Source organism: Bradyrhizobium sp. SZCCHNR1017 (assembly GCF_032381375.1).
Classification (GTDB): domain Bacteria; phylum Pseudomonadota; class Alphaproteobacteria; order Rhizobiales; family Xanthobacteraceae; genus Bradyrhizobium.
In genome coordinates, this window is record NZ_JAUHIR010000004.1 from 1 (window position 1) to 113,740 (window position 113,740).

112 protein-coding genes, 1 tRNA gene and 1 riboswitch (1 of these 114 cut by a window edge) are annotated in these 113,740 nt (G+C 66.1%); of the genes, 64 read left to right on the forward strand and 49 right to left on the reverse strand.

What is annotated here, in order from left to right; genetic code table 11:
• Positions 1-211 (forward strand): hypothetical protein (locus QW863_RS12170; RefSeq protein ID WP_315767780.1); only part of this gene is annotated, 211 nt, incomplete at its 5' end.
• 232 nt (positions 212-443) lie between these two features.
• On the opposite strand, the gene QW863_RS12175 is transcribed toward QW863_RS12170, so the two are convergent.
• Positions 444-665, reverse strand: coding sequence for a hypothetical protein (locus tag QW863_RS12175; RefSeq protein WP_315714380.1), 222 nt, complete (start codon positions 663-665; stop codon positions 444-446).
• Between the two features lie 340 nt (positions 666-1,005).
• Between QW863_RS12175 and QW863_RS12180 the strand changes: the two genes are divergently transcribed.
• The 6 genes from QW863_RS12180 (at position 1,006) to QW863_RS12205 (ending at position 4,392) form a co-directional block, all read left to right on the forward strand.
• A complete protein-coding gene (locus QW863_RS12180) occupies positions 1,006-1,452 on the forward strand; it encodes a nuclear transport factor 2 family protein (protein WP_315733967.1) in 447 nt (148 codons plus the stop codon).
• Positions 1,453-1,586: 134 nt separating this feature from the next.
• A complete protein-coding gene (locus QW863_RS12185; protein ID WP_315714089.1) occupies positions 1,587-1,853 on the forward strand; it encodes a hypothetical protein in 267 nt (88 codons plus the stop codon).
• Positions 1,854-2,034: 181 nt separating this feature from the next.
• Positions 2,035-2,475 (forward strand): nuclear transport factor 2 family protein, encoded by a 441-nt coding sequence (locus QW863_RS12190; protein ID WP_315714088.1) that lies wholly within the window; start codon positions 2,035-2,037, stop codon positions 2,473-2,475.
• Positions 2,476-2,605: 130 nt separating this feature from the next.
• Positions 2,606-3,532, forward strand: coding sequence for a hypothetical protein (locus tag QW863_RS12195; protein WP_315767782.1), 927 nt, complete (start codon positions 2,606-2,608; stop codon positions 3,530-3,532).
• 151 nt (positions 3,533-3,683) lie between these two features.
• Entirely contained in the window at positions 3,684-4,097 is a 414-nt protein-coding gene (locus QW863_RS12200) for a hypothetical protein (protein WP_315714086.1), read from the forward strand.
• Positions 4,098-4,254: 157 nt separating this feature from the next.
• On the forward strand, positions 4,255-4,392 hold the full coding sequence (locus tag QW863_RS12205) for a hypothetical protein (protein WP_315714085.1): 138 nt from the start codon (positions 4,255-4,257) through the stop codon (positions 4,390-4,392).
• Between the two features lie 56 nt (positions 4,393-4,448).
• Here the strand turns inward: QW863_RS12205 and QW863_RS12210 are convergent, their stop codons facing one another.
• The 3 genes from QW863_RS12210 to QW863_RS12220 form a co-directional block, all read right to left on the reverse strand.
• Positions 4,449-4,598, reverse strand: coding sequence for a hypothetical protein (locus QW863_RS12210; RefSeq protein ID WP_315714401.1), 150 nt, complete (start codon positions 4,596-4,598; stop codon positions 4,449-4,451).
• A gap of 109 nt (positions 4,599-4,707) precedes the next feature.
• Complete coding sequence (locus QW863_RS12215; RefSeq protein WP_315714084.1) at positions 4,708-5,187, reverse strand: MaoC family dehydratase; 480 nt, start codon at positions 5,185-5,187, stop codon at positions 4,708-4,710.
• Positions 5,187-5,648 carry a MaoC family dehydratase gene (locus tag QW863_RS12220; RefSeq protein ID WP_315714379.1) on the reverse strand — a complete coding sequence of 154 codons (462 nt, stop codon included), beginning with the start codon at positions 5,646-5,648 and terminating at the stop codon, positions 5,187-5,189. Before QW863_RS12220 ends, QW863_RS12215 begins: the two co-directional genes overlap by 1 nt.
• A 221-nt stretch (positions 5,649-5,869) precedes the next feature.
• On the opposite strand from QW863_RS12220, the gene QW863_RS12225 reads away from it, so the two are divergent.
• Positions 5,870-6,160, forward strand: a complete 291-nt coding sequence (locus tag QW863_RS12225; RefSeq protein WP_315714083.1) for a DUF4282 domain-containing protein — start codon at positions 5,870-5,872, stop codon at positions 6,158-6,160.
• Between the two features lie 15 nt (positions 6,161-6,175).
• On the opposite strand, the gene ychF is transcribed toward QW863_RS12225, so the two are convergent.
• The 4 genes from ychF to QW863_RS12245 form a co-directional block, all read right to left on the reverse strand.
• Entirely contained in the window at positions 6,176-7,273 is a 1,098-nt protein-coding gene (gene ychF / locus QW863_RS12230) for a redox-regulated ATPase YchF (RefSeq protein WP_315714082.1), read from the reverse strand.
• A 41-nt stretch (positions 7,274-7,314) separates the two neighbouring features.
• A complete protein-coding gene (pth, locus tag QW863_RS12235) occupies positions 7,315-7,920 on the reverse strand; it encodes an aminoacyl-tRNA hydrolase (protein ID WP_315714081.1) in 606 nt (201 codons plus the stop codon).
• A gap of 72 nt (positions 7,921-7,992) precedes the next feature.
• Entirely contained in the window at positions 7,993-8,682 is a 690-nt protein-coding gene (locus QW863_RS12240; RefSeq protein WP_315714080.1) for a 50S ribosomal protein L25/general stress protein Ctc, read from the reverse strand.
• Between the two features lie 185 nt (positions 8,683-8,867).
• On the reverse strand, positions 8,868-9,158 hold the full coding sequence (locus QW863_RS12245; RefSeq protein WP_315714079.1) for an accessory factor UbiK family protein: 291 nt from the start codon (positions 9,156-9,158) through the stop codon (positions 8,868-8,870).
• Between the two features lie 256 nt (positions 9,159-9,414).
• Here QW863_RS12245 and lgt point away from each other — a divergent pair, with 256 nt between their 5' ends.
• From lgt to QW863_RS12275, 6 genes are all read left to right on the forward strand, one after another.
• The gene (gene lgt, locus QW863_RS12250; RefSeq protein WP_315714078.1) at positions 9,415-10,272 is read left to right on the forward strand and encodes a prolipoprotein diacylglyceryl transferase; all 858 of its coding nucleotides are present in this window, start codon (positions 9,415-9,417) and stop codon (positions 10,270-10,272) included.
• Positions 10,269-11,396, forward strand: a complete 1,128-nt coding sequence (locus QW863_RS12255; protein WP_315714077.1) for a class I SAM-dependent methyltransferase — start codon at positions 10,269-10,271, stop codon at positions 11,394-11,396. The genes lgt and QW863_RS12255 overlap by 4 nt, the downstream gene beginning before the upstream one ends.
• Before the next feature lie 20 nt (positions 11,397-11,416).
• Positions 11,417-12,163 (forward strand): peptidoglycan editing factor PgeF, encoded by a 747-nt coding sequence (pgeF, locus tag QW863_RS12260; RefSeq protein WP_409977924.1) that lies wholly within the window; start codon positions 11,417-11,419, stop codon positions 12,161-12,163.
• Between the two features lie 198 nt (positions 12,164-12,361).
• Positions 12,362-12,925, forward strand: a complete 564-nt coding sequence (locus tag QW863_RS12265) for a hypothetical protein (protein ID WP_315714075.1) — start codon at positions 12,362-12,364, stop codon at positions 12,923-12,925.
• 165 nt (positions 12,926-13,090) lie between these two features.
• A complete protein-coding gene (locus QW863_RS12270; protein WP_315714378.1) occupies positions 13,091-14,044 on the forward strand; it encodes a ribose-phosphate pyrophosphokinase in 954 nt (317 codons plus the stop codon).
• Between the two features lie 502 nt (positions 14,045-14,546).
• Complete coding sequence (locus tag QW863_RS12275) at positions 14,547-14,780, forward strand: hypothetical protein (protein WP_315714074.1); 234 nt, start codon at positions 14,547-14,549, stop codon at positions 14,778-14,780.
• A gap of 327 nt (positions 14,781-15,107) precedes the next feature.
• Here QW863_RS12275 and QW863_RS12280 read toward each other — a convergent pair whose 3' ends face one another.
• Complete coding sequence (locus QW863_RS12280) at positions 15,108-15,638, reverse strand: REP-associated tyrosine transposase (RefSeq protein ID WP_315714073.1); 531 nt, start codon at positions 15,636-15,638, stop codon at positions 15,108-15,110.
• Between the two features lie 231 nt (positions 15,639-15,869).
• Between QW863_RS12280 and QW863_RS12285 the strand changes: the two genes are divergently transcribed.
• The 5 genes from QW863_RS12285 (at position 15,870) to QW863_RS12305 (ending at position 21,668) form a co-directional block, all read left to right on the forward strand.
• The gene (locus QW863_RS12285; protein ID WP_315714072.1) at positions 15,870-17,102 is read left to right on the forward strand and encodes a benzoate/H(+) symporter BenE family transporter; all 1,233 of its coding nucleotides are present in this window, start codon (positions 15,870-15,872) and stop codon (positions 17,100-17,102) included.
• Between the two features lie 124 nt (positions 17,103-17,226).
• Positions 17,227-18,546 carry a sugar ABC transporter substrate-binding protein gene (locus tag QW863_RS12290; protein ID WP_315714071.1) on the forward strand — a complete coding sequence of 440 codons (1,320 nt, stop codon included), beginning with the start codon at positions 17,227-17,229 and terminating at the stop codon, positions 18,544-18,546.
• On the forward strand, positions 18,543-19,478 hold the full coding sequence (locus QW863_RS12295) for a sugar ABC transporter permease (protein WP_315714070.1): 936 nt from the start codon (positions 18,543-18,545) through the stop codon (positions 19,476-19,478). Before QW863_RS12290 ends, QW863_RS12295 begins: the two co-directional genes overlap by 4 nt.
• A complete protein-coding gene (locus tag QW863_RS12300; protein WP_315714069.1) occupies positions 19,475-20,299 on the forward strand; it encodes a carbohydrate ABC transporter permease in 825 nt (274 codons plus the stop codon). Before QW863_RS12295 ends, QW863_RS12300 begins: the two co-directional genes overlap by 4 nt.
• Before the next feature lie 274 nt (positions 20,300-20,573).
• Complete coding sequence (locus QW863_RS12305; protein ID WP_315714068.1) at positions 20,574-21,668, forward strand: HWE histidine kinase domain-containing protein; 1,095 nt, start codon at positions 20,574-20,576, stop codon at positions 21,666-21,668.
• Positions 21,669-21,674: 6 nt separating this feature from the next.
• Here QW863_RS12305 and QW863_RS12310 read toward each other — a convergent pair whose 3' ends face one another.
• From QW863_RS12310 to QW863_RS12345, 8 genes are all read right to left on the reverse strand, one after another.
• The gene (locus QW863_RS12310) at positions 21,675-22,490 is read right to left on the reverse strand and encodes an XdhC/CoxI family protein (protein ID WP_315714067.1); all 816 of its coding nucleotides are present in this window, start codon (positions 22,488-22,490) and stop codon (positions 21,675-21,677) included.
• A 214-nt stretch (positions 22,491-22,704) separates the two neighbouring features.
• Entirely contained in the window at positions 22,705-23,910 is a 1,206-nt protein-coding gene (locus tag QW863_RS12315) for a VWA domain-containing protein (protein WP_315714066.1), read from the reverse strand.
• Positions 23,907-24,776 (reverse strand): MoxR family ATPase, encoded by an 870-nt coding sequence (locus QW863_RS12320; RefSeq protein ID WP_315714065.1) that lies wholly within the window; start codon positions 24,774-24,776, stop codon positions 23,907-23,909. Before QW863_RS12320 ends, QW863_RS12315 begins: the two co-directional genes overlap by 4 nt.
• A gap of 349 nt (positions 24,777-25,125) precedes the next feature.
• Complete coding sequence (locus QW863_RS12325; RefSeq protein ID WP_315714064.1) at positions 25,126-27,546, reverse strand: aerobic carbon-monoxide dehydrogenase large subunit; 2,421 nt, start codon at positions 27,544-27,546, stop codon at positions 25,126-25,128.
• Complete coding sequence (locus QW863_RS12330; protein ID WP_315714063.1) at positions 27,543-28,043, reverse strand: (2Fe-2S)-binding protein; 501 nt, start codon at positions 28,041-28,043, stop codon at positions 27,543-27,545. The genes QW863_RS12325 and QW863_RS12330 overlap by 4 nt, the downstream gene beginning before the upstream one ends.
• Before the next feature lie 231 nt (positions 28,044-28,274).
• A complete protein-coding gene (locus QW863_RS12335; protein WP_315714062.1) occupies positions 28,275-29,138 on the reverse strand; it encodes a xanthine dehydrogenase family protein subunit M in 864 nt (287 codons plus the stop codon).
• Between the two features lie 328 nt (positions 29,139-29,466).
• Complete coding sequence (locus tag QW863_RS12340; RefSeq protein ID WP_315714061.1) at positions 29,467-30,675, reverse strand: MHYT domain-containing protein; 1,209 nt, start codon at positions 30,673-30,675, stop codon at positions 29,467-29,469.
• A 477-nt stretch (positions 30,676-31,152) separates the two neighbouring features.
• On the reverse strand, positions 31,153-31,758 hold the full coding sequence (locus QW863_RS12345; protein ID WP_315714060.1) for a 6,7-dimethyl-8-ribityllumazine synthase: 606 nt from the start codon (positions 31,756-31,758) through the stop codon (positions 31,153-31,155).
• Positions 31,759-31,835: 77 nt separating this feature from the next.
• Positions 31,836-32,029: riboswitch (FMN riboswitch) on the reverse strand.
• A gap of 394 nt (positions 32,030-32,423) precedes the next feature.
• On the opposite strand from QW863_RS12345, the gene QW863_RS12350 reads away from it, so the two are divergent.
• Together QW863_RS12350 and proC are read left to right on the forward strand one after the other, a co-directional pair.
• Positions 32,424-32,924 carry a YbjN domain-containing protein gene (locus QW863_RS12350; protein WP_315714059.1) on the forward strand — a complete coding sequence of 167 codons (501 nt, stop codon included), beginning with the start codon at positions 32,424-32,426 and terminating at the stop codon, positions 32,922-32,924.
• A 163-nt stretch (positions 32,925-33,087) separates the two neighbouring features.
• Entirely contained in the window at positions 33,088-33,915 is an 828-nt protein-coding gene (gene proC / locus QW863_RS12355; RefSeq protein WP_315714058.1) for a pyrroline-5-carboxylate reductase, read from the forward strand.
• A gap of 19 nt (positions 33,916-33,934) precedes the next feature.
• Here proC and QW863_RS12360 read toward each other — a convergent pair whose 3' ends face one another.
• A complete protein-coding gene (locus QW863_RS12360; RefSeq protein ID WP_315714057.1) occupies positions 33,935-35,251 on the reverse strand; it encodes a TAXI family TRAP transporter solute-binding subunit in 1,317 nt (438 codons plus the stop codon).
• Positions 35,252-35,561: 310 nt separating this feature from the next.
• Positions 35,562-36,800 carry an MFS transporter gene (locus tag QW863_RS12365; RefSeq protein ID WP_315714056.1) on the reverse strand — a complete coding sequence of 413 codons (1,239 nt, stop codon included), beginning with the start codon at positions 36,798-36,800 and terminating at the stop codon, positions 35,562-35,564.
• A gap of 170 nt (positions 36,801-36,970) precedes the next feature.
• On the opposite strand from QW863_RS12365, the gene QW863_RS12370 reads away from it, so the two are divergent.
• From QW863_RS12370 to QW863_RS12410, 9 genes are all read left to right on the forward strand, one after another.
• A complete protein-coding gene (locus QW863_RS12370) occupies positions 36,971-37,438 on the forward strand; it encodes a hypothetical protein (protein WP_315714055.1) in 468 nt (155 codons plus the stop codon).
• 69 nt (positions 37,439-37,507) lie between these two features.
• Positions 37,508-37,798 carry a hypothetical protein gene (locus tag QW863_RS12375; protein WP_315714054.1) on the forward strand — a complete coding sequence of 97 codons (291 nt, stop codon included), beginning with the start codon at positions 37,508-37,510 and terminating at the stop codon, positions 37,796-37,798.
• A gap of 10 nt (positions 37,799-37,808) precedes the next feature.
• Positions 37,809-39,221 carry a TolC family protein gene (locus QW863_RS12380; protein WP_315714053.1) on the forward strand — a complete coding sequence of 471 codons (1,413 nt, stop codon included), beginning with the start codon at positions 37,809-37,811 and terminating at the stop codon, positions 39,219-39,221.
• Between the two features lie 13 nt (positions 39,222-39,234).
• The gene (locus tag QW863_RS12385) at positions 39,235-40,569 is read left to right on the forward strand and encodes a copper oxidase (RefSeq protein ID WP_315714052.1); all 1,335 of its coding nucleotides are present in this window, start codon (positions 39,235-39,237) and stop codon (positions 40,567-40,569) included.
• Between the two features lie 47 nt (positions 40,570-40,616).
• Positions 40,617-41,075, forward strand: coding sequence for a cupredoxin family protein (locus QW863_RS12390; protein ID WP_315714051.1), 459 nt, complete (start codon positions 40,617-40,619; stop codon positions 41,073-41,075).
• Between the two features lie 95 nt (positions 41,076-41,170).
• Complete coding sequence (locus QW863_RS12395; RefSeq protein WP_315714050.1) at positions 41,171-41,467, forward strand: copper-binding protein; 297 nt, start codon at positions 41,171-41,173, stop codon at positions 41,465-41,467.
• 182 nt (positions 41,468-41,649) lie between these two features.
• Complete coding sequence (locus QW863_RS12400) at positions 41,650-41,943, forward strand: DUF1330 domain-containing protein (protein ID WP_315714049.1); 294 nt, start codon at positions 41,650-41,652, stop codon at positions 41,941-41,943.
• A gap of 353 nt (positions 41,944-42,296) precedes the next feature.
• Positions 42,297-44,528 carry a tetratricopeptide repeat protein gene (locus QW863_RS12405; protein WP_315714048.1) on the forward strand — a complete coding sequence of 744 codons (2,232 nt, stop codon included), beginning with the start codon at positions 42,297-42,299 and terminating at the stop codon, positions 44,526-44,528.
• Positions 44,529-44,877: 349 nt separating this feature from the next.
• Positions 44,878-46,047 (forward strand): TAXI family TRAP transporter solute-binding subunit, encoded by a 1,170-nt coding sequence (locus tag QW863_RS12410; RefSeq protein WP_315714047.1) that lies wholly within the window; start codon positions 44,878-44,880, stop codon positions 46,045-46,047.
• A 21-nt stretch (positions 46,048-46,068) separates the two neighbouring features.
• On the opposite strand, the gene maiA is transcribed toward QW863_RS12410, so the two are convergent.
• Together maiA and QW863_RS12420 are read right to left on the reverse strand one after the other, a co-directional pair.
• Positions 46,069-46,740: a maleylacetoacetate isomerase gene (gene maiA / locus QW863_RS12415; protein ID WP_315714046.1), complete on the reverse strand. Its 672-nt coding sequence runs from the start codon at positions 46,738-46,740 to the stop codon at positions 46,069-46,071.
• 81 nt (positions 46,741-46,821) lie between these two features.
• Positions 46,822-47,169 carry a MerR family transcriptional regulator gene (locus tag QW863_RS12420; protein ID WP_315714045.1) on the reverse strand — a complete coding sequence of 116 codons (348 nt, stop codon included), beginning with the start codon at positions 47,167-47,169 and terminating at the stop codon, positions 46,822-46,824.
• Positions 47,170-47,251: 82 nt separating this feature from the next.
• Here QW863_RS12420 and QW863_RS12425 point away from each other — a divergent pair, with 82 nt between their 5' ends.
• Positions 47,252-48,262, forward strand: a complete 1,011-nt coding sequence (locus QW863_RS12425; RefSeq protein WP_315714377.1) for an NAD(P)-dependent alcohol dehydrogenase — start codon at positions 47,252-47,254, stop codon at positions 48,260-48,262.
• 227 nt (positions 48,263-48,489) lie between these two features.
• Here the strand turns inward: QW863_RS12425 and QW863_RS12430 are convergent, their stop codons facing one another.
• The 3 genes from QW863_RS12430 to QW863_RS12440 form a co-directional block, all read right to left on the reverse strand.
• Positions 48,490-49,005, reverse strand: a complete 516-nt coding sequence (locus QW863_RS12430; protein WP_315714044.1) for a cytochrome family protein — start codon at positions 49,003-49,005, stop codon at positions 48,490-48,492.
• Between the two features lie 219 nt (positions 49,006-49,224).
• Entirely contained in the window at positions 49,225-50,151 is a 927-nt protein-coding gene (locus QW863_RS12435) for an alpha/beta hydrolase (RefSeq protein WP_315714043.1), read from the reverse strand.
• 132 nt (positions 50,152-50,283) lie between these two features.
• Positions 50,284-50,499 (reverse strand): hypothetical protein, encoded by a 216-nt coding sequence (locus QW863_RS12440; protein WP_315714042.1) that lies wholly within the window; start codon positions 50,497-50,499, stop codon positions 50,284-50,286.
• Positions 50,500-50,582: 83 nt separating this feature from the next.
• Between QW863_RS12440 and QW863_RS12445 the strand changes: the two genes are divergently transcribed.
• From QW863_RS12445 to QW863_RS12455, 3 genes are all read left to right on the forward strand, one after another.
• Complete coding sequence (locus QW863_RS12445; RefSeq protein WP_315714041.1) at positions 50,583-50,903, forward strand: hypothetical protein; 321 nt, start codon at positions 50,583-50,585, stop codon at positions 50,901-50,903.
• 956 nt (positions 50,904-51,859) lie between these two features.
• Positions 51,860-53,986 (forward strand): flagellar biosynthesis protein FlhA, encoded by a 2,127-nt coding sequence (gene flhA, locus QW863_RS12450; RefSeq protein WP_315714040.1) that lies wholly within the window; start codon positions 51,860-51,862, stop codon positions 53,984-53,986.
• A 372-nt stretch (positions 53,987-54,358) separates the two neighbouring features.
• Positions 54,359-54,559, forward strand: a complete 201-nt coding sequence (locus QW863_RS12455) for a hypothetical protein (protein ID WP_315714039.1) — start codon at positions 54,359-54,361, stop codon at positions 54,557-54,559.
• A gap of 131 nt (positions 54,560-54,690) precedes the next feature.
• Here QW863_RS12455 and QW863_RS12460 read toward each other — a convergent pair whose 3' ends face one another.
• From QW863_RS12460 to fliI, 4 genes are all read right to left on the reverse strand, one after another.
• Positions 54,691-55,683, reverse strand: coding sequence for an anti-sigma factor domain-containing protein (locus QW863_RS12460; protein WP_315714038.1), 993 nt, complete (start codon positions 55,681-55,683; stop codon positions 54,691-54,693).
• Between the two features lie 51 nt (positions 55,684-55,734).
• Positions 55,735-56,283, reverse strand: a complete 549-nt coding sequence (locus QW863_RS12465) for a sigma-70 family RNA polymerase sigma factor (protein WP_315714037.1) — start codon at positions 56,281-56,283, stop codon at positions 55,735-55,737.
• Positions 56,284-56,436: 153 nt separating this feature from the next.
• Positions 56,437-56,856, reverse strand: coding sequence for a flagellar export protein FliJ (gene fliJ, locus QW863_RS12470; protein WP_315714036.1), 420 nt, complete (start codon positions 56,854-56,856; stop codon positions 56,437-56,439).
• 109 nt (positions 56,857-56,965) lie between these two features.
• Positions 56,966-58,288, reverse strand: a complete 1,323-nt coding sequence (gene fliI / locus QW863_RS12475; RefSeq protein ID WP_315714035.1) for a flagellar protein export ATPase FliI — start codon at positions 58,286-58,288, stop codon at positions 56,966-56,968.
• A gap of 423 nt (positions 58,289-58,711) precedes the next feature.
• Between fliI and ctrA the strand changes: the two genes are divergently transcribed.
• The 5 genes from ctrA (at position 58,712) to QW863_RS12500 (ending at position 64,578) form a co-directional block, all read left to right on the forward strand.
• The gene (ctrA, locus tag QW863_RS12480) at positions 58,712-59,413 is read left to right on the forward strand and encodes a response regulator transcription factor CtrA (protein WP_012046382.1); all 702 of its coding nucleotides are present in this window, start codon (positions 58,712-58,714) and stop codon (positions 59,411-59,413) included.
• A gap of 953 nt (positions 59,414-60,366) precedes the next feature.
• A complete protein-coding gene (locus QW863_RS12485; protein ID WP_315767794.1) occupies positions 60,367-60,720 on the forward strand; it encodes a hypothetical protein in 354 nt (117 codons plus the stop codon).
• Positions 60,721-60,770: 50 nt separating this feature from the next.
• Positions 60,771-61,175, forward strand: a complete 405-nt coding sequence (locus QW863_RS12490; RefSeq protein ID WP_315714033.1) for a hypothetical protein — start codon at positions 60,771-60,773, stop codon at positions 61,173-61,175.
• 697 nt (positions 61,176-61,872) lie between these two features.
• Positions 61,873-63,564 carry an alginate export family protein gene (locus QW863_RS12495; RefSeq protein WP_315767796.1) on the forward strand — a complete coding sequence of 564 codons (1,692 nt, stop codon included), beginning with the start codon at positions 61,873-61,875 and terminating at the stop codon, positions 63,562-63,564.
• A 12-nt stretch (positions 63,565-63,576) separates the two neighbouring features.
• Positions 63,577-64,578, forward strand: coding sequence for an SDR family NAD(P)-dependent oxidoreductase (locus QW863_RS12500; RefSeq protein WP_315752689.1), 1,002 nt, complete (start codon positions 63,577-63,579; stop codon positions 64,576-64,578).
• A gap of 199 nt (positions 64,579-64,777) precedes the next feature.
• On the opposite strand, the gene QW863_RS12505 is transcribed toward QW863_RS12500, so the two are convergent.
• The 6 genes from QW863_RS12505 to QW863_RS12530 all read right to left on the reverse strand — a co-directional run bounded on the left by QW863_RS12505 (position 64,778) and on the right by QW863_RS12530 (position 72,509).
• The gene (locus tag QW863_RS12505) at positions 64,778-66,925 is read right to left on the reverse strand and encodes a phospholipase D-like domain-containing protein (protein ID WP_315767798.1); all 2,148 of its coding nucleotides are present in this window, start codon (positions 66,923-66,925) and stop codon (positions 64,778-64,780) included.
• A 596-nt stretch (positions 66,926-67,521) separates the two neighbouring features.
• Entirely contained in the window at positions 67,522-69,000 is a 1,479-nt protein-coding gene (hydA, locus tag QW863_RS12510; protein ID WP_315767800.1) for a dihydropyrimidinase, read from the reverse strand.
• Positions 68,951-69,679, reverse strand: coding sequence for an aspartate/glutamate racemase family protein (locus QW863_RS12515; RefSeq protein WP_315767802.1), 729 nt, complete (start codon positions 69,677-69,679; stop codon positions 68,951-68,953). Before QW863_RS12515 ends, hydA begins: the two co-directional genes overlap by 50 nt.
• Before the next feature lie 238 nt (positions 69,680-69,917).
• The gene (locus QW863_RS12520; protein ID WP_315767804.1) at positions 69,918-70,694 is read right to left on the reverse strand and encodes an ABC transporter ATP-binding protein; all 777 of its coding nucleotides are present in this window, start codon (positions 70,692-70,694) and stop codon (positions 69,918-69,920) included.
• Positions 70,695-70,696: 2 nt separating this feature from the next.
• Positions 70,697-71,506 carry an ABC transporter permease gene (locus tag QW863_RS12525; protein WP_315767806.1) on the reverse strand — a complete coding sequence of 270 codons (810 nt, stop codon included), beginning with the start codon at positions 71,504-71,506 and terminating at the stop codon, positions 70,697-70,699.
• A gap of 1 nt (position 71,507) precedes the next feature.
• The gene (locus QW863_RS12530; protein ID WP_315767903.1) at positions 71,508-72,509 is read right to left on the reverse strand and encodes an ABC transporter substrate-binding protein; all 1,002 of its coding nucleotides are present in this window, start codon (positions 72,507-72,509) and stop codon (positions 71,508-71,510) included.
• 204 nt (positions 72,510-72,713) lie between these two features.
• On the opposite strand from QW863_RS12530, the gene QW863_RS12535 reads away from it, so the two are divergent.
• The 6 genes from QW863_RS12535 to QW863_RS12560 all read left to right on the forward strand — a co-directional run bounded on the left by QW863_RS12535 (position 72,714) and on the right by QW863_RS12560 (position 77,509).
• Entirely contained in the window at positions 72,714-73,469 is a 756-nt protein-coding gene (locus QW863_RS12535) for a GntR family transcriptional regulator (protein WP_315767808.1), read from the forward strand.
• 69 nt (positions 73,470-73,538) lie between these two features.
• A complete protein-coding gene (locus tag QW863_RS12540; protein WP_315714024.1) occupies positions 73,539-73,943 on the forward strand; it encodes a DUF350 domain-containing protein in 405 nt (134 codons plus the stop codon).
• 2 nt (positions 73,944-73,945) lie between these two features.
• On the forward strand, positions 73,946-74,338 hold the full coding sequence (locus QW863_RS12545) for a hypothetical protein (RefSeq protein WP_315767809.1): 393 nt from the start codon (positions 73,946-73,948) through the stop codon (positions 74,336-74,338).
• 339 nt (positions 74,339-74,677) lie between these two features.
• Entirely contained in the window at positions 74,678-75,841 is a 1,164-nt protein-coding gene (locus QW863_RS12550) for a glutathionylspermidine synthase family protein (protein ID WP_315714021.1), read from the forward strand.
• Between the two features lie 117 nt (positions 75,842-75,958).
• Positions 75,959-76,351 carry a hypothetical protein gene (locus QW863_RS12555; RefSeq protein ID WP_315714020.1) on the forward strand — a complete coding sequence of 131 codons (393 nt, stop codon included), beginning with the start codon at positions 75,959-75,961 and terminating at the stop codon, positions 76,349-76,351.
• 36 nt (positions 76,352-76,387) lie between these two features.
• Positions 76,388-77,509, forward strand: a complete 1,122-nt coding sequence (locus QW863_RS12560) for a DUF2252 family protein (RefSeq protein WP_315714019.1) — start codon at positions 76,388-76,390, stop codon at positions 77,507-77,509.
• A 13-nt stretch (positions 77,510-77,522) separates the two neighbouring features.
• Here QW863_RS12560 and QW863_RS12565 read toward each other — a convergent pair whose 3' ends face one another.
• The 9 genes from QW863_RS12565 to chpT form a co-directional block, all read right to left on the reverse strand.
• Positions 77,523-79,010 (reverse strand): HWE histidine kinase domain-containing protein, encoded by a 1,488-nt coding sequence (locus tag QW863_RS12565; RefSeq protein ID WP_315714018.1) that lies wholly within the window; start codon positions 79,008-79,010, stop codon positions 77,523-77,525.
• Between the two features lie 11 nt (positions 79,011-79,021).
• Positions 79,022-79,318: a circadian clock KaiB family protein gene (locus QW863_RS12570; RefSeq protein WP_012046401.1), complete on the reverse strand. Its 297-nt coding sequence runs from the start codon at positions 79,316-79,318 to the stop codon at positions 79,022-79,024.
• Positions 79,315-81,069: a circadian clock protein KaiC gene (kaiC, locus tag QW863_RS12575; protein ID WP_315714017.1), complete on the reverse strand. Its 1,755-nt coding sequence runs from the start codon at positions 81,067-81,069 to the stop codon at positions 79,315-79,317. Before kaiC ends, QW863_RS12570 begins: the two co-directional genes overlap by 4 nt.
• A gap of 223 nt (positions 81,070-81,292) precedes the next feature.
• Positions 81,293-82,162: a protein-glutamate O-methyltransferase CheR gene (locus QW863_RS12580; RefSeq protein ID WP_315714016.1), complete on the reverse strand. Its 870-nt coding sequence runs from the start codon at positions 82,160-82,162 to the stop codon at positions 81,293-81,295.
• Positions 82,159-83,349, reverse strand: a complete 1,191-nt coding sequence (locus QW863_RS12585; protein WP_315714015.1) for a chemotaxis response regulator protein-glutamate methylesterase — start codon at positions 83,347-83,349, stop codon at positions 82,159-82,161. Before QW863_RS12585 ends, QW863_RS12580 begins: the two co-directional genes overlap by 4 nt.
• Before the next feature lie 74 nt (positions 83,350-83,423).
• The gene (locus QW863_RS12590) at positions 83,424-83,789 is read right to left on the reverse strand and encodes a PleD family two-component system response regulator (protein WP_006613312.1); all 366 of its coding nucleotides are present in this window, start codon (positions 83,787-83,789) and stop codon (positions 83,424-83,426) included.
• A gap of 68 nt (positions 83,790-83,857) precedes the next feature.
• Positions 83,858-84,328 (reverse strand): chemotaxis protein CheW, encoded by a 471-nt coding sequence (locus QW863_RS12595; RefSeq protein ID WP_315714012.1) that lies wholly within the window; start codon positions 84,326-84,328, stop codon positions 83,858-83,860.
• Between the two features lie 26 nt (positions 84,329-84,354).
• A complete protein-coding gene (locus QW863_RS12600; RefSeq protein WP_315714011.1) occupies positions 84,355-87,123 on the reverse strand; it encodes a hybrid sensor histidine kinase/response regulator in 2,769 nt (922 codons plus the stop codon).
• Positions 87,124-87,366: 243 nt separating this feature from the next.
• Positions 87,367-88,029: a histidine phosphotransferase ChpT gene (gene chpT, locus QW863_RS12605; protein ID WP_315714010.1), complete on the reverse strand. Its 663-nt coding sequence runs from the start codon at positions 88,027-88,029 to the stop codon at positions 87,367-87,369.
• Positions 88,030-88,261: 232 nt separating this feature from the next.
• On the opposite strand from chpT, the gene cysQ reads away from it, so the two are divergent.
• On the forward strand, positions 88,262-89,095 hold the full coding sequence (gene cysQ, locus QW863_RS12610; protein WP_315714009.1) for a 3'(2'),5'-bisphosphate nucleotidase CysQ: 834 nt from the start codon (positions 88,262-88,264) through the stop codon (positions 89,093-89,095).
• A gap of 15 nt (positions 89,096-89,110) precedes the next feature.
• On the opposite strand, the gene QW863_RS12615 is transcribed toward cysQ, so the two are convergent.
• Positions 89,111-89,617, reverse strand: coding sequence for a YHS domain-containing (seleno)protein (locus QW863_RS12615; protein ID WP_315714008.1), 507 nt, complete (start codon positions 89,615-89,617; stop codon positions 89,111-89,113).
• 119 nt (positions 89,618-89,736) lie between these two features.
• On the opposite strand from QW863_RS12615, the gene QW863_RS12620 reads away from it, so the two are divergent.
• The 11 genes from QW863_RS12620 to QW863_RS12670 all read left to right on the forward strand — a co-directional run bounded on the left by QW863_RS12620 (position 89,737) and on the right by QW863_RS12670 (position 101,075).
• The gene (locus QW863_RS12620; RefSeq protein WP_315714007.1) at positions 89,737-90,363 is read left to right on the forward strand and encodes a DUF1134 domain-containing protein; all 627 of its coding nucleotides are present in this window, start codon (positions 89,737-89,739) and stop codon (positions 90,361-90,363) included.
• 144 nt (positions 90,364-90,507) lie between these two features.
• Positions 90,508-91,794: a hypothetical protein gene (locus QW863_RS12625; RefSeq protein WP_315714006.1), complete on the forward strand. Its 1,287-nt coding sequence runs from the start codon at positions 90,508-90,510 to the stop codon at positions 91,792-91,794.
• A gap of 238 nt (positions 91,795-92,032) precedes the next feature.
• Positions 92,033-92,107: transfer RNA gene (locus QW863_RS12630), tRNA-Val, on the forward strand.
• A gap of 171 nt (positions 92,108-92,278) precedes the next feature.
• Positions 92,279-92,644: a hypothetical protein gene (locus QW863_RS12635; protein WP_315714375.1), complete on the forward strand. Its 366-nt coding sequence runs from the start codon at positions 92,279-92,281 to the stop codon at positions 92,642-92,644.
• A 95-nt stretch (positions 92,645-92,739) separates the two neighbouring features.
• On the forward strand, positions 92,740-93,132 hold the full coding sequence (locus QW863_RS12640; protein WP_315714005.1) for a FixH family protein: 393 nt from the start codon (positions 92,740-92,742) through the stop codon (positions 93,130-93,132).
• 76 nt (positions 93,133-93,208) lie between these two features.
• A complete protein-coding gene (locus tag QW863_RS12645; RefSeq protein WP_315714004.1) occupies positions 93,209-94,633 on the forward strand; it encodes an efflux RND transporter periplasmic adaptor subunit in 1,425 nt (474 codons plus the stop codon).
• A complete protein-coding gene (locus QW863_RS12650) occupies positions 94,630-97,800 on the forward strand; it encodes an efflux RND transporter permease subunit (RefSeq protein WP_315714003.1) in 3,171 nt (1,056 codons plus the stop codon). Before QW863_RS12645 ends, QW863_RS12650 begins: the two co-directional genes overlap by 4 nt.
• A 153-nt stretch (positions 97,801-97,953) precedes the next feature.
• Positions 97,954-98,670 carry a Spy/CpxP family protein refolding chaperone gene (locus QW863_RS12655; protein WP_315714002.1) on the forward strand — a complete coding sequence of 239 codons (717 nt, stop codon included), beginning with the start codon at positions 97,954-97,956 and terminating at the stop codon, positions 98,668-98,670.
• A 217-nt stretch (positions 98,671-98,887) separates the two neighbouring features.
• A complete protein-coding gene (locus tag QW863_RS12660) occupies positions 98,888-99,166 on the forward strand; it encodes a metal/formaldehyde-sensitive transcriptional repressor (RefSeq protein ID WP_315714001.1) in 279 nt (92 codons plus the stop codon).
• 7 nt (positions 99,167-99,173) lie between these two features.
• Positions 99,174-100,244, forward strand: coding sequence for a nickel/cobalt efflux transporter (locus QW863_RS12665; RefSeq protein WP_315714000.1), 1,071 nt, complete (start codon positions 99,174-99,176; stop codon positions 100,242-100,244).
• A 276-nt stretch (positions 100,245-100,520) separates the two neighbouring features.
• Complete coding sequence (locus tag QW863_RS12670) at positions 100,521-101,075, forward strand: hypothetical protein (protein ID WP_315713999.1); 555 nt, start codon at positions 100,521-100,523, stop codon at positions 101,073-101,075.
• 119 nt (positions 101,076-101,194) lie between these two features.
• Here QW863_RS12670 and QW863_RS12675 read toward each other — a convergent pair whose 3' ends face one another.
• Together QW863_RS12675 and QW863_RS12680 are read right to left on the reverse strand one after the other, a co-directional pair.
• A complete protein-coding gene (locus QW863_RS12675; protein ID WP_315713998.1) occupies positions 101,195-101,710 on the reverse strand; it encodes a hypothetical protein in 516 nt (171 codons plus the stop codon).
• A 130-nt stretch (positions 101,711-101,840) separates the two neighbouring features.
• Positions 101,841-103,388, reverse strand: coding sequence for an acetolactate synthase large subunit (locus QW863_RS12680; protein WP_315713997.1), 1,548 nt, complete (start codon positions 103,386-103,388; stop codon positions 101,841-101,843).
• Between the two features lie 278 nt (positions 103,389-103,666).
• Here QW863_RS12680 and QW863_RS12685 point away from each other — a divergent pair, with 278 nt between their 5' ends.
• Complete coding sequence (locus QW863_RS12685; RefSeq protein ID WP_315713996.1) at positions 103,667-104,239, forward strand: L,D-transpeptidase; 573 nt, start codon at positions 103,667-103,669, stop codon at positions 104,237-104,239.
• 21 nt (positions 104,240-104,260) lie between these two features.
• Positions 104,261-105,103, forward strand: a complete 843-nt coding sequence (locus QW863_RS12690; protein ID WP_315713995.1) for a DUF2927 domain-containing protein — start codon at positions 104,261-104,263, stop codon at positions 105,101-105,103.
• A gap of 267 nt (positions 105,104-105,370) precedes the next feature.
• On the opposite strand, the gene QW863_RS12695 is transcribed toward QW863_RS12690, so the two are convergent.
• The 3 genes from QW863_RS12695 to QW863_RS12705 form a co-directional block, all read right to left on the reverse strand.
• A complete protein-coding gene (locus QW863_RS12695) occupies positions 105,371-106,516 on the reverse strand; it encodes a M48 family metallopeptidase (protein WP_315713994.1) in 1,146 nt (381 codons plus the stop codon).
• Entirely contained in the window at positions 106,491-107,624 is a 1,134-nt protein-coding gene (locus tag QW863_RS12700; protein WP_315714374.1) for a DUF898 family protein, read from the reverse strand. The genes QW863_RS12695 and QW863_RS12700 overlap by 26 nt, the downstream gene beginning before the upstream one ends.
• A 207-nt stretch (positions 107,625-107,831) precedes the next feature.
• Entirely contained in the window at positions 107,832-109,004 is a 1,173-nt protein-coding gene (locus QW863_RS12705; protein WP_315713993.1) for an isovaleryl-CoA dehydrogenase, read from the reverse strand.
• A gap of 217 nt (positions 109,005-109,221) precedes the next feature.
• Between QW863_RS12705 and QW863_RS12710 the strand changes: the two genes are divergently transcribed.
• From QW863_RS12710 to QW863_RS12730, 5 genes are all read left to right on the forward strand, one after another.
• The gene (locus QW863_RS12710) at positions 109,222-110,517 is read left to right on the forward strand and encodes a cytochrome P450 (RefSeq protein WP_315767816.1); all 1,296 of its coding nucleotides are present in this window, start codon (positions 109,222-109,224) and stop codon (positions 110,515-110,517) included.
• Positions 110,518-110,700: 183 nt separating this feature from the next.
• Positions 110,701-111,972, forward strand: a complete 1,272-nt coding sequence (locus tag QW863_RS12715; RefSeq protein ID WP_315713991.1) for a cytochrome P450 — start codon at positions 110,701-110,703, stop codon at positions 111,970-111,972.
• A 276-nt stretch (positions 111,973-112,248) separates the two neighbouring features.
• Positions 112,249-112,788 carry a thiamine pyrophosphate-binding protein gene (locus QW863_RS12720; protein ID WP_315713990.1) on the forward strand — a complete coding sequence of 180 codons (540 nt, stop codon included), beginning with the start codon at positions 112,249-112,251 and terminating at the stop codon, positions 112,786-112,788.
• Positions 112,788-113,369: a thiamine pyrophosphate-dependent enzyme gene (locus QW863_RS12725; protein WP_315713989.1), complete on the forward strand. Its 582-nt coding sequence runs from the start codon at positions 112,788-112,790 to the stop codon at positions 113,367-113,369. The genes QW863_RS12720 and QW863_RS12725 overlap by 1 nt, the downstream gene beginning before the upstream one ends.
• A gap of 162 nt (positions 113,370-113,531) precedes the next feature.
• Positions 113,532-113,740, forward strand: the start of a protein-coding gene (locus QW863_RS12730; protein ID WP_315713988.1) for an acyl-CoA dehydrogenase family protein. It continues 958 nt past the right edge of the window; the window shows 209 of its 1,167 coding nt (coding positions 1-209); it begins with the start codon at positions 113,532-113,534; the stop codon falls past the right edge of the window.

Genomic DNA, 113,740 nt, shown 5'->3' on the forward strand with positions numbered 1-113,740 from the left:
TACCTGCCGCCTGCATTTTTTTCGCAGGCGGGCCATGGGTGAGGCCTTCACCCGGCATTCCCTGCGCCCTCTGCATGGTTTGCGAGGGACATGTTCAATGCATCACTCGGGCGAGTCTCGCCGCGAGATCACGTTCTCATGTCTTCAACTCGATCGCTGTTTGAATCGTGAATCCGCCAAACCCACCGCTGTCGTCCCGGACAAGCTGTGACGCGCGCCAGCGCGTCGCGGCGCCGATCCGGGATCCATACGCCGCAGCGGACGTGATGGGCAAAATGCCCATCACCAATTTGCCTCAAACCGCTCCCTGGGGGTATGGGTCCCGGCGTTCGCCGGGACGACAGTGGAGCGTGTTGAGACAGACGCGCGTCCATCCCCGCCGACGGGGCGGACGACCCGCGACGGACACGACCGCTGCGCCGGGGCTCGACGCGCCCTCTCGACTACGTCCGGCCCTGCCCGTTGACCTGGCCCTGCTGCTGCTGACGCTCCTGCTCCTTGGCGCGGTGACGGCCATAGAGGCAGCCGGCGGCGGCGCCGAGCACGCCGTGATGGCCGGCATAGTGGCCGGCCACGCCGCCGACGATGGCGCCCTTGATGCACCCCTTGGCCTCGGCGGCCTGCGTCGACAGCAGCGCCAGCGCTGCGACGGAGGCGGCCAGCATGGTCTTCGTGATCGACATCGTCATGATCGAGCTCCGCAAGAATGGTGCGAGGTAACGGCGACGCGGCGGGCCGGTTCCCGCCTCGCAACCGGCATGACGCGTTGCGCGAACCTTATCGCGCGCGGTGATGACCCAAGAGCTGAGAAATGAGCTGAGAGATGAGCCGAGAGTGGGCTGAGACACGCCCTGAGACATGATCGTGACGCGATCACTCGCCAAGCTTCCGTTCACCGTACCGGCGCATTGAGCCGGCCGACGGTCACACAGGTGGTTGACGGCCGTCCGCCGGCATCTCCAGAACGAGATCGCCGACGCGGACATTCCCGTCAGTGGAGACAGGATGATCGAGCACATCAACAAGCAGCGCGTGCGCAAACTGCTCGAGGCCCATGCCGCCGGCGATTTCGACAGCGTGCTGGCGCATTGCACCGACGACCTCGAGCACTTCGCCTCGGCGCCGATCGACATCTTCCCCCATCTCGGCGGCCGCCGGGGCAAGGCCGAGGTGCGGCAGATGTGGGAGACGGCGCGCAGCCGCTATGCCGAGGTCCGGCACGAGATCAAGACCATGATCTGCGAAGGCGACCAGGTCGCCGTGGATCTGCGCATCTTCCTGCGCAAGCGCGACAACGACCGCATCGTGCAATACGACCTCGCCGCGTTCTACACGCTGCGCGACGGCCGCGTCGCCCGCATCCGCGAGATCATGGACACCTACGACCTGGTGCAGCAGGTGCTCGAATGCGATCTCAGCCGGCTGCTGATCGCGGGCGCCGCACGGCCCTGAGGCCGGCACGGCCGTAGCGGACCAGGGCCTGGACCAGCCGATCACGCAAACGTCACCACCGGCGGCCTCGTCGCCTTGAACCTGTGGCCCGGGCTCCGCACCCCATCAGCGGTGGTATACGGGGCATCGGTGACATGAGAATAGCATTCCTGGCGATGGCCGGACTGGTGATGGGCGTCGTCGGCGGCGCGACGATCGGAGTAGGGCTTGGACTGGCCTGGATCGAGCTGTTCAACACCAGCGAATTCGAAGGCTATGCGGGCATGCTGGTGTTCTTCACCTTCATGCCGCTCGGCGCCCTGATCGGCGGCCTCGCCGGCGCCACCCTGTTCGGCATGGCCGCCTTCCGCGACCACGAGGTCGCGATCGCGCAGCAGCGCATGCAGCACGAAGGGCGTTAGGGCGCGGCGACCGGCGGTCGCGCGCATTTGTGCAATGCAAAAACAGCCGTTGCGCGCGCAGGTGGTTGATTTATGTGAGGCTCAAGAGAGATAGATTCGGCGCCCCGGCGCGCGATGTCCGTTGCGACGTCGCCTTGAGGCCGGCGCGCCCCCTTGCAAGCCAGTTCAGGATCCCGAGCCGATGACGGAGCACAGCCTCTGGCGTCTGTCGCGCGCATTGCATGGCGCGATCAACGACCGCCGTTTCGACGATTTCGCCGAACTTCTCGATGACGACATCGACTGGGCCATCTACGGCCCGATCGACATGTTTCCCTTCCTCGGTGCGCGGCACGGCCGCGCCGCCGTGCTCGACGCCGTCAGGCAGATCGCGGACAATGTGAGCATCCGCCGGCTGGAGCGCGAGACCTTGATGCTGGACGAGACCAGCGCGGCGACCATGGTCCGCTGCGCGATGACGGCGCAGGATTCCGACAAGCCGATCACGGCGCGGCTCGCGCAATTCATGCAATTCCGCGCCGGCAAGCTCGCGCGGCTGCGGATCCTGATCGATACGTTCGATCTGGTCGAGCAGACGCTCGGCCGCCCCATCGACCTGCCGCGCATCGGCAGCTTCGCCTGAGCCCGCCGGCGTGTTGGATTGTGGTCACACTCACCGGCAACCCAACACATCGTGACTGGCGCAGCCATAATTTTGCGCCAAGATTCCACCATATTCCGGCACACAGGTTCGGGCGGCGGGGGTTGCTCTCATGACATCGTATGGTTGCGCGCTGGCGGTTTTCACGGCCGGCTTCGGCCTTCTTGCGTCCGCCGCGCCGGCCCAGACGCTGATGCAGGCGCCGCAGCCGCTGCAGATCACACCCTGGCAGCAGATCGCGCCGGAGCCGGAGGACGAGGACAAGTCCGAGGACCAGGCAGCGGCCGACCCGATGAAGGACATCGACGTCGAGAAGCTCGACTGGAGCCAGCTCGCGATCGACGACACCACCTTCCTCGACCGTCCCGAAGCCGCCGCGGCGGCGAAGCGCAAGGCCGCCTCAGAGAAGGCCGCCGCGCTCGACTGGTCGAACCAGAACAAGGGCAGCCTCGCCTCGGGCGTATCGGTCAAGCAGTCGGTATCGCCGTTCTGGGACGCCCGCGTCGGCGCCGACATGACGGTCGCCCGGCAGCCGACCACGATGTCGGAATTGCTGGCGGAGAAGGCCGAGAACGGCGGCAATGCTCCGGAATCCGGCGGCTCGGCCTGGGCGGCCGTCACCGCGCCGGGGGCCGGCTCGATCTGGGACAAGACCGCCATCGAGGCCCGCGTCGATCCCGGCTCCGATCACAGCCGGCTCGGCACCACCATCACCAAGGCGGTGCCGATCGATCACTACAATCTGACCCTGCAGAACGGCTACAACGTCACCCAACAGGGCATGGTGCCGATTCCCGGCGCGGCGCCGAAGACCAGCCGCAGCTTCGACACCGAGCAATCCGCCAGGCTCTCGATCGGCGACACCGGCACCAGCCTCACCGCCGGCCAGACCCTGTCGTCGAGCGACGACAAATGGCTGCGCAAGATCGGCGCGGAGCAGAAGCTGTCGGATGGTCTCAGCGTCTCCGGCTCAGTCAGCGAGACCGCGCAGGGCGGCACCAGCAAGAGCATCTCGGCCGGCTTCAAGCGGAGCTGGTGACGTTCACCATTGCGGCAGCCCGCCACGAATGATCGAACGATCGCCGCGACTTCGCCGCGGTGCGGCCCAATTTGGCCGCACTGATAGGCTTTGAGAAGTTCGTCGTGCGGGGACACCGCGCTCGTTTGAACGCGAAATGAGGAATTAGCCGATGAATGTCATTCGTCCGGACAAGATCGATGGAACTGAAGCCGAGCTGGATACGGATCTGGCCGCGGTCTCCGAAGTCGAGGCCGGCATTCGTGATTTCGTCCGTAACGATATCGCCTATCTGCGCCGCCCCAATGCGGCTGCCACGGCTGAGGCCTCGATCGATGCCGATGCAGCAGTGAACAGCGTCACCACGCTGATCCAGCGCGTCGCCGGCACCTCGCTGTCGGAGATCGAGAACCTGATCGGGGAGCTCGAGAGCCTGCGCGAACTGCTGCATGCCGAGGGCCAGCGGGTGCAGCGCGAGATCGCGAGCTATGCGCAGCTCAGCCAGGCGGCGATGAAGTCGACCCGGGCGATCGCCGAGAACGTCACGCAGTGGAAGCGCGCCGCCGACGGCCTGCGCAGCAGCTGAACGTTCTTTCCGGATCTTGAAGAGGACCGCCGTGCGAGCCATCGCGCGGCGGTTTTCGTCTTTGCAGCGCCGCGTCCTTGAACGCGCCCCGGCCCTCCCGCGACCAACTTCCGCCGCTCTCGTGGCGGGCAGGTTGCGTCAGGGGGATGTCGCTCTCATGGAAACGATCCGGCCGCACAACACCGATCCGATTCCTCTGCGGCCCAAGCCTCAGCGGATCGGGACCATCATGGTCAGTTTCGTCGGTTTGCTGGTGGTGGCGATGGCGATCATGGTGCTCATCTGGAGCCGCTAGATCGCCTCTACGAACAGGACCGCGTGGTCCGTTCTGGTTAACGAGTAGTTAAACCGTCACTCGTTGATCGTCGCTGACGTCTCGAGCGAATACGATCCGTCCGCGTAGCCCTTCACGACCATTCCCGTCGCGAGCATCACCGCGAGCGTCACGCTGGCAAAGATAAAGCCGAGGAGTTTCAGACCACCGCGATCTGCCATACTCATCCCCCACATCCTGATCCCTGATTGGCTGTCTTATAGAGTCGGAGTTCAGAATGCGTTAGCGCGAAGTTCGTTCCGCGCCGACAATCCTACGAAGCGTGACCTTTTCGCCTCAACCGTTGTTCCGTCGAGGGACGAAGGCCGACGCAAGCACAGAGAACACCAGCTCGTCGCGCTGATTGATGCCGGTATTGCGCGCCTGCAGGATGCCCCACTCCGGGCGCGAGGCCGACTCGCGAAGCGAATCAATCTCGCTCGAGAAGCTGATCGTATCTCCTGCAAGCACCGGCTTGTGCCAGCGCAGATCACGGAAGCCGGGAGAAGGACCTCCGAGAGCGATCGGCTCGCCACGCGTGCGCGCGATCTCCAGCAGTCGCTGATTGTCCGCGACGATCAGCTTCATGCAGACCGAGCCGATGTGCCATCCCGATGCCGCGAGCCCGCCGAACAGCGACCGGCGGCCCTCTTCCTCGTCGAGATGAAAGCGCTGCGGATCGAATTGAATGGCAAAGCGCTTAATCTCTTCGACAGTGAACGTGTAGGAGCCGAGCTCGCGGCGCTGGCCGACCTGAAGATCCTCGAAAAAGCGCATCAGCCCACCTGCCCGCGGCTCTCACGGCGCTCGACGATGATGGGAGAAACCATCTCGCAAAGTCTCATGCCAGCCTTGTTGCGCACGCTGCATTTGAAGGTGACGATCCCGGTCGACGGACGGCTCCGCGACACCCGCGCTTCCAGAACCTCCACATCGAGCATCAGCTCATCGTCAGGACGCAGCGGCGACAGCCACCGGACCTCGTTGACGCCCGGCGAGCCGAGCGAAGCGGTGCGGCCGATGAAGCCGTCGAACATCATGCGCATCATCAGCGAGCAGAGGTGCCAGCCCGAGCCGGACAGACCCTTGAGCATCGACTGCGAGGCAGCCAGTTCGTCCAGATGCATCGGCTGCGGATCAAACTCAGACGCGAAGGCGATGATCTCGTCGCGGGTGACGTGTCGCGGGCCGAAGCTGCCGAACGGGCCTTGCGGAAAATCTTCGAAGGTGAGGGTCATGAGGTTGGGAATGGCTGAAAGAAGCCCGATTGTGGCCGCACTTTGCAGCAATCACAACCGGGCCGCTCGCATGGCTGACGCCCGGTCCAGTCGCAAGAGAGTGCCAGAAGGCGCCATATACCGGAACGAATTCGGCTGCCGCCGATGCCGTCTGGCGCGCAATTCGAACACGACTTAAAGACGGATTTGACGACCGATTCGGACGTGGCCGGGGGATCAAGATGTTGGAATTTCGCGATTTGTTCCAGTGGGACCGCTTCATCACGCCCACCATCATCAAGACGTTCTATTGGCTCGTGATTGCGCTGATCATCCTGTCGGGAATTCGCGGCATTTTCACGGGCCTCTCCGAAATGGCGATCAGCCCGTTCGGCGGTTTCCTGATGCTGTTGTCGTCGCTCGCCGGCATCATCGTCGGCATGGTGTTCTCGCGCATCATCGCCGAGTTCGTGCTGATCGTCTTCCGCATCAACGAGCATCTCGGCGCGATCCGCGAGCAGGGGCGGATGTAGCCGCCCCGCACGGCCTTAGTTGTTGAAGCGGAAGTGCATGACGTCGCCGTCGGCGACGACATACTCCTTGCCTTCGAGGCGCAGCTTGCCACCCTCGCGGGCGCCCGCCTCGCCGCCGAGCGCGACATAGTCGGCATAGGCGATGGTTTCGGCGCGGATGAAGCCCTTCTCGAAATCGGTGTGAATGACGCCGGCCGCCGCCGGCGCCTTGGTGCCGCGGTGAATGGTCCAGGCGCGCGCTTCCTTCGGACCGACCGTAAAGTAGGTGATCAGGTCGAGCAGCTGATAGCCGGCGCGGATGAGCCGATCGAGACCTGCCTCTTCGAGCCCGAGCGTCTCCAGGAAATCCACTCGCTCCTCGCGCGACAGCGTCGCAATCTCGGACTCGATCTTGGCCGAGATCACGACGGCGACCGCGCCCTCCTCCTTGGCGCGCTCAAACACCGCCTTTGAGAAGCTGTTGCCGTCCTTGGCCGAGCCTTCCTCGACATTGCAGACGTAGAGCACGGGCTTGGAGGTGAGCAGTCCGAGCATGCCGAAGGCGCGCTCCTCCTCCGGCTTGCGCTCCAGCAGCCGCGCGGGCTTGCCGTCGCGCAGCAGCACCAGAGCACGGGTGACCAGCTCGTACTGCTCCTTGGCGTCCTTGTCGCCGCCCTTGGCCTTCTTGGCGAGGTTGTCGACCCGCTTCTCGAGGCTGTCGAGATCGGACAGCATCAGCTCGGTTTCGATGGTCTCGATGTCGGCGAGCGGGGCGATCTTGCCCTCGACATGGGTGATGTCGGAATCCTCGAAGCAGCGCACGACATGCGCGATCGCGTCGACCTCGCGGATGTTGGCGAGAAACTGGTTGCCGAGGCCTTCACCCTTGGAGGCGCCGCGCACCAGGCCGGCGATGTCGACGAAGGTCAGCCGCGTCGGAATGATCTGGCCCGACTTGGCGATCGCCGCAAGCTTCTCGAGCCTGGGGTCTGGCACCGCGACCTCGCCGACATTCGGCTCGATGGTGCAGAACGGATAGTTCGCGGCCTGCGCCGCCGCCGTCTCCGTCAGCGCGTTGAACAGCGTCGACTTGCCGACGTTGGGCAAGCCGACGATCCCGCATTTGAATCCCATGATCCGTCTCGCATCCTCTTGAGGCGAGGGCCCGGGGCGCCTTACGCGGCGCCGGCATCGCCCTTGTCCAGAAAACCTTTGGCCTGCAGCGCCAGATGCACCTTGTTGGCGAAGGTGGAGTCGCGCTTGCCCGTCAACAAACCCGCATTGTCGGCCACCGCCTCGCACAGCGCCTCGACCCAGGGCATGTCGGACTTGGCGAAGTCCGACAGCACATGGCCGTGCACCAATTCCTTGACGCCGGGATGACCGATGCCGAGCCGGACGCGGCGATAGTCGTTGCCGAGATGCGCCGAGATCGAGCGCAACCCGTTATGGCCGGCAATGCCGCCGCCGACCTTCACGCGCAGCTTGCCCGGCGACAATTCCAGCTCATCCTGAAACACCGTGACGTCGCCGACGCCGAGCTTGAAGAAGCTGGCCGCTTCCTGCACGGCGCGGCCGGATTCGTTCATATAGGTCGTGGGCTTGAGCAGGATGACGCGCTCGGAGTCGAGCGTGCCTTCCGAGGTCTCGCCCTGAAACCTGCGTCGCCACGGCGAAAAGCGGTGACGCCGCGCGATCTCGTCAACGGCCATGAAGCCGATATTGTGCCGGTTGCGCGCATATTTCGCGCCGGGATTGCCGAGGCCGACAAACAGCAGCATGACGCGGCATCCGCCCCCGCCGTCGCTTCGAGAAGCACGGGACCCGCCCGTGCTTCCCAGAAGCGGAACGGCTTACTTCTTCTTGTCGCCGCCAGCCGGCGCCTTGGCAGCGGCCGCGGGAGCCTTCGCAGCGGCAGCCGGAGCAGCAGCAGCGGGCGCCGCTGCGGCGCCAGCAGCCGCCTTCTGCTCCTCGCCATAGCCCGACGGCGGCACGATGGTGACGAGCGTCGCGTCGTCGCGCGAGAGCGTCTTCACACCGGTCGGCAGCTTGACATCGGAGATGTGCAGCGAGTGGTTGATCTCGAGCGCGCTGACATCGGCCTCGATGTACTGCGGAATGTTCTCCGCGAGGCACTCGAGCTCGAGCGTGTGGGTCACGATGTTGACCGTGCCGCCGCGCTTGACGCCCGGCGCGCCTTCCGAGCCCACCACATGCAGCGGCACGCTGACGCGAATGGTCGCGCCCTGGCCGAGCCGCATGAAGTCGACGTGGATCGGGAAGTCCTTGACCGGATCGAGGTGGAAGTCGCGCGGGATCACCCGGTGCTTCTTGCCGTCGAGGGTGACGTCGAAGATCGTGGTCAGAAACCGGCCTGCGAGGATGCGCTGGCGCAGCTCGCGGTCTTCCACCGAGATCGGCAGCGGGGGCTGGTTGTCTCCATAAATCACTCCGGGCACTCTCCCGGCGCGACGCTCTGCCCGTGCGGCCCCCTTGCCGACTGACGGACGGGCGGTCGCCTTCAGTTCTCTGACGGTCGCCATCGTGTTAAGTCCTTGTTTTAAAAAGTTAAAGGCCGCAATGCGGCCCGTTGCTGGACGTCCTTCGGCAAGCCTCCAGGGGTGCGGGGGCCGCGGACGTGGCGGCGTTCTAGCGGCAAACCCGGGAAATGACAAGGAAATGAAGGGGCCGCCTGCCCCTCCCGTCCCAGGGCGACCCGGCCGCGGCGTCAGCCATCCGCGCTGCCGGCGCCCGGCGGCGTGCCGGCCGCACCACCCAGCTTGGCTTCCAGCGCCGCGATCCGCGCCTTCAGCGCCTCGTTCTCCTCGCGGGCGAGCCGGGCCATGTCCTTGACCGCCTCGAACTCCTCGCGCTTCACGATGTCCAGGTCGTTCAGGATCTTCTCCGCCTGGTTGCGGATGACGGAATCGACCTCCCGCTTCATGCCCTGGGCGGCACCTGCGGCATCGTTCATCAGGCGGCCGAGTTCGTCGAAAAACCGGTTGTTGGTCTGGGTCATGTGAGAAACTCCGCGTCCCGCGACGAGCAAGATAATGGAAGACAGAATGGCGATCCCTGTCGCCGCCCGCAAGATGGGCCGTCTTGTCATGCCTTGGTTTCCTTGTCATCGTACTTGTTGCGCCGGCCCGCGGCGCTGGTATGAGCAGCCCTGAGATCACATCGCGCCGCGCCCGTTCATGTGGCGGGGCTCGTTCGAAGCCCGCATCGCCCGGGGGCTTCCGGAAGCGGGACGCCGTGTCCACGAAAGCCAGTGAATGACGCCTCTCCTCATCGATTTCCCCGTGTTCGATCCGGTTGCGATCGCGATCGGCCCGTTCGCGATCCGCTGGTACGCGCTGGCCTATATCTGCGGCATCGTGATCGGCTGGCTCTACGCTCGCTCGCTGCTCAAGAAGGAGCGGCTGTGGGGCGGCCCGGCGCCGGTGTCGCTGGTCCAGCTCGACGACTTCATCCTGTGGGTCACGATCGGCATCATCCTCGGCGGCCGCACCGGCTACGTGCTGTTCTACAACCTGCCGTTCTTCATCGATCATCCGCTCGAGATCTTCGAGCTGTGGAACGGCGGCATGTCGTTCCATGGCGGCTTCATGGGCTGCGTGCTCGCCGTGATCTGGTTCGCCCGCCGCAACGGCCTGCCGATCCTCTCGCTCGGCGACGTCACCACTGCGGTCGCGCCCATCGGCCTGCTGCTCGGCCGCATCGCCAATTTCATCAATGGTGAGCTGTGGGGCCGTGCCGCCGATGCAAGCGTGCCCTGGGCGATGATCTTCCCGCGCGATCCGACCCATCTCCCGCGCCATCCGAGCCAGCTCTACGAGGCCGGCCTCGAAGGCATCGTGCTGTTCATCGTGCTGGCGATCATGATCCGGTTCGGCGCGCTGAAACGGGCCGGCCTGATCCTCGGCAGCTTCATCACCCTCTATGGCGCGGCGCGCATCACCAGCGAGCTGTTCCGCGAGCCCGACAAGCAATTGGGCTTTCTCTGGGGTGGCCTGACCATGGGCATGGTGCTGTCGGTGCCGATGCTGATCATCGGCGCCATCCTGGTGGCGCGGGCGCTGCGCAAGCACGGGACACATCAAGCCACTCCCCCGCTGCAGGCCAATCCGTGATCGAAACCTCTCCGCTCCACACCGAGATCAAGCGGCTGATCAAGGCGTCCGGCCCGATGCCGGTCTGGCGCTACATGGAGCTGTGCCTGATGCATCCGGAGCACGGCTACTACATCTCGCGCGATCCGCTCGGACGCGAGGGCGACTTCACCACCGCCCCCGAAGTGAGCCAGATGTTCGGCGAGTTGCTCGGGCTGTGGGCGGCCTCGATCTGGAAGGCGACGGGATCGCCGCAGCAATTCCGGCTGATCGAGCTGGGCCCCGGCCGCGGCACCATGATGTCGGATGCGCTGCGGGCGCTGCGCGTGCTGCCGCCGCTGTACCAGACGATCTCGGTCCACCTGGTCGAGGTCAATCCTGTCCTGCGCGAAAAGCAGAAGGCGACGCTGACCGGCCTGCGCAACGTCAACTGGCACGAGAGCTTCGACGAGGTGCCGGAGGGCCCCAGCGTCATCTTCGCCAACGAGTATTTCGACGTGCTGCCGATCCACCAGATGATCAGGCGCGAGACCGGCTGGCACGAGCGCGTCGTCGAGCTCGACGAGGAGGAGAACTTCGTCTACGGCGCGGCCGCCGATCCGACGCCCGGCTTCGAGCTGCTGCTGCCGCCGCTGGTGCGCGCCGCGCCGGCCGGCGCGATCTTCGAATGGCGGCCGAACATGGAGATGATGGCCATCGCCAGGCGCATCCGCGACCAGCGCGGCGCCGCCGTAATCATCGATTACGGCCATGTGCGCAGCGACGTCGGCGACACCTTCCAGGCCATCGCCCGTCATAGCTTCGCTGATCCCCTCAAGACACCGGGGCTTGCCGACATCACCGCCCATGTCGATTTCGACGCGCTGGCGCGGGCCGCGGAAGCCGTCGGCGCGCGCGTTCACGGCCCGGTCACGCAGGGCGAGTTCCTGCAGCGGCTCGGCATCGAAACCCGCGCGCTGACCCTGATGCAGAAGGCGTCGCCGGAAGTCTCGCAGGACATCGCGAGCGGGCTGAAGCGCCTGACCGGCGGCGGCCGCGGCGGAATGGGGTCGCTGTTCAAGGTGCTCGGCATCTCCGATCCGGCCATTCCGGTGCTGGCGGGCATCAGCGACGAACACACCAACGAGAACACGGGAGGCGCGTGATGCTGGTATCATCGGATGTGATGTCCGCGATCCCTGGCCTGCGCCACGCCTTCTTCACCCGCGAGGGCGGCGTCTCCGACGGCATCTATGCCGGCCTCAATGGCGGGCTCGGATCGAATGACGTGCCGGAGAACGTCCGGGAAAACCGCCGCCGCATGGCCGCCCATCTCGGCGTCGCGCCCGACCAGTTCCTCAGCCTGCACCAGATCCATTCGCCCGACGTCGTGGTCGCGACCGGGCCCTGGGACAGCCCGGTCAGGCCGAAGGCCGACGCGCTGGTGACCGCAACGCCGAATCTCGCGATCGGCGTCACCACGGCCGATTGCGGGCCGATCCTGTTCGCCGACCCCGAGAGGCGCGTCATCGGCGCCGCCCATGCCGGCTGGAAAGGCGCGCTCACCGGCGTGCTCGAAGCCACGCTGCAGGCGATGGAGGAGCTTGGCGCCGAGCGCGGGCAGGTCGTCGCCGCCGTCGGCCCCCTGATCCGCCAGCCGAGCTATGAAGTCGGCGCCGAGTTCGTCACGCGCTTCCTCGACGACGACGCCGAGCACGCGCGCTTCTTCCTGCCCTCGACGCGCGACGGCCACGCAATGTTCGACCTCGCCGGCTTCATCCGGATGCGGCTGGAAAACGCCGGCGTGCTGCTGATCGACGACCTCGGCCTCGACACCTATGCCGATGAGCGCTTCTTCAGTTACCGCCGCTCTGTGCATCGCAGGGAGCCGGACTATGGCCGGCACGTCCATGCCATCATGCTCGAAGGCTGAAGCGGGGCGCCATTGTGGCCGCATGTGGATTGCTTAACCCTTTCTGTACAACTGAGTGCACTCTGTCCCAATCTGTGGCAGCCGCGACCTAGACGTTAATCGATTTTAACGATATCGCTCCCGACGATGAGGGGAGCGCCGACACCACTTCGACGGATCAGCCGCGCTGCGCAGCACGCCTGCGTTGCCGTTTTGCTGATGACGTCCGCTGCAACGCTCGGCGGCTGCGCGACCAGCAGCGGTGGCCCGTCCAACGCCTATGCGATGGCGCCTGCATCGGATAGCGCCACGATCGCCTTCGAGCAGATTGACGGCCCGCCGCCGCAGATCTTCGACCGCATGGTCAGCGTGCTCGACAGCGAGTCCAAACTGCGCAGCCTCGCCATCGTGTCGCGCGAGGCCCCTGCAGCGTATCGTGTCCGCACCTATCTCTCCGCCCAGGTCGTCGGCGGCAAGGGCGTGATCGCCTGGGTGTTCGACGTCTATGATCGCAATCAGCAGCGCGCGCTGCGGCTGTCGGGTGAAGAGCCGGTCGGACGCGGCGGACGCGATCCGTGGAACAATGTCGACGATATGGTGCTTCGGAAAATCGCGCAGGCGGGCTTCAGCGGACTTTCGAACATGCTGAACGGCACCGCGCCCGCCGACGGCGCGCCACCGGCGGCACCGGCCACCCGCGGCCCCGCGGTCGCCGTGGCCGAGCCCGCGTCGCCGGCGTCCGGCGGCACCAGCGTCGCGGCCCTCGGCTACACCGACCATTAGGCAAAGAGGCGCATTTTGCGCCGTTTTTGACCGGGAAAAACACCCGCGGCGGGTTGCCATGCGCGCGGTGTCCTTGATATCACCTCGCCCGTGCAAAACTGCCGGTTCCATGGATAGCCCGATATGCTGAACAAGGTCTCCAGCGAGACGCGAGGAGAATTCACGATGTCGGCCAAGAACGGCTCCATCAAACTCGTCGCCGGCAACTCCAATCCGGCTCTCGCCGCCGGCATCGCCGCTGAACTTGGGCTGCCGCTGACGAAAGCGGTGGTCCGGCGCTTCGCCGACATGGAGATCTTCGTCGAGATCCAGGAGAACGTCCGCGGCTCCGACGTCTTCATCATTCAATCGACGTCCTATCCGGCGAACGACCTGCTGATGGAGCTCCTGATCATCACCGATGCGCTGCGCCGCGCCTCCGCGCGCCGCATCACCGCCGTGGTGCCCTATTTCGGCTATGCGCGGCAGGATCGCAAATCGAACTCGCGCACGCCGATCTCGGCCAAGCTCGTCGCGAACCTGATCACCCATGCGGGCGTCGACCGCGTCATGACGCTCGATCTGCACGCCGGCCAGATCCAGGGCTTCTTCGACATCCCGACCGATAACCTTTTTGCCTCGCCGCTGATGGTGCGCGACATCAAGGATCGCTTCGATCTCTCCAACCTCATGGTCGTCTCGCCGGACGTCGGCGGCGTGGCGCGCGCCCGAGGCCTGGCCAAGCGCATCAACACGCCGCTCGCCATCGTCGACAAGCGCCGCGAGCGTCCCGGCGAGTCCGAGGTCATGAACGTGATCGGCGACGTCTCCGGCCACACCTGCATCCTGATCGACGACATCGTCGATTCCGGCGGCACCCTGGTGAACGCGGCGGATGCGCTGCTCAAATACGGCGCCAAGGACGTCTACGCCTACATCACGCATGGCGTGCTCTCCGGCGGTGCCGCGTCCCGTATCACCTCGTCGCGGCTGAAGGAGCTCGTCATCACCGACTCCATCATGCCGACCGAAGCGGTCCGCAACGCCCCCAACATCCGCACGCTGGCGATCGCGCCGCTGATCGCCGAGGCGATCGGGCGGACGGCGGCGGAAGAATCGGTGTCGAGCCTGTTCGACTGACCTCGGTTGTCTGCGAACGTCGCCTCATCCTTCTCGCGCTAGAACTCGATTTGGCCCACCCTCCCCTGGAGGGGGAGGGTCGATCGCACGCGAAGCGGGCGAGCGGGGTGGGGTGATCTCTCCGCAGGCTCTGGTGCAAGTGGAGAGATCACCCCACCTCGCCTCACGTCTCGCTTCGCTCGTCGTGAGGCGACCCTCCCCCTCCAGGGGAGGGTGGGCAGCTTGCCCCATACGCCGTCATTGCGAGAAGCGCAGCGACGAAGCAATCCAGGGTGCCTCAACGGAGAGATCCTGGATTGCTTCCGCCTACGCTCTCCGAGTTCCGGCGGACAAGTCGCTGCGCTCGCAACGACGCCCGCGGTGTCTTTCATGGCAACATTGTCTGCCGACATCTGGCGATGCAGCTCCGCGATCTCGCGACGCATTTTGCGTCCGAGCTTTGCTCATCGTGCCGCCCTCACGAGATGAAGGGCGCAGGGAAGGCCGGGCGCTGGCCGCGCCCGTGGCCCGCCTGCTGAAAAAAATGCAGGCGGCAGGTACCACAGGTCTGGCCGAACACACCCGGCCCTCCCTGCGCGACGGTTTTGACGGCTGCTTCGCGTTCTCCCCGGTGCGCCGGCTTGTTGGCCACCGTGCGCGCAACGCGCTTGCGCGCGTTACGCGGGACACCAGCTTCGGGGTGCCAGGACCGCGCGACTTGACCGTGCGGGCCGCATCGTTCGTCGACGCGAACTGAATCACGCTGCGACCCGACCCGCCCATCGCATTCCGTTGCCGACGTCCATGACGACCGCGGTACGTCCCCTCCGACGCAACGGAACGAGCGGGACCATAATGCTGATTTTGCGAAATCGTCAAGCGATTTATTTTTATCCGAAGGGGTGGACAGGATTTGCAGCAATGAGGTGATTTGGTCGACGGGCAGAAGATTGCCCCTTTAGCGCGGATACATACGGCGGATTACGGCTGCGCCTAATCCGCCCTACGGGTCGAGCGTAGGGCGGATTAGCGAAGCGTAATCCGCCACCACACAGCACGGGATTTCGAGACAAACTTGACTCCGTCAACGCTCTCCGAACGTTCCGCTGACCTCGACATCACCCGCCCAGTCCGCAGGAAACATTCCTGCGCGCACATCGCGATGAAACGAAGAATGCGGCCAGTCCGCGACGCGGCTGACGAAGCTATGCTTCACCGGATTGATGTAACAATACTCCACGTGACGGGCATAATCTTCTTCGTCGCGGATAAGATGCTCCCAGAATCGGCGCTGCCAGATGCCGCGCTCCTGCCGCACCACACGAGTGGGGCTGAGATTTTCTGTCCTTGGAAGCGCCCGCGCGAAGCGGTTCTTGATCAGCCGCCAGCGCATCGAGAAGTCGGCGTCATCGGGCGGCAAGGTCCAGACGGCATGAAGATGATCGGGCATCACCACGAAGGCATCGATCTCGAAAGGAAAACGCCGCTTCGTGGCGGCGACCGCGGAGCGCAGGACGTCGATGTGATCGATCAGCAAGCTCTGACGCCGATCGAGCAGATTCAGCGTGAAAAACCAACAACCGCCTGGAACGAATGCGCGTCGATAGTTGGGCATGGATCGAGCTTCGAGTCGAAACCAACGTAAGCCTACTCGCAGCGGATGCATGAATTCAAGATTTGCGGCGGATTACGGCTTCGCCTAATCCGCCCTACGCTCGAACCTGTAGGGCGGATTAGCGAAGCGTAATCCGCCGATCAGCCCCGTGCCTTGCACAGGCCGTCCTGTTCGGCCAGCATCCCCTGGAGATGCGAGCAAACAAGAACCCCAGCCCCGAGCCCCGCCCTCATGTTCAGCGCCATCGAACGTCCCGCCGGACCGCCGCCCAGCCTCGGCCAGATCTCCAGTGACTTCGGTCCGCTCTACGCCTCGCACGGCTTCATCGGCTGGCTGTTCGCGATCACCGGACCGGTCGCCATCATCCTGTCGGTCGGCGCCAATGGCGGGCTGTCGCAGGCGGAGATCGCGTCGTGGATCTTCGGCGTGTTCTTCATCAACGGCCTGATCACACTGCTGCTGTCGTGGCGCTATCACGAGCCACTGGTGCTGTTCTGGACCATTCCGGGCACCGTCCTGGTCGGCCAGTCGCTGACGCATCTCAGCTTCCCGCAGGTGGTCGGCGCGTTCTACGGTACGGCGCTGTTGATGCTGGTGCTCGGGCTCACCGGCTGGGTCAAGCGCGCGATGCAGCTGGTGCCGATGCCGATCGTGATGGGCATGGTCGCCGGCGTATTCCTGCGCTTCGGCCTCGATCTCGTCCGCGCCGTGTTCGCCGACTTTGCCATCGCCGGGCCGATGGTCGTGCTCTGGCTGCTGCTGACCGCACTCCCTGCGCTGGGCCGGCGCTGCCCGCCAATCATCGGCGCGCTCGTCATCGGCACGCTCGCGGCTCTCCTGTTCGGCAAGTATGATCAGAATGCGTCGCTGCAGATCGCGCTGATCCATCCGGTGATCCCCACGCCATCCTGGTCGCTCGCGGCCATGATCGAGCTGATCGTGCCGCTCGCGGTCACCGTGCTGGTGGTGCAGAACGGCCAGGGCTTTGCGGTGCTGACCGCCGCCGGTCACAAGCCGCCGGTCAATCTCGTCACCGTGGCCTGCGGCATCGGCTCGGCGCTATCAGCTGTCGTCGGCGGCGTCTCGACCTGCCTGACCGGACCGACCAACGCGATCGTCGTCTCCGGCGGCGAGCGCAAGCGCCACTATACCGCGGCGATGGTCGTGGGCGTGCTGGCGCTCGGCTTCGGCCTGCTGGCGCCGACCTTCACCACGCTGCTGCTGATCGCGCCGAAATCATTGATCACCGCGCTGGCGGGCCTCGCCATGCTGCGCGTGCTGCAAACGGCGTTCGTGACCGCGTTCAGAACGAACTTCTCGCTCGGCGCCCTGATCGCCTTCCTCGTCACCGTCGCCGACGTGCCCCTGCTCAACATCGGCGCCGCGTTCTGGGGGCTCGTCGCCGGCTTTGCACTGTCGTGGCTGCTGGAGCGGACGGATTTCACAGCCGCATCGGGCGCATAACGGATTGCCGCATCGCACCACGCGCTGTCGTCGCATCCCCAGTCGAACGGGCACCATGCTGTTGCAGCGCCGCTGGATCGCGCTACACTTCACGACCAAACAAGAAGTCTTCTGGGAGGATATGATGACCGCGATCACGCGCCGCAACATGCTTGCGGGTACGGCAGCAGCAGGCGCGCTTGCGCTCACCGGCCAGCCCGCCTGGTCGGAGCCGCAGTGGAAGAAATATGCCGGTACCAAGCTCGAGGTGATCCTGGCCAAGGGGCCGCGCGGCGACAATCTGCAGAAGAACATCAAGGAATTCACCGCGCTGACCGGCATCGAGGTGGAATCCGAGCAGATCCCGGAGCAGCAGCAGCGACAGAAGGTCGTGATCGAACTGTCGTCGGGCAAGCCGAGCTTCGACGTCGTCCATCTCAGCTATCACGTGCAGAAGCGGCAGTTCGAGAAGGCCGGCTGGCTCGCCGACATCACCGACTTCATGAAGGACCCGAACCTCACCGCGCCGGACCTCGTGCAGAGCGATTTCTCCGCCGCTGGCCTCAGTTACGCCAGCAACGACAAGGGCCGGATGTTCTCGCTGCCATGGTCGGTGGACTACTTCATCCTCTACTACAACAAGGAGCTGTTCGCGAAGAAGGGCGTCGAAGTGCCGAAGACGCTCGACGAAATGGTCACGGCGGCGCAGAAGCTGACCGATGCCAAGGACGGCATCTTCGGCTTCGTCGGCCGCGGCCTGCGCAACGCCAACATGACCCTCTGGACGAACTTCTTCCTCAACTATGGCGGCGAGTTCCTGGATGCCAAGGGCAACATCCTGACCGACGGCCCGGAGGCCGTCGAGGCGACCAAGCTGTATCAGAAGCTGCTGACGACCTGCGCGCCTCCGGGCGTGGCCGGCTTCAACTGGATGGAGTCGATGGCCTCGTTCACGCAAGGCCGCTCGGCGATGTGGATCGACGGCGTCGGCTGGGCGCCGCCGCTGGAGGATCCCAACGCCTCGCGCGTGGTCGGCAAGGTCGGCTACACCGTGGTGCCCGCGGGACCGAAGGGGCAGTACTCGGCGACCTATGGCGACGGCATCGGCATTGCGGCCGCGAGCAAGAACAAGGAAGCGGCCTGGCTGCTGTGCCAGTGGCTGGTGTCGAAGCCGCAGGGCGCCCGCCTGGTGCAGGCCGGCGGCGGCGTGCCGTTCCGCAACTCGGTGCTCAACGACCCCGGGGTCCAGGGCGGCGTGAAGATGCCGAAGGAGTGGCTGCAGTCGGCGATCGACTCCGGCAAGATCTCCAAGCTCGGCCTGCCCGTGATCATCCCGGTCGCCGAATTCCGCGATCTCGTCGGTGCGGCGCTGACCGCGACGCTGTCGGGCGCCGATCCCGCCACCGAGCTGAAGAAGGCGCACGAGCAGTTCCGCCCGATCCTGGAGCGCAGCGAGAAAGCGTGAGCACGATCGTCGAACAGGCCGGCGCGGCGGCGGAGGCGGCTGCGCCGGAACGTGCGTTGCGGCCGCCGTCGTACTGGCCGTTCGTGATCCCGGCGCTGGTCACCGTGCTGGCGGTGATCATCTTCCCCTGGCTGTTCACGATCTGGATGAGCTTCCAGGAGTGGAAGGTCGGTTCACCCACGACATTCGTCGGGCTGTCGAACTATCTCAGGCTGCCGGCCGATCCGCGCTTCGTCGAGTCGGTCGGGCACACGCTGTCCTATACGGCTCTATCGGTGCTGCTGCCGCTGGTGCTCGGCACCTTCGCGGCGGTGATCTTCCATGCCCGCTTCCCCGGCCGGGGACTGCTGCGGGCGCTGTTCATCATGCCGATGATGGCGACGCCGGTGGCGATCGCCCTGGTGTGGACGATGATGTTCCATCCGCAGCTCGGCATCCTCAACTACCTGCTGTCGCTGGTCGGCCTGCCGCCGCAGCTCTGGGTATTCCATCCGGGCACGGTGATCCCCTCGCTGGTGCTGGTCGAGACGTGGCAGTGGACGCCGCTGGTGATGCTGATCGTGCTCGGCGGCATCGCCTCGCTACCGACGGAGCCGTATGAGAGCGCACAGATCGACGGCGCCAGCACCTGGCAGATGTTCCGCTACATCACCCTGCCCTTGATCATGCCGTTCCTGTTCATCGCCGCGATGATCCGAGCCATCGACGCGATCAAGAGCTTCGACATCATCTTCGCGATCACCCAGGGCGGCCCGGGCTCGGCGTCGGAGACCATCAACCTCTATCTCTACAGCGTCGCCTTCGTCTATTACGACCTCGGCTATGCGTCGGCGATCGCGGTGGTGTTCTTCGCGCTGATCATCGCGCTGACTGCGCTCTTGCTGGTGTTGCGCCGCCGCGCGCAGTGGAATGCGCTGGGGAGCGACACATGAGCGCGCAGACCATCCTCGGCCGACTCGGGCTCGCGCTCGGCGTCTTCCTCATCGTCTCGCCGGCGATCCTGTTCTTCCTCTGGATGATCTCGCTGTCGGTGAAGTACGAGGTCGACAACGCCGCCTATCCGCCGGTGTTCTGGCCGGAGCATTTCGCCTGGAAGAACTATGCCGACGTGCTGTCGTCCAACCGCTTCTTCACCTATTTCAAGAACAGCCTGGTGGTGACCGGCGGCGCGACGGCGCTCGCGATGCTGGTCGGCGTGCCCGCCGGCTACGGCATCGCGCGCATGGCCGCGCACAAGTCCGCGATCGTGATCCTGATCGCGCGCATCACGCCGGGCCTGTCCTATCTGATCCCGCTGTTCCTCTTGTTTCAGTGGCTCGGCCTGCTCGGCACGCTGTGGCCGCAGATCATCATCCATCTCGTCGTCACCGTGCCGATCGTGATCTGGATCATGATCGGCTATTTCGAGACCACGCCGATCGAGCTCGAAGAAGCCGCGCGTATCGATGGCGCGACGCGCTGGCAGGTTTTCCGTCACGTGGCATTGCCGGTGGCGAAGCCCGGCCTCGCCGTCGCCTTCATCCTCGCGGTGATCTTCTCCTGGAATAATTTCGTGTTCGGCATCGTGCTGGCCGGACGCGAGACCCGCACCTTGCCGGTCGCGGTCTACAACATGATCTCGTTCGATCAGCTCTCGTGGGGGCCGCTCGCGGCGGCCGCGCTGATCGTGACCCTGCCGGTGCTGCTGCTGACCGTGTTCGCGCAGCGGCAGATCGTGGCCGGCCTGACGGCGGGTGCGGTCAAGGGGGGCTGACGGGTATAATGCATACCAAAGAGAACCTGCGGCGGAATGCCAAACTTGCCTTGGTCAGGCCATAGTCTGCCACTTGGTTACCTGCGTGGAACCGGGATTCGCCCCGCCCCTGAGGCGCGGCGATGGCCGCGTTGATGGCTTCATCTCGTCTCTGCGCCGGCTTCGTTCCAGCCGAATACCACTGCGCCGCACGATCGACCGGCTCCGGATTTGCGCTCCGTCCGGTCCGTCTTGCAACCTGTCACTGGCTGAACGCCCGACCGACGAAAGCTGCATGACGTCCGATCGCGACGCCTCCGCGCCAGACCGATTGACTGCCCTGTTGCAGACCGAGCTGCTCGACTCGCCGCCGGAGCCGGGCTTCGATCGCGTCACCCGCTTGACCTCGCGGCTGCTGCAGGCTCCGGCGGCGATCATCGCGCTGGTCGATCGCGACCGGCAGTTCTTCAAGAGCTCGGTCGGCCTGTGCGAGCCGTGGGCGTCGCTGCGCGAGACGCCGCTCAGCCACTCCTTCTGCCAGCACGTCGTGACCTCGGCGCAGCCGCTGGTGATCAGCGACGCCAACGAGCATCCGCTGGTGAAGGACAATCTCGCGGTGCCGGTTTTCGGCGTGATGGCCTATCTCGGCGTCCCCCTGCGGCTGCCGAGCGGCGAGGTGATCGGCGCGCTCTGCGCCATCGATCACGAGCCGCGGCCGTGGAGCGACGACGACATCGCCCAGCTCACCGAGCTCAGCGAGATCGTGATGGACGAGATCGCGCTGCGCACCGAGAATGCACGGCGGCGCACGATCGAGCAGCACCATCGCGTGCTCGTCCATGAGCTCAATCACCGTGTCAAGAATACGCTGGCGCTGGTCGACAGCGTGATCGCGCTCAGCATCCGCGCCGATTCGGCGCTGGCCGCGTTCGGCGAGGTGCTGCGCGGCCGCATTGCCGCGCTGACCCGCAGCCACGCGCTGGCGCTGGATCGCGGCCGCGAGGCGATCGCGCTCGATGAGCTGGTCTGCGCCGAACTGGCGCCGCTGCAAGGCGACCGTGTCACGGTCGACGGTCCTGGCGTGCCGCTTCCGCCGGGCGTCGCGCTGTATCTGTCGATGGGGCTGCACGAGCTCGTCACCAACGCGGTGAAATACGGCGCGCTGTCGAACGATGCAGGAGGGGTGACGCTGAGCTGGACCCATGCCGACGGACGGCTCAAGCTGTCCTGGGAGGAGAACGGCGGGCCGCAGGTCTCCCCACCTGCGAGCAACGGCTTCGGCTCGCTGCTGTTCGAGCGCATTCTCGGCGCGGCCCTGAAAGGCGAGGTCACGCGCGACTTCGCGCCGGATGGGCTCAGGGTCTCGTTCGACCTGCCGCTCGCGCCATGACGGAATTCAGCCGCGCTGGCCGCGCCGGCGCACCTGCGTGATCTCGGCCAGAATCGACATCGCGATCTCCTCCGGCGTGATGGCGCCGAGATCGAGGCCAGCCGGTGCCTTGACCTTGTCGAGCAGCGCGGCGTCGATGCCGGCCCTGATCAGCTTGTCGCGCAGGCTGTCCATCTTGCGGCGACTGCCGACGAAGGCATGGTAGGCCGCATCGCAGGCGAGCGCGGCGCGCAAGGCCGCCTCGTCGCCCTTGCCTTGCGTCGACACCACGACGAAGCGGCTGCTCCCGGCCGGTTGATCCAGCGCGAAGCCATCGATCAGCACATCGGCCTCCGGTGTCGTGACGAGATCGGACGCCGGCGCCGCCAGCGTCACGTGATAGCCGAGCGGCCGCGCCTGCGCCGCGAGCGCGATCGCGACCGGGCTCGCGCCGAGGATGACCAGCGCGGGATGCGGCAGCACCGGCTCGACGAAGATGTCCATGGTGCCCTTGCTCGGGCACATGTTGGCGGCGAAGCGCACGCCCTCCCTGGTTTCGCCCGGCTTGACGCCGAGCTCGGCGAGCAGGTTCTCAGGCTGCACCGAGACCATGCGCGGGATGCCGTCGGCGAGCGCCTCGCGCGCCGCCTTCAGCACCGCGCCGCGGGCGCAGCCGCCGCCGATCCAGCCCGCGACGATGCTGCCGTCGGGGCGGATGATCGCCTTGGCGCCGGCCTTCGCGGCGGTCACCGACACCGTACGGACGACGGTGGCGAGCACGAAGCTCTCGTCGTTGGCTTTCAGTTGCGCGGCGAGATCGAGCAGTTCGGGAGCAGCGGTCATGACTGCCTCCTCTGCGGACTGTCGGAAGCACACTGCTTCGACAGAGAAGGTATGTTCCCTCCCCCCTTGTGGGGGAGGGCTAGGGAGGGGGGCGTCTTGCACCGATGTCGGGGTACCCCCCTCCCCAGCCCTCCCCCACAAGGGGGGAGGGAGCGCACCACCGATGCTGCGACAGCGCGCCTTGAGCTCACAACGATGCCGCGCATCCGCATCCTCACAACCTCGCCAAATAAGGCTCCAGCGCCGCGAGCGAGCTCAACGTATGCGCGGGCGCGTAGAGATCGACGAAGGGCAGCGCGGCCTTGATGCCGCGCGCTTCCGGCGCATAGCCGTCCCAGCCGAGCATCGGATTGAGCCAGACGATGCGGCGGCAGCGGCGCGACAGCTGCGCCATCTCGCGGCCGAGCAAGGCTGGGTCACCGGTGTCGTAGCCGTCGGAGACGATCATCACGCAGGTCCGCGAATGAATGACGCGCGGCGCGTGCCAGCGATTGAAGGTCTGCAGGCTCTCGCCGATCCGCGTCCCGCCGCCGGCGCCCTGCGCCATCATCGAGAGACGGTCGAGCGCCCGCGCGGCATCCTTCTCCTTCATCGCATCCGAGACATAGGCAAGCCGGGTGTGAAACAGGAACGCTTCGGCCTCATGAAAGGCGTCGAGCACACCGTGGATGAAGCGCAGGAACACCGCGGTGTAGGAGCTCATCGAGCCGGAGGCGTCGAGCAGCACCACCAGCCGCAGCGGCTTGTGCTTGCGTCGCCGGTGCACCAGCGCAATCGGCACACCGCCATGGCTGATGTTGCGGTGGATGGTGCGGCGCAGGTCGAGCCGCTCGCCCTTGCGCCGCAACTGATCGCGGCGCGTCAGCCGTGTCCGCATCGCCCGGGCGAGCCGCGCCGCAGCCTCGTGCGCCAGCGCGACCTGGTCAGGATCTGCGAGCTTGCGGAAGTCGGTATCGCTGATGGACTCCACGCGCGATGCCCCTTCGCGCAGGCCCTCGCCGCCCGCGTCGCGTGGGGTTTCGTCAGAGGGAATCTGATCGGTCGCGCCGTGAGGCTCCGGCTGACCGGCATTCGCATCCTGCAGACTCTTCAGGGACGGGCTGTTCGCTCTCGCCGTCGCGCCGGCGACCAGCGAGCGCGAGCGCACGCGCTTGCCGAGCCAGAACGCGTCGAACAGGCCGTCGAAGCGATCCCACTCGCTCTTGCGCGCCGAAAACAGGTGCTTGAAGGCGGAGCGCAACAGGCCGGGCCTGTCGGCATAGCCCGCACTCATCACGGCCGCCGCATCCTGCCCCTCCGACAGGCCGACCGCAAAGCCGTTGTCGCGCAGCGTCTTGAGAAATGCACCGAGGCGTCCCGCGACCAGCCGCGCGACCGCGTTCATGTCCTCGTGGTCGGGCGTGGTGCCACAGCAGCTCATGCGACCTTCCCCAGCAGCCGCGCCGTGACCTCGCGCGTGATCCGCGCGCGGTCCTCATGGGTCTTGAGCAGGCACATCAAGGTGTCATGCACCATCTCCGGCTGGTCCTTGAGATCGCGCACGTCGAGCCCGACCAGTGCCGCCGCCCAGTCCAGCGTCTCGGCGACGCCGGGCACCTTGCGCAGTTCCTCCTTGCGCAAGGAGTCGATGAGGCGCGCGATCTGCAGGGCCAGTTGCGCCGAGGCGCCGTCGATCCGCGCCAGGATGATGCGCGCCTCGCGATCGACGTCGGGATAGTCGACGTAGTGATAGAGGCAGCGCCGGCGCAGCGCGTCGGACAATTCGCGGGTGCCGTTGGAGGTCAGCACCACGTGCGGGATGCTGATTGCTTTGATGGTGCCGAGCTCCGGAATCGAGACTTGGAAGTCCGACAGGAGCTCCAGCAGGAACGCCTCGAATTCGTCGTCGGCGCGGTCGATCTCATCGATCAGCAGCACCGGCGGCGTGGCGCGGCGGATCGCCGCAAGCAGCGGCCGCTCCAGCAGATATTTCTCGGAGAAGATCTGGTCCTCGATGGTGTCCGGCTGGCCGCGATGCGCCTCGATCGCGAGCAGCTGGCGCTGGTAGTTCCACTCGTAGAGCGCGGAGCTCTGATCGAGGCCTTCATAGCATTGCAGACGGATCAGCTCGCTGCCGTGCACGCAGGCGAGCGCCTTGGCGACCTCTGTCTTGCCGACGCCGGCCTCGCCTTCCAGCAGCAGCGGCCGCCTGAGGAGCTGCATCAGAGCGATCGCGGTCGCCAGTTCGCCGTCGGCGATATAGCCGCAAGCGGAGAGCGATTGCGCGATGTCGTCGCGGGCTTTCATCAGCGTTTGATTCTCGATCTCACCGCGAAGCCAGTACGCTCCCTCCCCCCCTTGTGGGGGAGGGCTAGGGTGGGGGGTAGCATCAGGCGACACCGCCGCCGGAGACCCCCACCCCCAATCCCTCCCCGCAAGGGGGAGGGGAGCGCACTGCCGATGCCGTTATAGCTCCACTCTCTCCGCGTCATTGCGAACGAAGCGACGTGTCCGCCGAAGCCCGCAGGGGGCGTAGGCGGAAGCAATCCAGGGTGATGGGCGGGACTCTGGATTGCTTCCGCCGTCGCCCTTCGGGCTATGGCGGACAAGTCGTCGCTTCGCTCCTCGCAATGACGAAGGTGCACTTGGATATAGCCTACGCCACCACGCCCAGGTTCTTCGCCGCCTGCCAGTTACGCCAGAAGTCGTGGGGCATCTGGATGTGCGTCGCGCCCAGGAACGAGAACGCGTCATTGACCGCATTGGAGAACGCCGGCACGCCGCCGACATTGGGGCTTTCGCCGACGCCCTTGGCGCCGATCGGATGGTGCGGCGAAGGCGTCACCGTGAAGTCGGTCTCCCAATGCGGCGTCTCCACCGCGGTCGGCATGAAGAAGTCCATGAACGAGCCGGTGACGACATTGCCCTCGGCGTCGTAGCGGATCTCCTGGCCCATCGCGATGGCGAAGGCTTCGGTGAGGCCGCCATGGATCTGGCCCTCGATGATCATCGGGTTGATGCGGGTGCCGCAATCATCCAGCGCATAGAAGCGTCGGACCTTGTACACGCCCGTATCCACATCGATGTCCATCACGCAGAGATAGGCGCCGAATGGATAGGTCATGTTGGGCGGATCGTAATAGCTCACCGCCTCCAGCCCCGGCTCCATGCCGGGCGGCACCGAGTTGTAGGCCGCCCAGCAGATGTCCTTCATCGACATCACCTTCTCGGGCAGGCCCTTGACCCGGAAGCCGTCGATGTCCCATTCGAGATCGTCTTCATGGACCTCGAGCTTGTAGGCCGCGATCATCTGCGCCTTGGCCTTGATCTTGCGCGCGGCCATCGCGATGGCCGCGCCTGCCACCGGCGTCGAGCGCGAGCCGTAGGTGCCCAAGCCATAAGGCGCGGTGTCGGTGTTGCCCTCCTCGACCATGATGTTGTCGGCGGGAATGCCGATCTCGCTGGCGATGATCTGCGCCCAGGTGGTCTCGTGTCCCTGGCCCTGGCTCTTGGTGCCCATCCGCGCGATGCCGGCGCCGGTCGGGTGCAGCCGGATCTCGCAGGAATCGAACATCGCGATGCCCAGGATGTCGCAGTTCTTCGACGGACCGGCGCCGACGATCTCGGTGAAGAAGGAGACGCCGATGCCCATGATCTCACGGGTCTCGCCGCGCTTGAACGCCGCGCGCTTCTCGGCCTGCTCCTTGCGCAGGCCTGCGTAGTCCACCGCTTCCATCATCTTGCGCATGGCGGTGTGGTAGTCGCCGGAATCGTACTCCCAGCCGAGCGCCGAGTGATAGGGAAACTGCTCCGGCTTGACGAAATTCTTCAGGCGCAGCTCCGCCGGGTCCATGCCGAGCTTCTGCGCGAGAATGTCCATGCCGCGCTCGATGCAATAGGCCGCCTCGGTGACGCGGAACGAGCAGCGATAGGCGACGCCGCCCGGCGCCTTGTTGGTGTAGACGCCGTCGACGGAGAGATGCGCGACCGGGAAGTCATAGGAGCCGGTGACGATGTTGAAGAAGCCGGCGGGCCATTTCGACGGGTCGGCGCAGGCGTCGAAGCCGCCGTGGTCGGCGAGCACGTGGACGCGCAGGCCGGTGACCTTGCCGTCCTTGGTCGCCGCGATCTCCGTGGTCATGTGGTAGTCGCGGGCGAAGGCAGTCGCGGTCAGGTTCTCGATGCGGTCCTCGACCCATTTCACCGGCTTGCCGGTGACGATCGAGGCCACCGCCGCGCAGATATAGCCGGGATAGGCGCCGACCTTATTGCCGAAGCCGCCGCCGATGTCCGGCGCGATGACGTGGATCTTCTGCTCCGGGATCTTGGCGATCAGCGACACCACGGTGCGGATGACATGCGGCGCCTGGAAGGTACCCCAGATCGTCAGCTCGCCCTTGATCTTGTCGAACGCGCAGACGCACTGGCAGGTCTCGAGCGGCGACGGATGGGTGCGGTGATACGAGATCATCTCCTTGATGGTGACGTCGGCCTTCTTGAACGCGGCGTCGGTGAGCTCCTTGTCGCCGACGCTCCATTCGAAAATGTGGTTGTGATGCTTGCGTGGGCCGTGTGCGCCGGAGGTCTTGCCGGCAAGGTCCTCGCGCAGCACCGGCGCGTCCGGGTCCATCGCCTTGAACGGATCGACCAGCACCGGCAGCGGCTCGTATTCGACGACCACCTTGGAGACGCCGTCATCGGCGGCATAGCGGTCGGTCGCGACGACGAAGGCGACCTCCTGGTTCTGGAACAGCACCTTGCCGTCGGCGAGCACCATCTGCACGTCGCCGGCCAAGGTCGGCATCCAGGCGAGGTTGACGGTCTTCAGGGTCTCGGCGGTGATCACCGCGAGCACGCCGGGCACCTTCAGCGCCTCCTCGGTGTGGATCGCCTTCACCCGCGCATGCGCATGCGGCGAGCGCACGAAGTCGCCGTGCAGCATGCCCGGCAGCTTGACGTCGTCGACGTAGTTGCCCTTGCCCTGGGTAAAGCGGATGTCCTCGACGCGCTTGCGCCGGCAGCCCATGCCTTCGAGCGCGGCTTCGCGTTGTTCCCGCGTGGGAGTCAGGTCGTTCATTCCGCGGCCTCCTGGAATTCCACGCCGTTGATCTTGGCGGCGGCGTATTGGATCGCCTTGACGATGTTCTGGTAGCCGGTGCAGCGGCAGATGTTGCCGGAGATGCCAGCGCGGATTTCCGCCTCCGTCGGCGACGGATTCTCCTGCAGCAGCCGATGCGCGCGGATGATCATGCCGGGCGTGCAGAAGCCGCATTGCAGGCCGTGCATCATGCGGAAGCCTTCCTGCAGCGGCGACAGCGTGCCGTCGGCGTTGGCCATGCCCTCGATCGTGGTGATCTCGCAGCCGTTGGCCTGCACCGCGAGCATGGTGCAGCTCTTCACGCTCATGCCGTCGATGTCGATGGTGCAGGCCCCGCAATGGCTTGTCTCGCAGCCGATATGGGTGCCGGTGAGCTGCGCCTGCTCGCGCAGGAAATGAACCAGCAAGGTGCGCGGCTCGGCGAGGCCTTCGACCTCGCTGCCGTTCACCTTCATCGTGATATGGGTTTTGGGCATTTGGTGCTCCCTTGAAATTTGTTTGAGCTTTGGCCCGGCTATCAGCCTCCCGGGCGGTGAGCTCCCCTCCCCCTTGCGGGGAGGGGTCGGGGGTGGGGGTCCACGGCGGCAGTCTCGCTTGGGGCTACCCCCCCCCTCCCCGCCCCTCCCTCACAAGGGGGGAGGGAGATGAGAGGACGTGCCGGGGGCGAGAAGGCACCGCATGCGGGCCCGCGGTGTCAGCACACCCTGCTACTTCGCCCTCGCCGCCGCGCGCTGCAGGGCGCGCATCACCATGATGCCGCCGACATGGATGCGGTACTCGGCCGGGCCGCGCGCATCGGACGCCGGCTGCATGATCGCGCGCGCCGCCGTCGCGGCGGCCTTCAGCGCGGCATCGTCGAGCGCCGTGCCGATCACGGCGTTGGCCGCGTCGGTCGCGAGCAGCGGCGTCTCGTGCAGATTGGTGAGTGCGATCACACAGCTCGCCACCTTGCCGCCGGCCATGGTCAGCACGACGGCCGCCGCGGCGGTCGCGTAGTCGCCGACCTTGCGCTTCAGCTTCTCATAGGCGTAGCCGTGTCCCGCAGGCGGAACGGGAATGCTCATCCCGGTGAGGATCTCGCCCGGCTCCAGCGCGGTGAAATAGGCGCCCTGGTAGAATTCCCGCGCCGCGACCTCACGGGCGCCGTTCGGCCCCTCCAGACGGTAGCTTGCATCGAGCGCCAGCATCAGCGCCGGCATGTCGTTGCCGGGATCGCCATTGGCGACGTTGCCGCCGAGCGTGCCGCGGTAGCGCACCTGCGGATCGGCGATCAAAAGCGCCGTTTCGTGCAGGATCGGCAGGCTGGCTCCGATCTCGGTCGAGGCCAGCAGGTCGGCCTGCGTGGTCATCGCGCCGATGACGATGCGGTCGCCATCGCGGCGGATGCCCTTGAGCCCGGCGATGCCGTGCAGATCGATCAGATGCGCCGGGGTCGCCAGTCGCAGCTTCATCATCGGCAGCAGGCTGTGGCCGCCGGCGAGCGGTCGCGCGTCATCGCCGAGGTCGGCGAGCAGCTTGATCGCATCGCTGACGCTCGCCGGCCGGTGATAGTCGAACGGGCCAGGAATCATGACATTTCCTCTCCTGTGCTGGCCTGCCTTATCGGCAAGGCCGTCGCGTTGTTGCGGCGGGCGTTCGTGCTGCGAGAGCGAAGTGCGAACGCGGACGCATCGCGGATTGGCGCGGAGCGTCGATCGGGATCGCTGGCCGCGCAACGAAGCCGGCACGGAGAGCGGCGAAATCGCACGAATTGCGGCTGGTCGCGCACGAATTGCGTCAGCGAGGGCGACCCAATCGCGCGAGTGAAGGCGTGAGCGGCCGCGCAAGACGCGCGCGCGGTGTTGCATGCGTTGGGGAGAATGGCGGCGCTCTGTTGCAGCAGCGAAACGAACGCTGAACTCAGGCCGGCCGCCGCAGCCCGAGCCGCGCCTTGACCTCCGCGACCTTGGCGCGGCTCACCGGCACGCGCGGCTTCGAGGGGCCATCGAGCTCGATGATCGCGCCCTCGCCTTCCCGACCGACGTAGATCACATGCTCGATCGCGACGATGTGGCTGCGGTGCACGCGGATGAAGCGGCCGGGATCGAGCTGCGCCTCAGCCTCGGAGATCGACCATGGGCACATCCGCTCGCGGGTGCCGTCGTGGATCCGCGTGTAGTGCGCATCGGCGCGCACGCTGCGCACGTCCCCGGCATCGATGAAATGGGTGCCGTTGGCGCCCTCCAGCGGCAATCGCGCCGCGGTCGCGCGCGGCGGCTGGCCGATGCCCCCCAGCGGCGCCGCCGTCGCCCGGCTCATGGCGGCGACCTCGACCACCGGCTCGGCCGCCGTCGCGGCCGGCTCCGGCGCCAATTGCGGCGCAGCCTCGGCAACGGCCGGCATCGGCTGCGATTGACGGCGCGGGTCCGGCACCAGCGACAGCAAAAATCCGGCGGCGATGACGAAGCACAGCACGGCGACGACGATCGCGAGCGCTTGCGGCGACGCAGCAAGTCCCGGTGCGGCGTGGTGGTGTCCCTCGCCCATCGGCACGACATGCATTCCCAGCATCGCCGTGTAATGCATGCCGGACACGGCGATGCCGAACGCAACCGCGCTGATGGCGAGCCGTAGCCCGTCCTGCCGCGCCAGGAAGATGCGCAGGCCGCCATAGGCGGCGCCGATCGCAATCGCCACCGACAGCGCCACCAGCGCCGGATCATGCGTCAACCCGAATGAGCCGGACAGGCCGTGCATGCCGACATAATGCATGCTGGCGATGCCGGCGCCGAGCAGCAGCGCGGAAGGGACGACGCGCCGGGGGGAGGGATCGCCGATGCTGACGAAGAACAGCGAGATGCCGATCACGAGCGCGCAGATCAGGAACGAGATGATGGTCGGCAGCACCAGATAGACGGCATCAGGCGGCAGTGGCGCCGCCATCATGCCCACGAAATGCATGGTCCAGATGCCCACAGCCAGAATGCCGGCGGCGCCGGACAGCAGCACGCGCGCATTCTCTCCCGGCCCGCTGCGGATGCGCGCGGTGAGACTGAAACCGGTATAGCCACCCAGGCTCGCGATCACGACCGAGAGCGCGACGAGATAAGGATCGTATCCTTCGATCATCCTTGTCGGCCGCCCGTCGCCACGGGCCAGCCTCCTCCCAAGGGAGATTTTACAGGGGTGGCGAGGAAATTGACAACACAAGGCGGGGAGCGTGAGGGGGCGTGTTGTCGCTGGGGGACAAGCGAGGGCGGCAAGCTTGATTGGCGTGGCGCCAGACGTTGGATTCGATCTGGAGCGGCGAACGCGGTGAGTTCCCCTCCCCCTTGCGGGGAGGGGTTGGGGGTGGGGGTCCCCGAGTCGTACCTTAGCTGATGACCAATCGAATTCTGCGGAGCACGACGGCAACGACTCGCATCATTGAGTCCGTCCTAGATGGGTAAATACAACGGTGCGCATCACCAAGTTCAGCGCCCGGAGACCCCCACCCCCAACCCCTCCCCGCAAGGGGGAGGGGAGCAGGCCGCCGTCGCGGTGAGACCTCGGCTCCCGACACTGAAGCATGTGTGGCCGGCCGTGACCGGCCACACACCGTCCGCCTCAGATAATCCCCGCCGCGACCTGGCTGCGCAGCCGCTCCAGGCTCAGCAGCGTCTCGGCGCAGGCGGTCGCCACCTCGATGCCCTTGATCGCAAAATGTTTGCGGAAGAACTCGAAATGCGCCTGCGTCTCGTGGAATTGCTGCGGCGTCAGCACCGCGGAGAACACTGGCACCTCGGTGCGCAATTGCACGTCCATCAGCGCCTTGATGACGGTGTCGGCGACGAATTCGTGGCGGTAGATGCCGCCGTCGACGACGAGGCCGGCCGCGACGATCGCGGTATAGCGCCGCGTCTTGGCCAGGAGCTGCGCATGCAGCGGGATCTCGAACGAGCCCGGCACCTCGAAGATGTCGACCCGATCGCGCGGGATGTGGCGCGCCTCGATCTCGTCGAGGAAGGCCAGACGGCATTCGGCGACGACGTCGCGATGCCAGGCCGATTGCACGAAGGCGACGCGCTGCGGCTTGCTGAAGCGCGGATGCGACGGCGCCGGTGGCGACTCGTCGGGCGGTGACGCGACCGGCGTATCCGCCGGCGGCGACGTTCCTGCGGTGATGGTGTCGGTGGGCGTATCAGTAGGCGCGTCTTGCAACATCTGATTCATGGTTGTCCTCGTCAGAGACCAGAATCAGGGCACACGGAACGACGACGCCCCCACGCTGGATTGCGCGGGGTGCCGGGACCCGTTCTCTTTCATCCGGACTGTGACCGTCGGCTTCGGAATCGCACCGAATCTGCTGACCCTTCTCTGCGCGACACGTTCCGGAGAACAGAATTCTCCAGACCGTGCCTTGCCGAGAAGGCGCTCGCGGGCTCGCGCTCGACCGAGAACGCTTACCGCCGGTGGGGAATTTCGCCCCGCCCTGAGAACATCGGCCGCCCGGATGGACGGCCTGAATGAACTATGCAGGCGGTCGGCGGCTGCGGCAAGGCCTCACGCCCGCGGTCCGCGACGGGCGGCCATGCAGACGCTCACGGCCGTTCCTGCGGCCAAATCACCTCAGACCGAGCGGCTGCGGCGTGTCCGATTCCGTTTTGTTCTCGTTCGCCGATGATTCCACAGGCCGGACAGGAGTTGTGGACGAAGCGGTGTTTGGCTGTGGACGGACTCGCCCCCCCGTTGCGCAGATTCCGCAAATCACATCAGTTTGTCCTCGCACGCCTCGGGGTACCTCCGGGACTGCAAGCCGGGTCGCGAAGCGCCAAGAGGGCGTGGGCCGGGTCGCCGCGTATGTACCAACGAGATCAAGAAGACGAGGTCGAGACGGCATGTCCCTGCTCGAAAGCACTATCGATTCCGCAGATCATCCGCTGAGCGTGGTCGAGACAATTGCGGCCGACAATAATTGGATGTTCGAGCGCTCCGGCGAGGACGAGATCACGATCGCCTCCAAGGGCCAGTGGACCGACTATCAGCTTTCCTTCACCTGGATGGCGGAGATCGAGGCGCTGCATCTGGCCTGTGCCTTCGACATGAAGATTCCCGAGGCGCGCCGCGCCGAGGTGCAGCGGCTGATCGCCGCGATCAACGAGCAGCTCTGGCTCGGCCATTTCGACATCTGGACCCACACCGGCATGGTGATGCACCGCCAGGCCCTGGTGCTGCCCGGCGGGATCACCGCGTCGGGACTGCAATGCGAGAGCATGCTGGCGGGCGCCATCCACGCCTGCGAGCGCTATTTCCCGGCCTTCCAGTTCGTGGTCTGGGCCGGCAAGTCGACCCAGGAGGCCATGGCGGCGGCGCTGTTCGATACAGAGGGCGAGGCGTAAGCCGCCGCCGCTCCATCACACGCGGTGTCGTCCCTGCGCACGCAGGGACCCATACCGCGTGATGTCCGTGTGGCGCGCGACGCTTGTCGCTCTGCCCCTGCTCCACTAGAACCGCCGGTGGTTATGGGTCCCTGCTTTCGCAGGGACGACAGCGGAGTGCGTCGTGACATCAGCGGACAACAACCTGCTTCATCAGCTCACCGGCACCATCGTGCTGGCCGGCGCCGGCAAGATGGGCGGGGCGATGCTGACCGGGTGGTTGGCCGGCGGCCTTGATCCCGCGCGCGTGGTCGTGATCGAGCCGATGCCGTCGGCCGAGATCACGGCGCTAAAGGCCCAAGGCGTCCGCCTCAATCCGACGGCGACTGCGCCGGCCGAGGTCGTCATCGTTGCCGTCAAGCCGCAGATGTTCCCCGACGCCGGCCCCGCCTTGAAGCCGTGGGTCGGCGACGCGACGCTGGTGCTGTCGATCATGGCGGGGACGACGATCGCCGGCTTGCAGCAAACGATCGGCGGCGCGGTCGTGCGCGCGATGCCGAATACGCCCGCCGCGATCGGCCGCGGCATCACCGTGGCCGTGCCGGCCGGCAACGTCAGCGCCGCGCAGCGCGGGCTGACGGACGCGCTGCTGCGTGCCACCGGCGCAGTGGAATGGGTCGACGAGGAGGCGCTGATGGACGCGGTGACTGCCGTGTCCGGCTCGGGGCCCGCCTATGTGTTCCTGCTCGCCGAGGAGCTCGCCCGCGCCGGCGTCGCCGCCGGCCTGCCCGAGTCCCTGGCGACGAAGCTCGCGCGCCACACCGTGTCGGGCGCCGGCGAGCTGCTGCGCCAATCGGACCTGCCGTCCGCCACCCTGCGCCAGAACGTCACCTCGCCGGGCGGCACCACCGCCGCGGCGCTGTCGGTGCTGATGGGAGCCGACGGCTTCCAGCCGCTGCTGACCAAGGCGGTCGCCGCGGCCACGGCGCGTTCGAAAGAGCTCGCGAAGTAGACAACCGCGAGCTGACAGCTCAGCGCGACGGCGTCGGCGGCCCGCCATGCTGCTGGCGCCATTGCAGGAACTGGCGGAACAGGGCGCTGCGCTCAGCCGGATCGTTCGACAGCTGTCCCCCGCTCTGGCGCACGAAGCTCTCGAACTGGGTCTGGCGCACGTCGGCGACCTGCGGCCGCGGCACCATGTTGTGCGCCAGCAGCCACTCTTCCGCGGCCTTGAACCGCTTCCAGTTCGGGATGGCGGCGACGATGCTCGACTCCCGCCATTTCGGATGCCGCGGCGGCTTCATGAACTCGTCGTAGTTCGCGAAGAACGCCTCGACGAAGCGCGCCACCTTTCGGTAGCGCTCGGTATTCTCCGGCCAATTGTAGCTGACGAGCAGCATGCCGATCGCCACCGTCTCGATCGTCTCGCCGGGGTTGAGCAGGTTCGGATATTCCTCGGAGGACAATGTCGTCGGCAGATAGAGGTCCTGCAGCCGGCGGTCGTAGGGGATCGTCACCAAGTGCAGCGCGCGGTTGTCGTTCCTGATGTTGCGGGCGAGCTGGAACACCTTGCCGGTAGAGACGATGTAGGCGTCGGCGTCGCCATCGATCAGCTTCTGGATCGATTTGGCGTCATCGGTCGCGTAGTCGAATGACGCTGTCAGGCCCAGCCGGTTGAAGATCACGCGCGCGGAATAGAAGCCGACATCGGTCGGCGCGATGACGCGCTTGCCGTTGAGATCGAAGATCGAGCGGATCGAGGAGCGCGCGATGACATGGATCTCGTTGTGATAGAGCCGCGCGATGTAGCGGAGCTGCGAGGTGATGTCGGGAATGCCGTATTGCAGGCGATAGAATTCGGGCACGTCGGCGGCGACCGCGCCCATGTCGATGCTCTTCAGGAACAGAATATCCGAGACGTTGCGCACCGGTCCCTTGCCGAGCACCGGCAGCACGCGGACGTTGGTCTGATCATCGAGCACGCGCGCCATGTCCGAGCCGAACACGGAGGTGGCGCCGCCGGCCGGCGCGGTGATGATGGTGACGGTGCCGTCGTTGACGTCGGTCGGGTTGGGCAGCCGCCACACGTCCGGCCCGCTACCGGGCGCGGGCGACAGCGACGCCGGCAGGCCGGCGGGACGTGGCGGCGCGGGGATCACGGGCGCACCGTTCGGCCGGGCGGCCGGGGCGACGGGCACGATGATGGAGCGGGTCGCTGCCGGGCGCGGCGGCTGCGGCGGTTGTTGTTGCAGCTGCGGCCAGGCCTGCGCCGATGCCTGGCTCAGCATGAGTCCGGCTGCGAGCGCGGCGAGCGCGACTTGCGAAGCTGCCTTCGTAACGATGGACATAGCGCAACGGCCTCCTGCACCATCGCGATGCCGCCGCAGCGTTCTCGACCCGTTCGGAGCATTCACCTCGAGGCCTGCCTACGTCAGGCATGCGACGGGCGACCGCGGCCTCGGCTGAGACCTCGCGACAACCAACCTCGCGATGCGGAGCGCGCCCGAGGCCAAATGGCCGCGATCGGCTCCGATCGAGTTCCATAGTTGCGTGACGTGATTCGATCGATTTGCGGCGGCCGCCGGGATTTTGTATGACGACGTGCATATAAGCCGGATATTGGACTCCGGCTGTGGCTCTCGTGCAACGCCTCTTGTTTCAGGCTGCCAGCCGGTGTTGCCGTCGTGCCAGGATCAGCAGCGTCACGACGATGGCCAGGTTCAGGCCATTCCACGCGATGCCGTTGGCGAAGGCCGCCGAATAGGACCCCGTGGCGTCGAAGATGACGCCCGAGACCCAGCCGCCGAACGACATGCCGAACACCGAGGCGAAGATGATGATGCCGACCCGGGTGGCGGCCTCGCGCGCCGGCATCGCCTCACGCACGATGATCGCATAGCTCGGTACGATGCCGCCCTGGAACAGGCCGAACATGCCCGAGATCAGATAGAGCGACGTCAGGCCGTCGAAGAACAGATAGAACAGCAGCGCAAAACCCTGCGCCAGCGAGCCGATCAGCAAGGTCCTGACGCCGCCGATGCGATCGGCGAGAAAGCCGGAGCCGATCCGGCTGACGATGCCGAGCGCCATCATCAAGGACAGCATCTGCGCGCCGATGGCGACGCCGTAGCCGAGATCGCCGCAATAGGCGACGATGTGCACCTGCGGCATCGCCATCGCCACGCAGCAGGCGATCGCGGCGACGCTGAGCAGCACCGTCAGCGCATTGGTGGAGATCGGCAGCTCCAGTTGCGGCGGCGCCGCGCTGGCATGATTCTGCGCGCCGGCGCCATCCATGCGGGCGCGCAACACCAGGAGCAGCGCGCTCATCGTCACCGCGCAGAACACACCGAGCGCGACATGGCTGGCGCGCCAGCCGATCTGCTGCACGCCCCAATTCACCAGCGGCGGCCATACCGTGCCGGCGACGTAGTTGCCGGAGGCGACGATGGTGACGGCGAGGCCACGATAGCGCACGAACCAGTGCGACGCCTCCGCCATCAGCGGCGCGAAGGTGACGGACGAGCCGAGTCCGACGAGGAAGTACACTGCCTGAAACTGCCACAGCGTCACCGAGGCGCCGGCGAGCAGATAGGCCGCGGCCGTCGTCGCGATGCTGAGCGCCATTGCGGTGACGATGCCGAAGCGGTCGGTGATCCGGCCGACGATGACGCCGCCGAGGCCGAAGCCGAACATCGTCAGCGTGTAGGCCAGCGAGACCGCGCCGCGGCTGGCAGCGAACTCGGCCTGCACGACCGGCAGAACGACGACGACGGTCCACATCCCCGCGCCGCCGATGGAACCGATGACGAGCGCAAGCGCCAGCCGCGCCCAGGCCTGGCGCGAGTCCGGAATGAAATGAGGCGCTTGCTCGAATCTTGTATTGGGTCCGTGCACGATTTCAGCAACTTCGTTGCCGCACCGCATCAGGTCAAGCCACATTGCTGCGGCAATGGGCATGCAGAAGCAGCGCAACAGGAGGGATCTGCACGATCACGGTTCGGCCCTCTTGGCGGCGCAACGCTTTATCATTAGGTTGCGCGCCGGATTGGAGTGATTGGCCGCGCATGTCGTTGGGACTGACACGGAAGATGCTGATGGTGGCAGGACGGCTGCTCGTCCTTGCTTACCTCGTCTGCGTGGTCAGCCCCGGCGTGGCGCTCGCGCTCGGCGCGGGGGCGGCGCCCTGTCTCGACGAGACCGTCGTTGGCGCTGTGGTCTCGCCTCATGATGCGGCTCGCCACGAGATGGTCATGACGGCGATGCCACAGACAATTGCGGCGCACGTCCATCATCATGCTCACCCTGTCGCAGACGCCGGGATGCACGCTCCAGCTTCCGCACCGTCGCACCACGATCATGGCAAGATGCCGGGCCCGTGCTGCGCCATGATGTGCGCCGTGGGCCTGGCCGCCACGCTGCCGGCAGTCGCCCTCCCCGCCCGCCTCGCTGCCACCGGCGTCGTTGCGCGCGACGAAGGCCTGCCCGGCCGCACGCCGCCGCGCCTGTACCGTCCCCCCATCGTCCTGGCCTGAGCGAACGACCCCGGCTTCGCGCGCAAATGACGCGCGGCCGCTCGCGTTTCATCAGACCAAGGATACCTCATGTTGTCGCAATCCAGGGCGACGCCCGCTGCCGCATGTCCGGCGCGGCGCAGCCTGCCATTCTCCGTCGTCGCCGGCGCATTGACGCTGCTTGCCGCGACGAGCCTCGCCGCCTGCCAGCCGCGCACGGTCGCGTTAGCAGGGGCTGATCCGGCCGATCCGGCGGCGAACGCTGCGCCCGTGCGCATGTCGGGCGTCGTCGGACCCTACACGCCGCTGCGCCCGGCCGCGCCGGCCGCATGGGGCCAGCGCACCGACCCCGGCGCACCGCGCCCTGAGCCGAGCCGCTAAGGAGCGCCACATGCAGGGGACCATCAGGCTCGCGGCGCTCGCCGCAGCACTTGCGCTCGCAGGCTGCGCCTCGTTCTCGCCGGACGGCGGCATGAGCGCCGTCGCGGACATCACCGGCCACACCACCGGCAAGGAGGTCGCCTCGGTGAGAGGCGATGACGATGCTGAGCGCGTCCGCGCTGCGACGCGCCGGCTGCTCGCCCGGCCCTTGTCGGCCGATGCCGCCGTGCAGGTCGCGCTGTTCAACAACAAGGGCCTGCAGGCCGCCTACAACGCCCTCGCGCTCAGCGAGGCGGACATGGTGGAGGCCAGCCTGCCGCCCAACCCGACCTTCTCCCTCATGCGCATCAGCGGCGACGGCGCGCTGGAGGCCGAGCGTCAGGTCGCCGGCGACATCCTGGCGCTCGCCACCTTGCCGCTGCGCTCGGAGATCGCGCGCGAGCGGTTTCGCCAGGTACAATTGAAGGCCGCGCTGGCGACACTGCGGCTCGCCGCCGAGGTCCGCCGCGCGCATGTGCGCGCCGTCGCCGCCAACGAGCTGGTGGCCCTGCTCGTCGAGGCGCAATCGGCCGCGGGGGCGACCGCGAAGCTCGCCTCGAAGCTCGGCGAGACCGGCGCGCTCAACCGGCTCGATCAGGCGCGCGAGCAGGTGTTCTATGCCGAGACCACGGCCGAGCTCGCCACCGCCCGCCGTGCCGCAGGAAGCGCCCGCGAGCGGCTGATCCGTCTGATGGGCCTGTGGGGCGACGATCTGAATTTCCGTCTGCCCGATCGGTTGCCGGCGCTGCCGCGCCGCCCGCTGAGCCAGCCCTTCGTCGAGGCCGATGCCGTCGGCCATCGCATCGATCTGCAGGTCGCCCGCCTCGAGCTCACGGCGCTCGCCACCTCGCTGCAGCTCAGCGAGGCGACGCGCTTCGTCACGTTGCTCGATCTCGCCGGCCTCGACCGCAAGACCGTCGAGCCCGACGGCCGCGTCATCCGCGAACGCGGCTACGACGTGCAGTTCCAGATCCCGATCTTCGACGGCGGCGAGGTCCGCGTGCGGCAGGCGGCCGAGACCTACAACATCGCCTTCAACCGCCTGACCGAGCGCGCCGTCACCGTCCGCTCCGAGGCGCGCGACGCCTATCGCAGCTACCGCGCGGCCTTCGACATCGCCGGCCATTACGCACGCGAGGTGCTGCCGCTGCGCCGGATCATCAGCGAGGAGATGCAGCTGCGCTATTCCAGCATGCAGGTCGACATCTTCGCGCTGCTGCTCGAGGCGCGGCAGCGCCTGGCCTCGCGCCGCGCCGCGATCGACGCCGTCAGAGACTTCTTCCTCGCCGAGGCCGAGCTGTCGGCCGCCGTCAACGGCGGAGTCGCGAGCGGCGAAGACAGCGCACAGCAGACCGCGAGCGCGCTCGCGCCAAGCAACGACTGAGAGGAGAGCCAACATGTTGTCCCGCCGAACCCTGCTCGGCTCCGCGGCGCTGGCCGGCGCCTCCGCCGTCTCCGGCCGCGTCCAGGCTGCCTCCATTCCGGAGGCGCCGACCATGGACAAGACCGTGATGCAGCCGCCGCTGCATCCCAGCGCCGGCCCGGACTATCAGCCGGTGGTCACGCTCAACGGCTGGTCGCTGCCGTTCCGCATGAACGGCGACTGGAAGGAATTCCATCTCGTCGCCGAGCCGGTCACACGCGAGTTCGCGCCCGGCATGACCACGCATCTGTGGGGCTACAACGGCCAATCGCCGGGCCCGACCATCGAGGCGGTCGAGGGCGACAGGCTCCGCATCTTCGTCACCAACAGATTGCCGGAATATACCACCGTACATTGGCATGGCGTGATCCTGCCCTGCGGCATGGACGGCGTCGGCGGCCTGACGCAGCCGCACATCAAGCCCGGCAAGACCTTCGTCTACGAGTTCGAGATGAAGCATGCCGGCACCTTCATGTATCACCCGCACGCCGACGAGATGGTGCAGATGGCGATGGGCATGATGGGCATGATCGTCGTGCATCCGCGCGACAACGTGCCGCCGCCGGTCGACCGCGACTTCGTGTTCGTGATGTCGACCTACCGCATCGAGCCCGGCAGCTATCTGCCGAAGGTCAACGAGATGACCGACTTCAACATGTGGACCTGGAATGCGCGGGTGTTTCCCGGCATCGATTCCTTGCCGGTGCGGCTCGGCGATCGCGTCCGCATCCGCATTGGCAATCTCACCATGACCAACCATCCGATCCACCTGCACGGCCACAAGTTCAAGGTGATCGGCACCGACGGCGGCTGGCTTCCCGAAACGGCGCAACTGCCGGAGACCACGACCGACGTGCCGGTCGGCGCGGTGCGCGTGCTCGACTTCACCGCCGACAACCCCGGCGACTGGGCATTCCACTGCCACAAGTCGCATCACACGATGAATGCGATGGGCCACGACATGCGCAACCTGATCGGCGTGCCGCGCAAGGAGTTGGCCGCCGCCGTCGGCAAGCTCGCGCCCGACGGCATGGTGATGGGCAACACCGGCATGGCGATGGGCAACATGGAGATGCCGGCCCCCGACAACACGCTGCCGATGATGACCGGCAGCGGCCAGTTCGGGCCGATCGAGATGGGCGGCATGTTCACGACCGTGAAGGTGCGCGAGGGCCTCGCCCGCGACGACTACCGCGATCCCGGCCCGTATCAGTTCCCCAAGGGCACCGTGGCCTACGAAGTCGCGAGCGCGCCGGAGCCGGTGCGGCGAAGCGAGGGCGCACCGACGCAGTCTCGCACGCAGCGCTGAATTCACCAAGCACCGCATCAACCGACGACCACCATCAGGAGATCTCCATGAAGACTGCATTCGCGATCGGCGCAATGGCGGCGGCCGCTCTGATCGTCGCACCGGCCCGTGGCCATGAGCAGCACGGATCGCGCGGCTATTCCGCCGGTGAGCCGGGTGATCCCAAGCAGCCGTCACGCACCATCGAGGTGCTGCTGAGCGAGATGGAGTTCACGCCGGCGCGCATCGAGGTGAAGCGCGGCGAGCAGATCCGCTTCGTGCTGCGCAACACTGGCAAGGAGGATCACGAGTTCCTGCTCGCCACCAAGGCCGAGAACCTGAAGCACGCCGCGGTCATGAAGAAGCACCCGCATATGGAGCACGACGAGCCCAACGGCGCCCGGCTCGCGCCGAACAAGACCGCCGAGCTGCTGTGGCGGTTCACCAAGCCCGGCACGTTCGAATATTCCTGCCTGATCCCAGATCATCGCGAGTTCGGCATGACCGGCCACGTTGCCGTGAAGTGACGGATGAAGCCGTCTTGACAACGCGTAGGGCGGATCATCGCCGCGTCATCCGCCCTACGCCTCGCCATGAGTTCACCATTAGAAGGAAACACATCATGAAGACGTTCTCTCAGCTCGCGACCGCCGCCGCGTTGGTTCTCGCTCTCGCGACCCCTGCCCTCGCCGCCGAGGCCATCAGCGGCGACGTCAAGAAGGTCGATGAGGCCAACGCCAAGATCACGCTCCACCACGGCCCGGCCAAGAGTCTTGGCATGGACGGGGCCATGACCATGGTCTACCGCGTCAAGGACGCCGCGCTGCTGAAAGGCCTCAAGGCCGGCGACAAGGTGAAGTTCGAGGCGGTCGAGGACGCCTCCGGCTACACGGTGACCAAGATCGAGAAGGGCAAGTAGGCGGCAGCGTTTCGAGCCGTCCCTTTCTCCACCGCCATTCCGGGGCGCGCGCGGCGACGACGTCGCCGGACAGCGCGAGCCCGGAATAACGTGCGGATGGATCAGGCCACGAACCGGCGGCCGGATGGGTTTGCATTCCAAGTTCGGATCGTATGATCGCGGCTCCCTGCGCGGAGCATGTCATGAAAGCCTATCTCGTCCTCGATCTCGCCGTTCACGACTTCGCAGCGTTCAAGGTCTACATCGAACGGATCCCCGCCTTCATCGCGAGGCATGGCGGCCGCTACATCGTCCAGGGCGCAGTGCCCACGCCGGTCGAAGGCGGCTGGACGCCAGAGCGCATCGTGATCCTGGAATTCCCGTCGCGCCAGAACGCCACCGACTTCCTCGGTGATCCCGAGATCCAGGACCTGTTCGCGATCCGTCACCGCGCCACGTCAAGCCGGCTGGTGCTGGTCGACGGCTGCGCGGAGTGAGCGCTGCAATGTTGTGCCGGAAGGCTGTGCCGAGCCAAGGAGGCGCCCTATCGTCGGCGTGACATCCGCAGCTGGCGGATCACGCGGCGCTGATCAGCCCTGCGCGAACTGCCCCGTCGCTCCCTGGGCATTCGCGGGCGCAACAAGTTCCCTCCGTCCTCCCGTTAACCATTTGCTAACCATGGCGCGGGCAAGCTTTGCCGCGTCGCGCTACGCGTGGCCGGCGACCGGACGACCACAGGACATCCTGGGCTTTGCTGCCGCCGGGCATGGCGGCGGCCCGGTTGCCGGCCGCAGCGCTTCGCTGCGGCGTCCGACGCCATGCCGTCCTGTCTGTCCGGAGACCCAAGTCCTTGAGCACCGTCGGTTCGCGCGCCTTCCAGAAGGCGCGGCAGGAAAAGAAGCAGAAGAAGCTCGTCGAGACGCAGCTGACGACGGCGTACAAGGCCTTCCAGGCCGGACGCCAGGCGGAGACGCAGTCGCTGTGCGCGAAGCTGCTGCAGGAGGTCCCGGGCTGCTTCGATGCCATGCATCTGCTCGGCGTGTCGCTGGTGTCGTCGGCGCGCTTCGCCGAGGCCACCGCCTTCCTGGCGCAGGCCGTCGCGATGGAGCCGAATTCCGCCGACGCGCAGTCCAATCTCGGCTGGGCGCTGATCAATTGCGAGCGCTACGAGGAGGCGCGCGCCGCGCTGGAGCGATCGCTGGCGCTGCGCCCGAATGCGCCGATCACCTTGCGCAACCTCGCGATCGCGCTGCTGCGGCTCGGACAGGGCGAGGCCTCGCTCGCGGCCGCGACCCGCGCCCTCGAGCTCAAGCCGGACGACGTCGATGCCTGGTGCAATCGCAGCGTCGCCGAGCTGATGCTGCGGCGCTGGGACGCCGCTGCCGCCAGCGCCGAGCGCGCGCTGGCCTTCAGCCCGAACCATTTCGAGGCCACGGTCAACAAGGGCCTCGCCCATCTCGAGCTGCACCATTTCGAGCTGGCGGAAGCGACCTTCAATGCGGCGCTGGCGGCACGCCCGGCCCACGCCGAGCTGCGGGCGCATCGCGGCCGGCTCTACATGATCTCCGGACGCACGGCGGAAGCCGAAGCCGATTTCGACGCCGCCGTGACGCTCGATCGCAATCTGCAACTGGGATGGCAGGGCAAGGCGCAGATCTGCATCCTCAACGGCAACGTCGCGCAGGCGATGGCCGCCTGCAAGCGCGTGCTCGACACCAATCCGAAGGCGCAGGTCGCGCTCACCCTGCTCGGCGCCTGCCGCGGCCGGCTCGGCGACGTCGCAGGCGCCATCGCCCAGTTCGACCAGGCGCTCGCGGTGCAGCCGGACTATGACGAGGCGATCACCAAGAAGATCTTCTATCTCGACTTCCTGCCCGGCGCCGACTTCGCGGTCCAGCAGGCGGCGCGGCAATATTGGTGGATGGCGGTCGGCTCCAGATTCCCGCGCCGCAAGCTTGCGCCGCGTTCGCTCGATCCCGACCGGCGCATCGTCGTCGGCTACGTCTCGGCCGACTTCCGCATGCATTCGGCGGCCTTCGCCTTCCTGCCCGTGCTGCGCGGCCACGACAAGTCGCAGGTTCAGGTCAACTGCTACTCGACCTCGCCGCGACACGATTCCTACACCGCGACGTTCCAGTCGATCGCCGACGTCTGGGTCGAGGCCTCGAGCCTGTCCGACGACGAGCTGGCCGACCGCATCCAGGCCGACGGCGTCGACATCCTGGTCGATCTCTCCGGCTACACCACGGGCACGCGCATGCCGGTGTTCGCGCGCAAGCCGGCGCCGATCCAGGTCACGGCCTGGGGCAGCGGCACCGGCACGGGCCTTGCCACCATGGATTACTTCTTCGCCGATCCGGTCACGGTGCCCGAGAGCGTCCGGCCGCTGTTCGCCGAGCACGTCCACGACCTGCCCTCGGTGATCACGATCGATCCGGTGCTCGACGTTCCGCCGTCGCCGCTGCCGATGCTGACGAACGGCTACGTCACCTTCGGCGTCTACAACCGCATCGACAAGATCTCCGACGCGGCGATCGCGCTGTGGGCACGGCTGCTCGCCGATGTCCCCGACGCGAAGCTCGTCGTCAAGCATCTCGCGCTGAACGATCCCGCGGTGCGCGACGGGCTGCTCGCCCGCTTCGTCGCACACGGCGTGCCCGAGGCGCGCATCCTCTGCCTCGGCGCCAGCGAGCGCGTCGAGCATCTCAAGTCCTACGAGCGCATCGACATCTCGCTCGACCCGTTCCCGCAGAACGGCGGCATCTCGACGTTCGAATCGCTCTACATGGGCGTGCCGGTCGTCGCCAAGCTCGGCGCCGGCGCGGCGTCGCGCGCCGCCGGCGGCATCCTGACCGCGGCCGGCCTCGCCGACTGGGTCGCCGGCGATGATGACGGCTACATCCGGATCGCCAAGAGCTTTGCCGCGCAGCCCGAGCTGCTGGCGAAGCTGCGGCCCGAACTACCCGGCCTGGTCGCGCGCTCGCCGGCCGGCGACGTCGCCAACTACACGCGCTGCGTCGAAGCCGGCTATCGGCAGTTCTGGCGGGACTATTGCGCCAAGGGAGGCAAGGCCGGCGCCTGATCGCGCCGGCGTGCCAAGGCCTCGATCTCGCAGCAGGCCCCGACGCCCGATCGCACGAACGTCCGGCTTCGACCGCCCCCTGCAACCGCAAGCTGCATCTATTTCCGCTGTGCCGTTTTGGCCGCGTGCGATCTCGCGCGACTCTCGGACTGATACCACGGCGTTTCTCCGTCCAGACCAAGGCGCAATCAAGCCCATGGCTTTTTGGTGGCGAGGATGCGCCTCGCAGCAGCCCCGGTTGCGCCCAACCGGCGAGTAGTAGACCTCATTCATCAACCAAGGAGATAATGCGCGAAAATCGACCGTGCCTCGCGATCGCCGTGTGGCCGGCAACGGAGGAATTTGGGGCATGCGGGTCGCGTTGTTGAGTTGCGTCGTTGCGGCGGGATTGAGTTTGGCGGCACCGTTGCTGCCGGCCATGGCACAGACGGCGCGGACCGGAAGGCCGGCGGCGGCAACGGCCGCTGCGGCCGGCGAAGGCGGCAAGCTGCAGGAGTCCAACGAATGGACGGTCGGCGTCGCCGGCGGCCTGCTCGAAGGCACCAACATCCGGTTTGCCGCCGAGATGGCCAAGGTGCTCGACGACCGCCCGAATCTGCGCGTGCTGCCGATGGTGACCTACGGCGCGCTCGGCAACATCGAGGACCTGCTGTATCTGCGCGGCGTCGACGTCACCATCACCTCGGCGGACGTGCTCGACGAGTTCGTCCGCAACGGCACGCTCGCCAACATCAAGAACCGGATCCGCTACATCTGCTCGTTCTACATCAACGAGATGCACGTCTACGTCCGCCCGGAGATCAGGACGCTGGAGGATCTCGCCGGCAAGAAGGTCTCCTTCAACACCGTGGGCAGCGCCGCCAACCTCACCGGCGGCATCGTGTTCGACCGGCTCAAGATCGGCGCGGAAAAGGTGTTCATCAACAATTCGGTGGCGCTGGAGAAGATGCGCAGTGGCGAGATCGCCGGCGTCGTCCACGTCACCGGCAAGCCGACCGATCTGTTCGCCAAGTTCAAGCCCGAGCCGGGCTTCCACTTCCTGCCGATTCCGTTTGCGCGCAGCCTGCAGGACTACTACGTGCCGACCAAGCTGACCTCGCAGGACTACCCCAATCTGCTCAAGCCCGGCGAGAGCGTCGAGACGATCGGCGTGCCGCAGGTGCTGGCGGTCTACAACTGGCCGCCGGAGACCGAGCGCTACCGCCGCGTCGCGCGCTTCGTCGACTATCTGTTCAAGCGGTTCGACCAGTTCAAGCGGCCGCCGTTCCATCCGAAATGGAACGAGATCAACCTCGCCTCCTCGCTGCCCGGCTGGACCCGTTTCCGCGCCGCGGAGGAGCTTTTGGCCAGCACGCGCCCGCCGCAGGCCGACGGCGCCGCCATCAAGCAGCAGTTCGACGAGTGGATGAGCACGCGGGCGCCGACCGGCGGCCGGCGGATGAGCGAGGACGAGACCAGGGTCCTGTTCGAGCAGTTCCGCGACTGGATGAAGCGGGACGGCGGCCAGCCGGCGCGATAGCGCCGATGGTCGTGGCGTCGACTACGACACCGCCGGCTTGCGGCGCAGCGCCGCCGGCGTATCGGGTTGCGCCAGCGGATGGGCGGACGCGAACGCCGGCAGCGCCATCGCGGCCTCGACGACGCGCTGCACCGTCGGCGTCGCGGCGAGGTCGAGGCCTTTATTGCGCGCGAAGACGGCGTGGCCGGCGAGGCAGATGTCGGCCATCGTCGGCGCATCGCCATGGCAGAACCGGCCGGTCGCGACATGGCCGGCAAGCTGGGCCTCGATCGCGACCAGCATCTCCGCCGCCCAGTGCCTGAGCCAGGCCGCGCGCGCCGCGTCGTCCACGTGCAGCACCTCGGTGAGATAGCGCTGCACCCGCGGCGTCGTCAGCGGATGCGCATCGCAGGCGATCATCGCCGCCAGCGCCCTCACCCGCGCGCGCCCCTTGGCATCGGCAGGCAGCAGCGCAGCGCCCGGACAGGCTTCGTCGAGATATTCGAGGATCGCCAGCGACTGCGTCAGCACGGTGCCGTCGTCGAGCACCAGCGCCGGCAGCGCCATCTGCGGGTTGAGCGCGGCATAGGCCTCGTCGCGATGCTGCTGCCGGTCGACATCGACCGCGACCTGCTGATAGGCGATGCCCTTGAGGTTGAGCGCGATGCGCACGCGAAAGCTCGCCAGCGACTGCCAGAACGAATAGAGCTTCATGCGGGTCCCCCTGGGCAGGCGAGTGAATGTCGACGTCTTCGATCGATCCGTCGCCCACGGTCGACATTCGATATCCGGCGATCAGTTCACGCTCGAGATGAAGCCTGCGAGAATCGTCCGGCTCTGGCTGAGTGCCTCGATGCGTTGATCGATGAGGCCGACCTGCTGCGCCAGTATTCTTCGCAAATTGTCGCAAGGCCTGAAATCTGGACGGTTGTTGCGCACGCAGGGGAGCAACTGCTTGATCGTCTCGAGCGTCATGCCGGCTGAGCCGAGCAGTTTGATCCGGCGCACGGCTTCCTCGTCCGCCGGCCCGTAGTCGCGGTAACCGGACGAGGTTCGGTGCGGCGCAAGCAAGCCTTCGTCCTCGTAGTAACGCAGCATCCGGATGCTGACTCCCGTCCTCCGGGAAAGTTCGCCGATCTTCACTGAAAACCTCTTGACCCTGACAGCGCTGTCAGACCTTACAGATCGTGCTCATCCAAGTGGAGTCCCTTGTGAAGGAGCGACGATGAAAGCCTATCATTTGAATGGCCATGCGGGCGCGGGTCGCCTGGTGCGCACCGACGTCATCAAACCCGAACCCGCCCCTGGCGAGGTCCGCATTCAGGTCGAGGCGGCAAGTCTCAACTATCGCGACCTCCTGATCCTCGACCGAGCGGGTGAAGGCGGTTTCGACCGCCGCGTCCCGCTCTCCGACGGAGCAGGCATCGTTGATGCCGTAGGCTCCGATGTCGTTCAATGGCGCCCGGGCGACCGTGTGGCCGCATCCTTCTTTCGCGATTGGATTTCCGGCCCATTCAAGGCGAGCTATGTTCCGTCAGCCCTCGGCGGCAGCACGATGGATGGCATGCTGGCGGAGTACGTGGTGCTGCCGGCGACGGCGCTGGTCCCCGTGCCGGCGCACCTCACGTCGATCGAAGCCGCGACCCTGCCCTGTGCCGGCGTGACGGCCTGGCACGGCCTCATCACCCGTGGCGGAATGGGCAAGGCCGACACGCTGCTGGTGCAGGGAACCGGCGGCGTCGCGCTGTTCGGCCTTCAGTTCGCGGCCGCGCTGGGCGCGCGCGCAATCGTCATCTCGTCCTCGGATGAGAAGCTTGCCCGCGCCCAGGCGCTCGGGGCCTCGATCCTGATCAACTACCGCGACACGCCCGATTGGGATGTCGCCGTGATGAAAGCGACGGACGGCGTAGGCGCCACGCATGTCCTCGAGCTCGGCGGCCCCGGCACCTACGACCGATCGCTGCGGTCGGTCGCTTCGGGTGGCAAGATCGTCCAGATCGGTGTCTTGACGGGGTTCGGCCCCAAGCCCGACCTCGCCCGCCTGCAGTGGGAGAATGCCGACATCATCGGCGTCACCGTGGGTTCGGTCGAACATTTCACGGCGATGAATCGATTCCTGTCCGAACACGCGATCCACCCGATCGTGGATCGGGTCTACGACTTTGACGACGCTCCCGAAGCGTTCGCCCGTCTCCGGTCCGGCTCGCATTTCGGCAAGATCGTTTTGAAGCTATAGGCGAGAGGATGTGAGCACTTCGCCGATCTGCGACGCCGGGAAGCGCATCCCCCCGAGTTGGCACCTGCCAACAAAGACCGGCCGGAAATCTCTCCGGGTTGGAATCAACCCACGCGAGAAGGCGAGGGGTCGATCACGCTCGCTGATCCGCACACGCGTCCTTTGGCCCCGGCCGGCAGCAGCGCCGGACGACGCGTGACCGATCGTGCCTCGCCGTCCGCCCGCTGTCACTCCGCGCCGGCCGTGAAGTCCTGGTCGGCAACGCTGGCGGTCTGCGGCACCTTGATGACCACGGCGGCGCGATTGAGCGCCTGGTGGCAGGAATTGCAGGCGGCGGTGAGGTCGGCATAGGAGCGCTCGAAGCGGCCGATGTCCTTCTGCTTGATGGCCTGCGCCAGTTCGTCGAACGGCTGCTGCGTCACGGCCGTCGTCATATCGGCAAACGAATTGCCCTCGACCAGTGGCTGCGCCCGGCTGACGCGGTTGAACGCGCCCTTGAGATTGCCGAGCTCATAGGCGCTGAACGCCCAGTTGCCGCTATGGCCGGCGATCCAAAGCCTGAGATGGCGCGGCTGGATGGTCGCGATCATCAGGTCGCTGACGGTCGGCAGGTAGGCCGGCGCCGGGCTAGGTGTCGGCGTGTCCGCCCTGGGCGCGGCGACCGCGATGAGCGATGCAAGCCCGGCCAGGCCAGCGGCCGTCGCTGTCAGCCGCAGACCATGGGGGAGCTTCTGTCGATGCATCTTGGGCTCTCCTGAGAAAGATTTAGAAACCTTCTAAAGAGCGACATCCTGCATCGCCAATCGCAATCGCTGATCGCGGCGATCAGAAAAACTTGATGCCATCCGCCGCGCGGCGCGCACGATACGGACACATTGCCTGGCGTCACGCCAGCGACCCCGGCGCGACACGAAGGTGCGGTGGGCGCTGCAGTCCTGCGGACAGCGGCGAGTCGCCGATCGTCATTCGGCGCCGATCCTTCGGCGCAGCCAGGCGTCGACGATCGCGGTCGCCGGATGGCTGGGATCGCCGAGTTCACGGTTGATCTCCATGTGGCCGCGCAGGCCGGTGCCGCCGACGCCCTGGACTTCGGCCGGCGTGCCCGCCTGCATCAGGGCGGCGCCGAGCGCCTCGGACTGCGCCTTGCCGTCGGCGCGGTCGACATGGAGGATCAGGAACGCCGGCGCGTTCGGCTTCGCGGCCTGGAGGGTCGGCGACAGCGCCCGCTGACGCACCGGGTCGGTGCCGAATGCCTGGATGTAGGTATCGAGCATGAAACGGCCGCTGTCGGCGAGCTGGCGCGCCACGTCGTAGCAGGCGCCATCCAGCGCGATGATGCCGCTGACGTCCCGCAACGACAGCCCGGCCGCCGTGAAGTAGCGCGGATCAGTCCCGACCAACGCCACCAGATGCGCGCCGGCGCTGTGCCCCATCAGCACGATGCGCGCGGGGTCGATGCCCAGACGCTTGGCATTGGAGCGCAACCACGCGAGCGCCGCGGCGACGTCAGCCGCCTGCTGCTCGACGGTCGCGGCCGGTACCAGCCGATAGTCGATCGAGGCAAACGCGTAACCCTGCGCGAGCATGTGCTCGACCTTCGCGGCCCCTGTCGCGTTGCGCTTGTCGCCGCGCTTCCATCCGCCGCCATGTACGAACACGACCAGCGGCGCGGCCTTGCCTCCCCTCGCCTGCCAAAAGTCGAGCTTCTGCAGCGGATCGGCGCCATAAGCATATTCGGTGGCCGGCCCGCTTTGGCGCTCGGCCTCGCGCGCCGCCATGCGCGCCTGCAGCCGCGCCAGAAAGGGACCTGCGAGTGCAGGTGAAAGAAAGAAGGGCTGCTGCAGCCACAGGCCGGCAGCTAACAAAACAGCAGGTATCGAACGCAACATCGAGAGCTCCATCGTCGTGAGACGATAGCAGCAAGCGTTGCTTAAAGAAGGCCGCATGTGGCGTCGTTACAAAATGTCACGAACGGTGACGCCCGCGAAACTACGGGGCAGTCTTGCGCGCATAATCCCAACCTACCGTACAGTGAATCCTTCGCTCCAGGCATCCCTGTCAACTTCGTATTCGCTGACGAAGAAGCCATCAGGATAATCGCGAAAGCCTTGAAACTGAAGCTTGCGTATCTTGGCGGCAATGGCTTCTTCGGCGCTGCTGTAGACGCCGACGAGCTTGTCTTCCCTCTCGTCATCATCGAACGGGCGGGCGTGCCAAAGTAGAAAGACCGTACGCATTCGTGTATTCCTCGATTTCGATACGTCACAGCGAACGAGCCAGGTTGGTTGTCCCAGCCCTGAGCGACGGCTAAGCTTCGACCATGAAGATTGCATTCTCGATCGCAGCCAGCGCAAGACGTCGAATCGAGGCCCTGGTCGACGCGCTCAAGAGACAGAACGGACTTCCCGAGGTGATCCCGGCCGTGATGTGGCTCGACGCCGACTTGAACCCAGATATCGCGACATCCCGCGTCGTCATTGGCTTCTATGACAATCGGGCCGACATCATCGACGACATCACCGTGGAGGATGGCTTCGCGTTCGTGCTCGCCGTCGCGCGGGACGATGAGCGGCTGTTCGATGGACAAGAACTGCACTATATCGATGATGCCTTCGTCCTGAAGCAGCGCCGGACACACTGACACGCACACATCCCTCGCCCCGTCTAACGTCTGCGGACTGTAGCGAAAACTCTCCTCCCATTGACTCGGCCAATCATCTCTCGACGCGCGCCTGGCGAACGCCGGACTTCATCGCGCTCGGATGGGGCTCGTCGACAACAGGCCGGCTGACCTCAAGGCGCGCCGCAGCCCGTATCGATCATACTTTTTGGTTTGCCGAATTTTCTTCTTTCATTTTTTCCGAAACCGTGTATATCTCTTCCCGTCCTGCTTCCGCCGGAGGGGCGTGTCGCGACCGTCACGAGACGTGGGAGGTGGGATGCGATGGGCGCAGCGAATCGCAGCGTGGCCTCGTGCCGCGCGGACGAACGGTTCGTTGCGCACGGCGAAATCGTGCGGTCCCGACACCCCGACGCTGGTGTCAACTCACGACGAAGCTTCGCTTCGCGTGGGGATGGTGGCCAACAAGCCCGGCGCACCAGGGAGACCACGTATAAGCCGTTCCAACCGTCGTGCAGGGAAGGCCGGGTGATTCGGCCAGACCTGTGGTGACTGCCGCCTGCTTTTTTTGCTGCAGGCGGGCCACGGGCGCGGCCAGCGCCCGGCCTTCCCTGCGCCCTCCACCTGATTTGAGGGCAGACCTGACGCACAACTCGGGCGCGCGGCGCCGCGAGACCGCGGGCGCACGCCAACCAAGCCGATGCAGGAGACCGACCGATGCAGACCAGCGCCTAGCTTGCCAAGTGCGCCCGCTCTCCTGCCCCCGCAACCCTTTGTTAACCGCCATTAACCGAACGCTAACCAACCACCGGGCAAAAATTGCCGGGTGGAATGTGCGTGTCGTGGTTGGGTGCAGTTGACGGAGGAGACCTTCCGTGGACGCCGGCGCGGTACCTCAGTTTCGGAACGGCGGCCCTGCGGCCGTCGCGCAGTCGTTTGGGGCCGGCACACGCGGCCCGCGGGAAGGGGCGAAAGCCATGGTCGACGTCACGGCGGGTCAGGGGGTCGGATCTCCGGCCGGCGGGTTCTCATTCGCTGACCTCAAGACAGCCGTCCTGCGCGGCGACATCGCGCTGGCGCTCGGCATCCTCACCATCCTGGTGGTGCTGATCCTGCCGCTGCCCTCGCTGGTGCTCGATCTGTTCCTGGCGATCTCGATCACCCTGTCGATCCTGATCCTGATGACCGCCTTGTTCATCCAGGCGCCGCTGGAATTCTCCTCCTTCCCGACCATCCTCCTGATCTCCACGATGCTGCGGCTGTCGCTCAACCTGGCCTCGACCCGGCTGATCCTGTCGCGTGGCCACGAGGGCACCGATGCCGCCGGCCACGTCATCGAGGCGTTCGGCAACTTCGTGATGAGCGGCAATTTCGTCATCGGCATCATCGTGTTCGCGATCCTGGTGACGGTGAACTTCGTCGTCATCACCAAGGGTTCGGGCCGCATCGCCGAGGTCGCGGCGCGCTTCCATCTGGACTCCATGCCCGGCAAGCAGATGGCGATCGACGCCGACCTCTCCGCCGGCCTGATCGACGAGAAGGTCGCCAAGATCAGGCGCAAGGAGCTGGAGGACGAAAGCGGCTTCTTCGGCGCCATGGACGGTGCCTCCAAATTCGTCCGCGGCGACGCGGTCGCCGGCCTGCTCGTCGTCTTCATCAACATCATCGGCGGCATCATCATCGGCGTCGCCCAGCAGGGTCTCGGCTTTGCCGAGGCCGCCCGCACCTACACCACGCTGACCGTCGGCGACGGCCTCGTGACCCAGGTGCCGGCGCTGATCGTCTCGACCGCCGCGGGCCTCCTGGTCTCCAAGGCCGGCGTCAGCGGTGCCGCCGACAAGGCGCTGATCAAGCAGTTCTCGGGCTATCCGCAGGCGCTCGGCATGTCGGCTGCCGTGATGCTGGTGCTGGCGCTGCTGCCGGGCATCCCGACCCTTCCGTTCCTGGCGCTCGGCGGCGGCGCCGCCGCGCTCGCCCTCAAGGCGCGCAAGCAGAAGGAGGTCGCGAAGGCCGAGGAGGTCGCCGCGGCTGCAGCGCCGGCAGCGGCTGCCACCGCCGCGGCCGCCGAGGAGCCGATCTCGGCCGCGCTCAAGATCGACGACCTCAAGATCGAGCTCGGCTATGCGCTGCTGCCGCTCGTGAACGCACCCGACGGCACCGACCGCCTGACCGACCAGATCAAGGCGCTGCGCCGGTCGCTGGCGATCGAGATGGGTTTCGTGATGCCGTCGGTGCGCATCCTCGACAACGTGCAGCTCGAGGCCAACACCTACATCATCAAGATCAAGGAGGTCGACGCCGGCTCCGGCAAGATCTGGCCGAGCCAGTTCATGGTCATGGACCCCGGCGGCAACCAGGTCGCGGTGCCCGGCATCCACACGACGGAGCCGACCTTCGGCCTGCCCGCCACCTGGGTCGACGCCGGCCTGAAGGAAGAGGCGACGCTCAAGGGCTACACGGTCGTCGACGCGGCGACCGTGCTGTCGACGCACCTGACCGAGCTGCTCAAGGCCAATATGAGCGACCTGCTGTCCTACGGCGAGGTGCAGAAGCTCCTGAAGGAGCTGCCGAAGGAGCAGAGCGAGCTGGTCAAGGACATCGTGCCGACGCAGATCACGATTTCCGGCATCCAGCGCGTGCTGCAACTGCTGTTGTCGGAGCGCATCTCGATCCGCGACCTCTCGACCATCCTCGAAGGCATCGCCGACGCGCTCGCGTTCTCGCGCAACCCGGCAACGATCGTCGAGCACGTGCGCGCCCGCCTCGCCCGCCAGATCTGCGCCCAGAACACCTCGCCGATGGGCTACCTGCCGCTGATCGCGCTGTCGGCCAGGTGGGAGCAGGCGTTTGCGGAATCGCTGATCGGCCAAGGCGAGGAGCGGAGCCTCGCGATGCAGCCGTCGAAGCTGTCGGAGTTCATGACCGCCACGCGCGATGCCTTCGAGCGCGCCGCACGCGAAGGCGAATCGCCGGTGCTGGTGACGTCGGCGGCGATCCGGCCGTTCGTCCGCTCGCTGGTCGAGCGCTTCCGGGCCCAGACCACGGTGCTGTCGCAGGCCGAGATCCATCCGCGCGCGCGGCTGAAGACGGTGGGGAGCGTGTGACGGCTGACGTTGCGGAACCGCAGAATTCCGGGCGCGTTTGATCGGCGGGGCCGGCGCGAGGCGTCGGCTTTTGCCGTTTTTACCGGCGGACCACCCCTTGCTTTACCGCCACAGGCAAACGAATTCTTAATTTTGCGTTAGGTGGCTGAAATTTCATCCGCATACCGAACAACCAATCAAACCTTTGATATAACTACATGAATTTGGATTTCATCGACTTTCGATCGCGAGACATCACGCCTTATCACACACTTGTGATGTGGTCTACGAAACAGAATTGAGGTTTCCTACGTTAGTTCACGCGAGACGATGAACCGGAAAGCCCCCGGCTCACACGAATCAGCGAAGGACGGAAGACGGCAGGAGGCTTCCATGAACCACTCGATTTACAGCGCGGATCGTACGACCCACCTCAAGATTGTGGTGGTTGCGCTCGTGGCTGGCATCGCAGTGGCCGGCCTCGGCATCTCCGCCCGACTGAATGCGGAGCCGAACTACGCGCAGACGGCAAAGGTCCTCAAGGCCGGCAAGCCGGTCGTGGTGACGAGCTCGGAGATGTCGGTGGTTCGCTGACAGGAATTCCCGGAATTCACGCGGTTCTCACAGCCCCCCAACTGGCCGCGTGGATATGTAGTAGACCCAACCCCAAGTCGACTACTGAAAACGCCCGCTCCCCACGGGCGTTTTCTCTTTTGGGCGTTGAATCACCGCGCCGACGGCACCGTCTCGATCAGCTTGCCGGTAAAAACGATCGGCCCGGTCGCCTGCCCGGTCGGCGACCCGCCCTCCGGCTCGACCGTGACGGCGTAGGTCGCGCGGTTGACTGTGTCGGCGTCGTAGGACGAGAGAACGGGACGGCTGGTGAAGTCGCTGCCGCCGATCACGCCGAGCGAGCGCGGCTTCTGCAGCTTGTCGGACACGAGCCACAGCTCGAAGCTCTTGCCCGGCTCCGGCGCGGCGCCGACCCGGCGCACGGTGTAGCTCTTGCTGGCGGCATCGACGGTCAGGATGAACGCCGGCGACGCCGCGTCCTTCTGCAGGAGGGCAACGAACTGGGCGGAGGGTTGCGCGACCGGCACCTTGACCTCGACAGTCTGGATCCGCGGCTTCGGCTGCAATGGCCGCGGCAGGAGGTCGGGGCGGTAAACCTGGACAACGACCAGCGCGAGCAGCACGGCCGCGAGCGCGGTCATGATGTTGGCGACCGCGCGCAATTGCCGGACCTTGGACGAGAGCTGAACGACATTGGTGTCGTCGTTCGCGATCTCGCCAGCCGCGGACGTGCTGCGTGTCGGCGTGATGACCGGCGCCGCGACCTCAGGCTCTGGTTCGCTGACGGGAGACGCATGGATCGGCGCAGCTTCCGCTTCGACAAGCGGGACCTCGGGAGGCGCGGGCTCGGGCTGAGCGGCAACGACCGGAGCCTCGACGATCGTCACCTGTGCAGCCGGCGCGCTCTCGGCGTTCGCGCGCAACCGCGCAATCTCGGCCTTGATGCGCTCCCACAGTTCGGGACGCGGCTCGACCAGCCCGACCATCTGATTGAGCGGACCGAGGCGAAATTCCCACGCGTGGACCAGCGCGACAAAATCCTTGTCGACCGCCATCATGGTCTCGACCTGCGCCCGTTCGGCGGCGTCGAGCGTCCCGAGCGCGTATTCCGCCGCCAGCGCGATATGGTCTTCGCTATACGCCATCACAGGTCCAGGTCACGTCCTACAAGGTCTCTCGCCGGTCCGAACAGCACCTCATCCGAGACCGAGGCATTGGCGGATGTCCATCATGCTCCGCCTCAGCCAGGTCTTCACCGTGTTCACCGGCGCCTCGAACTTGGTCGCCAATTGCTCGCGGCTCCAGCCGTTATAGTAGGCAAGCAGCACGAGCTTCTGGCGGTCGGGCTCGAGCTGGCCGACGCATTCCAAAAGACGCTTGAGCTCCTCCGACATCTCGCGGCGCGCCAGCGGATCCGGCGTCTCGGCCGCAACCTCCAGCGCGGAGGGCTCATCCTCCAAAGACAGCTCACCGCGCTTGCGCACCAGATCGATGGCGCGGTTGCGGGCGATGGCGGCCATCCAGGTGATCGGGGAAGAAACGGCCGGGTTGAACTGTGCGGCGTTGTTCCAGACCTTCACATAGGTCTCCTGGACGACCTCCTCGGCGAGGTCCTGTCGGTGCAAGATACGGAGCACGACGCCATAGAGTTTCGCGCGCGTCGCCGCGTAGAGGCGCTCGAAGGCAGCCTCGTCCCCTTTGGCAACAGCGGCAAGCAACCAGACCAGCTCTGCCGGCGTCAGCATTCAGCGTCCCCGAAAATCGCCCCACTCCCTCGTTCGAGCCTACGTCCTCCCGTAGCACAAGTCCTGGGCAACTCTCCACCGGGGTGGGCACGACGAAAAACCCGGACCTCGCGGCCCGGGTTTTCGAAAGCGACAGCCGTGACGGCGACAGGCTCAGGCGATGACGCCGAGCCGGGCGCGCATCAGGCCGATAGAGTCCATGTCGGCCTGCTCGCGGGCGCTCTCCTCGGCCTTCTCGCGGGCCTGGTCACGCTCGTCGAGCAGCTCGACCTTCTTCATTTCCTCGAACGCCTCGGACAACGCGGCCTTGGCGTCCTCGAGCTGGGTGCGCAGCTCGTCGGCCGAGCGCGTCAGGTTTTCCCGGCGCTGGATCGCGGCCTTGGCGTAGGTCGGATAGGCAAAATGGGTCGGGTCGTTGATGCCGGCCCGCTCCTGCTCGGTCTGGATCTCCCGCTCGAGCTCGGCCGACATGCGCTGGAAGTCAGCGATCATGCCCTCGATCTGCGTCACCCGGCGGCGTTTCTCATCCACCTGAAATTTCTTCAGACGGATCAGCGTTTCGCGCGACTTCATCGACTCATACTCCCCAGAAGTCCCGTGTACGGCGCGGGACAGGGCCGGCCGCCCTTGCTGGGCTCGCCGACTAGGCTCATTACATGGAGGGGATGATTACCCGACAAAGTTAGCTTTCCGTTTCCAAGCGCCCCAGGATCTGTTCCAGCTCCCGATACCCGTTCTGCAGCGTCGAGACCTCGTCCTTGCGCTGGCGCAGGAACGCCTCCAGCGGCTCGTGCAGCCGGATCGCCTCGTCGACCTCCGGACTGGAACCGGCGCGATAGGCACCGAGCCGGATCAGTTCCTCCATGTCGGCATAGGTCGCCATCACCTGGCGCGCGCGCATGATCGTCGGCAAGAATACGGGGTCGGCCGATTTCGGCATCGTGCGCGATACCGATTTCAGGACGTTGATCGCCGGATAGCGGCCGCGTTCGGCGATCGAACGCTGCATCACCACGTGGCCGTCGAGAATGCCGCGCACCGCATCCGCCACCGGCTCGTTGTGATCGTCGCCATCGACCAGCACCGTGAAGATCCCGGTGATGGTGCCCTCGCCGCTGCCCGGCCCCGCCCGCTCGAGCAGCTTCGGCAGCTCGGTGAACACCGTCGGCGTGTAGCCCTTCGCGGTCGGTGGTTCGCCGGCCGACAGCCCGATCTCGCGCTGCGCCATCGCAAAGCGCGTGACCGAGTCCATCAGACAAAGGACATCCTTGCCCTCGTCGCGAAAATATTCCGAGATCGCGAGCGTCAGATACGCCGCCTGTCTTCGCATCAGCGCCGGCTCGTCGGACGTCGCGACCACGACGACCGAGCGCGCGAGGCCCTCCTCGCCGAGATCGTCCTGCAGGAACTCCTGCACCTCACGGCCGCGCTCGCCGATCAGCCCGATCACCGACACCGCCGCGTCGACGTTGCGCGCCAGCATCGACAGCAGCACCGATTTGCCGACGCCGGAACCGGCGAAGATGCCGAGTCGCTGGCCGCGGCAACAGGTGAGAAAGGTGTTCAATGCGCGGACGCCGAGATCGAGCGGCGAGCCGACGCGCCGGCGCGAATGCGCTGGCGGCGGATTGTTCCGATAAGGAACCGGTGAGGCGCCCTGCGGCAGCGGCCCCTTGCCGTCGATCGGCTCGCCCATCGCATTGATGACTCGGCCGAGCCAGGCCGGCGACGGCCGCACCTGATTGGCGGCATTGGCGATCACGGCGCGGCAGCCGCGGCGCACGCCCTCCAGCCCGGCGAACGGCATCACCACGGCATTCTTGCCGGAGAAACCGATCACTTCGGCAGGGATGTAATTGTTGCCGGTCTCGATCACGATGCGCGCGCCGACCGACATCGCATGAATCGGCCCGGCGATCTCCACCATGAGTCCCTTCACGCCGACGACACGCCCATAGGTGTTCACGGCGTCGATGTCGCTGATCTGCTCGGCCAGAGCCTTCATTGCCAAAGCGCCTTCATTGCGAGAGAGCTGTCATTGGGCCAGAGCCTTCATTGCGAAAACCTTAAGTAGGGGCAGATTCGCGTCGTCGGCTTAACTCTGTGTTTACTCGCATCATTAATCATTACGTCATGGTCTGGAGTGACTGACGTGCTTCGCTTTGCCGCCCTCAAAAAGCGGTGAGATCCGAGAGTCGGTTAGGTCCATCTCTTAACATGGAGCTTGAACGAGAGCGGCTAAGAAAAACTGCTTCATCGCAACACCTTACGGCGATTCGATAAAAATTGCACGGATAGAGCTTGCGGAGGGGAATCAGGATTTGTTAACCATCTCTCGTCAGGATCCGAATCAGTTGTTCAAAGGCGTTTTGAGTGCCGCAGATGGCGGCCGACCTGACGCCCGGAGCGGCGACTATGGGGAACTGGCATGCGCGTTTTGCTGATTGAGGATGACAGCGCCGTCGCGCAGTCGATCGAACTGATGTTGAAGTCCGAAAGCTTCAATGTCTACACGACTGACCTGGGCGAAGAAGGCGTCGACCTCGGCAAGTTGTACGACTACGACATCATCCTTCTCGACCTCAATCTGCCCGACATGTCCGGTTACGACGTGCTGAAGCAGCTGCGTGTCTCGAAGATCAAGACGCCGATCCTCATCCTGTCCGGCCTCGCCGGCATCGAGGACAAGGTCAAGGGTCTCGGCTTCGGCGCCGACGACTACATGACCAAGCCGTTCCACAAGGACGAGCTGATCGCCCGCATCCACGCGATCGTCCGCCGTTCCAAGGGCCACGCCCAGTCGGTCATCCAGACCGGCGACCTCGTCGTCAACCTCGACACCAAGACGGTCGAAGTCGGCGGCCAGCGCGTGCATCTGACCGGCAAGGAATACCAGATGCTGGAGCTGCTCTCGCTGCGCAAAGGCACCACCCTGACCAAGGAGATGTTCCTCAACCATCTCTACGGCGGCATGGACGAGCCCGAGCTGAAGATCATCGACGTCTTCATCTGCAAGCTGCGCAAGAAGCTCGCCAACGCCTCCGAAGGCCGCAACTTCATCGAGACCGTCTGGGGCCGCGGCTACGTGCTGCGCGAGCCGCACGACATGGACGAGCGCATCCCCGCCTGAGCTTTCACTGGGTCCACCGGCGAGCCTCACGGCTTGCTCCTCCCAGACTGGGCCCCGCCGCGAATGGCGGGGTTTTTGTTTGTGGGCTGGGTCGATCGAGGCGAAGAACGTCGCGCACAGGCTGCGGCTTCGCGAACATTGCGCTCCCTTCTCCGGCGGTTGCGGCGCATCGCCTGTCCCGGCAGGGCAAGCCTGGCAGTCGGGCGCGATCTGCTGCCCCCCATCTCCGTCATTGCGAGGAGCGAAGCGACGAAGCAATCCAGAGTACCACCCTGGCCCCTGGATTGCTTCGCTGCGCTCGCAATGACGCCCGGGGGCGACGTTCAACCCGAGAAGCACGCACGACATCTACGGATGCACCTTATGCGACCCTGCGGACAAACCCTCGCGATCTCGCGGCGCCCAGCGCCCGAGCTATGTGCCATTCTCACCGCCCTCTCCTAACCGAGGGCGCAGGGAAGGCCGGGCGCTGGCCGCGCCCGTGGCCCGCCTGCAGAAAAGAAAGCAGGCGGCAGTCACCACAGGTCTGGCCGAAACACCCGGCCCTCCCTGCGCGATGGCTTTACGATTTATACGCGATCTCCCTGGGGACCGGCTGTCTTGCCCCCATCACCCGCAGGCAGCTCATCAGCAACGCCCACAGGCTCGACCTCAGCACCGGGAGGCCAGGACCACGCGACTTCACCGTGCGCCCGGGATCGTTCGTCGGCACGGCGAACCATGCTGCGATCCCAAGCGCCCATCGCATCCCACACCCGACGTCCGTGACGACCGCGAAGCGTCCCCTCGTTGGGGCGGGACGCGCGGAGTAAAGCACATTTTTCGTAAAAACAAAATAGAATTTCGATAAACAGAAATCATATTTCTTCCAGCCGTTCGAACGGCCACCGTCAAGGCTTGCGTTCCCGATCGAGACTCTGTCGAACGCTCCTGTTTCGGATCGACGATCTGCCATGTGCGGCTTCGCGCAAGTCACCTGCGATGCCCATGCGGCGCAGAGATCGGTCCCAATTCTGATCACCACGCTCGGCGGGGTGGTGTCGACCAGTTGCCGGAACGTGCTGAGCGGCGATCGGCTTCTGGTCGACATGACGACCGGCGTTTCGCAAGTCGAAGTCGATAGCGGTACGGTGAAGGCATCGGTCAAACCCGTCGTCAGAGGCATGTTGCGGAGCGACATCGGCTCCGCCGGGCACCGCACCAGAGCCGAAGAAATGATGCCAAAAGTTGTGCGGACCGTGACGTCGCACCCGCCTTATTACCTTGAGTTGCATCAAAGACGGTCAACAATTTCCGTGGCAGGCTAGCATTGACGGCGTATCCGTCATCAATGGTCCTTCAACGTGAGGAGTTCACTATGGCTAGAAGCATTGCTGTTGGTCTTGCTATTCTCGCCGTCTCTACATCTGCGGCCTTGGCAGGACATCGTACTCATCATGCAAAAGGTACTCATGCAAAAGCCAGTGCGGCTCAGCAGGTCGGGGCGAGCAAAAGTGATCGCGACCAATATGGAAATATGCAGGTCAATCCCGGAACTCCGGGCCTGAGCGGCAGCAACGCTGCCCTACATGCAAAAACGCATCGCGATTCCGGCTACGGGCCGAAGAGTGACTACAATGCAGACGGGACCATGCGGGTTGATAGCGGAACTCCGGGCGTAAGCGGCAGCAACGCTGCCCTACATCGTAGAACGCACCGCGATTCCGGTTACAATCCCAAGAGTGACTACAACGCGGACGGGACCCTGCGGGTGCATCAATAGTCGTTTCTTGCGACCACGTGATTGGCCCGGAGCGTTCCGCGCACCGGGCTTTCACGTCCACGAAAACTAGCGGTCCTTGCATTGACCGACAGCGATTACGGTGACGCTGCTCGACTGCACAAAACTATCATCTCGGTCGTTGTGTAACGGCGGGCCCATGAGTCTGGCCGGTCGCGCTGGCGGCACCGTACGCGCGGACGCCATGTAGGAGCTAGTCGCAAAGATACTGTTCCTGCTGTCGTCCGAGGCGTCGAACCTGACCGGCGCGTTCTACGCGACGGACGGCGGATGGACGGCCTATTGAACCCGCTTCCAGTCCGCTGAGGACTGGAACGATCGTTCACCCACGATCAGCTTCGAGCAAAGAGACGAGATCATGATGCGATCCCGCGGACCCGCATCATGATCTCAGAGTCTCGGAAGAGCCGCGGACCTAGCGGCACTCCTTGATTACGGTGACGCTGCAGAAAACTATCGGAAAACTACCGCGCGATCCTCCTCCAACGGCGAGCCTCGCCAAAAGCACGTCCATGAGTCCGTCCGGTCGCTCTCGCTGCAGCGGCGCGGACCGGATGGGTGGCCTGCGGCACATTTCGCTCTGGTTGATCAAGATCAATCGCGCTACCTTGGCCTCGCCGATCATCGGACCACGCAATGAGCTGGTGGCAGAGCCATGCCGGACGGCAGACGTCTCCCAATGCGCGGAGGCCTCGGTCCGCACCTGGCGGCGTGGCTGTTCTCGCTGCTGCTCGTTTCTGCCGCCGGCGCCCAGGCACTGGGGCCCACGTTCGAGAACCGGCCGATCGAGTCGGTGCGTCTGGTGCTGTCGGGCGTGGTGCCCAGTGGGGCGCAGCGGGTCGCGTTCGAGGATCGCATTCGGCGGGCACTCAACATCTATCCGGGGTCGCAGCTTCACGACCTGATGGTCGATTTCGGGCTCGGCAAGGTGAAGCGCATCCCCGGCGTGGCCACGGCCTCGATCAACTACGTCGACGGCAACACCGGCGGCGTTGCGGTCGAGCTCAGCGTCGTCGTCGGCGACCGGCTGCAGGCGGATCCGGGCCGCGTCGATTTCCCCTATCTTCATCAGGGCGACGACAGCCTGCTGAAGCTCAAGCTGACGGCCGCGACGCTCGGCTACGCCAATCACGATGCCTGGTATGGCCGGCCGCAGGCCTTCGTCGGCGCCAATCCACTCGCCAAGGGACCGGCCGGCGCCGGCTGGTCGTCGTTCGGCGAAGCCGCGCTGGAGGGCGGGCTGCAGGGCATCGGACCGGTCGGCAACAACATCTATGCCTATGGCAGCCTCTCCTATCTGGCCAGCGGCTCGACCGGCACGGACCTGTTCGTCACCGGCCCGCGCCGCCATGGCGCGATCGAGGACGCCTATGCGGGCCTCGTCACGGGGATCACGGGCGACGACGGCTCGCGGCTGGTGATCAACCTGTCCGGCGGACGGCAGCCGTTCCAGATTGCCGACGGCATGCTGATCAGGATCACGGCAGCCAACGGTTTTGACCGCGCCGCGCTGCAGCTCAATCCGCGCTGGGCTGCCGACAGTTTGTTCCTCGCGCAGGCTCGCTACAACACCACGAAATTCGAGGCCTTCCGTCTCGCCCCCGACGAGCTGCCGGCGATCGATACCCACACCGTCATCGCCGGTGCGAACCTCGAGACGGGCCTGGGCACGCCGCATCAGCTCGGACTGACCTATCTGACCGTGCCGCGCTCCGACTACGGCTGGTACACGGCGACGGCGCAGGGCACGCGCCAGGGGCTGCAGGTCGCCGACGTGCGCTATTACTGGACGCCGGCCATCGGCGCGTCCGGTCCCTATGCGAAGACGGAGCTGGCGTTGCAATGGAACGACCGCAACGCGTTTCCGATGCGCGCCTGGGGCGGCTATGTCGAGGCGGGCTACACCTTCAACGAGGCGCTGTGGCGCCCCACTTTGAGCTATCGGCTGTCCGGATTCAGCGGCGACAATCCGGCGACGCGGACCTATGAGCGCTGGGATCCGCTGTTGTCGGGCGGCACCGGCGAGGAATGGGTGCAGGGGCTGAACCACTACAAGCTGTTTCAGGACACCAACCTGATCGCCCATCGCCTGCAGGCGATCCTGCGGCCGGCGCCGCAATGGGAGCTCGTGCCGCAGGCCTGGCTGTTCCAGGCGCAGCAGCTCAACAATATCGGCGGCACCACCTCGACGCTGGCCGGGCATCTGCTCGGCTACGAGGTCAATTTGACGGTGAAGTATTTCATGAGCCGCAACGTGATGTTCCAGTCGAGCGTCGCGCTGACGGCGCCGCTGTCCGGCGTCAGCCAGGCCGTTGCCGGCAACACCCGCCCGTGGTTCAGCGCGATGTCGCTGGCCCGGATCAGCTTCTGAGGGGAGATGTCGATGGATCGCCGCAGCATGTTGCAGAGCCTGGGTTCGGGGGCCGTGACGATTCCGCTGGCGCAACTGCTTCCGGGAGGCGCTGAGGCGGCTGAGCCCGTCGGCCCGGCCAACCTCGCGATCAGCCCGATCGATCCGGACTACTTCATCAAGGATCGCTTCAAGTCACGGACGATCGCCATCACCGGATTTGCCCGCGGCATGGGCCGCGCCGCCGCGCTGCGGGCGGCGCGCGAGGGCGCCAACATCGTCGGGATCGACTGGCTGCCGGACACGGCGCGCGAGACGGCGGCCATGATCCAGCGCGAGGGTGGCGCGATCGAATTTCTCGTCGGCGATGTCGCGAAGGGCGACACCTGCGACATGATGGTCAGGCGGGCGGTCGAGAAATTCGGCGGACTGGATTTTGCCATCAACAATGCCGGCGTCATGGACGGCGTATTTTCCGGCGAGGCGTTCGACTACGACAAGCAGAAGGACCTGCTGTTCGCGCCGATCCACGAAGCCTCCGATGCCTATTGGGACAATGTCCTCGCCACCAACGCCACCGGCGTGTTCCGCGCCATGCGGGCCGAGCTGCGGCAGATGGTCGCGCAGAAGCGCGGCGGGGCGATCGTCAACGTCGCCTCGATCGCCGGCCTGACCGGACTGGCCGGCAATCCGGCCTATGTCGCCAGCAAGCACGCCGTCAACGGATTGACCGCCAACGCCGCGGTCGACTACGCGCCCCACGGCATTCGCATCAACTCGGTCAACATGGCGGCGACGGACACGCCGATGATCGCGCGGGCCGCGCAGGCCGTCGCGGCCAAGATGCAGCGGTCGCCGGCCGACGGCGGCATGGGACGGCTGAAGACAAACTCGATCCTCAGCTATGCCGATCCCAGGCATCGTCCGGCCACCGTGTGGGAGCAGGTCGCGGTGATGCTGTTCCTGCTGTCGCCCGAGGCGTCGAACCTGACCGGCGCGTTCTACGCGACGGATGGCGGATGGACGGCCTACTGAGCCCGCTTCAAGACGGCTAGAGCATGATCTTTTCGGAAAACCGGTTTCCATTTTTTTGGATCATGCTCTGAGGACTGGAACGCTCGTGTGCCCGCGATCCGCTTCGGGCAAGAGACGAGATCATGATGCGATCCCGCGGACTCGCATCACGATCCCATGGCCTCGTCTGCGCGGCGACGGTTCAGCGCGGGCGCAACGCTCAGCGCCCTTTCCTCTTGGCGCTCGTCTTGGCTCGCCTGGCGGTCTTGGTCGCGGTCTTCTTCGCCGGACGCTTGGCCGCCGTCTTGGTCGCCTTGGCCTTCGCCTTCTTCGCTGAGGCGGCACGCTGGCTTGCCGTTTTCGACGCCTTCTTCGCGACCTTCTTTGTCGTGCTTGTCTTGCGGCCGGCCGAGGTCTTGGCTGCAGCGGCGGTCTTCTTTTGGGCCTTCTTGGCCGGCTTGGTCGACGGCCTCGCGGGCTTCGTCGTCGCAGCCGGTGTCTTGGCCGGCTTGGTGGTGCCGGTTGGCTTGGCGGGCTTCTTCGGCGTCGGTGGCGTTTCGACCGCCCCGCCGCCACCCGCCGCCGACAGCCAGAACCGCAGCTCCGGCGACTTCTCATCCGCGCCCTTGATGTAACGGTCCTGCCAGGTGTCGTCGGATTGCAGCGGCTTGCCGAAGATCTCCGGGTGCTGCTGCAAGAGGAAGCGCCAGGCGTAGTGGTCGTAGAGGTCGAGGACGTGGCAGGCATAGGCCTCGGCGAGACCGCGGTGACCGCGGATGATCAGCATGTTCTCGTCGTTGTTGTGCGAGGCGCGGAAGCCGAGATTGTGCGAGCCGGTGACGACGACGCAGTCGTCGCTGAACGGATCGATCACCACGATCTTGCTGTGGATGATGGCGAAGCCGTATTTGCCGAGCTCCCTCTCCCACTTGCCGAACGCGTCCTGCACCGCGCCGGCCGGCACGGCGCGGAAATCGATGCTGCCCTTGGCGCCCGGCTTCTTCGGCTTGCCGGCCTCGCCGACCACCGTCACCTGGGGCGCGGTGTCGTCCGCTCCCTCCTCCGCCGGCACCTCCGAATGGCCGCCGGAATGCAGCGCGGCGGAGAAATTCGTCGCGCGCACCGGGCTGGTCAGCGCGCCCCGCACGAACAGATCGGGCTTGTCCTTGAGCAACCGGCCGGCGACGTCGAGGATCGAGTTGTTGCCGGGATCGAAGGCCAGGAACAGCACGGCGTGCTTGGCCGATCGCATCAGCTCGAACACGCGGCCCATGTCACCGGGCGTATCGGGATTCTTGCCGAGCTTGCCGTGGGTGTTCGGCGAGAACATCGGCTCGACGGTGACGCCGTGGCCCAGGTCGACCGGCGCCTGGATCGCGTCGGCATTGTTGGCGCGGGCGAAGTCGCGCAAGGTCTTCGACTGCAGCGCCGACTTGTCGCCGGCGGCGGCGTCGACGTCGGCCTTCAGCGCGTTCCAATAGCCGAGATAGCGCTGCGCCAACACTGGGCTCTCCACCACCAGCGCGTTGTTGGTCTGGGTGCACAGGCCGGTCGAGGTCCAGTTGGTCGAGCCGGACAGCACCGCGCTCGGCTTGCCGTTCTCGGTGAGCACCATGAACTTGTTGTGCGGGATGCTGCCCTTACCGAGGATGCGGTCGATCACGGTGACGCCGGCGGACTTGAGGTCGGCGCGGTTCTCGGCGTCGGCGTCGTCGGTGTCCTTGCCCTGCTCGTTGCCGAGGATGACCGTGCGGCTGTTCGGGTTCTGGTGCAGCTGCTTCTCGAGGCCGTCGGGATCGTTCAGCTCGTAGAGGGCGGCATGGATGGCGCCGCCGCCGGCATCGGCGCGCGCCAGCAGCGAGGTCAGGCCGTCTTGAAGCTGGCCCATCAGGCGGATGCGAATGGGATCGGCAGGATCGAGGATGTGCGGGGCCAGCGCCGACACGCTCGGCTTGTCGTTCAGCGCATGGCTGAGCGCCTGGGTCGCGGTGATGCCGCGGTTGAAATAGACGTGGAACGGCGGCCGCTCCGGCGTCAGCGTGACCGGATTGCTCTCCAGCGGCGCGACGCCTTCGAGCGGCGTCAGCGCCTGGCCGGGCGTGCCGGCCATCGGCACGATGCGATATTTGTAGGTGCCGCCGCGCTTGGCGAACAGATCCTTCCACCAGAACTTCTGGATCGGCGCCTGCTCGGTGGTGAGCTTGTCCGCGGTCTGCCCGGCAAACCGTGCCAGCGCCGGCAGCACGGTGTCGGTGTGATCGGCGAGATCGATGCGATGAATGGCGAAGCCGAGACAGCCGTCGAGACGGCGATCGAAGGTCCAGGCGATGACGGCAATATCATTGTTGGAAAAGGCAAGCGCGGGCATGGCGGCACTCCTTGTCTGACAAGGATATGTCGTGCGGTTGTGACAAGGGTTCGACACATCCGGAACAAGAAGTGGCTAGTCGGAGGTCGCGAGGGAAGATGGTGCGGTGCGGGAGGGCAGTGGCTCGACCGGATCGCTGCTCACCCTCCTCCGGAGAGCCGGGGTGGGGGACAGACTACCCACACATGAGGTGAATGAGATGGATTGGCGAGGAAGCCTTCCGGATGGACGACGCGCGTAGCCTCAACTTCCCGGGCAGAGCGATCGCATATGGCCCCCTACGGATTGCTCTCGTCTGTTTCCACGTCGTCATGGCCGGGCTCGTCCCGGCCATCCACGTCGTCCGGCGCCCTGGGAGCAACGTGGATGCCCGGGACAAGCCCGGGCATGACGGAGTAACTAGCCGGCAGGCGTCGCTGCCGCGATTGTCGCATTCGTCATATGCGATCGCCCTGCCGTCCAGGGGAGGGTGGGCACCTGTGTCCAACTCGTCATTGCGATGAGCGCAGCGACGAAGCAATCCAGAGTCCCGTTCACGACTCTGGATTGCTTCGCTTCGCTCGCAATGACGCGTCGAGAGAGCGCGCTCAGGCCGCTCAGGCCAGGCCGCCCGGCTTGCCGCGGGTGACGTAGCGGCCACTGCCCTTGGCGCCGATCAACTCGCCGTCGCGCACGACGAATTTTCCGCGCAGCATGGTCGCCACCGGCCAGCCGGTGATCTCGATGCCTTCATAGGGCGTGTAGTCGGAGCCGTGGTGCAGGCCGGACTGGCTGATCTTCGCGGTCTTCGCCGGGTCCCACAGCGCGATGTCGGCGTCGTAGCCGATGGCGATGGAGCCCTTGCCCTTCAGGCCGTAGGTCTTGGCGTGGTTGGTGGCGGTGAAGGCGACGAACTGGTTCAGGGTGATGCGGCCCTTGCTGACGCCTTCGGAGAACAGGATCGGCAGCCGGGTCTCCACGCCGGGGATGCCGTTCGGTACCCAGCGAAAGCTGGTGCGGCCCTTCGGCGTCAGCTTGCCGGCCTCGTCGTCGTAGCGGAACGGGCAGTGGTCGCTGGAGAACAGCGAGAACACGCCCTGCTGCAGGCCCTCCCAGCAGGCCTCCTGGCTGGCCTTGTCGCGCGGCGGCGGCGAGCAGACATATTTGGCGCCTTCCATGTTGAGGCCCTGCATGTCCTCCTCCGTCAGCACCAGATATTGCGGGCAGGTCTCGCCATGGATCTTCAGGCCGCGCGCCTGCGCGCGGCGGATCTCCTCCATCGCCTCGCGGTTGGAGACGTGGACGATCACGATCGGCACGTCGATCAGCTCGGCCAGCGAGATCGCGCGATGCGTTGCCTCGCGCTCGACCGGAATCGGGCGCGACTTGCCGTGATAGTACGGCGCGATGTGGCCGGCACGCTCGAGGCGATCGGTGAGGAAGCGGATCGCGTCGTAGTTCTCGGCGTGGATCTGCACCAGGGCCCCCCGCTCGCGCGCGACCTGCAGCACGCCGAGGATCTCGTAGTCGTTCAGCGCGAGCCCCTCATAGGTCATGAAGATCTTCAGCGACGAATAGCCGTCGGCGACCAGCGCCGGCAGCTCCTGGCCGAGCACGGCGTCGGTGGGATCGGCGATGATGAGATGGAAGGAGTGATCGACGTAGCAGGCGTTGTCGGCGAGCGCGTGATAGTCCTTCAGCGCTGATCGCAAGGGCTGGCCCTTCTCCTGCAGGCAGTAGGGCATGACGAACGTGTTGCCGCCGAAGGCGGCGGCGCGCGTCGCGCTCTCGAAATCGTCGGCCATGACGATGCCGGGGCCGGAGGGCTGGCTGATATGGACATGGCTGTCGATGCCGCCCGGCAGCACCAGCAGGCCCGTGGCATCGACGATCTCGTCGGCATCGGCGATGGCCTCGCCGATCGCGACGATGCGGCCGCTCTTGATGGCGACATCGGCCTTGAACGTATCGCTCGCGGTGGCGACGGTGCCGTTGCGGATGACGGTGTCGAAGGCAGCCATGTGACGCGCTCTCCCTAGTCCAGATTCAAGCGAATTTCTGAAACAGCGATCCCCACCCGCTGACGCCGCTGACATCGACCCCTGCCAGTCTCAGCGATTTCCATACCACGGTGGCGATGGTGTCGAGAATGGGAATGCCGGTCTCCAGCTCGAGCCGCGCGACCAGCGGCGCGGCGCGCATGTTGGTGCAGACCACCGCGATCGCATCCGGCTTCTCGCGCGCGACCTCGCGGATCATGGTCTCGATCTCGGACGGCGTCACCTCCGCGAAGGAGAAATTGTCCTGCAGGTTGAGGTGCCGGTCGCCGCGGCAGGCGATGCCGAGCTTGTCGTAGTTGGCGATGATGCGCGCCTGGACGTCGTCGCGGTAGGGCGTGACGAGGCCGAGCGAGGTGGCCTTCGCCGCCGCCAGGATCTCGTTCAGCGCCAGCATCGAGGTGGTCGCAGGGATGCCGGTGGCTGCGGTGATATGCTCGCACAGTTTCACGTCGGCCTCGAAGCCGAGCCAGCCCGACGAGGTGCCGTTCCAGCCGATGACGTCGACCTTGGCATGCGCCAGCAGCTCGGCGGCGCGCAGGATGTTGGAAATGTCGAACTGCGCGAGCGCGTCGGACGAGAGCGCGATCTCGGTGACCTTGAAGCGCGAGAAATGCGCGGAGACGTTGGGCAGGCTCGCGACCATCGCCGAGGTGATCGGCTCCAGCGCGGTGTTGGACGACGGCGTGAGCATGCCGAGCAGCGTGCGTGTGGTCATGGGTGAACGACCTCGTTCGATCGCGGATGGCGAGCGGGAGAGCCTCCCCCGCTTGCGGGGGAGGCCGGATCGCATCGCAGATGCGATCCGGGTGGGGGAACTCTATCCGCTCGGGCAGCGCGCCGTGCGGCGCCCCCACCCCAGCCCTCCCCCGCAAGCGGGAGAGGGGGCGCACTGCCGTTGTGGCGAGGGCTGGACCTGAACATGCAGCGCTTGGGCGGGCGCGATTGAGCAGCAATCATGCACTCGCCCCCTGCTCCGCCCGCTCGCCACGCAACAACGCCAGGATATGCCGCTTCAACTCATTGAACTGCGGTGACGTGATATCACGCGGCCGCGGCAGATCGATCGGGATGATCTCGACGATGCGCCCCGGCCGTGCGCTCATCACCGCAACATGCGTGCCCAAGGTCAGCGCCTCGTCGATGCCATGGGTGACGAACACGATCGTGCCCTGGTGCTGCTGCCAGATGCGCACCAGCTCGGTCTGCATGTCCATGCGGGTCTGCTCGTCGAGCGCGCCGAACGGCTCGTCCATCAGGATCACCTGCGGATTCATCAGCAGCGCCCGGGCGATGCCGACGCGCTGGTTCATGCCGCCCGACAGCTCGGACGGATAGTGGTTCTCGAAGCCGCTCAGGCCGACCATGTCGATATAGACCTGCGCCCGCGCCCGGCGCTCGGCCTTCTGCCCGCCGCCGAGCAGGAGATGGAAGGCGACGTTCTCCCACACCGGCAGCCACGGCATCAGATTGGCATGCTGGAACACGACGCCGCGATCGGCGCCGGGCGCAGTCACCGGCCGGCCGTCGACGGTGATGTTGCCGGCGCTCGGCTTCTCGAAGCCGGCAATCATGTTGAGCAATGTCGACTTGCCGCAGCCGGAGGGACCGAGCAGGCAGACGAGCTCGTTGCGGGCAATGGACAGATTGATGTCGGCGAGCGCGGTGACGTCGGCGTTGCGCTTCTTGTCGGTGAAGATCTTGGAGACGCCGGAGATCTCGATCGTGGCCATCGTCATTCTCCGCCACGAAGCGTGGTGTTGCGCTGCCAGTGCAGCACGCGCGCCATCACGAAGCGGATGGCGAGATCGCTGCAGAAGCCGAGCAGGCCGATACTCGCCATCGCCGCCAGCACCAGATCGTAGCGCAGGAAGTAGTAGGAATCCCACAGCACGTAGCCGAGCCCGCTCTTCACCGCGACCATTTCGGCCGTCACCGTCAGCATCCACGCCGAGCCGATGCCGATGCGAAGCCCTGCAAAGATGCTCGGCATCGCCGCGGGCACGACGATGTAGCGCAGCAGCTTGCGCTCGCTGCCGCCGACCATGGCGCCGGCGCGGATCAGATTGCGGTCGCAGGTCTTCACGCCGTGGATGGTGTTGAGCAGGATCGGAAAGAACGCGCCGAGGAACACCAGGAAGATCGCCGGCTTGTTGGCGATGCCGAACCAGATGATGGCGAGCGGGATCCACGACACCGGCGGGATCGGCCGCAGCATCTGAAGCGTCGGCTCGATCACGATCTCTATCTTGCGCGACCACCCGATGGCGACTCCGAGCGAGACGCCGAGCACGGTGGCAATCGCAAAACCGGCGGCAACGCGCGACAGGCTCGCCAGCATGTCGGCGAGCCAATGGCCGCTGTAGGTCTGGGTGTTGCCGTCGGTGCCGACCAGCCAGTCCGCCCACGCCCACACGACCGTCGACGGCGCCGGCAGCAGCGCTGCCGGCAGCGCGCCGGAGCGCGAGAACGCCTCCCAGCCGGCGAGCACGAGCACCGGCACGACATAGCGGTCGAGCTTCCTGAGCTGGGCGAGCGCCGTCATCTCAGTAGCCGAGCTCGGTCTTCGGCTTGCCCGTGGCCGCTTCCAGGAAGCGGTAGTCGAGGTTCTTCTCGACGGCGGCCGTGACGTCCGAGTTGATGTATTTCAGGTCGCGCATCATCGCGGCGATGGCGAGCGCCGAGGCGCGGTACATCTTCGGGTCGGGATCGAGATTCTCGACCGCGCCGGTCGCGATCGCCTTGTCGAGGCCGGTGATCTTGGAGATCACCTCGATCAGCGCCGGCTTGTCGGCGGCGATGTGCGCATCGACCTTGACGACGGCGCGCACCACGCCCTCCAGCGCCTTCGGGTTGGACGCGATGACGTCGGAGCGGGTGAGGACCAGGTTGGTCAGCTTGCCGGCGGCCTGGTCATAGGGGAAACCGAAGAACTTCGCCGCCTTGGCCTGCATGATCTGGGTGGCGAACGGCTCGACGGTGCAGATCAGCTCGACCTCGCCACGGCGCAGCGCCTGCAGATGGTCGGACGGATTGGGGATGTTGACGAACTGCACGTCCTTGTTGATGTCGATGCCCTGCTTGGCGAAGGCGCCGCGCATGTGGATGTCCTGCGCATTGCCGCGCGAGGCGGCGACGCGGAACGGCTTGCCGTCGGCCTTGTATTTGGCGATGAGCGCCTTCAGCGCGCTCCAATCGCCCGGCGCGACCTCGAGATCGTTGCCGAGCAGGATCGCCGAGCCGCCATTGACCTGGCCGGAGATCGCGACCACGTCGAAGCCTTTGTCGAGCGCGATGGCGTAATGCAGATAGGTCACCTGCGCGACGTCGATGTTCTTCGAGACCAGCGCGGTCAGCGCATCGGTGCCGGTGTTGAAGCCGACGGCGTCGACCGCCACGCCTTCGGCGAACTGCGGCGTCAGCGACATCGGCGTGCAATGCGCGCATTTGGCGTAGCCGAGTTTGATCTTGGGCGCGTCGTCGGCGAAGCTGAGCGAGGGCAGCGCGAGCAGGGCGAGAATGAGCAGCACGAAACGTTTCACATCCATCTCCAGGGCAGGTCGATCCACGGGCTTGTCTCTCATGGCTTGTGTTCTCATCAGCAAGCGACATGCCAACTGGATGCGATATGCAATATTGCTTTTATACAATAAAGTCAGTATCTAACGACCATTCAATCTTGAAGGATCTGCCTGATCCGCGGGCGCATCGCCCGAATTTCAGGCATCTCGCAGCGGAGCAGCCGCGCCCACATGACCCCACCAGCCCCCCGGCCCAGACTGAAGACGCGCTTCAAGCCGGCGCGGCTGAAGCTGTCGTCCGACCACTCCAAGCGGCCGCTCGAGCGGCTGTCGCTGCACGATCAGGTCGTCGCCAGGGTGCGCGAGATGATCGTGGACGGCGAGCTCGCCGCCGGCGCTGCCTTGCCCGAGCGCATGCTATGCGAGACTTTCGGCGTGTCGCGCACGCCGCTGCGCGAGGCCTTCAAGATCCTCGCCGCCGAGGGCCTCATCGAGCTGCGGCCGCATCGCACGCCCGTGGTGGCGCCGATCGACGCCCGCGAGATCGCCGAGATCTTCGACGTGATGGTGTCGCTCGATGCCGCCGCGGGCCGCGCCGCGGCCGCGCGTGCGACGGCGGACGACCTCGCCAGGCTCGACGCCATGCATGCCGAGCTGGTGGCGCTGCATCGTGCCGCCGAGCGCGCCGCCTATTTCCGGCTCAACCAGCAGATCCATGCCGAGATCACCAAGCTCGCCGGCAACGCCGTGCTGCTCAACATGTGGGGCACACTGCACGCGAGCGTCTTCCGCGCCCGCGCCGTGGCCAATTACGATGCGCGGCGCTGGGACGAGTCGATCCGGGAGCACGAGGCCTTCATGGCGTTGCTGCGGGCCCGAGACGGCGACGGCTTCGCGCAGGCGCTCTCCGAGCACACCCGCAAGACCGGGGATTCGGTGCTGCAGATGCTGGACCAGGCCAGCCAGGAACTGGCGAAGGGCGGATAGACTTTGTTCACGTCGAACCGGGCATGCTGGCATCGCGACAGATGAGAGCTCCACACGCTTGGCCTGATCATGATCCTGCAATCGCTCGCCGGCCTGCCGGCCTTTCTGGTGTACTTCTGTACCGCGCTGGCCGCGGTGACGGCCTACCTGTTCGTCTACACCCGCGTCACGCCCTACAATGAATTCCAGCTGATCCGGGACAATCACCCCTCGGCCGCGATCGCGCTCGGCCTCAGCCTGCTCGGCTTCACCCTGCCGCTGGTCAGCGCCATCGCCCATTCCGCCAACGTGCTGGACTGCCTGGTCTGGGCGCTGGTCGCGCTGATCGTCCAGGTGATCGTCTATTACCTCGTCCGCATCCCGGTGCCGGATCTCGCCCAGCGCATCGTCGCCGGCGAGCTGGCTTCGGCGATCTGGCTCGGTCTCGCGTCGCTCTCGGCCGGCGCGCTGAACGCCGCCTCGATGATCATCTGACCATGGCCGAGCAACGCCGCGAATTCGGCAAGCGCCGGCCGATGCCGCCCCCGCCCGCGACGCCGCCGGTGAAGCGCTCCGGCCATGTCGCGCTGCTCTTGATGGGCACACTCGCCGTCGGCAGCACTGCCTATGCGCTGATGCCGCGGCCGCAGAGCTGCCCGCAGCCAGGCGCCGAGACGCCGACCATGGCCGGCCAGCCGCAGACGGGCGAATGCACGACGCGCCGCTCGAGTGGCGGTGGCGGCGGCAGCGGCTCCGGCCGCTGGGGATTTTCCAGCGGCGACAGCGATTCCAGAAGCAGCGGCTCGAGCCATGTTGCCGAGGCCTCCTCCGCACATGTCTCGCGCGGCGGCTTCGGCTCGTTCGGACACGGCTTCGGAGGCGGCGGCTGATTTTCGTCGCGCCGGCGCCGTGAAAACACCGCGTTCATGCTGTTATCTCGGATTCGGATCTTTGACACAGACTCAAAATCATAAAAAACTGGCCTACCTACTGATCGGAAGCGATCCGATGCAATGTCGGCACCTGATGGTGCCGGCGACGATGAGGGCTGCGGCGACCGCCGCCGCCTCGCAGCAATCTGCTGGCAGGCGATCGCGTGGTCGCCGGCGCGGGATGGCGCCGGGACCGCGCGGACGTGATCATGGCCGCATCATTGATGGCGGCCGCGGTCGTGCTGTGCCCTGTTGCCACGGGCACGGCTTGTTCGCTGCTGCCTTGGGCTGACGCCGATGCAGCGCATCCCCTGTCCCGAACGTGACGGCTGGCGCGAGACCGCGGCACGATGCGGATTCGACTTCTACGAACTCGACGGCGAGCGCTATTGGGACGAGCGCGCCTACTACGCATTCACGATCGCCGAGATCGAGCTCGGCATCGAGGAGCCGACGGCCGAGCTCGAGCAGATGTGCCTCGCGCTGGTCGCGCGCGTCGTCGGCGACGAGGCGCTGCTGCGCCGGCTGAAGATCCCGCAAGCGGTCTGGCCGCTGCTGGCGGAGAGCTGGCGCCGGAGGGACGGCAGCCTCTATGGGCGGTTCGACCTCAGCTATCAGGGCGGCCGTACGCCAGCGAAGCTGCTCGAATACAACGCCGACACGCCGACGTCGATCTTCGAGGCCGCGGTCTTCCAATGGACGTGGCTCGAGCAGGCGATCGAGCGCCGCATCCTGCCGGGGCGCGCGGACCAGTACAACTCGATCCATGAACGCCTGATCGAACGCTGGCGCGCCCTCGGCAAGCGGCGCCGCGTGCATCTGGCCGGGCTGACCGCCAACGCCGAGGACGCCACGACCCTGGCCTATCTGGCCGACACGGCAGCCCAAGCGGGCCTGTCGACAACCATCCTTGACGTCGCCGACATCGGCTGGCGCGAGACCGGCGGCGGCTTCGTCGATCTCGAGGACGGCGACATCGCGCTCGCCTTCAAGTTGTATCCCTGGGAATGGATGTTTCGCGATGCATTCGGCGTCAAGCTCGCGCAGGCGCCGACGCAATGGATCGAGCCGCCGTGGAAGGCCATCCTGTCCAACAAGGGCATCCTGCCGCTGCTCTGGCAGATGCACGAAGGCCATCCGAACCTGCTGCCGGCCTATTTCGAGGACGATCCGAAGGCCGCCGGCCTCGGCCCGAGCTTCGTGCGCAAGCCGATCTACTCGCGCGAGGGCGCCAATGTCAGCCTGGTGTCCGACGGCGTCGCCGTCTCTACGCAGGAGGGTCCCTACGGCGCCGAAGGCTTCATCCGCCAGGCGCCGGCGCCGCTGCCGGATTTCGGCGGTGTGTTCCCGGTGATCGGCAGCTGGCTCGTCGACCATCAGCCCTGCGGCCTGTCGATCCGCGAAGACACGAGCCCGATCACGGGCAACCGCTCGCGCTTTTTGCCGCACGCAATCCTGTAGGATATTAACGACCGCCGACGAAAACGCCTCGACACGCCGGTCGAGAGGATTAGATAGACCGAGGGTGAACTCCCTGCGCGATGGGCGCGCATGACCGGGACATGACCGGGACGAGGCATGGCGACGGACAAACCCGAACTCGAAGGCTTGCGTATCCTGGTCGCCGAGGACGAGGGCCTGATCGCGCTTGAGCTGGAAACGGTGTTGCAGGGATTCGGCTGCGAGGTGGTTGGTCCCGTCTCGCGCGTTGGCGACGTGCTGCGCGAGGCCGAGCGAGGCGGCCTGGACGGCGCGCTGCTCGACGTCAACCTGCGCGGCGAGCAGATCTTCGCCGTCCTGCCGCAGCTGATCGCGCGCGAGCTCAAGATCGTCATCACCTCCGGCTATGACGATGCGACGCTGTTTCCGCCGGAGTTCCGCAGCCTGGCCCGGCTCGCCAAGCCGTTCGACGAGCGCGCGCTGCGCGCGATGTGCGAGGCCACTTTCGTTCGGCGTCAACGCAACTCATAACGCTTCGCTCACGCCCGGCGCATCGGGAGGCATCGCGTGTCCATCATCGAAGATACCGCGGCCTACGAGGCCTGGCTTCGCAGTCAATGCAAGGTGGTCGAGGACGACCTTCTCACGAAGCACCAGCGGATGCGAAAGTCTCCGTTCGCCCTGCTGCGCGCCACCTATTATCGCTGGGCGCGGCGCATCGAGGAGATCTGCCCGGAGCTGGCCGAGGCGCCGGTCGCGCTGTGCGTCGGCGACATCCATCTGGAGAATTTCGGCACGTGGCGTGATGCCGACGGGCGCTGGGTGTGGGGCGTCAACGATTTCGACGAGGCTGCGAGGATGCCCTACGCCTTCGATCTGGTCCGGCTCACGACCAGCATCGAGCTCGCGCCCGACATGGCAATCGACAGCCGCGACGCCGCAGACGCGATCCTCCAAGGCTATCGCGACGGTCTCAAACACCCGCGGCCGGCGCTGCTCGACGAACACGAGATCTGGATCAGGCCCTACGTCAAATGCTCGGATGATTGCCGCCGCGCGTTCTGGGAGGAGATCAACGGCCTCGCGGCCGCCGATGCGATTCCATCCGCGGTGCGGAAGCTGCTCACCGCCAGCCTTCCGGAGCAAGCGAAGAATGCCGCATTCTTCCATCGCTTCGCCGGCGGCGGCAGCCGCGGACGTCCGCGCTACGTCGTCGTCGCGACATGGCGCGGCGGCCGCGTCGTCCGCGAGGCCAAGGCGCTGGTCCCTTCGGCCTGGACCTGGGCCAAGAACAGGACGAAGGGCAGGATGCAGCCAAAGCCGGCGCCGCCGCACCGATTCGTCGAGCTGTCGACCGGGACCTATCGCGCGCCCGATCCATTCCTGCACGTTCACAGAACCAATGACGGGGACTACGTGGTCCGACGCCTGTCCGCGGACTCGCGCAAGATCGATCTCGGCAAGGAAGCCGGCGCCGATCTCAAGCTGGAGCTTCTGCGCGGCATGGGCACCGACCTCGCCTCCATCCATGCCGCCGACCGCCGCGCCGGCGCCGGGATCGCGGCGGACCTGAAGCAGCGCGGTTCAGGCTGGCTGCGCCGAGCAGCGCGCGCCGCGCGTGAGGCGACGGAAAGGGACCACGACGTCTGGCGCCGCAAGGCGGCACGCTCCGTTCCGGTCGCGCGCTGAGGCGGGCATCCGATCAGTCCGGCTGCACGGCCGATGCCGGCAGATGCTCGGGGGTCGTCTCCGCGGTCAGCGCAAAGGTCAGCGAGCACCGAATGCCCGCGGGCTCGAAGTCGAGCAGGGCTTCGCCCTCGAGATCGAAGCGGACGACGCGGTCGATCAGCGTGGTGCCGAAGCCGCGCCCGCCGCCGCCTTCGATCAGCGGTCCGCCGCGCTCGAGCCAGACCAGCTCCAGCCGGCGGCCATCGTCGCGCAGGCGCCAGGAGATCGTGACCTGGCCGTGGGAGGCGGACAACGCGCCATATTTGGAGGCGTTGGTCGCAAGCTCGTGCAGCACCATCGAAAGCGGCAGCACCAGCCGTGCCTCCAGCAGCACCGGAGGGCCGTCGATGGCGATCCGCCCTTCGCCGATGCCGTAGGGCGCCAGCACGGTGGTGAGCAGTTCGTTCAGTCCGATGCCGATCCAACGGGTCTGCGTCAGGATGTCATGCGCGATCGAGACCGCCTGGATGCGCCCGGAGAACGCCTTGTTGAAGGCCGGCAGCGACGGTGAGGTCCGCAAGGTCTGCCCCGCCACCGACTGCACGATCGCCAGGATGTTCTTCACCCGGTGATTGAGCTCGGCGACCAGCACGGTCTGCTGCTCTTCCGCGCGCTTGCGTTCGGTGATGTCGGTCAGGGTGACGATCGAGCCGACCGTCTCCTTGAGATCGTTCACCAGGGGCCCGCCGGACAGCAGGAACGACCGCCCCGACGCCTGCGCGTTGCGCAAGGCGACCTCGACGCCATGGAAGGGCTTGGTCGCCAGCGCCTGATCAAGGCTCTCGCGCGAGAAGCGCGTCAACGTGCCTCGCTGGCTGGCGCTCTGCCCATCGAGCGGGAACGCCTCAGAAAACAACTGGCCGACCGGCGGTCGTTCCGCGAGCTGCTCCGCGACCCAGCTCGCATGGGTGATCCGGCCGTCGAGCGCCAGCACCACGACCGCATCGGTCGCCTGCTCCAGGATCGAGCGCGCAAAGCGCTCGGCATTGGCGACCTCCTCGGCGCGCCGCTGAATCGACATGTCGGTCAGCGTCACGAGCGTGGCCACCACGCCGCCCATCGCCATCTGGCGCATCCACACCGACACCGGCAGCTGGCCGCCGTCAGCGCGGCACAGTTGAGCGTCGGTTGCCGCATCGTCGGCGCGCTGCTCGGGCACCGCTCCCGCAAACAGCGAGGCAAAGCTGCGTCCCACCAATTGCTGTACGCCGAGGCCGGTCAGCGCGCACAGCCTGGAATTGACATAGACGATGCAGCCGTCGGCATCGAGCGTCAGCGCGCCGTCGCTCATGCGCTCGACCAGAACATGATAGGGCGCGTCCGCGCCCTGCAGCATGATGACCTGGGGTCCGGCCGGGCCCTGCACCACCACGGCATCGACGTTGCCGCGATGAATGGCCTCGACCGTCTCCTCCGCCTCGTTACGCGGCCGTCCCGCCTGCATCGCCTCTGTTGATGCCACGCGTCCTCCGTTCAGCTCGGTGCGATGTCCAGACCAACCAGCACCTTCTCCGCATTGGAGAGATCGCCGATGATTCGCTTGAGGGGCTCGGGCAGTTGACGGATCAAGGTCGGGATTGCGACGATCTGATCTCGTTGTGCGAGGGCCGGATCCTTCATCAGGTCGATCACCTCGATCGTGTAGCGACCCGGCAGATGCGTCTCGCACAGCTTCTTGAGGTTGGCGAGCGCCGCCAGCGATTTCGGCGTCTGACCGGCGACATAGAGCCGGAGATTGTAGCCATCCTGTTCCATCGGAGCCGCCGTCATTTGCTGGATGTCAGCGGGTTGGCTGGGGAGCTCGGACGAGGCCTGGACGAGCGGCTCTCGATCTGCGCGAGGCGAGCGGCTGCGCGCTGATCCTCGCGGGCAGCGCCTTCCAGATTGATGAGCTCCATCTCGCTCTCCTCGTTGGCCAGCTGAGCCTTGAGCGTTTCGATCTGAGCCGCGAGGTCGCGACGGCGACGTTCGATCTCGCGCGTGCGTCGTTCCGTATCCTGCATGCGCAGCAGGCGCTCGACGCGATCTCTCGCCTCCTGCGCCACCCTGGCCGATCCCGTGAGCACGCCCTCCGGGCCGACATAGACCTCGCGCAGCGAGATGCCGTCGGCACTCATCAGGAATTCGCGGACCTGGTTGGAATGCGCCATGCCGCGCGACTTCAGCAGATAGAGCTGGCGGTTGTGCTCGCCGTTGCTCTCGCGATTGTAGAGCAGCAGCCAGGTGTCGGTGAGCGACGAGATCTGCATCTCCGTGGTCGCCGTCTCCGCGCTGCCGGCGCCGAGATTGGTGAACAGCGCCGTGACGCCGCGCGCCTTCAGGAAATCGATGAGGCGCAACGTCATCGAATGCACGTCGCCGGCAATGCCGGCGCCCATGAGCGCCGAGATGGGATCGACCACGACGGCGGCTGGATCGAACTCCTTGACCTCGCGATGCATGGCGGCGAGATGCGTTTCCAGTCCGTACAGATTGGGGCGCCGCGCCGAGAACCGCAGCAGGCCGCGATCGACCCATTGCTGCAGGTCGAGACCGACCGACTTCATGTTGCGGATGATCTGCTGCGGGGATTCCTCCAGCGCGAAATAGATGCAGCGTTGTCCGCTCTTGCAGATCGAATTGGCGAAGTGTGCCGACACCGTCGACTTGCCCGAGCCGGCCATGCCCGAGATCAGGATGCTCGACGCTTTGTAGTAGCCCTGGCCTTCGAGCATGTCGTCGAGATCGGCAATGCCGGTGGAGACCCGCTCCGTCCACGCATCATGCGCGAGCCCCGACGAGGTGATCGGCATCACCGTGATGCCTTCCTGGTCGATGATGAAGGGGTATTCGTTGGTACCATGCGCCGTGCCGCGATACTTCACGACGCGCAGCCGGCGGGTCGAGAGCTGATCGTGCACGCGGTTGTCGAGCAGGATGACGCAGTCGGCGACGTATTCCTCGAGGCCGTAGCGCGTCAGCGTACCGTCACCGCGCTCGCCGGTGATGATGGCGGTGACGCCCTTGCTCTTCAGCCATTCGAACAGCCGGCGCAACTCGGAGCGCAGCACCGCCTGGTTGTCGAGGCCGCCGAACAGGGTCTCGATCGTATCGATCACGACGCGCTTGGCGCCGATCGAATCGATCGCGAAGCCGATGCGGATGAACAGGCCGTCGAGATCGTAGTCGCCGGCCTCCTCGATCTCGTTGCGATCGAGATGGATGTGGTCGACCACGATCTTCTTCTGCTCGATCAGCCTATCGATGTCGTAGCTGAGCGAGCCGACGTTCTTGATCAGGTCCTCGGGCTGCTCCTCGAACGCGATGAACACGCCCGGCTCGTCATAGGCGACCGCGCCATTGTAGAGAAACGTCATCGCAAACAACGTCTTGCCGCAACCGGCCGCGCCGCACAGCAGCGTCGGCCGCCCTTGCGGCAGGCCACCGAAGGTGACCTCGTCGAGGCCGTCGATCCCGGTCGGCGATTTGGCGATGACAGGGAGATCCCGCGTCACGATTCGAGGACGCACACTCGTTTTCATCCAATCCCCCGCCACCAATTCAACACGCGTGAGTCCACACCAAGGCGTGAATAGACGCGTCAGGAACCGAAAAGTTCCAGGGGTCGGCGAGATTTGCTTCGGAAGGAGGCCTGCGGGCGCAGAAAGGACCGGCCGCCCGCGCGGGACGGACGCACGTGGGACGGAACGGCCGACCGCCCGAACGGTCGAAGCGCCCCACGGTCACAGACGGCTCCGGCCGGCGTCAGCGCGCCGCGACCACCTTGAGGCCGGGCAGCAGCGCCGCGCCGCCGCGCGGGCTGCGCACCGGATTGATCTGGTACAGACCCCGCCGCTCCTGGTTGGGCCGGAACGCGTCGGTGATGCCGACGACCGACTCGGCGGCTCCCAGCAACAGCGTGCCGTCCGGCTCCATCACCTTGGCCATTCGCTCGAAGATCGAGGCCTTGGTCTCCTGATCGAAATAAATCAGCACGTTGCGGCAGAAGATGATGTCGAACTTGCCGAGATGCGAGAAGTCCTGCAGCAGATTGAGCTGGCGATGCTGGACCATGCCGCGAATGTCGGCGCTGAGCTGCCAAAGTTCGCCGAGCTGCGTGAAATATTTCACCAGCAGCTGGATCGGCAATCCACGCTGCACCTCGAACTGGCTGTAGAGGCCGGCCTTCGATTTCTCCAGCACCTCCTGCGACAGGTCGGTGGCAACGATCTCGATGCGCCAGCCCGCCAGAGCGGGACCGAATTCGCGCAGGCACATCGCGATCGAATACGGCTCCTGTCCGGTCGAGCAGGCGGCCGACCAGATGCGCAGGGAACGACGATTGGCGCGCGACTGGATCAGCGCCGGCAGGATGCCCTCACGGAGATGATCGAACGGAATCTTGTCGCGAAAGAAGAACGTCTCGTTGGTGGTCATCGCCTCGACCACCTGCGTCGTGAGCTGCTCCGAGCCGCTCTTGATCTTCTGCACCAGCTCCGTGATTCCCGGCAGGTTGGAGCGGCGGGCCAGCGGCAGCAACCGGCTTTCGACCAGGTACTGCTTATCGGCCGACAGATCGAGGCCGGAGCGATCCTTCAGAACCTTACGCAAGAACTCATAGTCCAGGGGTGTCACGAACGGTCTCCAGCAAACAGACGAACCAGCTTCGGTCCAATCTGATTCAAGGGAAGGACGGCCGCGCAGATGCCGGCATTGGCTGCTGCGCCCGGCATGCCCCAGACCACGCTGGTCGCCTCGTCCTGCGCGATCACGCTGCCGCCGGCGGCGACGATGTCCTTGCCGCCGCGCATGCCGTCGGATCCCATGCCGGTCAGGATCACGGCCAGGGTCGAGCCCTGCCAGACCTCGATCGCCGACATGAACAAGGGATCGACGGCGGGCTTGCAGAAATTGACCGGAGGACCGTTGTCCAGCGCGATCACCACATCGGCGCCATGGCGCGCCACACGCATGTGGCGGCCGCCGGGGGCAAGGTAGATCTGACCCGGCTTCACCACTTCACCGTCGACGGCCTCATGGGCCGGCCTGCGGCTCGAGCGCGCCAGATGCTCGGCGAGGATGGTGGTGAAGGTCGGCGGCATATGCTGGGTGATCAGCACCGGAAAGCGGTCGATCACGGGACCGAGCTCGGTCACCAGCGACATCAGCGCCTGCGGGCCGCCGGTCGACGATCCGATCAGCAGCACCTTCGGCATCTGCGTGCTGAAGGAGCGGCGCGCCAGCTGGGTCGGCGCGGCGGGCGCCACGGGAGCGACCATCGGCCGCGCCGTTGACGCAGGCCGGAGCCCCTGGACTTGCGGGACGATCGGCGATGCGGCCGGCGCATGCGGAGCGGGAGCGGCGCGGCGCGCCTTGGCGCCGAGATTGCGGATCTTCTGAATCAAATCGTAGTGGAAATTGTCGGCCGCCGAGGCCTCGCGCGTGCTCTCGGGTTTCGGAATGTAGTCGGCCGCACCGAGCGACAGCGCCTTGAAGCTGATCTCCGCGTTGCGGCGGGTCAGCGTCGACGCCATGATGACGGCGAGGTTCTTCTTCTTGGCAAGCAGCTTCGGCAGGGCGGCGATGCCGTCGAGCTCGGGCATCTCGATGTCGAGCACGGCGACATCGGGATTGACGCGATCGATCTGGTTCACGGCTTCGAGGCCCGTGCGCAGCGACGCCGCCACGACCATGTCGGGCTCAGACGCGATCCAGCGCGAGATCATGCCGCGAATGACCACGGAATCGTCCACGACCATCACGCGGAGAGGTTCCTGCCTGGTCGAACTTGGGATCGAAGAACTGGCCAACGCGACGCTCATAGTTCACCAACAGGACAGAGGCACGGGGTGACGGCAAGCCCGGACGACCACGGGACCGACGCACGCGACAGAGATCAGATCAGCCCGACTTCCTGAAACTTCGCCGTCACGATGTCCTTGTCGAAGGGCTTCATGATGTACTCGTTGGCGCCGGCGTGCAGCGCGCGCGCGATGTGCGCGACATCGTTCTCGGTCGTGCAGAACACCACCTTCGGCGCGTCGCCGCCGGGCATGCGCCGGAGATTGCCGAGGAACTCGTAGCCGTCCATGACGGGCATGTTCCAGTCGAGCAGCACCGCATCCGGGAGGCCCCGCTTGCAGATCTCCAGCGCCTGCTCGCCGTCCTCCGCTTCCACGATCTGGAAATCCAGACCTTCCAGAATGCGTCGCGCCACCTTTCGAATGACGCTGGAATCGTCAACTACCAGACACGTTCTCATATCAGCCTCACGAGATCAGGATCCAATGCAACGACGCATGATGCGCCGCTGCCCGCACGTTGCAGTGTTCAGGCCGCCATCTTGTCGGCGGCGAGCTCGAGCACGCGATCGACGTCGAGAATGACCATCAGCTGGCCGTCGAGGCGGTGCACGCCGCCGGCAAGCTTCGCCATGCGCGGATCGAGATTGACGGGGTTCTCCTCCCGGCCCTCCTCGGGCAGCCGCAGCACCTCGCCGATCTGGTCGATCAGGAGACCGTAGGACTCGCCGCGCAGATCGACGCCGACCGCCATCGGCGGCTTGCCGTCCTCGGCGCGGGCAAGGCCGAGCCGCGCCCGCATGTCGACGACGGTCACGATGCGGCCGCGCAGGTTCAGGACGCCGGCGATCTCCGCCGATGACAGCGGCACCCGCGTCACCCGCTCCGGCATGAACACGTCCTGTACCCGGGAGATCGGCAGGCCGAACAGCTGGCCGCCGATCATCGCAGTGACGTATTCGACGGCGGCGCCCTCGGTGGTTTCGATCTTGCTGCTCATCGCACGCTACTCCTGTCCGCTTGCTGTCACGCGGCCCGCCGGTTGGCTTCGGCGCGGGCCCGTTCCTCGATCTGTTCCTTCAGCGCCGCGATCAGGCCGGGCCGGTCGAACTTGGCGATGTAGTCGTAGAGACCCGCCTGGCGGCCGCGCTCGATCGCCGCCGGCGACACCAGCGACGACACCGCGATGACCGGCATCTGGCTCAGGTTCTGGTCGGCGCGGATCGCCTCGGTGAACTCGAAGCCGTTCATCTCCGGCATCTCGATGTCGGTGACGACGATGTCGAAGCTGTGCCCGGAGCGCAGCGTGGCCAGGCCCTCGATCGCCGAGGCCGCCGTGCGCACCTTGTAGCCGGCCGACTTCAACACCGGCGCCAGCATGTTGCGGAAGAACGGCGAGTCGTCGACCAGCAGCACCGACTGCGTCTGCGCGTCCGTGTGCATCTCCTTGCGGATGAACCAGTCGGCGAAGGCCATCGGCAGGAAGTGGCCGACGTCGATCACCTCGGTCGCCTGGCCCTTGATCACCGCCGAGCCGAGGATGCCGTCCTTGGCGCCGGAGACCTGGATGTTGAGCCGCTCCTCGACGATGTCGATGATCTCGTCGACCACGAGGCCCATCGCGCGGGTCTCGTCGGCGAACACCAGGATCGGCTGCGAGCCCGACGTCTGCACCGACACGCCTTCCATCTGCACCAGGGGCATCAGCTGGTCGCGGTACTGCACCATGTAGCGGCCGTTGGAGATCTCGATCTTGTCGGCCGCGATCTCCTCCAGCCGCGTGACCAGCGCCAGCGGCACCGCCTTGGGCTGCGCCGTGCCGGCGCGGAACACCAAGAGCGAGGTGAGCTGCTCGCCGCCGATGGCGTGATGCGCGGCGTGCTCGTCGGACACCGCCTGCGAGGCCGAGCCGGCGGCGCCGAGCGCTTTCGCAATGCCGTTCGGATCGATGATCATGATCACGGCGCCGTCGCCCAGGATGGTGTTGCCCGAGAACATGTCGATGTGACGCAGCTTGGTCGACATCGGCTTGACCACGATTTCCTCGGTGTGGAACACGCAGTCGACCACGATGCCGAAGGTCTGGTTGCCGACCTGCGTCACCACGATGAAGCCGTTCTCCGGATCGGTCGACGAGCCGTCGTCGATCTTCAGGAGCTTCTTCAGATGCATCAGCGGCAGCAGCTTGTTGCGCAAGCGCAAGACCGCGGTGTCCTTGATGCGCTCGATGCGGTGCTCGGAGTTGGCGCGCGCACGCACCAGCTCGACGACCGACAATTGCGGGATCGCGAAGCGGTCGCCGCCGGCTTCGACGATCAGCGCCGAGACGATCGCGAGCGTCAGCGGGATCTTGATGGTGACCGAGGTGCCCTCGCCGAGCACCGACTTGATGTCGATGGTGCCGCCGATCTGATCGATGTTGGTGCGCACCACGTCCATGCCGACGCCGCGGCCCGAGACCGAGGTGACGGCGGCCGCGGTCGAGAAGCCCGGCTCGAAGATGAACTTGTGGATCTGCGCTTCCGTCATCTTCTCGAGCTCGGCCTCGGTGACGAGGCCGTTCGCCAAGGCCTTGGCCTTGATGCGCTCGGTGTTGAGGCCGCGGCCGTTGTCGGCGATGCAGATGATGATATGGCCGCCTTCGTGATAGGCGGACAGCCGGATGGTGCCCTGCTCGGCCTTGCCGGCCGCGGCGCGCTCGGCCATCGTCTCCAGGCCGTGATCGGCGGAGTTGCGCACCATGTGGGTGAGCGGGTCCTTGATCAGGTCGAGCACCTGGCGGTCGAGCTCGGTGTCGGCGCCGTGCATCTCAAGCTCGATCTGCTTGCCGAGTTCGGTGGCGAGGTCGCGGACGATGCGCGGCAGCTTCTGCCAGGCATTGCCGATCGGCTGCATGCGCGTCTTCATGACGCCCTCCTGCAGCTCGGCGGTGACGTTGGACAGCCGCTGCAGCGGCACCTTGAACTCGGTGTCCTCGTTGCGGCGGGCGATCTCCAAGAGCTGGTTGCGCGTCAGCACCAGCTCCGAGACCATCGTCATCAGATGTTCGAGCGTGTCGACGTTGACGCGGATCGACTGGTTGGCGACCTTGTCGTTCTCGTGCACCTCGCCGTCGGCATTGACCTTCGGCCGCGCCGCCTTCTTCGGCTCGGCCTTGGCCTCTGCTTCCGCCTTGGCAGGCCCGGCCTTGGCGACCGGCGCCGGGGCAGCGGCCTTGGGCTCAGGCGCCTTCTCATGCGCGGGCGGCAACTCGATCGCGGTCTCGCGGAAGGCCCGCTCGAGCTCGTCGAGCGACACTTCGCCCGGACGCAGCGGACGCTCCAGCGTCTGGTCGATCAGCGAGCCGTGCGTCACCGCGGGGGCGGGCGGCGCGGCCGGCACCAGCGGCGGGGCCGCCTCGCCGGCGGCCATCGCCGCCATGCCGCGCTCGACCATCGCCTCGAGCTCGCTGATGAGGTCGCGGTCCTCGCCCTCGGGCTCGGCCTCGTTGGCCTCGAGCTGTCCCAGGATGTCCTTGATGCGGTCGATCGTGGTCAGGATCAGCGTCACGGCCTCGCCGGTCACCGGCATGCCGTCGCGGAATTTGCCCATCAATGTTTCGGCGGCGTGCGCCAGCGCCTCGAGCCGCGGCAGGCCGAGGAAACCGCAGGTCCCCTTGATCGTGTGCACCAGCCGGAAGATGTTATCGAGGATCTTGGCGTTGTTCGGCTCCTGCTCGAACCGCACCAATTGATTGTCGACGGTATCCAGGCTCTCGCTGGTCTCCGTCAGGAACTCACGCAACAGGTCATCCATGAAACTGGCCTTCGCACGCAACGGAACGCGACATGACGCGCCCTTCAAACCGTGGCCAGTTTCGGTGCAAAGCGTTTAATATTAGTTGAGTAAGCGCAAATGAACGGACTCAACAAAGAGATAAGATGCATCCGGACAAGTTCGGACACATCGGCAAGGCTTGATTAACCATGGTGAATGGATTGTTGCGTCTGTCCCACGACACGAGGTCGCAGGGACTGACGCGGCAGGACGTCCGCCCGATCAGACCGCCTGCACGACCATCGCATTGCCGTCGGCGGTGAGCGTCACCTTGAGGCCGCAGGCATCGGCGAGCAGACGGGTGTAGTAGGGCTGCACCGCGTGGGCATCGATGGTCGATTGCAAGTCGCCACCGAGCAGATTGACGATGTTCTGCGGCAGCCGGGCATTGAGCCCGGTGGCGGCGACGCGGAAGCTCATGGTCTCGCCATCGCCGATCGGGTCGACGGTCAGCATGCCGCCGCGCGGGATCGTCTGCTGCGCCACCACCATCATGTTGAGCAGCAGCTTGACCCGGTTCTTGGGCAACAGCAGCCGCGGCAGATTCCAGGTGATCGAGGTCTTGGCGTCCTCGATGTGGCCGCGCGCCATGGTCTGGGCGTCGCCGAGATCGATCTGCGCGCCCGCAGAGCCGGCCGCACCAAAGGCGAGGCGGCAGAATTGCAGCCGGGCCGACGCCGTCTTGGCGCTCTTGCGGATCAGCTCCAGCGCGAAGTCGCGATCCTCCGGCTTCGGATTGTCGTCGAGCACCTCGAGCCCATTGACGATGGCCCCGACCGGACTAATCAGGTCGTGGCAGACCTTCGAGCAGAGCAGAGCGGCAAGTTCGAGCGTATCGGGAGCGGGAATCGGATTGGCGATCTCGGGAGAGGACGTGCCGGACATTCGATGTTCCTGAAATCCGCGAACCTGGGCGAATCATGCTTGCGTTAACGCTTGATACACTGCGAAAGCATGGACCGCCACCGAACTGAGAGCGGCACACGGGAAAGTACGTAGCGGTTTTCCCGGCAGCCGCAATGAACGTGCGAACGGCCGTACCCGGATGCGCCGGGCGCCAGAACAGGGATACGATGATGCCAGCTGCGTACGGAACGGCCGGAAGGAGCACCGCGCAATGACGACGGCACCGACTGCAGGAACCGTCGGGGTCGAGGCCGCCGCGGCGCTGATGACGCCCCTGACGGAGCTCGTCGTCGAGGCGGCCTACGCGATCCTCGCCGTCAACCGGCGCGCCATGGCCGTCACCGACAAATCCGACGGCTCGCCGGTCACCGAGGCCGATCTTGCCGCCGACCGGGTGATTGCCGAGGGGCTGGCGCGGCTGGCGCCCGCGATCCCCGCGCTGTCGGAGGAGCGGGTCGGAACGAGCGCAGGACCGTTCGAGGGCAGCTTCTTCCTGATCGATCCGCTCGACGGCACCAAGGAGTTCGTCGCCGGGCGCGGCGAGTTCACGGTCAATCTGGCGCTGGTTACCGACGGCAGCCCGCTGCTCGGCATCGTCTGCGCGCCGGCCATCGGCCAGATCTGGCGCGGCCTGGTCGGCCGTGGCGCCGAGCGGCTGTCGTTCACGGAGGCGGGTCTGGCGGCCGCCGAGCCGATCCGCACCCGGCCGATGCCGCCGCAAGGCGCGGCATGGGTCGCCGCGGTCAGCCGGTCGCATGGCGATGCCCGCACCGAAGCCTTCATTGCGGCGCGTCCGGGCGCGGTGCGCCTGCCGCTCGGCTCGGCCGTGAAGTTCGGGCGGCTCGCCGAAGGTCTGGCCGACATCTATCCGCGGCTCGGCCCGACCTCGGAATGGGACGTGGCGGCAGGCCATGCCGTGGTCGCAGCCGCCGGCGGCACCGTCACCAGCGAGACCGGCGCGCCGTTGCGCTATGGCGAGCGCCCCGACGGCTTCATCGTGCCGTCCTTCATCGCCTGGGGCGACCCGGCTGCGGTGAAGGTTTGAGACAGCGCTGCCGCGCTATTGCGGCAGGTCGCCCTCGAGCGCCGGCCAACGGGCCTCCGCACCCGGCAGATAGCGGCTCGGGTCGGCCGCGAAAGCGTCGCGGCTCTCTTCTCGGTTGAACAGGAACAGCCGTTCCTCGACCACGACGAAGAAGCGCGGGTTGCCGGCCACCGTTACGCCGCGAGCCACATCGGTCGGGTCGTAGCCGCCGAATTGCGGGCCGTAGACCTCCGGATGGGCCAGGAACGAGGCGCGATTGCCCTCGTTGCGAAACCGCCAGACCACTCCACCCTGGGACGCCTCGAAATCCGGCAGCCCCGGCATGGCCCTGCCATCCACGAAATAGGAAACAGGGTCGAAGCCGTCGATCGCCAGCCCGCTGAAGCGGTCGGAGATGATGCGCTGCGTCGTGGCCGCCGGCGCGCCGACCGGCGGCAGCCCAGCGAGCGCGATAGCGGCAATTACAAGGCGAAACAGCGACTTTGACCCGGTCTGGGGCGGTTGTTGCCGTTGTGCGGTCATAGTTGGTGCCGATAACATGAGAGTCGCAGGGGCATCGCCCCTCGCCCGACAATCGCCCGATGTGGTTGGCGTCAGGTTAAGGCGAGGCTCGGGCAGCCGATAGCAGGGGATTTCCATCGATGAGTTTCGCATCCCGCCTTGCCGCCACGACGTTCGCGGCCGTGCTGGCCATGACCGCGTCGGTCGCCGCGCAGCAGGCGCCCCCGCCTGCCGCGCCGCCGTATCAGCAGCCCGCACCCCCGCCGCGCCCTGCGCCGAGCCCGGACAGCTTCAACCCGGACGAGCTCGTCAATGCCGGCCACCGCTTCTTCGGCAACGTTTCGCGCGGCCTCGCCTCGGTGATCGAGCGCGCCGTCAGCCAATGGGGCCTGCCGAATGGCTACATCCTGGGTGAGGAAGGCGCCGGTGCCTTCGTCGCCGGTCTCCGTTACGGCGAAGGCACGCTCTACACCAAGAACGCCGGCGACCTCCGCGTCTATTGGCAGGGCCCCTCGCTCGGCTTCGACTGGGGCGGCGACGGCGCCCGCACCATGACGCTGGTCTACAATCTGCCGGCCACCAGCGCGATCTACCAGCGCTTCGTCGGCATCGACGGCTCGGCCTATATCGTCGGCGGCTTCGGCATGACGGCGCTCACCGCCAACAACATCGTGCTGGTCCCGATCAGGTCCGGCATCGGCCTGCGGCTCGGCGCCAATGTCGGCTACCTCAAGTTCACGCCGAGCGCGACCTGGAACCCGTTCTGAGGCCGCCGCCGATACCGCCAATTGATGCCGCGAGGACACGTTCTCCCGTGACGGATCAAGGTTAACACGGCATTGGGCTGGCGTTGAATCAGCCCGCCGTGCATTGTGATTCCGTTAATCATTTCTGACCGGGAGTTGTGCGTCATGGTCGAGCCGATCATGTATTTTGCGATCGGTTTTCTGATCGCCATGCTCTGTGCGCTGATGATCGTGCCGCTGGTGCACAATCGTGCGGTGCGGCTGACGACGCGCCGGCTCGAGGCGGCGACGCCGCTGTCGATGGCCGAGATCCAGGCCGACAAGGACCAGCTGCGCGCGGAGTTCGCGATGTCGGCGCGGCGGCTGGAGATGAGCGTCGACGCGCTCAAGAACAAGGCCACCGGCCAGCTCGCCGACCTCGGCAAGAAGACCGACGCCATCAACCGCATGAAGATCGAGCTCGGCGAGAAGAACGCCGCGATCTTTGCGCTGGAGGCGCGCGAGAAGGCGCTGAAGGATCAGCTGCGCGCCACCGAGGAAGAATTCGCCGCCAAGACGGAGGCGCTGCGCGCCGCCGAGCAGGCGCTGAAGGAGAAGCAGGCCGAGCAGGTGCGCCTGACTGCCGAGCTCAACGACAAGGCTCTGCTGGCCGACAGCCGGCAGGTCGAGCTGGTGTCGGTCAGGACCCAGGTCGAGGAGCTGCGCAGCCGCGTGGCCGACGCCGAGAAGGAATTCTCCGCGACCCAGACGCGGCTCGCGCTGGAGCGCGACGAATCCGACACCGCGACCAAGGCGCTCAACGACGCCCGCGCGCGGGTCGAGAATCTCAGCCAGCGCGTCACCGAGCTCGACCGCCAGCTGATCGTCCAGGTCAAGGAAGCCGAGATGCTGGCGAGCCGCGTCGCCGACCTCGAGGGCCGGCTGTCGACCCAGGGCAAGCTGCTTGCCGAACGTGATTTCGAGAACAACCAGCTGCGCGAGGCCAACGTGGCCGCCGACCGCGCCTTGAAGGAGCTGCGCGAGGAGCTGGCCGGCATGGGCAGCGGCAAGTCGGCCGCGTTCGAGCGGCTCAAATCCGAGAAGGCCGCCCTCGAACAGCAGCTGCAGGCCGCCCGCGACGAGCGCACCAAGCTGCAGCGCGAGATGAACGCCATCCAGCAGCAGGCCGAGAGCACCTGGGCCCAGGAGCGGATGGAGAACGCGCTGTTGCGCGAACGTATCAACGACATCGCCGCCGAGGTCGCCAAGCTCGCGATGCAGATCGAGGGCCCGAACTCGACGATCGAGGCCATGCTGGCCGCCGAGCCGGCCCCCGCCAAGCCTGCCAACGCCAATGGCGTCGCCGCGGCGCCGGCTGCTGCGGCCGGCGGTGCGCCCCAGGGCGGTACCCTGGCCGACCGCATCCGCGCGCTGCAGTCTCATGCCTCGCGAGCACGGCAGCTCGGGGCCTGAGGCCGCCGGATCGGAGCCGAGTGCGGCGGATATCTGCCCCTCGCTTCAGTATGGAGGCTGGCCCGCGAGAGGGCCGGTTTCGGCCCCGATCGAGGACGGGCCACCGCACCCCGGCAGTTTTCCTCGCCATCTCCGCCGCAAATCCTTGACACCCCCTGCCCGCGCTTCGTAAATCGCGGGCTCCGACGGACTGCTTCGGCGGCTCGCTGGCTCACAGCCACGACCGCCACCGGCAACCGGGCGCATAGCTCAGCGGGAGAGCGTTCCCTTCACACGGGAGAGGTCCAAGGTTCGATCCCTTGTGCGCCCACCATTTGCCGTCGCCATCCTTTTCCTTTCATGCGATCGCTTGTGCTGGTCTGGCCCGTCGTCATGCCTCCGGCGACGCGATGGTCACGCAGGATTGAGCGGGATCAACGACTGCGTCGGCGCCTGGCTTATGTTAGCTGTCTTGCTCTGCGACCGGAAAGGTAACTCCATCTCGATGCGGCTCGTCCGTACCATCCTGGCGTTCGCGATTGCCCTGTCCGTGGCGATGCTGCCGATCGGCGCATCGGCGGCTGTGATGGCGTCGTCGGACGAGATGCAGACGAGCATGCAGATGGACGACGGGGCCGGCATGTCGATGGACGAATGCTGCCCCGACGACATGAAGGGCACCGGCTCCCCGTCGCACAACACCAAATGCAGCATGGGTTTCTGCTGCGCGGGAGGGACGGTTGCGCTCGGCGATGTCAGGACCGTTGCCTTCGCGCCCCTCGCCGTGAGCGCGACCAGGATCGCCATTCCCGCCGATCAGGTCGCTTCTCTTCACAGCGGCAGTCCTCCGTTCCGACCTCCTCGAGTCTGATCTCGCACGAGCCGACGCGCACAATGTCTGCGCGCCGATGACTGACGTGCGCGCCGCGGGCGCCACGGCCGAGATCCATTCATGAGGACAGGACCATGCTTTCCAGAATCAGCACCGCGGCCCTCGCCGCCACCCTTTCGCTTGCCGCACCGGCCGCCATCGCCGGCGCCGCCGACTACAGCTTCGAGCCCGTCACGGCCGAGATGAAGAAGGGCGACGACGTCACGGTCGCCGTTCGTCTCACCCATAAGCAGACCGGCAAGGCCGTAACTGACGCGGTCATTTTCAAGACACGCGTCGACATGGCGCCGGATGGGATGGCCGACATGGTGTCGGAGGTGGCGCCGCTGCCGTCCAAGGAGCCCGGCGTCTACGCCTTCAAGACCGACCTGCCGATGGCCGGGCGCTACCAGGTCACACTCTCCGCGAAGGTGCAGGGCGAGCCGGAGACGGTCACCGGCAAGGTCGTCGTCAAGGCGACGAAGTGAGCCTGCGGGGCGCTCCCCGACGAGCGCCCCGCCCTTCCCAACGGATCGCGCGCGTCGCGCGCCTCACGGTGATGTCATGAACACATTGCGTCTGCTCGCGGCCGTTACGCTCGGCGCCGGCCTTGGTTTGGGTGGTCTCTGGTCGATCCAGACATCGCCGCCGTCGCTCCGCCCCCATCTTGCCGCCACGGCGGCGGAGCGGATGCCGCTGTATTATCGCGATCCCAGCGGCGCCCCTGCCTGGTCGGCAGGCCCCAGGAAGGACGAGCGCGGGCGGGACTACCTGCCGGTCTACGACGACGATCAAGCCGCGCCCGCCCCCGCCAAGCCGAAGCAGCAGGCGGACTCCTCGCGCCGGATTCTCTACTACCGCAATCCCATGGGCCTACCTGACACGTCGCCTTCTCCGAAGAAGGACCCGATGGGAATGGACTACGTTCCCGTCTACGAGGGCGACGATGCCGAGGATGGCGTGGTGAAGCTGTCGCCCGGCAAGATCCAGCGGACGGGCGTGAGATCCACGCCGGTCGAGCGGCGCACGCTCCGCATCGCCGTCAAGGCACCGGGAACGATCCAGCTCGACGAGCGCCGAGTCTCCGTGATCGCGATGCGGGCCGAAAGCTTCGTGCAGAAGGTCGCCGACGTGACCACGGGCACGCGCGTGAAGGCGGGCCAGCCGCTGATGGAGATCTACAGCTCGGCGATGGCCGCGGCCGCAGCCGAGTATCTCTCCACCATCAATTCCAACATCGTCGGCGGCAACGCAGCCTACGGCCGCGGCGCGCGCCAGCGCTTGACCAATCTGGACGTCCCGGAGCCGGTGATCATGGCGATGGAGAGGTCGCGCGTCGCACCGATCACGGTTCAATGGTCAGCGCCGCGCGATGGCGTCGTGCTGGAGCGCAATGCGACCGAAGGCATGCGCGCCAATCCGGGCGACGTGCTGTTCCGGATCGCCGACATCTCGACGGTCTGGGCCTTGGTCGATGTCGCCGAACGCGACCTCGGCAGCATCGCCGTCGGACAGCCCGTGACGATCCATGCGCGCAGCTTCGCGGGCCGAACCTTCGCCGGCACGATCGCAGTCGTCTATCCCCAGGTGAACAAGGACACGCGGACGGCGCGCCTACGGATCGAGCTCGCCAATCCGGACCTCGCGCTGCTCCCCGACATGTATGTCGATGCCGAGATCGACACCGCGGACCCGGCGCCGCTCTTGGCCGTGCCCGCTGATGCCGTGCTCGACACCGGCAGGCGCCAGGCGGTCCTCATCGACAAGGGCGGCGGCCGCTACGAGCCGCGCGCCGTGACGCTCGGCCGGCGCGGCGCCGGCTATGTCGAGGTGCGCGATGGCCTGTCGGATGGCGAGGCGGTCGTCACCTCGGCCAACTTCCTGATCGACGCCGAAAGCAACCTGAAGGCCGCGCTGAAGAGCTTCGCGGACTCCGACGAAGCGCAATCCGCCGGCAGCGACCACGCCGGCATGGGAGACCACAAATGATCGCCCGCATCATTGCCTGGTCGGCGCGCAACCTGCTGCTGGTCCTGTTCGGGACCGGCTTCGCCGCAGCAGCCGGGCTCTACGCACTCATTCACCTGCCGCTCGACGCAATTCCCGATCTGTCGGACACCCAGGTGATCGTCTACACCGAGTATCCCGGTCAGGCGCCTGAGGTCATCGAAGACCAGGTCACCTATCCCCTGACGACCGCGATGCTCACGGTGCCGAAGTCGAAGGTCGTGCGCGGCTTCTCGTTCTTCGGCGTGTCGTTCGTCTACGTCATCTTCGAAGACGGCACCGACATCTACTGGGCGCGCTCGCGCGTGATGGAGTTCCTGAACAGCGCCGCCTCGCGGCTTCCGGCGGGGGTCACGCCGACGATCGGGCCGGACGCGACCGGCGTCGGCTGGGTCTATCAATACGCCGTCATGTCGAAGGAGCTGAATCTCGCCGACACCCGCACGATCCAGGACTGGAACCTGAAGTTCGCGCTCGCCAAGGCCGAGGGTGTCGCCGAGGTCGCGAGCATCGGCGGCTTCGTCAAGCAGTACAACGTCGTGCTCGATCCGCAGCGCATGCGCGACCGCGGCATCAGCCTGCAGAAGATCCGCGACGCGATCCGCGCCAGCAATGCCGATGTCGGCGGCCGGACGGTCGAGCTGTCCGAGTTCGAATACGTCATCCGCGGCAAGGGCTATCTGAAGAGCATCAACGATCTCGGCAACATCGTGCTCAAGAGCTCAGGCGGCACGCCCGTGCTGCTGCGCGACGTCGCCAATGTCGAGCTTGGCCCCGACGAACGGCGCGGCATCGCCGAGCTCAATGGCGAGGGCGAGGTCGCCAGCGGCATCGTACTACAGCGCTTCGGCGTCAACGCGCTCGACGTGATCGAGAACGTCAAGAAGCGCCTGCATGAGATCGCGAGCAGCCTGCCCAAATCGGTCGAGATCGTTCCGGTCTACGACCGCTCGAACCTGATCTATGCCGCCATCGACACGCTGAAGCACACGCTGCTCGAGGAGAGCATCGTCGTCGCCTTCGTCTGCATCGTGTTCCTGCTGCACGTCCGCAGCGCCCTGGTCGCCATCCTGATGTTGCCGGTCGGCGTGCTGATGGCGTTCGGCGCGATGAAGCTGCTCGGACTCGGCTCGAACATCATGAGCCTGGGGGGCATCGCGATTGCGATCGGCGCCATGGTGGATGCCGCGATCGTCATGATCGAGAACGCCCACAAGCATCTGGAGCGTGCCGAGCCCGACGCATCACGCGTCCAGATCCTGATCGACGCGGCCGCGGAGGTCGGTCCCGCCCTGTTCTTCAGCCTGCTGATCATCACCGTGTCGTTCATGCCGATCTTCACGTTGGAATCGCAGGAAGGCCGGCTGTTCAGCCCGCTCGCCTTCACCAAGACGTTCTCGATGGCGGCAGCGGCGCTACTCTCGGTGACGCTGGTGCCGGCGCTGATGGTGATCTTCGTGCGCGGCAGGATCGTTCCCGAGCATCGCAATCCGATCAACCGCTTGCTGATCTGGATCTACCGGCCGGTCATCAAGGGTGTGCTGCGGGCCAAGACGCTCGTGATCCTCGCCGCGGCCGCCGTGCTCGCCATCACCGTCTGGCCGGCACGCCAGCTCGGCACCGAATTCATGCCGAGCCTGAACGAGGGCACGCTGCTCTACATGCCGACCACCCTGCCCGGCATCTCCGTCACCAAGGCCGCCGAGCTGATGCAGATGCAGGATCGGATCATCAAGTCGTTCCCCGAGGTCGCCTCTGTCTACGGCAAGGCCGGGCGGGCGGCGACCGCCACCGACCCCGCGCCGACCGAGATGTTCGAGACGGTCGTCAACCTCAAGCCCAGGGAGCAGTGGCGTCCCGGCGTCACGATCGACAGCCTCGTTGCCGAGATGGACAAGGCGCTGCAATTCCCCGGCGTCTCCAACGCCTGGACGATGCCGATCAAGGCGCGCATCGACATGCTCTCGACCGGCATCCGCACGCCGATCGGCGTCAAGGTAATAGGCACGGACCTGACCGAGATCGATCGTCTGGCCAAGCAGATCGAGCGGGTGATCAAGACCGTCCCCGGAACCTCCTCGGCCTATGCCGAGCGCGGCATCGGCGGCTATTACCTCGAGATCACCCCCGACCGCGAGGCCCTCGCCCGCTACGGACTCCTGGTCCAGGACGTCCAGGATACGATCGCGGCCGCGCTCGGCGGCCAGACGGTCACCACGACGGTGGAGGGCCGGCAGCGCTTCAGCGTGAACATGCGCTATCCGCGCGATCTCCGCGACAATCCGAAGGCCATCGCCAGCGATGTCCTGGTGCCGATGCCCTCAGGCGGCGCCGTGCCGCTCGGCGAGGTCGCGAAGGTCGAGCCGGCCAGGGGCCCCACCTCGATCCGCACCGAGAACGGCCAGCTCGCGACCTACATCTATGTCGACATCCGCGACCGCGACATCGGCAGCTACGTCGCGGACGCACAGCGCGCCGTCACCGAGAGCATCCAGTTTCCGGCCGGCACCTATGTACTCTGGAGCGGGCAGTATGAGTATCTGCAACGCGCGACTGCCCGGCTCAAGATCGTCATTCCGGTGACGCTCACCATCATCTTCCTGCTGCTGTATCTGAACTTCAGGGCCATGACCGAAACCCTGATCGTGATGCTGTCGCTGCCGTTCGCGCTGGTGGGCGGCATCTGGATGATGTGGTGGCTCGGCTTCAATCTGTCGGTCGCCGTCGCCGTCGGCTTCATTGCGCTTGCCGGCGTCGCCGCAGAGACCGGCGTCGTGATGCTGATCTATCTCGATCACGCGCTGGCCGCGGTGAAGGCGAGGCGCAGCGTCGAAGGCTGTCCGGTGAATCGGCAGGATCTCCAGGACGCGATCATGGAAGGCGCGGTCGAGCGCGTGCGCCCGAAGATGATGACCGTTGTCGCGATCATGGCGGGCCTGCTGCCGATCATGTGGAGTACGGGCACAGGGTCAGAGATCATGCAGCGCATCGCCGTGCCGATGATCGGCGGCATGATTTCGTCGACCCTGCTCACCCTGATCGTGATTCCGGCCATCTTCGGTCTGGTCAAGGGACGCAGCCTGTCGACCAGAACCGGGACGGCGGCAAGCGCTTCGAGCGGGTCGCAGGACGTGCAAAGGGCAGCTTGATCCACCGACAGCGAGAGGAGAGACGATGAGAAATTTCGCGACAGGAGCTCCGGTGGTCGCGGCGGCGCGGCGAAGGCGCCCGATCACGGTCAGCGACTAGCCGTACCGGCGCTGACAACGAACGATCGTCACCCCTGAGCCCGCCGACCGTTGATGTGGATCAACCTGAATGGCCCACGTCTGGCCATTGTTGATCGCCCCCTGAAGGAGGACTTGGTCATGCAAAAATTGCCCCTGGCTTTTCTGTTGGCGTTTTCTGCTTTGGCGCATCCCGCCTTTGCTCAATCCTCTAGTGACCATTCGGCCCATCATCCTGATCAGAAGGAAGCGCCAGCAACTGATGCCGGCAAATCGACCAGCGGGGCGAGTTCGTCACAGACCATGATGGGCGGCGGCATGATGAAGATGATGGACGGCATGCCGATGTCCAACATGATGCCGATGATGTCCGGCATGACGCGGCCGTCCGACGATTGTACGGGCTGCATGGAGGTGCTCGATCATGTGGAGGGACGAATCGCATTCCTGCGGGCGGAGCTCAAGATCACGGACGCCCAGATGCCGGCATGGAACGGCTTCGCCGACGCGTTTCGCGCGCGTGCGAAGACGCTCGGCGATCTGCGGACTGCGATGATGTCGCAGGCCGGCTCGGAGACGGTGCTCGACCAGCTGACCGCACAGGAAAAATCGCTATCGGCTCGCCTCGACGCCACGCGAGCGATCAAGACCGCCCTGAGCGACCTCGTCGCAACCTTTTCCGACGAGCAGCGAAAGGTGGCCGACGAACTGCTCGCGCCCAATCTCGGCATGCCGCCGATGGGGATGCGGGGCGGCCGAATGAGCTCCATGCGGATGCAGCGGGGCCATTAGGAGAGGACCTGCTCCATGAAGCCGTCGACTCCGCCTCCGCCTGGCAGTCGTCAATCCGAACGGGGGATCCGCGGCGCTCGTCGGTTTCGTGCAATGACCGGTACGACGGGGCTGCCGGGGGCCGATCGGCAAGCGGATACGCCGCGAGCGTCGCATTCGACGTCTGCGGTCGACATGGGAAGTTGACCTATATAGGGTACCCCCCTATATTATTCCGATGTCGCACACCATCAAACACAAGTCCAAGCTCCTCGCACGGGTCCGGCGCATCAAGGGCCAGATCGATGCGGTGGAGCGCGCGCTCGAAGCGGAGTTGGGCTGCGCCGACGTGCTCATGCTCGTCGCGTCGGTCAGGGGCGCAATCGGAGGCCTGACCACCGAGCTGCTGGAAGATCACATCCGGCACCATGTCGTGGACCCCGCCCACGAAAGCGATCCCGACAAGGCCAAGGGCGCCGCCGACCTGATCGAAGTGGTCCGGACCTATCTGAAGTGAGACTGGCATGACCGATCTGTCTCAACTGCTCCAGCAAGGCAGCGCGCATGCGTGGCTGTTCGTGCCCAGCGCGATTGCCCTGGGTGCGCTGCATGGCCTGGAGCCCGGTCATTCCAAGACCATGATGGCCGCCTTCATCGTCGCAATCCGCGGCACCGTCCTGCAGGCCGTGCTGCTCGGCCTCTCGGCGACCATCTCCCACACCGCGATCGTATGGGTGATCGCACTCGCCGGTCTTCACTTCGGTCAGGAGCTTTCGGGCGAGCGCAGCGAAGCCCTTCTGCAACTGATCTCGGCCGTCGTCATCATCGGCATCGCGGCCTGGATGGTCTGGCGCACCTGGCGGGACCAGAGTGGACACCATGACCATGACCATCATCACCATCACGACGCGCTGCGATCGGTCGCGCTTGCCGGCCACGCGCTGTCGGTGGAGATCTTCGAAGATGGCGTGCCGCCGCGTTGGCGGATCCGGAATGAGACCGGCGCACTCCCACCCGCCGATACGCTCCACGTCACGACCGTTCGTGGAGACGGCCACGAGCAGCAGTTCAGTTTCCGGGCCAGCGGCGACGCCTTGGAGAGCATCGAGGAGATCCCGGAGCCGCACGCGTTCAAGGCACGCATCACGCTTGCTGGCGCCTCCGTCGAGATTCTGTTCGAGGAGCACACCCACGATCACATGGACCTCGGCGACGAGGACGATGCCCATGCGCGCGCCCACGCCGACGACATTCGACGGCGCTTCGCCGGCCGTACGGTCACGACCGCACAGATCGTCCTCTTCGGACTGAGCGGCGGTCTGATCCCTTGCCCCGCCGCCATCACGGTCCTGCTGTTGTGCCTTCAACTGAAGCAGTTCAGCCTGGGCTTCATCCTGGTGCTCTGCTTCGGCATCGGCCTGGCCATCACCATGGTGTCCGTCGGTGTTCTGGCCGCACTCAGCCTTCGGCATGTCGAGCGCCACTGGTCCGGCTTCAGCCGCCTCGCGCACCAGGCGCCCTATCTCTCGGCTGCTCTGATCGTACTGGTCGGGACCTATACGGGTTGGCTGGGACTGCACCAACTGATGACTTGAGGCGAAAGCGCGACCTAAGCCGATGCGGCGCCACAGAGGATTCATGGGCGAATTTGTCCCTGAATGTCGGCCGGACTAGCCTCTCATCGGCAGATCGAACCGCCGCCGATCGATCGCCTCGCGCTCCGACAGTCCCGCCGCCCGCGCAGAGATCCGGCGCGTAGATCTGACAGCGGCGCTCCTGGCTCTCCGTAGCGGCGTCGATGCGAGATCATCGATGTCGCGCGCAGCTTCCAGGCAGCGCCCGAGCTTGGCGGGAATGCCGAGGTCCTGGTCGTGGGCTCGAGCGACCTCCGCCAGGATCTCGGCACCGCGCTGAGGCCGATTGGCATGACATTCATTCCCATGACGCCGCGAGCCCACCGCATCGCGATGAGAGCCCGAAGCTCGCAGCCGCAGTTGGAGGCTGCTGCGTCGATGCACTGGGCCAAATTGGCCTCGCTCACCCGCGCATGGGCTCCCTGCGTCCGGCACAATCGTCACAGAATGCCCTCGCCGCTGCCCGTGCCGCCGGTGCAAGTCGGCTTTTGCGGGGCGGAACTCTCACGTTTTCCTGATTCCTGCGTCAGAACGCCGCTGGTCGAATTCGCCTATGGTCCGGCGCGTTTCCAACCCACGGAGGTTTTCCGCATGCGTAAACTGATCATCGCTACCGCCGCCCTCGCGTTCGTCTCGTCGGCCGCTCTTGCCCAGTCCACCGAGAAGCCGATGACGACCACCGGCCAGTCGGCGAAGAGCGGCGACGCCATGGGCGGGGGCGACGACATGAAGATGAGCAAGACGAAGAAGAAGTCGGCGAAGAAGTCGTCCGGCGACGCCATGTCGAAGTAAGGCGTGGGAGCGCCTGTCCGCAGGCTCCACATGCGCGACGAGATCGGGCCGCTCCTCTCAGGGGCGGCCCTTGTTCATTCGCGTCGACCGGCGATCGCGCACCTCTTCTGCGAGATGTCTCAGCCGGCGGCGAGTCCCATCTGCTGCAATCGCCCCGCGAACCAGGCCGACAAGACCGGATCGATCCGGGCGCCGACATAGACCTCCGGCGTGATCACGCTGCGGCGGTCGAGAATCACCAGCACGCCGATCCAATAGGCGAACCACAGATGCGGATCGGTCAGCGCCATCAGCTTGTGGCGGTCATGCGCCAGCGGCTGGTGGTTGCCGGCCTTGCGGACCTCGATCGCCAGCAGATTGTCGGGCACGGCACGCTTGTGCACGACGATGTCCGGGTAGACCGATTTTCCCAGCTCGTCGTCGGTCGAGACGATGGTGCCACGCGGCAGCAGCATGGCGCGGTCGCCGAGCCGGTTGTAATCGCAATCGACGTCCCACCCCAGGAAGTTGCGTTCGAGATGCACCGCCAGCCGATGCGTCAAGGCGCGCTCGCCGAGATCACGGTCGAGGATGAAGCGCTCGCGCGCATAGAACTCCTGCAGCGCAGAGATCAGCCGGTTCAATTCACTGTGCATGCCGCTCAGATACAGGAGAGAAGGACACCTCACCATCAACACGCGATCGGCGTGAGTCGCCAACCCCATAAATGAGGCGATGCGCCTTCCCTCGGCCGGCGGCCGTTTTGCGGCCGCCAGCGTTGCGGATTTACATCTGCACTTCGATCAGGCGCGGACCGTATTCGGCGTTCGCCTCGGCCAGCGCGGCGTTGAACTCCTCGGCCGTGGCGACGGCGCGGCCGGGGACGCCCATGCCCTTGGCCATGGCGACGAAGTCGAGCGTCGGACGGTCGATCTTGAGCATGTCCTGGGCGCGCTGGCCGGGCTCGCCGGCGCCGACGCCGTCGAACTCGCCGCGCAGGATCTGGTAGATCCTGTTGGCGAACACCACCGTGACGACGTTGAGGTTCTCGCGCGCCTGGGTCCACAGCGACTGGATCGTGTACATCGCGCTGCCGTCGCCCACGAGGCACATGACCTTGCGGTCCGGGCAGGCCACCGCGGCGCCGGTCGCGACCGGGGTCGAGAAGCCGATCGAGCCGCCCATGTTCTGCAGCCAGTCATGCGGCTTGGCGGCCGCCGTCGGCGGGAAGAAGCCGCGGCCCGTGGTGATGGATTCGTCGACGACGATCGCGTTCTCGGGGATCGCATAGGCGATCGCCTGGGCGATGGTGGTGTGGTTGAGCGCCCCTAGCGGCTTGATCAGCTCGGCGAGCGGCTGCGGCTTCACGTCGGCCGGCTTGGCGCCGAGATGGCCGGCCAGCGCCTCGAGCGCCGCAGCCGAGTTCTCGCCCCAGGCGGTCATGCGGTGTACCTCGGTGCCCTCGGCCTTGAGCATGCTCGGCTTGTTCGGATAGGCGAAGAAGGCGACGGGGTCGTTGGCCTCGACCAGCACGATGTGCTTGTAGTTCTTCAGGATCGGCAGCGCCTGCTCGATCACGTAAGGAATGCGGTCGATCGAGAAGCGGCCGGCGCCGCGCGCCATGCGCGGGTGATAGGTCTGGCCCATCACGCGGCAGCCGGTCTTGCCGGCAATCTGCTGGGCGAAGGTCAGCGCCTGCTCGGTCAGCGCGCCCGCCGTCATCAGCACCAGGGTCTCGGGGCCGTGGGCATGCAGGATCTTGGCCGCCTTCTCCACCGCGTCAGCCGAATAGCTCGGGCGCTGCGCCTCTCCCGGAACCTGGGCAATGCCGTCGGCCTCGTTCCAGGCGGTGTCGGCGGGCAGGATCAGGGTGGCGATCTGCGGCGGCGCGCTCTTGGCGGCGGCGATCGCGGCGGCGCCGTCGGCGGCCACGGCCTTGGCGCTCGGCGAGGTCCGCACCCAGTCCGACATCGGCCGCGCCAGGCCCTCGATGTCCGAGGTCAGCGGCGCGTTGAAGCCGATGTGGTAGGTGGCGTGCTGGCCGACGATGTTGACGATGCCCGAGCGGGCCTTCTTGGCGTTGTGCAAATTGGCAAGGCCGTTGGCGAGGCCGGGGCCGAGATGGAGAAGCGTCGAGGCCGGCGTGCCCTTCATGCGGAAATAGCCGTCGGCGGCGCCGGTCACCACGCCTTCGAACAGGCCGAGCACGCAGCGCATGCCCTCGACACGGTCGAGCGCGGCGACGAAGTGCATCTCGGAGGTGCCCGGATTGGTAAAGCAGACGTCAACGCCGCCCGCGACCAGGGTCCGCACCAGGCTTTCCGCACCGTTCATCCTATTCTCCTGCTGATTCCGCGCGCCATTTGCAATGCTGGGCAGATCAATCATTGTTCGCCCGCGGCGTCAAAGGGGCTGGCCGCATTGCTGCCATCGCCGCGGTGCTCATGCGCGGGCTTGGCTAACAGGATGTTGGTCCAGGACGCGCGCGATTTTCCGTGGGATTTGGGTCACGGACCGTCGCCACATACCGGCCTCACGCCGCCGTGGGTTGCGAAGTGCAACCGTTTATGGCCTGTCTGCGAACGGAATTTGATGTTTGCCAGGGGATGGAAATGAAGCGCTGTTTGGCTTTGGGAATTGCTGCGGTCGCGTCGGTGGCAAGCGCCGGGATGGCGCGGGCGGAAATGTTCGACACCAGGGACCTCTTCGGCGGCGGGCCGAACTTCTACCAGAGCGGCGTGAGCCCGATTCCGCGCCAGACCGTGATGTTCCAGAGCCAGTATGCGCCCGGCACCATCATCGTGAACACCAGCGAGCGCCGGCTCTATCTGGTCCTGCCCGGCGGCCAGGCGTTGCGCTACGGCATCGGTGTCGGCCGTGACGGGTTCCGCTGGAGCGGCGTGCACCGCATCACCGCGAAGAAGGAATGGCCGGCCTGGACCCCGCCGTCGCAGATGCTGCGGCGCCGGCCCGACCTGCCGCGCCACATGGCCGGCGGCATCGAGAACCCGCTCGGCGCCCGCGCGATGTATCTCGGCTCCACGCTGTACCGCATCCACGGCTCGAACGAGCCCGAGACGATCGGCCAGGCGGTATCGTCGGGCTGCTTCCGCATGACCAATGACGACGTCGCCGACCTCTACGACCGCGTCTCGGTCGGCGCCACCGTGATCGTCAAGAACTGAGAGCCGCACGCGACCACGACGATGAGGCAATGTCACAGCGCGCATCCTCGCCGGCAGCACCGGTGCTCCGGGCGTCCCCTGCGGAGCGCGGTGGCAGCCGCGCTGGCTGCGCTCGTAACCGTGGTGGTCCCGCTGCCGACGTCGGCCGCCGAAATTCCGGCGATCGCCGCCCGCCAGCGCATCGAGAAGAAGAGCTTCACCGACGCCGAGATCACCGACGGCTTCTTCAAGACCGCCTTCGGCGCCGAGTATCACCTGGCGGGCCGGGTTGACCGCATCCGGAAGTACAGCGCGCCGGTGCGGGTGTTTGCCGACGGCCGCCGCGCCGACCGCAAGGCGCAGCTCGCCAAGGTCGTCAAAGATATCGCCGCCCGCATCCGCAACCTCGACATTGCGATGACCGAGACCGACGGCGACGCCAATGTCCGCGTCAAGCTGGTGCGCGACCGCGACCTCTACCACACCATCAGCCAAGCCTATGGCAGCGAGCGCGCGCGCGAGATCAAGACCTCGCTGGATCCGCAATGCCTGTCCGGCTTCCGCAAGAACGAGGCGTTCGAGATCGAGCGCTCCGACGTCATCCTGACCGTCGACAACGGCGATTTCGTCTTCCTCGATTGCGCCTATGAGGAGCTGCTGCAGTCGCTCGGGCCGATCAACGACACCTCGAGCGTGCCCTGGACGATGTTCAACGACAACGTTTCGATGGGCTATTTCGACGTCTACGACCAGTACATCCTCAACCTGCTGTACGACCCGCGCGTCAAGGCCGGCATGACGCTCGCCGACGTCAAGGCGGTGCTGCCGGACGTGCTGGTCGATGTGCGGGCCTGGGTCAGGAAGACCAACAATCTGGCGGAGTGAGCGGTCGGTTGATCCGAACGCGCTTGTGATCGCCTCATTGAGAGCCCGGACGCCGCCTCAGCCTCCGCTGTCGTCCCTGCGAACGTAGGGACCCATACGCCGCGGCCTCTGCAAGTGGCAAGCTGAGCGACGCCCGCTTCCAACAACAAGGTTCGGTGGTTATGGGTCCCTGCGTTCGCAGGGACGACAACGAATGTATGGCAACGCTGTCGGCACAAATCGACGCCAAGCGCAGCCGTCGCCCGAACGCCAAACGCGTCCCAATGCCTAGCGACAAATCCCCTTCAGCGCCTTCCACTCCTCCGCACTGAGCAGCGGCGGGCCGCTCGGCGGCCGGTCTTCGGCACGCATGCGGGCGAGACGGTCCTCGCTGAGCGGATGGCTGGCCCACAGCGACGGGCGCTTGCCGTCCTCCTTGCCGGTGATGCGGAACAGCAATTCACCCATTGGGCGCGTCGGCCGTCCGAGCTTATGCATCACCTCGATGGCGAAGCCGTCCGCGGCCGCCTCCGCCTCGCGCGAATAGGACGCGTTGATCATGGCCCGCGAGGCGAAGATCGCCGCACCCGCGCCGGTGACGTCGCCGAACAGCAGGCCGATCAGGAACGAGCTGCCGCCATTGTGGATCATCTGCCGCAGGTTGTCGCGATGCTTGAGGTGGCCGAGCTCGTGCGCCAGCACGCCGGCGACCTCGTCGGGGTCATTGGCCTTGTCGAGCAGCCCCCTGAACAGGAAGAATCGCCCGCCCGGCAGCGCGAAGGCGTTGGGGATCGGCGTGTCCAGCACCTGCGACGCGATGCTGTCGTCGAGGCCGGCGGGGTGGCGCAGCGCCGTCACCAGCTTGGCGAACGCGGCCTGCCCCGCCGCCTCGCTGCAGAGCTTGTCGCCGAACACGGTCTGGATCTGCACCACGGCGGCCTCGCCGAGATGCCGCTCCATGGTCGGCGGCACCAGGGGCGTCAGCCGGTCGGAGGCGAACGGAATCACCACCAGCACGACGGCGACGATCGAGGCGGCGGCGGCCAGCGACCAGCCGACGATGCGCGTGATGGCGCCGCGGGTCATCCTGTTCTGGTCGATGTGGCTGCAGCGCGCGATCAGCTCGGCCGACAGCGCTGCGTCGCGGATCTCCAGCCGCGCCAGCGGCGACGCCGACAGGCAGCTCATGCGCAGCGTGCCGCTCGGTCCATCGACGCGGCGGATGTCGGCATAGGGCCAGGAGACGAAATTGTCGGCGCTGCGCATCACGAGCTGATTGGCAAAGCCGATCGTGACCACCTGCCGCCGGTTGGACAGGCCGTCGAAATAGACCGCAGGGCCGCCGAGCGGAGCGGCAGGCTCGACCGGCGTGGCGGCGGCCGGCGCAGCAGCGCCCGCCGGCCCGGAATCAGAATCCGGCGACGTCGAGTCCATCGGCAAATCCTTCGCCGAGCGCGCTGGCCAGATCGCCCTTGGCGGCGACATTGGCCATGGCCTCGATGCCATGCACTTGAACCGACTGCAGCACGGTCGCCCACATGTCGCGCACCAGATAGAGCCGCATCACGACGTTGAGCGCCAGGATCCAGGCGACGTAGCCCAATCCGACCAGCACCAGCATCGGTATGTTGTCAGACAGCGCCTGCACCTGAGGCAGGCCGTCGCTTCCCGGCCCCAGCAGTTTGATCATCAGCGCGGCGACGCCACTGAAATAGGCGCCGGAGGCGACCGACAGCAGAAACCACCAGCCGATCACCTTCCAATACAGACCATAGAACGCGTTGCCGGGCAGGTCCGATTCCAGACGCACGCCGCCGAAGCGGATGCCCGACAGCCACCAGCGCCACTCGATCGCTTTGAACTGCGCATAGACGAACGGAAACAACGGAAACAGCAGCAGCGCAAACGGCGCGATGACCCACAGATACCAGGCGCGCTTGAAGAACTCCCAGCCGCGTCCCTCGAAGTCGCCGCTGAGATCGCCATAGTGCGAATGCCGCATCTTGTAGCGCTCGAGCGCGGCGGCGCGCCACGGCCAGGCCAGCCCCAGCGTGACCACCGTCAACAAGGTCCACAGCATGGCGCGCCCGGCATAGGCCCAGCCCGAGCCGGTCATCCAGAATCGGATGCCGCGCCAGACCGTGCGCGTCAGGCGGTAGCGGCGCGCGCGGAAGATCGCGAACTGGCCGAAGGCGTAGAAGGCGATCACCAGCGGCACGCTGGCGAAGGCCTTGAAGCGCTCGGCCTCGACGCCGACGAGGAAGTAGGCAAGGTAGATCGGGACCAGGATCGCCATCGCGAACAGGAAGCCAATCAGGAGCTCCTTGCCGCGGCCGGTATATTCGGCGGCATCACCGTCGACGGCCGTGTTGACCCAGAGATGACGGCGGATGTCGGTCGCGAGCCAGAACCGGTAGAAGCCCAGCGTGATCAGTTCGATGGCCGCCCCGCGGCTGACCAGCCGGAAGAACTCGCCACGCGCACCCGAGAAGGTGGCGGTGAGAGGCGGAAGCGGCGGCGGCTGCTCCGGAACGTAGCTCATCTGGTTCACGGCTCAAGCCTCCGACACCCGCAAAAGATCTACAATATACCTCGATGGTTCGTCGCCGGGACGACTTCGAGGTTCGACGTATTTTCTACGCAAGTCGGCCGGAAAAAAACACCGGCCTCGACGAGGATGACTAAAATATCTGCATCCGGCCGGTTGGCGAACGCATGTCCCGCATACGCCAACCGCTTGGTCTGCGCCTCAAGACGTCTTCTCGAACAATTCCCGCCCGATCAGCATGCGGCGGATCTCGCTGGTGCCGGCGCCGATCTCGTAGAGCTTGGCGTCGCGCAGCAGCCGCCCGGTCGCATAGTCGTTGATATAGCCGTTGCCGCCGAGCAGCTGGATCGCATCGAGCGCACATTGCGTCGCCTTTTCGGCGGCGAACAGAATCGCGCCGGCGGCGTCCTCACGCGTCGTCTCGCCCCGATCGCAGGCCTTGGCCACGGCATAGACATAGGCGCGCGCGGCATTCATCGTCGTGTACATGTCGGCAACCTTGCCCTGCACGAGCTGGAAGGTGCCGATCGGCTGGCCGAACTGCTTGCGCTCGTGCACGTAGGGTAGCACCGCGTCCATGCAGGCCTGCATGATGCCGAGCGGACCTGCCGCGAGCACCGCGCGCTCGTAATCGAGGCCACTCATCAGCACGTTGACGCCGCGGCCGACCTGCCCCAGCACGTTCTCCTCCGGGACCTCGCAATCCTCGAACACCAGCTCACAGGTGTCGGAGCCGCGCATGCCGAGCTTGTCGAGCTTCTGCGCGGTCGAGAAGCCCTTCATGCCCTTCTCGATGATGAACGCGGTGATGCCGCGCGGGCCTCCTTGCGGATCGGTCTTGGCATAGACCACCAGCGTCTCGGCGATCGGACCATTGGTGATCCACATCTTGTTGCCGTTGAGGACGAAGCGGTCTCCCTTCTTGTCGGCGCGGGTCTTCATCGACACCACGTCGGAGCCGGCCTGCGGCTCGGACATCGCCAGCGAGCCGACATGCTCGCCCGAGATCAGCTTCGGCAGATATTTGCGCTTCTGCGCCTCGTTGCCGTTGCGGCGGATCTGGTTGACGCAGAGGTTGGAGTGGGCGCCGTAGGACAGGCCCACCGAGGCCGAGGCGCGCGAGATCTCTTCCATGGCGATGCAGTGCTCGAGATAGCCGAGGCCGGCACCGCCATACTCTTCCTCCACCGTGATGCCGTGCAGACCGAGCTCGCCGATCCTGGGCCAGAGATCGCGCGGAAACTGGTTGGAGCGGTCGATCTCGGCAGCGCGCGGCGCGATCTGCTCTTGCGAAAAGCTCGCCACCGTCTCGCGAATCGCGTCTGCGGTCTCGCCGAGATCGAAATTGAACATGCGCTGCGCGTTGGCGATCATGGGGCGGCCTCCTGCTAGTCTTCTGCTTTGCAACAATCGCCCAAAGCCATATTCCGTGACGTGGCGCTTGTCACGCCCGACGTCCGGACAAATACCAGCGTTGCGACGCAAGACCGGCCCGGCGGCCCCACTCCGCGCTTGCCCCGCGCTCCCGGGCAGGATGTAATCGCACCCAACATCGCCGGACAGCTCAAATCCGGCCATCAGGGAGACGTCCATGCACGGGACCACCACGACGGCCGAGGCACAGCGACACGCCGCAGCAGGCGAGCGCGTCGACGACACGGCCGCCAGCCGCGCCGCATCGTTGCCGCTCGCCGAATTCGACCCCGGTCATCCGGAGTTGTTCCGTACCGACACGCACTGGCCCTATTTCGACCGGCTGCGTCGCGAGGATCCGGTGCACTACTGCAAGGAGTCGATGTTCGGTCCCTACTGGTCGATCACCCGATACGACGACATCATGGAGATCGAGACAAACCACGCGGTGTTCTCCTCGGCGTCCGCGCTCGGCGGCATCACCATTCGCGACGTCGATCCTGACCTGCGCCGCGAGAGCTTCATCGCGATGGATCCGCCGCGCCATGCCGCGCAGCGCAAGACCGTGGCACCGATGTTCACGCCGACACATCTCGACGAGCTCGCGATCAACATCCGCAAGCGCTCCGCCGAATGCCTGGACAATCTGCCTGTCGGCGAGGTGTTCGACTGGGTCGATCGCGTCTCGATCGAGCTGACCACGCAGATGCTGGCGGTGCTGTTCGACTTCCCCTGGGAAGACCGCCGCAAGCTGACGCGCTGGTCGGATATCGCGACCACGATCCCCGGCCCCGATGGGCTTGTCGCGACCGAGGACGAACGGCAGGCCGAACTGATGGACTGTGCGCGCTATTTCGCCCGGCTCTGGCAGGAGCGCGTCAACCAGCCGCCGAAGAGCGACCTGCTGTCGATGATGGCCCACAGCGAGGCGACCCGGAACATGGACCCGAAGAACTTCCTCGGCAATCTCGTGCTCCTGATCGTCGGCGGCAACGACACCACGCGCAATACCATGTCCGGCAGCATCTATGCGCTCAGTCAGAACCCTGATCAGTACCGCAAGCTCAAGGACAACCCCGCGCTGATCGACAGCTTCGTCCCCGAGGTCATCCGCTGGCAGACCCCGCTCGCCCACATGCGCCGCACCGCGCTGGAAGACATCGAGTTCCGCGGCAAGCAGATCAAGAAAGGCGACAAGGTCGTGATGTGGTACGTCTCGGGCAACCGCGACGAGGCCGCCATCGAGCGTCCCTACGACTTCATCATCGACCGTGTCAGGCCGCGCCAGCATCTGTCATTTGGCTTCGGCATCCACCGCTGCGTCGGCTTGCGATTGGCCGAACTGCAACTCAAGATCATCTGGGAGGAGATCCTGAAACGATTCGATCATATCGACGTGATGGACGAGCCGAAGCGGGTCTATTCGAGCTTCGTGAAGGGATATGAGACGTTGCCGGTACGGATTGCAGTGTGAACTGATTGCGGTGCAGATCAACTTTGCCGTCATGCCCCGCGCAGGCGGGGCATCCCGTATTCCGGAGAACGATATTGCAATATGATTGACGTCTCGACGTACTGGATCGTCCGCCTTTGCGGAGGATGACGTGAGTACGATCGGTACGGCAGCAAGAAACAGCAGCAAGCAAAGGACCACCCCATGACCGTCCAGGCCGCGCTTCGCTCCGATAAGGCCGATCTGCTGCGCGACGCGCGCCTCGAGGCCTACTCGACGCCGATCGAGGACTTCCATCCCGGCGCGCCCCGGCTGTTCCAGAACGACACGATCTGGCCGTGGTTCGAGCGGCTGCGCAAGGAGGCGCCCGTGCACTACTGCACCAAGGCGCCGATCGAGCCCTATTGGTCGGTGACGCGCTATCACGACATCATGCATGTCGATACCAACCACGCGGTCTTCTCGTCGGACGTCAGCAATGGCGGAATCATGATCCGCGACGTGCCGCCGGGCTATGAGTGGCCGAGCTTCATCGCGATGGACGAGCCCCGCCATGGCGAGCAGCGCAAGACCGTGCAGCCGATGTTCACGCCGGACCATCTCGACGAGATGGCGGTGCTGATCCGGCAGCGCTCGGCCAAGGTGCTGGATTCGCTGCCGCGCAACGAGACCTTCAACTGGGTCGAGAAGGTCTCGATCGAGCTGACGACACAGATGCTGGCGACCCTGTTCGACTTCCCGTTCGAGGAGCGCCGCAAGCTGACGCGCTGGTCGGATGTCTCCACCGCCCTGCCCAAGAGCGGCATCGTTTCGTCGGAGGAGGAGCGCCGCCGCGAGCTCGGCGAATGCGCCGAGACCTTCGGCCGGATGTGGAAGGCGCGTCAGGCCGAGCCCGGCCGCGACCTGATCTCGATGATGGCGCACAGCGAGGCGACGCGGCACATGACGCCGGACAATCTGATGGGCAACCTGATCCTGCTCATCGTCGGCGGCAACGACACCACCCGCAATACGATGACGGCATCGGTGCTGGCGTTGAACGAGAACCCGGCCGAGTATCAGAAGCTGCGCGACAATCCGGCGCTGATCGAGACCATGGTGCCCGAGGTGATCCGCTGGCAGACGCCGCTCGCCCACATGCGCCGCACCGCGCTGGTCGATACCGAGCTCGGCGGGAAGACGATCAAGAAGGGGGACCGCGTCGTGATGTGGTACGTCTCGGGCAACCGCGACGGGGAGGTGATCGAGAACCCCGACGCCTTCATCATCGACCGCAAGCGGCCGCGCATTCATCTCTCATTCGGCTTCGGCATCCACCGCTGCGTCGGCATGCGACTCGCCGAGTTGCAGCTGCGCATCGTCTGGCAAGAGATCCTCAAGCGTTTCGACCGCATCGAGGTCGTGGGCGAGCCGAAGCGGGTCTATTCCAGCTTCGTCCGCGGCTATGAATCGCTGCCGGTGCGGATCCCGGGGTGAGTTCCTGTTGCTCCCGCCACTCCACATGACGATCGCGTGGTCGGCCGCATGGGGCCTCATGGTTCGAGACGCGCCGCGAGCGGCGCTCCTCACCATGAGGGTGAGGAGCCGCGCAGCGGCGTCTCGAACCATGAGGCCTCCCAAGCCGGACCACGAGGCCCTAGGCTGCCTATGAGAATCCGGCATGGCGGGTTGAACGAGATTCAATGGGCTTCGACGGTCGTTTCTGGCTAAATCATCCGCTGCACCATCGGTGCTCATGAACCTCAGGACGCCATGGCCGCTTCCGACACGCCCACCACCGACTGGCCGCTCGCCATCTACGAGGCGCTGAAGGCGGCCGACGTCCGTCAGCTGTGCTACGTCCCCGACGCCGGCCATTCCCGCCTGATCGGCCTCGCCCATGACGATCCCGCGATCGCCACCACGGTCCTGACCACCGAAGAGGAAGGTGTCGCGCTCTCCGCCGGCGCCTGGCTCGGCGGGCAGCGCGCAGTGCTGCTGATGCAGTCGAGCGGCGTCGGCAATTGCGTCAACATGCTGTCGTTGCTTCAGAGCTGCCGCTTCCCGCTCCTCGCCTTCGTGACGATGCGCGGCGAGTGGGCCGAGTTCAATCCGTGGCAGGTGCCGATGGGCAAGGCGACGCAGGCGGCCTTCGAGATCATGGGCGTCACGGTGTTCCGGCTGGAACGTCCCGAAGACGCCGGCGAGATGGCGGCCGCTGCAGCGAGGCTCGCGTTCGACAGCGATCAGCCGATCGCGGTGCTGATCTCCCAGCGCATGATCGGCGCCAAGAAGTGGACGGAGGCGAAGTGATGGGAGCACCGCTCGACCGCCGCACCGCCGTCAAGGCGCTGCTGCAGAACCGTGGCGACCTGCTGGTCGTCAGCGGCCTCGGCTCATCGTCCTACGACGTGTTCGCCGCGGGCGATCACGACGCCAACTTCTATCTCTGGGGCGCGATGGGCGGCGCGGCCATGATCGGCCTGGGTCTCGCACTGGCGCAGCCATCGCGCCCGGTCGTCGTCATCACCGGCGACGGCGAACAACTGATGGGGCTCGGCAGCCTCGCGACTGCAGCCGCGAAGAAGCCCAAGAATCTCTCGATCGTCGTGCTCGACAACGCCCATTTCGGCGAGACCGGGATGCAGATGAGCCATTCCGGGCTCGGCGCAAATCTCGAGCTGATCGCGACCGGAGCCGGCTTTCCCTCCGTCAGCACGCTCGAGGACAGCGCGGCGCTCGACGCCTTCCGGCCAAAGCTGCACGCGTTCTCCGGGCCGCACTTCGCCCGCGTCGCGATCTCGACCGATCACGTTGACCGCGCGCTGCCCGCACGCGACGGTGTCTTCCTCAAAAACCGTTTCCGCGGTCATCTCGGATTTCCCGTCAGCTAGAACGTCGCCGCAGGCGGCCTGCTCTATCGCTCCGGCAAGGCTGCTCGGCTGCAACGCTGGCATTCCAAGCTTGCCAAGCGTGACCCGCTTGGTCATAGGCTATCAGGAAACAAGTCCAGGGAGAGAGCCCAGGCCGCGTCACGGCGGCCGGCGGAGCAACACATGACAGACCAGCATCAGCACGACGATTACGCCGATATCCGCGACGCGGTGGCCAAGCTGTGCGCGCAGTTCCCTGGTGAATATTGGCGCAAGCTCGATCGCGAGATGGCCTATCCCTCGGCCTTCGTCGATGCGCTGACCGAGGCGGGCTATCTCTCCGTGCTGATTCCCGAGGAATATGGCGGCGCGGGATTGAAGCTGTCGGCCGC

Coding starts and splice junctions, on each gene's coding strand:
- QW863_RS12175 (WP_315714380.1), bottom strand. CDS start 665: ATGCTGGCCGCCTCCGTCGCAGCGCTGGCGCTGCTGTCGACGCAGGCC.
- QW863_RS12180 (WP_315733967.1), top strand. CDS start 1,006: ATGATCGAGCACATCAACAAGCAGCGCGTGCGCAAACTGCTCGAGGCC.
- QW863_RS12185 (WP_315714089.1), top strand. CDS start 1,587: ATGAGAATAGCATTCCTGGCGATGGCCGGACTGGTGATGGGCGTCGTC.
- QW863_RS12190 (WP_315714088.1), top strand. CDS start 2,035: ATGACGGAGCACAGCCTCTGGCGTCTGTCGCGCGCATTGCATGGCGCG.
- QW863_RS12195 (WP_315767782.1), top strand. CDS start 2,606: ATGACATCGTATGGTTGCGCGCTGGCGGTTTTCACGGCCGGCTTCGGC.
- QW863_RS12200 (WP_315714086.1), top strand. CDS start 3,684: ATGAATGTCATTCGTCCGGACAAGATCGATGGAACTGAAGCCGAGCTG.
- QW863_RS12205 (WP_315714085.1), top strand. CDS start 4,255: ATGGAAACGATCCGGCCGCACAACACCGATCCGATTCCTCTGCGGCCC.
- QW863_RS12210 (WP_315714401.1), bottom strand. CDS start 4,598: ATGAGTATGGCAGATCGCGGTGGTCTGAAACTCCTCGGCTTTATCTTT.
- QW863_RS12215 (WP_315714084.1), bottom strand. CDS start 5,187: ATGCGCTTTTTCGAGGATCTTCAGGTCGGCCAGCGCCGCGAGCTCGGC.
- QW863_RS12220 (WP_315714379.1), bottom strand. CDS start 5,648: ATGACCCTCACCTTCGAAGATTTTCCGCAAGGCCCGTTCGGCAGCTTC.
- QW863_RS12225 (WP_315714083.1), top strand. CDS start 5,870: ATGTTGGAATTTCGCGATTTGTTCCAGTGGGACCGCTTCATCACGCCC.
- ychF (WP_315714082.1), bottom strand. CDS start 7,273: ATGGGATTCAAATGCGGGATCGTCGGCTTGCCCAACGTCGGCAAGTCG.
- pth (WP_315714081.1), bottom strand. CDS start 7,920: ATGCTGCTGTTTGTCGGCCTCGGCAATCCCGGCGCGAAATATGCGCGC.
- QW863_RS12240 (WP_315714080.1), bottom strand. CDS start 8,682: ATGGCGACCGTCAGAGAACTGAAGGCGACCGCCCGTCCGTCAGTCGGC.
- QW863_RS12245 (WP_315714079.1), bottom strand. CDS start 9,158: ATGACCCAGACCAACAACCGGTTTTTCGACGAACTCGGCCGCCTGATG.
- lgt (WP_315714078.1), top strand. CDS start 9,415: ATGACGCCTCTCCTCATCGATTTCCCCGTGTTCGATCCGGTTGCGATC.
- pgeF (WP_409977924.1), top strand. CDS start 11,417: ATGTCCGCGATCCCTGGCCTGCGCCACGCCTTCTTCACCCGCGAGGGC.
- QW863_RS12265 (WP_315714075.1), top strand. CDS start 12,362: ATGACGTCCGCTGCAACGCTCGGCGGCTGCGCGACCAGCAGCGGTGGC.
- QW863_RS12270 (WP_315714378.1), top strand. CDS start 13,091: ATGTCGGCCAAGAACGGCTCCATCAAACTCGTCGCCGGCAACTCCAAT.
- QW863_RS12280 (WP_315714073.1), bottom strand. CDS start 15,638: ATGCCCAACTATCGACGCGCATTCGTTCCAGGCGGTTGTTGGTTTTTC.
- QW863_RS12285 (WP_315714072.1), top strand. CDS start 15,870: ATGTTCAGCGCCATCGAACGTCCCGCCGGACCGCCGCCCAGCCTCGGC.
- QW863_RS12290 (WP_315714071.1), top strand. CDS start 17,227: ATGACCGCGATCACGCGCCGCAACATGCTTGCGGGTACGGCAGCAGCA.
- QW863_RS12300 (WP_315714069.1), top strand. CDS start 19,475: ATGAGCGCGCAGACCATCCTCGGCCGACTCGGGCTCGCGCTCGGCGTC.
- QW863_RS12305 (WP_315714068.1), top strand. CDS start 20,574: ATGACGTCCGATCGCGACGCCTCCGCGCCAGACCGATTGACTGCCCTG.
- QW863_RS12310 (WP_315714067.1), bottom strand. CDS start 22,490: ATGACCGCTGCTCCCGAACTGCTCGATCTCGCCGCGCAACTGAAAGCC.
- QW863_RS12315 (WP_315714066.1), bottom strand. CDS start 23,910: ATGAGCTGCTGTGGCACCACGCCCGACCACGAGGACATGAACGCGGTC.
- QW863_RS12320 (WP_315714065.1), bottom strand. CDS start 24,776: ATGAAAGCCCGCGACGACATCGCGCAATCGCTCTCCGCTTGCGGCTAT.
- QW863_RS12325 (WP_315714064.1), bottom strand. CDS start 27,546: ATGAACGACCTGACTCCCACGCGGGAACAACGCGAAGCCGCGCTCGAA.
- QW863_RS12330 (WP_315714063.1), bottom strand. CDS start 28,043: ATGCCCAAAACCCATATCACGATGAAGGTGAACGGCAGCGAGGTCGAA.
- QW863_RS12335 (WP_315714062.1), bottom strand. CDS start 29,138: ATGATTCCTGGCCCGTTCGACTATCACCGGCCGGCGAGCGTCAGCGAT.
- QW863_RS12340 (WP_315714061.1), bottom strand. CDS start 30,675: ATGATCGAAGGATACGATCCTTATCTCGTCGCGCTCTCGGTCGTGATC.
- QW863_RS12345 (WP_315714060.1), bottom strand. CDS start 31,758: ATGAATCAGATGTTGCAAGACGCGCCTACTGATACGCCCACCGACACC.
- QW863_RS12350 (WP_315714059.1), top strand. CDS start 32,424: ATGTCCCTGCTCGAAAGCACTATCGATTCCGCAGATCATCCGCTGAGC.
- QW863_RS12360 (WP_315714057.1), bottom strand. CDS start 35,251: ATGTCCATCGTTACGAAGGCAGCTTCGCAAGTCGCGCTCGCCGCGCTC.
- QW863_RS12370 (WP_315714055.1), top strand. CDS start 36,971: ATGTCGTTGGGACTGACACGGAAGATGCTGATGGTGGCAGGACGGCTG.
- QW863_RS12375 (WP_315714054.1), top strand. CDS start 37,508: ATGTTGTCGCAATCCAGGGCGACGCCCGCTGCCGCATGTCCGGCGCGG.
- QW863_RS12380 (WP_315714053.1), top strand. CDS start 37,809: ATGCAGGGGACCATCAGGCTCGCGGCGCTCGCCGCAGCACTTGCGCTC.
- QW863_RS12385 (WP_315714052.1), top strand. CDS start 39,235: ATGTTGTCCCGCCGAACCCTGCTCGGCTCCGCGGCGCTGGCCGGCGCC.
- QW863_RS12390 (WP_315714051.1), top strand. CDS start 40,617: ATGAAGACTGCATTCGCGATCGGCGCAATGGCGGCGGCCGCTCTGATC.
- QW863_RS12395 (WP_315714050.1), top strand. CDS start 41,171: ATGAAGACGTTCTCTCAGCTCGCGACCGCCGCCGCGTTGGTTCTCGCT.
- QW863_RS12400 (WP_315714049.1), top strand. CDS start 41,650: ATGAAAGCCTATCTCGTCCTCGATCTCGCCGTTCACGACTTCGCAGCG.
- QW863_RS12410 (WP_315714047.1), top strand. CDS start 44,878: ATGCGGGTCGCGTTGTTGAGTTGCGTCGTTGCGGCGGGATTGAGTTTG.
- maiA (WP_315714046.1), bottom strand. CDS start 46,740: ATGAAGCTCTATTCGTTCTGGCAGTCGCTGGCGAGCTTTCGCGTGCGC.
- QW863_RS12425 (WP_315714377.1), top strand. CDS start 47,252: ATGAAAGCCTATCATTTGAATGGCCATGCGGGCGCGGGTCGCCTGGTG.
- QW863_RS12430 (WP_315714044.1), bottom strand. CDS start 49,005: ATGCATCGACAGAAGCTCCCCCATGGTCTGCGGCTGACAGCGACGGCC.
- QW863_RS12435 (WP_315714043.1), bottom strand. CDS start 50,151: ATGTTGCGTTCGATACCTGCTGTTTTGTTAGCTGCCGGCCTGTGGCTG.
- QW863_RS12440 (WP_315714042.1), bottom strand. CDS start 50,499: ATGCGTACGGTCTTTCTACTTTGGCACGCCCGCCCGTTCGATGATGAC.
- QW863_RS12445 (WP_315714041.1), top strand. CDS start 50,583: ATGAAGATTGCATTCTCGATCGCAGCCAGCGCAAGACGTCGAATCGAG.
- flhA (WP_315714040.1), top strand. CDS start 51,860: ATGGTCGACGTCACGGCGGGTCAGGGGGTCGGATCTCCGGCCGGCGGG.
- QW863_RS12455 (WP_315714039.1), top strand. CDS start 54,359: ATGAACCACTCGATTTACAGCGCGGATCGTACGACCCACCTCAAGATT.
- QW863_RS12460 (WP_315714038.1), bottom strand. CDS start 55,683: ATGGCGTATAGCGAAGACCATATCGCGCTGGCGGCGGAATACGCGCTC.
- QW863_RS12465 (WP_315714037.1), bottom strand. CDS start 56,283: ATGCTGACGCCGGCAGAGCTGGTCTGGTTGCTTGCCGCTGTTGCCAAA.
- fliJ (WP_315714036.1), bottom strand. CDS start 56,856: ATGAAGTCGCGCGAAACGCTGATCCGTCTGAAGAAATTTCAGGTGGAT.
- fliI (WP_315714035.1), bottom strand. CDS start 58,288: ATGAAGGCTCTGGCCGAGCAGATCAGCGACATCGACGCCGTGAACACC.
- ctrA (WP_012046382.1), top strand. CDS start 58,712: ATGCGCGTTTTGCTGATTGAGGATGACAGCGCCGTCGCGCAGTCGATC.
- QW863_RS12485 (WP_315767794.1), top strand. CDS start 60,367: ATGTGCGGCTTCGCGCAAGTCACCTGCGATGCCCATGCGGCGCAGAGA.
- QW863_RS12490 (WP_315714033.1), top strand. CDS start 60,771: ATGGCTAGAAGCATTGCTGTTGGTCTTGCTATTCTCGCCGTCTCTACA.
- QW863_RS12495 (WP_315767796.1), top strand. CDS start 61,873: ATGCGCGGAGGCCTCGGTCCGCACCTGGCGGCGTGGCTGTTCTCGCTG.
- QW863_RS12500 (WP_315752689.1), top strand. CDS start 63,577: ATGGATCGCCGCAGCATGTTGCAGAGCCTGGGTTCGGGGGCCGTGACG.
- QW863_RS12505 (WP_315767798.1), bottom strand. CDS start 66,925: ATGCCCGCGCTTGCCTTTTCCAACAATGATATTGCCGTCATCGCCTGG.
- hydA (WP_315767800.1), bottom strand. CDS start 69,000: ATGTCAGCGGCGTCAGCGGGTGGGGATCGCTGTTTCAGAAATTCGCTT.
- QW863_RS12515 (WP_315767802.1), bottom strand. CDS start 69,679: ATGACCACACGCACGCTGCTCGGCATGCTCACGCCGTCGTCCAACACC.
- QW863_RS12520 (WP_315767804.1), bottom strand. CDS start 70,694: ATGGCCACGATCGAGATCTCCGGCGTCTCCAAGATCTTCACCGACAAG.
- QW863_RS12525 (WP_315767806.1), bottom strand. CDS start 71,506: ATGACGGCGCTCGCCCAGCTCAGGAAGCTCGACCGCTATGTCGTGCCG.
- QW863_RS12530 (WP_315767903.1), bottom strand. CDS start 72,509: ATGGATGTGAAACGTTTCGTGCTGCTCATTCTCGCCCTGCTCGCGCTG.
- QW863_RS12535 (WP_315767808.1), top strand. CDS start 72,714: ATGACCCCACCAGCCCCCCGGCCCAGACTGAAGACGCGCTTCAAGCCG.
- QW863_RS12540 (WP_315714024.1), top strand. CDS start 73,539: ATGATCCTGCAATCGCTCGCCGGCCTGCCGGCCTTTCTGGTGTACTTC.
- QW863_RS12545 (WP_315767809.1), top strand. CDS start 73,946: ATGGCCGAGCAACGCCGCGAATTCGGCAAGCGCCGGCCGATGCCGCCC.
- QW863_RS12550 (WP_315714021.1), top strand. CDS start 74,678: ATGCAGCGCATCCCCTGTCCCGAACGTGACGGCTGGCGCGAGACCGCG.
- QW863_RS12555 (WP_315714020.1), top strand. CDS start 75,959: ATGGCGACGGACAAACCCGAACTCGAAGGCTTGCGTATCCTGGTCGCC.
- QW863_RS12570 (WP_012046401.1), bottom strand. CDS start 79,318: ATGACGGCGGCTCCGATGGAACAGGATGGCTACAATCTCCGGCTCTAT.
- kaiC (WP_315714017.1), bottom strand. CDS start 81,069: ATGAAAACGAGTGTGCGTCCTCGAATCGTGACGCGGGATCTCCCTGTC.
- QW863_RS12585 (WP_315714015.1), bottom strand. CDS start 83,349: ATGAGCGTCGCGTTGGCCAGTTCTTCGATCCCAAGTTCGACCAGGCAG.
- QW863_RS12590 (WP_006613312.1), bottom strand. CDS start 83,789: ATGAGAACGTGTCTGGTAGTTGACGATTCCAGCGTCATTCGAAAGGTG.
- QW863_RS12595 (WP_315714012.1), bottom strand. CDS start 84,328: ATGAGCAGCAAGATCGAAACCACCGAGGGCGCCGCCGTCGAATACGTC.
- QW863_RS12600 (WP_315714011.1), bottom strand. CDS start 87,123: ATGGATGACCTGTTGCGTGAGTTCCTGACGGAGACCAGCGAGAGCCTG.
- chpT (WP_315714010.1), bottom strand. CDS start 88,029: ATGTCCGGCACGTCCTCTCCCGAGATCGCCAATCCGATTCCCGCTCCC.
- cysQ (WP_315714009.1), top strand. CDS start 88,262: ATGACGACGGCACCGACTGCAGGAACCGTCGGGGTCGAGGCCGCCGCG.
- QW863_RS12615 (WP_315714008.1), bottom strand. CDS start 89,617: ATGACCGCACAACGGCAACAACCGCCCCAGACCGGGTCAAAGTCGCTG.
- QW863_RS12620 (WP_315714007.1), top strand. CDS start 89,737: ATGAGTTTCGCATCCCGCCTTGCCGCCACGACGTTCGCGGCCGTGCTG.
- QW863_RS12625 (WP_315714006.1), top strand. CDS start 90,508: ATGGTCGAGCCGATCATGTATTTTGCGATCGGTTTTCTGATCGCCATG.
- QW863_RS12635 (WP_315714375.1), top strand. CDS start 92,279: ATGCGGCTCGTCCGTACCATCCTGGCGTTCGCGATTGCCCTGTCCGTG.
- QW863_RS12640 (WP_315714005.1), top strand. CDS start 92,740: ATGCTTTCCAGAATCAGCACCGCGGCCCTCGCCGCCACCCTTTCGCTT.
- QW863_RS12645 (WP_315714004.1), top strand. CDS start 93,209: ATGAACACATTGCGTCTGCTCGCGGCCGTTACGCTCGGCGCCGGCCTT.
- QW863_RS12650 (WP_315714003.1), top strand. CDS start 94,630: ATGATCGCCCGCATCATTGCCTGGTCGGCGCGCAACCTGCTGCTGGTC.
- QW863_RS12655 (WP_315714002.1), top strand. CDS start 97,954: ATGTGGATCAACCTGAATGGCCCACGTCTGGCCATTGTTGATCGCCCC.
- QW863_RS12660 (WP_315714001.1), top strand. CDS start 98,888: ATGTCGCACACCATCAAACACAAGTCCAAGCTCCTCGCACGGGTCCGG.
- QW863_RS12665 (WP_315714000.1), top strand. CDS start 99,174: ATGACCGATCTGTCTCAACTGCTCCAGCAAGGCAGCGCGCATGCGTGG.
- QW863_RS12675 (WP_315713998.1), bottom strand. CDS start 101,710: ATGCACAGTGAATTGAACCGGCTGATCTCTGCGCTGCAGGAGTTCTAT.
- QW863_RS12680 (WP_315713997.1), bottom strand. CDS start 103,388: ATGAACGGTGCGGAAAGCCTGGTGCGGACCCTGGTCGCGGGCGGCGTT.
- QW863_RS12685 (WP_315713996.1), top strand. CDS start 103,667: ATGAAGCGCTGTTTGGCTTTGGGAATTGCTGCGGTCGCGTCGGTGGCA.
- QW863_RS12690 (WP_315713995.1), top strand. CDS start 104,261: ATGAGGCAATGTCACAGCGCGCATCCTCGCCGGCAGCACCGGTGCTCC.
- QW863_RS12695 (WP_315713994.1), bottom strand. CDS start 106,516: ATGGACTCGACGTCGCCGGATTCTGATTCCGGGCCGGCGGGCGCTGCT.
- QW863_RS12700 (WP_315714374.1), bottom strand. CDS start 107,624: ATGAGCTACGTTCCGGAGCAGCCGCCGCCGCTTCCGCCTCTCACCGCC.
- QW863_RS12705 (WP_315713993.1), bottom strand. CDS start 109,004: ATGATCGCCAACGCGCAGCGCATGTTCAATTTCGATCTCGGCGAGACC.
- QW863_RS12710 (WP_315767816.1), top strand. CDS start 109,222: ATGCACGGGACCACCACGACGGCCGAGGCACAGCGACACGCCGCAGCA.
- QW863_RS12715 (WP_315713991.1), top strand. CDS start 110,701: ATGACCGTCCAGGCCGCGCTTCGCTCCGATAAGGCCGATCTGCTGCGC.
- QW863_RS12720 (WP_315713990.1), top strand. CDS start 112,249: ATGGCCGCTTCCGACACGCCCACCACCGACTGGCCGCTCGCCATCTAC.
- QW863_RS12725 (WP_315713989.1), top strand. CDS start 112,788: ATGGGAGCACCGCTCGACCGCCGCACCGCCGTCAAGGCGCTGCTGCAG.